The organism is Streptomyces sp. BF23-19 (assembly GCF_041106355.1).
GTDB classification, from domain to species: domain Bacteria; phylum Actinomycetota; class Actinomycetes; order Streptomycetales; family Streptomycetaceae; genus Streptomyces; species Streptomyces virginiae_A.
Window position 1 is genome coordinate 1 of sequence record NZ_JBGBPT010000037.1, and the last position, 81352, is coordinate 81352.

At 72.2% G+C, this 81352-nt stretch carries 64 protein-coding genes, 1 tRNA gene, 1 other RNA gene and 1 pseudogene; 44 read left to right on the top strand and 23 right to left on the bottom strand.

Annotated features, from left to right (window positions below; all coding sequences use genetic code 11):
- Window positions 1–111: 111 nt before the first annotated feature.
- From AB8A24_RS21345 to AB8A24_RS21355, 3 genes are read right to left on the bottom strand one after another with little or no spacing between them, the layout of a single operon-like run.
- Window positions 112–1272 (bottom strand): winged helix-turn-helix domain-containing protein, encoded by a 1161-nt coding sequence (locus AB8A24_RS21345; RefSeq protein WP_369477150.1) that lies wholly within the window; start codon window positions 1270–1272, stop codon window positions 112–114.
- A 9-nt stretch (window positions 1273–1281) separates the two neighbouring features.
- Window positions 1282–1881 (bottom strand): GNAT family N-acetyltransferase, encoded by a 600-nt coding sequence (locus AB8A24_RS21350; protein WP_369477152.1) that lies wholly within the window; start codon window positions 1879–1881, stop codon window positions 1282–1284.
- Window positions 1882–1913: 32 nt separating this feature from the next.
- Window positions 1914–2498 carry a GNAT family N-acetyltransferase gene (locus AB8A24_RS21355; RefSeq protein WP_369477154.1) on the bottom strand — a complete coding sequence of 195 codons (585 nt, stop codon included), beginning with the start codon at window positions 2496–2498 and terminating at the stop codon, window positions 1914–1916.
- A gap of 240 nt (window positions 2499–2738) precedes the next feature.
- On the opposite strand from AB8A24_RS21355, the gene secA reads away from it, so the two are divergent.
- Window positions 2739–5537 (top strand): preprotein translocase subunit SecA, encoded by a 2799-nt coding sequence (secA, locus tag AB8A24_RS21360; RefSeq protein WP_328963157.1) that lies wholly within the window; start codon window positions 2739–2741, stop codon window positions 5535–5537.
- 179 nt (window positions 5538–5716) lie between these two features.
- Here the strand turns inward: secA and AB8A24_RS21365 are convergent, their stop codons facing one another.
- Window positions 5717–6166, bottom strand: coding sequence for an Rv3235 family protein (locus AB8A24_RS21365; protein WP_369477156.1), 450 nt, complete (start codon window positions 6164–6166; stop codon window positions 5717–5719).
- A gap of 302 nt (window positions 6167–6468) precedes the next feature.
- Here AB8A24_RS21365 and AB8A24_RS21370 point away from each other — a divergent pair, with 302 nt between their 5' ends.
- The 3 genes from AB8A24_RS21370 to AB8A24_RS21380 all read left to right on the top strand — a co-directional run bounded on the left by AB8A24_RS21370 (window position 6469) and on the right by AB8A24_RS21380 (window position 13002).
- Window positions 6469–6969: a hypothetical protein gene (locus tag AB8A24_RS21370; protein WP_369477158.1), complete on the top strand. Its 501-nt coding sequence runs from the start codon at window positions 6469–6471 to the stop codon at window positions 6967–6969.
- Window positions 6966–7670, top strand: coding sequence for an HAD family hydrolase (locus AB8A24_RS21375; RefSeq protein ID WP_369477159.1), 705 nt, complete (start codon window positions 6966–6968; stop codon window positions 7668–7670). The genes AB8A24_RS21370 and AB8A24_RS21375 overlap by 4 nt, the downstream gene beginning before the upstream one ends.
- A gap of 367 nt (window positions 7671–8037) precedes the next feature.
- On the top strand, window positions 8038–13002 hold the full coding sequence (locus tag AB8A24_RS21380) for an NAD-glutamate dehydrogenase (protein WP_328963160.1): 4965 nt from the start codon (window positions 8038–8040) through the stop codon (window positions 13000–13002).
- Between the two features lie 127 nt (window positions 13003–13129).
- On the opposite strand, the pseudogene AB8A24_RS21385 reads toward AB8A24_RS21380, so the two are convergent.
- From AB8A24_RS21385 to AB8A24_RS21395, 3 genes and pseudogenes are all read right to left on the bottom strand, one after another.
- A pseudogene (locus AB8A24_RS21385) lies at window positions 13130–13588 on the bottom strand (oxidoreductase); the annotation flags it as partial.
- A 36-nt stretch (window positions 13589–13624) separates the two neighbouring features.
- Window positions 13625–14410: an ABC transporter ATP-binding protein gene (locus AB8A24_RS21390; protein WP_369477161.1), complete on the bottom strand. Its 786-nt coding sequence runs from the start codon at window positions 14408–14410 to the stop codon at window positions 13625–13627.
- Window positions 14403–15317 carry an ABC transporter permease gene (locus AB8A24_RS21395; RefSeq protein WP_328963164.1) on the bottom strand — a complete coding sequence of 305 codons (915 nt, stop codon included), beginning with the start codon at window positions 15315–15317 and terminating at the stop codon, window positions 14403–14405. The genes AB8A24_RS21390 and AB8A24_RS21395 overlap by 8 nt, the downstream gene beginning before the upstream one ends.
- 137 nt (window positions 15318–15454) lie before the next feature.
- Between AB8A24_RS21395 and AB8A24_RS21400 the strand changes: the two genes are divergently transcribed.
- The gene (locus AB8A24_RS21400; RefSeq protein ID WP_328963165.1) at window positions 15455–16081 is read left to right on the top strand and encodes a TetR/AcrR family transcriptional regulator; all 627 of its coding nucleotides are present in this window, start codon (window positions 15455–15457) and stop codon (window positions 16079–16081) included.
- A 58-nt stretch (window positions 16082–16139) separates the two neighbouring features.
- Here the strand turns inward: AB8A24_RS21400 and AB8A24_RS21405 are convergent, their stop codons facing one another.
- The 5 genes from AB8A24_RS21405 to AB8A24_RS21425 all read right to left on the bottom strand — a co-directional run bounded on the left by AB8A24_RS21405 (window position 16140) and on the right by AB8A24_RS21425 (window position 25330).
- Complete coding sequence (locus AB8A24_RS21405; RefSeq protein ID WP_369477164.1) at window positions 16140–18389, bottom strand: CDP-glycerol glycerophosphotransferase family protein; 2250 nt, start codon at window positions 18387–18389, stop codon at window positions 16140–16142.
- A 171-nt stretch (window positions 18390–18560) separates the two neighbouring features.
- Window positions 18561–19601 carry a carbohydrate ABC transporter permease gene (locus AB8A24_RS21410; protein ID WP_369477166.1) on the bottom strand — a complete coding sequence of 347 codons (1041 nt, stop codon included), beginning with the start codon at window positions 19599–19601 and terminating at the stop codon, window positions 18561–18563.
- Window positions 19598–20902 (bottom strand): carbohydrate ABC transporter permease, encoded by a 1305-nt coding sequence (locus AB8A24_RS21415; RefSeq protein WP_369477193.1) that lies wholly within the window; start codon window positions 20900–20902, stop codon window positions 19598–19600. The genes AB8A24_RS21410 and AB8A24_RS21415 overlap by 4 nt, the downstream gene beginning before the upstream one ends.
- A gap of 37 nt (window positions 20903–20939) precedes the next feature.
- On the bottom strand, window positions 20940–22298 hold the full coding sequence (locus AB8A24_RS21420) for an ABC transporter substrate-binding protein (RefSeq protein WP_369477168.1): 1359 nt from the start codon (window positions 22296–22298) through the stop codon (window positions 20940–20942).
- Window positions 22299–22405: 107 nt separating this feature from the next.
- The gene (locus AB8A24_RS21425) at window positions 22406–25330 is read right to left on the bottom strand and encodes an FtsK/SpoIIIE domain-containing protein (protein ID WP_369477170.1); all 2925 of its coding nucleotides are present in this window, start codon (window positions 25328–25330) and stop codon (window positions 22406–22408) included.
- A gap of 437 nt (window positions 25331–25767) precedes the next feature.
- On the opposite strand from AB8A24_RS21425, the gene AB8A24_RS21430 reads away from it, so the two are divergent.
- Window positions 25768–27537: a serine/threonine-protein kinase gene (locus AB8A24_RS21430; RefSeq protein ID WP_369477172.1), complete on the top strand. Its 1770-nt coding sequence runs from the start codon at window positions 25768–25770 to the stop codon at window positions 27535–27537.
- A 160-nt stretch (window positions 27538–27697) separates the two neighbouring features.
- Window positions 27698–28945, top strand: a complete 1248-nt coding sequence (locus AB8A24_RS21435; protein WP_369477174.1) for a serine/threonine-protein kinase — start codon at window positions 27698–27700, stop codon at window positions 28943–28945.
- A 143-nt stretch (window positions 28946–29088) separates the two neighbouring features.
- On the opposite strand, the gene AB8A24_RS21440 is transcribed toward AB8A24_RS21435, so the two are convergent.
- The gene (locus AB8A24_RS21440) at window positions 29089–30090 is read right to left on the bottom strand and encodes a 2-oxoglutarate and iron-dependent oxygenase domain-containing protein (protein WP_328963171.1); all 1002 of its coding nucleotides are present in this window, start codon (window positions 30088–30090) and stop codon (window positions 29089–29091) included.
- A gap of 316 nt (window positions 30091–30406) precedes the next feature.
- Between AB8A24_RS21440 and prfB the strand changes: the two genes are divergently transcribed.
- Window positions 30407–31516 (top strand): peptide chain release factor 2, encoded by a 1110-nt coding sequence (prfB, locus tag AB8A24_RS21445; protein WP_328963172.1) that lies wholly within the window; start codon window positions 30407–30409, stop codon window positions 31514–31516.
- A gap of 109 nt (window positions 31517–31625) precedes the next feature.
- Here the strand turns inward: prfB and AB8A24_RS21450 are convergent, their stop codons facing one another.
- Window positions 31626–31817, bottom strand: coding sequence for a hypothetical protein (locus AB8A24_RS21450; RefSeq protein WP_030724207.1), 192 nt, complete (start codon window positions 31815–31817; stop codon window positions 31626–31628).
- A 235-nt stretch (window positions 31818–32052) separates the two neighbouring features.
- Between AB8A24_RS21450 and ftsE the strand changes: the two genes are divergently transcribed.
- From ftsE to AB8A24_RS21485, 7 genes are all read left to right on the top strand, one after another.
- Window positions 32053–32742: a cell division ATP-binding protein FtsE gene (gene ftsE / locus AB8A24_RS21455; RefSeq protein ID WP_030774285.1), complete on the top strand. Its 690-nt coding sequence runs from the start codon at window positions 32053–32055 to the stop codon at window positions 32740–32742.
- Window positions 32743–32759: 17 nt separating this feature from the next.
- Complete coding sequence (gene ftsX, locus AB8A24_RS21460) at window positions 32760–33731, top strand: permease-like cell division protein FtsX (RefSeq protein ID WP_328963173.1); 972 nt, start codon at window positions 32760–32762, stop codon at window positions 33729–33731.
- A gap of 67 nt (window positions 33732–33798) precedes the next feature.
- Window positions 33799–34989 (top strand): S41 family peptidase, encoded by a 1191-nt coding sequence (locus AB8A24_RS21465; RefSeq protein WP_369477178.1) that lies wholly within the window; start codon window positions 33799–33801, stop codon window positions 34987–34989.
- Window positions 34990–35007: 18 nt separating this feature from the next.
- Window positions 35008–35493: an SsrA-binding protein SmpB gene (smpB, locus tag AB8A24_RS21470; protein WP_033224453.1), complete on the top strand. Its 486-nt coding sequence runs from the start codon at window positions 35008–35010 to the stop codon at window positions 35491–35493.
- A gap of 82 nt (window positions 35494–35575) precedes the next feature.
- Window positions 35576–35964, top strand: a transfer-messenger RNA (tmRNA) gene (gene ssrA / locus AB8A24_RS21475).
- 133 nt (window positions 35965–36097) lie between these two features.
- A complete protein-coding gene (locus tag AB8A24_RS21480) occupies window positions 36098–36445 on the top strand; it encodes a hypothetical protein (RefSeq protein ID WP_328963176.1) in 348 nt (115 codons plus the stop codon).
- A complete protein-coding gene (locus AB8A24_RS21485; RefSeq protein WP_369477179.1) occupies window positions 36442–36705 on the top strand; it encodes a hypothetical protein in 264 nt (87 codons plus the stop codon). The genes AB8A24_RS21480 and AB8A24_RS21485 overlap by 4 nt, the downstream gene beginning before the upstream one ends.
- On the opposite strand, the gene AB8A24_RS21490 is transcribed toward AB8A24_RS21485, so the two are convergent.
- Window positions 36689–37930: an MFS transporter gene (locus AB8A24_RS21490; protein ID WP_369477194.1), complete on the bottom strand. Its 1242-nt coding sequence runs from the start codon at window positions 37928–37930 to the stop codon at window positions 36689–36691. The two genes, AB8A24_RS21485 and AB8A24_RS21490, sit on opposite strands and share 17 nt — an antisense overlap.
- A gap of 97 nt (window positions 37931–38027) precedes the next feature.
- Here AB8A24_RS21490 and AB8A24_RS21495 point away from each other — a divergent pair, with 97 nt between their 5' ends.
- From AB8A24_RS21495 to AB8A24_RS21530, 8 genes are all read left to right on the top strand, one after another.
- Window positions 38028–38990, top strand: coding sequence for a LysR family transcriptional regulator (locus AB8A24_RS21495; protein ID WP_369477180.1), 963 nt, complete (start codon window positions 38028–38030; stop codon window positions 38988–38990).
- Between the two features lie 96 nt (window positions 38991–39086).
- Window positions 39087–40457, top strand: coding sequence for a NarK/NasA family nitrate transporter (locus AB8A24_RS21500; protein WP_266391912.1), 1371 nt, complete (start codon window positions 39087–39089; stop codon window positions 40455–40457).
- Window positions 40458–40552: 95 nt separating this feature from the next.
- Window positions 40553–41728 (top strand): uroporphyrinogen-III synthase, encoded by a 1176-nt coding sequence (locus AB8A24_RS21505; protein WP_328963179.1) that lies wholly within the window; start codon window positions 40553–40555, stop codon window positions 41726–41728.
- A 9-nt stretch (window positions 41729–41737) separates the two neighbouring features.
- Complete coding sequence (locus tag AB8A24_RS21510; RefSeq protein WP_328963180.1) at window positions 41738–42289, top strand: GNAT family protein; 552 nt, start codon at window positions 41738–41740, stop codon at window positions 42287–42289.
- Between the two features lie 273 nt (window positions 42290–42562).
- Window positions 42563–43123 (top strand): CGNR zinc finger domain-containing protein, encoded by a 561-nt coding sequence (locus AB8A24_RS21515; protein ID WP_328963181.1) that lies wholly within the window; start codon window positions 42563–42565, stop codon window positions 43121–43123.
- A gap of 115 nt (window positions 43124–43238) precedes the next feature.
- Window positions 43239–45545 carry a UvrD-helicase domain-containing protein gene (locus AB8A24_RS21520; RefSeq protein WP_369477181.1) on the top strand — a complete coding sequence of 769 codons (2307 nt, stop codon included), beginning with the start codon at window positions 43239–43241 and terminating at the stop codon, window positions 45543–45545.
- 436 nt (window positions 45546–45981) lie between these two features.
- Window positions 45982–47385 carry an NAD-dependent malic enzyme gene (locus AB8A24_RS21525; RefSeq protein WP_030724224.1) on the top strand — a complete coding sequence of 468 codons (1404 nt, stop codon included), beginning with the start codon at window positions 45982–45984 and terminating at the stop codon, window positions 47383–47385.
- Window positions 47386–47725: 340 nt separating this feature from the next.
- Window positions 47726–48007, top strand: coding sequence for an HU family DNA-binding protein (locus AB8A24_RS21530; protein ID WP_007264399.1), 282 nt, complete (start codon window positions 47726–47728; stop codon window positions 48005–48007).
- A 355-nt stretch (window positions 48008–48362) separates the two neighbouring features.
- Here AB8A24_RS21530 and murA read toward each other — a convergent pair whose 3' ends face one another.
- On the bottom strand, window positions 48363–49706 hold the full coding sequence (gene murA, locus AB8A24_RS21535) for a UDP-N-acetylglucosamine 1-carboxyvinyltransferase (RefSeq protein WP_030724225.1): 1344 nt from the start codon (window positions 49704–49706) through the stop codon (window positions 48363–48365).
- A gap of 263 nt (window positions 49707–49969) precedes the next feature.
- Between murA and AB8A24_RS21540 the strand changes: the two genes are divergently transcribed.
- From AB8A24_RS21540 to AB8A24_RS21595, 12 genes are all read left to right on the top strand, one after another.
- Window positions 49970–50530: a YqgE/AlgH family protein gene (locus AB8A24_RS21540; protein ID WP_328963183.1), complete on the top strand. Its 561-nt coding sequence runs from the start codon at window positions 49970–49972 to the stop codon at window positions 50528–50530.
- Window positions 50531–50559: 29 nt separating this feature from the next.
- Entirely contained in the window at window positions 50560–50844 is a 285-nt protein-coding gene (locus AB8A24_RS21545) for a DUF3039 domain-containing protein (protein WP_030010729.1), read from the top strand.
- A 172-nt stretch (window positions 50845–51016) separates the two neighbouring features.
- Window positions 51017–52654 (top strand): beta-N-acetylhexosaminidase, encoded by a 1638-nt coding sequence (locus AB8A24_RS21550; RefSeq protein WP_328963184.1) that lies wholly within the window; start codon window positions 51017–51019, stop codon window positions 52652–52654.
- A gap of 319 nt (window positions 52655–52973) precedes the next feature.
- Window positions 52974–53858: a xanthine dehydrogenase family protein subunit M gene (locus tag AB8A24_RS21555; protein WP_030724228.1), complete on the top strand. Its 885-nt coding sequence runs from the start codon at window positions 52974–52976 to the stop codon at window positions 53856–53858.
- Window positions 53855–55960, top strand: a complete 2106-nt coding sequence (locus AB8A24_RS21560; protein WP_369477182.1) for a (2Fe-2S)-binding protein — start codon at window positions 53855–53857, stop codon at window positions 55958–55960. The genes AB8A24_RS21555 and AB8A24_RS21560 overlap by 4 nt, the downstream gene beginning before the upstream one ends.
- 53 nt (window positions 55961–56013) lie before the next feature.
- A complete protein-coding gene (locus AB8A24_RS21565) occupies window positions 56014–58302 on the top strand; it encodes a xanthine dehydrogenase family protein molybdopterin-binding subunit (RefSeq protein ID WP_369477195.1) in 2289 nt (762 codons plus the stop codon).
- A 159-nt stretch (window positions 58303–58461) separates the two neighbouring features.
- Window positions 58462–59013 (top strand): hypothetical protein, encoded by a 552-nt coding sequence (locus AB8A24_RS21570; protein ID WP_369477183.1) that lies wholly within the window; start codon window positions 58462–58464, stop codon window positions 59011–59013.
- Window positions 59013–60461: a WXG100 family type VII secretion target gene (locus AB8A24_RS21575; RefSeq protein ID WP_369477184.1), complete on the top strand. Its 1449-nt coding sequence runs from the start codon at window positions 59013–59015 to the stop codon at window positions 60459–60461. The genes AB8A24_RS21570 and AB8A24_RS21575 overlap by 1 nt, the downstream gene beginning before the upstream one ends.
- Before the next feature lie 21 nt (window positions 60462–60482).
- On the top strand, window positions 60483–61667 hold the full coding sequence (gene mycP, locus AB8A24_RS21580; protein ID WP_369477185.1) for a type VII secretion-associated serine protease mycosin: 1185 nt from the start codon (window positions 60483–60485) through the stop codon (window positions 61665–61667).
- Window positions 61668–61712: 45 nt separating this feature from the next.
- The gene (locus AB8A24_RS21585) at window positions 61713–62144 is read left to right on the top strand and encodes a hypothetical protein (protein ID WP_328963189.1); all 432 of its coding nucleotides are present in this window, start codon (window positions 61713–61715) and stop codon (window positions 62142–62144) included.
- Window positions 62145–62152: 8 nt separating this feature from the next.
- Entirely contained in the window at window positions 62153–64435 is a 2283-nt protein-coding gene (locus AB8A24_RS21590) for a hypothetical protein (RefSeq protein WP_328963190.1), read from the top strand.
- On the top strand, window positions 64432–64980 hold the full coding sequence (locus AB8A24_RS21595; protein WP_328963191.1) for a hypothetical protein: 549 nt from the start codon (window positions 64432–64434) through the stop codon (window positions 64978–64980). Before AB8A24_RS21590 ends, AB8A24_RS21595 begins: the two co-directional genes overlap by 4 nt.
- A 56-nt stretch (window positions 64981–65036) precedes the next feature.
- Here the strand turns inward: AB8A24_RS21595 and AB8A24_RS21600 are convergent.
- Window positions 65037–65108: transfer RNA gene (locus AB8A24_RS21600), tRNA-Cys, on the bottom strand.
- A 210-nt stretch (window positions 65109–65318) separates the two neighbouring features.
- On the opposite strand from AB8A24_RS21600, the gene AB8A24_RS21605 reads away from it, so the two are divergent.
- The 4 genes from AB8A24_RS21605 to AB8A24_RS21620 all read left to right on the top strand — a co-directional run bounded on the left by AB8A24_RS21605 (window position 65319) and on the right by AB8A24_RS21620 (window position 69320).
- Window positions 65319–66740, top strand: coding sequence for an MFS transporter (locus AB8A24_RS21605; RefSeq protein WP_369477196.1), 1422 nt, complete (start codon window positions 65319–65321; stop codon window positions 66738–66740).
- A 51-nt stretch (window positions 66741–66791) separates the two neighbouring features.
- Entirely contained in the window at window positions 66792–66992 is a 201-nt protein-coding gene (locus tag AB8A24_RS21610; protein ID WP_369477186.1) for a hypothetical protein, read from the top strand.
- Window positions 66989–67399 carry a type II toxin-antitoxin system death-on-curing family toxin gene (locus tag AB8A24_RS21615; RefSeq protein WP_369477187.1) on the top strand — a complete coding sequence of 137 codons (411 nt, stop codon included), beginning with the start codon at window positions 66989–66991 and terminating at the stop codon, window positions 67397–67399. The genes AB8A24_RS21610 and AB8A24_RS21615 overlap by 4 nt, the downstream gene beginning before the upstream one ends.
- 136 nt (window positions 67400–67535) lie before the next feature.
- Window positions 67536–69320, top strand: a complete 1785-nt coding sequence (locus tag AB8A24_RS21620; RefSeq protein WP_033224487.1) for a DEAD/DEAH box helicase — start codon at window positions 67536–67538, stop codon at window positions 69318–69320.
- An 85-nt stretch (window positions 69321–69405) separates the two neighbouring features.
- Here the strand turns inward: AB8A24_RS21620 and AB8A24_RS21625 are convergent, their stop codons facing one another.
- Window positions 69406–70821 carry a hypothetical protein gene (locus AB8A24_RS21625; RefSeq protein ID WP_328963195.1) on the bottom strand — a complete coding sequence of 472 codons (1416 nt, stop codon included), beginning with the start codon at window positions 70819–70821 and terminating at the stop codon, window positions 69406–69408.
- Between the two features lie 372 nt (window positions 70822–71193).
- Here AB8A24_RS21625 and AB8A24_RS21630 point away from each other — a divergent pair, with 372 nt between their 5' ends.
- Together AB8A24_RS21630 and AB8A24_RS21635 are read left to right on the top strand one after the other, a co-directional pair.
- A complete protein-coding gene (locus AB8A24_RS21630; protein ID WP_007264382.1) occupies window positions 71194–71835 on the top strand; it encodes an IclR family transcriptional regulator in 642 nt (213 codons plus the stop codon).
- A gap of 258 nt (window positions 71836–72093) precedes the next feature.
- The gene (locus AB8A24_RS21635; RefSeq protein ID WP_369477190.1) at window positions 72094–72891 is read left to right on the top strand and encodes a S16 family serine protease; all 798 of its coding nucleotides are present in this window, start codon (window positions 72094–72096) and stop codon (window positions 72889–72891) included.
- Here AB8A24_RS21635 and AB8A24_RS21640 read toward each other — a convergent pair.
- From AB8A24_RS21640 to AB8A24_RS21650, 3 genes are all read right to left on the bottom strand, one after another.
- Complete coding sequence (locus tag AB8A24_RS21640) at window positions 72821–74101, bottom strand: MFS transporter (protein ID WP_328965961.1); 1281 nt, start codon at window positions 74099–74101, stop codon at window positions 72821–72823. The genes AB8A24_RS21635 and AB8A24_RS21640 overlap by 71 nt on opposite strands.
- Before the next feature lie 120 nt (window positions 74102–74221).
- Entirely contained in the window at window positions 74222–74839 is a 618-nt protein-coding gene (locus AB8A24_RS21645) for a helix-turn-helix domain-containing protein (protein ID WP_328963197.1), read from the bottom strand.
- Window positions 74840–74943: 104 nt separating this feature from the next.
- Complete coding sequence (locus tag AB8A24_RS21650) at window positions 74944–75423, bottom strand: Lrp/AsnC family transcriptional regulator (protein ID WP_030724270.1); 480 nt, start codon at window positions 75421–75423, stop codon at window positions 74944–74946.
- Window positions 75424–75565: 142 nt separating this feature from the next.
- Here AB8A24_RS21650 and hppD point away from each other — a divergent pair, with 142 nt between their 5' ends.
- Window positions 75566–76711, top strand: coding sequence for a 4-hydroxyphenylpyruvate dioxygenase (gene hppD, locus AB8A24_RS21655; protein WP_266391801.1), 1146 nt, complete (start codon window positions 75566–75568; stop codon window positions 76709–76711).
- 123 nt (window positions 76712–76834) lie between these two features.
- On the opposite strand, the gene AB8A24_RS21660 is transcribed toward hppD, so the two are convergent.
- Window positions 76835–78316: a tetratricopeptide repeat protein gene (locus AB8A24_RS21660; protein WP_328963198.1), complete on the bottom strand. Its 1482-nt coding sequence runs from the start codon at window positions 78314–78316 to the stop codon at window positions 76835–76837.
- A 96-nt stretch (window positions 78317–78412) separates the two neighbouring features.
- Between AB8A24_RS21660 and AB8A24_RS21665 the strand changes: the two genes are divergently transcribed.
- On the top strand, window positions 78413–79795 hold the full coding sequence (locus AB8A24_RS21665) for an FAD-binding oxidoreductase (RefSeq protein WP_266391796.1): 1383 nt from the start codon (window positions 78413–78415) through the stop codon (window positions 79793–79795).
- A 56-nt stretch (window positions 79796–79851) separates the two neighbouring features.
- Here the strand turns inward: AB8A24_RS21665 and AB8A24_RS21670 are convergent, their stop codons facing one another.
- Window positions 79852–80331 (bottom strand): SsgA family sporulation/cell division regulator, encoded by a 480-nt coding sequence (locus AB8A24_RS21670; RefSeq protein WP_328963199.1) that lies wholly within the window; start codon window positions 80329–80331, stop codon window positions 79852–79854.
- Between the two features lie 257 nt (window positions 80332–80588).
- Here AB8A24_RS21670 and AB8A24_RS21675 point away from each other — a divergent pair.
- A partial coding sequence (locus AB8A24_RS21675; RefSeq protein WP_369477192.1) for a DUF2510 domain-containing protein occupies window positions 80589–81352 on the top strand: 764 nt, incomplete at its 3' end.

Sequence of the window (81352 nt, forward strand, 5' to 3'; positions counted from 1 at the left end):
GCAGCACGCCGAGGCACGGCACCGGACGACGCGGACCTGACCGACAAGATCCGAAAGAGACGACCTAGGCCCGGGGGATGTCCGGCCTGATCGGCAGGGCATCCCCCGGGCTCAGAGCGCGGCCAGTTCCGCGGTGACGGCCGCCGCTTCCGCGGGCGAGCTCGCGCGTTCGACGCGTACGTCCTCACAGCCGACCCATTCCGCCGCCTCCCGCAGAGCCTGGGCCATCGGGCCCGCGGCCTTCGGGGAGGTGAGGGAGAGCTGCCGGGCGACCAGGGTGCGGCCCTCGCGGGCCGGGTCGACGCGACCCTGCAGCCGGCCGCCCGCCAGCAGCGGCATCGCGAAGTACCCGTGTATCCGCTTCGGCTTGGGCACGTACGCCTCCAGGCGGTGCGTGAAACCGAAGATCCGCTCCGTGCGGGGGCGGTCCCAGACCAAGGAGTCGAACGGCGAGAGCAGCGTCGTGCGGTGGCGGCCCCTGGGGGGCTGCGCGAGAGCCGCCGGGTCCGCCCAGGCTGGCTTGGACCAGCCCTCCACCTCGACCGGGACCAGCCCGGAGTCCGCGACCACCGCGTCGAACTCCTCGCCCTTGAGGCGGTGGTAGTCCGCGATGTCGGCGCGGGTGCCGACGCCCAGGGACCGGCCGGCCAGGGCGACCAGGCGGCGCAGGCACTCGCGGTCGTCCAGGTCGTCGTGGAGCAGCGCGTCGGGAACGGCCCGCTCGGGGAGGTCGTAGACCCGCTTCCAGCCGCGGCGCTCGCTGCAGACCACCTCGCCGGTGTCCAGCAGCCACTCCACCGCGATCTTGCTTTCGGACCACTCGAACCACTCGCCGCCGTTCTTGGCGCCGCCCAGCTCGGTGGAGGTCAGCGGGCCGTCGGACCGCAGCCGGTCCAGTACCGCCCGCGTCGAGCGCTCCTTGTCCTGCAGGACGTGCCAGCGGTGGCCGCGCGCCCGGCGGGCCCGGCGGCGGAACGCGAAGTGCGGCCATTCCTCGATCGGCAGGATGCAGGCGGCGTGCGACCAGTACTCGAAGGCGTGCCGGTCCGACCAGTACGCCTGCTCGACGGCGTCCCGGCCCACCGCGCCCAGGCGCGCGTACGGGATCAGCTCGTGCGAGCGGGCCAGGACCGAGATGGTGTCCAGCTGTACGGCGCCCAGGTGGCCCAGGACCCCGCGGACCCCGCCGCGCCGGTCGGGTGCGCCGATGAAGCCCTGCGCGCGCAGGGCGATTCGGCGGGCTTCGTCGGCGGACAGCGAAGGCAAGGTCATCTCCGCAGCCTAGGCCCGGCCACCGACAACGGGGGTCCCGTCCGCGGTCGGGACGTACGGAAGCCGCGAGGGCAGGCCGAGGTCCGACGGGAGCAGGGACCCCACCCAGCAGTCGCGCAGGCTGTCGCGGTGCTCCATGCCCGCGCGCTGTACGCCCTCGACGGTGAATCCGGCCTTCTCGGCGACGGCCCGGGACGCGGTGTTGCCGACCCCGGCGCGCCAGACCATGCGGACGCAGCCCGCCTCGGTGAAGGCCCAGCGGGTCACGGCCCGTACGGCCTCGGTCATGTAGCCCCGCCCCCGGTGCCCGGGGACGGACCAGTAGCCGACCTCGTGGGCGTGCGGCCCGCGCGGTACGACGCACAGCGCGGCGACGAGCGGGCCGTCCGCCCCGAGCCGGACCGCGAAGTTGAACTCGGCGTCCTCGCGCCACCCCCGCGGAACCGTTTCCGTGACGAACTCCTGCGCGTCCTTGGGGCGGTACGGCACCGGCACCGGGATCCAGCGCTGGATCTCCGGGTCCTGGCAGGCGGCGTGCACCTCGGCCGTGTCCCCGGGGGTGTGGGGGCGCAGCACGAGGCGATCGGTGGTCAGCGTGATCGGCTCCATGGATCGCGATTGTGCAGGAGCCTGCGGGAGCCTCAGGCGGAGGGTGCCGGCAGGTACGGCGTCCGCGAGGGCAGGCCCAGGTCGGAGGGGAGCAGGGCGCCGACCCAGCAGTCGCGGGCGGTGCCGCGCTGCTCGATGCCGGCCCGCATGACGCCCTCGACCCGGAAGCCGGCCTTCTCGGCCACGGCGCGGGAGCCCGCGTTGCCGACCTCGGCCCGCCATTCCAGCCGTGCGACGCCCAGCTCGGTGAAGGCCCAGCGGGCGACGGCCAGGACCGCCTCGGTCATGTAGCCGCGGCCGCGGTGTTCCTTGGTCGCCCAGTAGCCGATCTCGTGGCTCGCGAAGCCGCCGGTGCCGCGGACGTGCACGCCGACGGACGCGACCAGCGGGCCCTTCGCCCCCAGACGTACGGCGAAGGGCATGGCCGTGCCCTCGCGCCAGCCGGTCGGCGCGATCTGGTTCACGAAGGCGTGCGCGTCGGCGTGCTCGTAGGGGGAGGGGACCACCGTCCAGCGCTGGATGTCCGCGTCCTGTGCCGCGGCGTAGACCTCGGCCTCGTCCGCGGGGGTGAAAGGCCGCAATACCAATCGGTCCGTACTCAGTGTCGTGGGCTCCATGAACGAATTCTGCTGCCGTCCCGGTAACGGGGGCGAACAATTTTCGGTGATCCCTCCGGGCGATGCGGCACCTTCGGTGTCCCCCGTACGTTCTCAATCCGGGCACCCGTGCCCTCACGGGAACGGCGGACCTCCCGACGCGGCCACGTCCTCGCTTACGATGGCCGTTGCGGTGGGGCCCACCTGCCGTGCCCGTGTACGTACAGTGCCCAGGCCCGACCGGCAAGGAGACAAACCTCGGTGTCCGTCTTCAACAAGCTCATGCGTGCAGGCGAAGGCAAGATCCTGCGCAAACTGCACCGCATCGCGGACCAGGTCAACTCCATCGAAGAGGACTTCGTCAACCTCTCCGACGCCGAGTTGCGAGCGCTCACGGACGAGTACAAGCAGCGTTTCCAGGACGGCGAGAGCCTGGACGACCTGCTGCCCGAGGCCTTCGCGACCGTACGCGAGGCGGCCAAGCGCGTCCTCGGCCAGCGGCACTACGACGTCCAGATGATGGGTGGCGCGGCGCTGCACCTCGGCTACGTGGCCGAGATGAAGACCGGTGAGGGCAAGACCCTCGTCGGCACGCTGCCCGCGTACCTGAACGCGCTGTCCGGCAAGGGCGTCCACCTGATCACGGTGAACGACTACCTCGCCGAGCGTGACTCCGAGATGATGGGCCGGGTGCACAAGTTCCTCGGCCTGGAGGTCGGCTGCATCCTGGCGAACATGTCGCCGGCCCAGCGCCGTGAGCAGTACAACTGCGACATCACCTACGGCACGAACAACGAGTTCGGCTTCGACTACCTGCGCGACAACATGGCGTGGTCCCAGGACGAGCTCGTCCAGCGCGGCCACAACTTCGCCGTGGTCGACGAGGTCGACTCGATCCTCGTCGACGAGGCCCGTACCCCGCTGATCATCTCCGGCCCCGCCGACCAGGCCACGAAGTGGTACGGCGACTTCGCGAAGCTGGTGACCCGCCTGACCAAGGGCGAGGCCGGCCAGCCGCTGAAGGGCATCGAGGAGACCGGCGACTACGAGGTCGACGAGAAGAAGCGCACCGTCGCCATCCACGAGACCGGTGTCGCCAAGGTCGAGGACTGGCTCGGCATCGAGAACCTCTACGAGTCGGTGAACACCCCGCTCGTCGGTTACCTCAACAACGCGATCAAGGCCAAGGAACTCTTCAAGAACGACAAGGACTACGTCGTCATCGACGGCGAAGTCATGATCGTCGACGAGCACACCGGCCGTATCCTCGCCGGTCGCCGCTACAACGAGGGCATGCACCAGGCGATCGAGGCGAAGGAAGGGGTGGACATCAAGGACGAGAACCAGACCCTCGCCACGATCACCCTGCAGAACTTCTTCCGCCTCTACTCGAAGCTGTCGGGCATGACCGGTACGGCCATGACCGAGGCCGCCGAGTTCCACCAGATCTACAAGCTCGGTGTCGTCCCGATCCCGACCAACCGCGACATGGTCCGCAAGGACCAGCCGGACCTGATCTACCGGACCGAGGTCGCGAAGTTCGCCGCCGTCGTCGACGACATCGCGGAGAAGCACGAGAAGGGCCAGCCGATCCTCGTCGGTACGACGTCGGTCGAGAAGTCCGAGTACCTCTCCCAGCAGCTCTCCAAGCGCGGCATCCCGCACGAGGTGCTCAACGCCAAGCAGCACGACCGTGAGGCGACGATCGTCGCCCAGGCCGGCCGCCGGGGCGCGGTCACGGTCGCCACGAACATGGCCGGTCGTGGTACCGACATCAAGCTCGGCGGCAACCCGGACGACCTCGCCGAGGCCGAGCTGCGCCAGCAGGGTCTGGACCCGGAGGAGCACATCGAGGAGTGGGCGCACGCCCTGCCCTCGGCGCTGACCCGGGCCGAGGCCGCGGTGAAGGCGGAGTTCGAGGAGGTCAAGGAGCTCGGCGGGCTGTACGTGCTGGGCACCGAGCGCCACGAGTCGCGCCGTATCGACAACCAGCTGCGCGGTCGCTCCGGCCGACAGGGCGACCCGGGCGAGTCCCGTTTCTACCTGTCGCTGGGCGACGACCTGATGCGTCTGTTCAAGGCGCAGATGGTCGAGCGCGTCATGGCGATGGCGAACGTCCCCGACGACGTGCCGATCGAGAACAAGATGGTGACGCGCGCGATCGCGTCGGCCCAGTCGCAGGTGGAGACCCAGAACTTCGAGACGCGTAAGAACGTCCTGAAGTACGACGAGGTCCTCAACAACCAGCGCGAGGTCATCTACGGCGAGCGCCGCCGCGTCCTGGAGGGCGAGGACCTGCAGGACCAGGTGCGCCACATGATGGACGACACCATCGACGCGTACATCGCGGCCGAGACGGTCGAGGGCTTCGCCGAGGAGTGGGACCTGGAGCGCCTGTGGGGCGCCTTCCGGCAGCTCTACCCGGTGAAGGTCACCATCGAGGAGCTGGAGGAGGCCGCGGGCGACCGCGCGGGCATCACCGCCGAGTTCATCGCGGAGTCCGTCAAGGACGACATCCACGAGCAGTACGAGACGCGCGAGAAGACGCTCGGCTCCGAGATCATGCGTGAGCTGGAGCGGCGCGTGGTCCTGTCGGTGCTCGACCGCAAGTGGCGTGAGCACCTGTACGAGATGGACTACCTGCAGGAGGGCATCGGCCTGCGGGCCATGGCCCAGAAGGACCCGCTGGTCGAGTACCAGCGCGAGGGCTTCGACATGTTCAACGCCATGCAGGAGGGCATCAAGGAGGAGTCCGTCGGCTACCTGTTCAACCTGGAGGTCCAGGTCGAGCAGCAGGTCGAGGAGCTGCCGGTGCAGGACGCGGCGCCGTCGCTGACGAAGGAGCCGGCGGGTGCGCGTCCGGAGATCCGGGCGAAGGGCCTGGACGCTCCGCAGCGGCCGGACCGGCTGCACTTCTCCGCCCCGACGGTGGACGGGGAGGGCGGTGTCATCGAGGGCGACTTCGACAGCGACGCCGCCGGCGGTGAGGGTGACGGGATGACGCGGGCGGAGCGTCGCAAGGCGCAGAAGGCCGCCGGTGGTCGTCGCCGGAAGAAGTAACCCGCTGCCCTTGGGTTGAGCTGGATCTGTCGGCCGGGGCCGGACACCGTGGGTGTCCGGCCCCGGCCGCGTTGTGTGCGGGTGCGGGTGCCTGTGCGTGTGCGGCGCCGTTGCCGCGGGCGCTGCCCCCGGACCCCCGCGCCTCGAACGCCGGCGAGGCGGAAAGAGGCGGCGACGGCTCATGGGCGGGGGCCCTGGATTTCCACCGCCGCGCAGCGCCAGCGGAGGTCCGGGCCCTGTTCGAGGCGGAAGGCCATGGCGGTGAGGCGGTCGCCGGTGGCGATGCGGGCGAAGGCCTCGATGACTCCCGGGCCGGGGGTGAAGCGGCCGCACCGGCGGATCACCGGGCGGAGGCGGTCGCGGAGGGGGTCCGTGGGGGCCAGGGTGATCAGCTGCTGGTAGGCGGGGCCGATGGTGTGGCCGAGGAGCGAGTGGACCGGGCGCAGGCCGCTGACCACCGCGAGGAGGTGTTCGGCGAACCAGTGGTGCGGGCCCTGTCGCAGGGTGAGCGGGGGGCCGGCCGGGCGCCGTGGGTCGCGGCGGCCCGCGGGCCGGGTCCGGGGTCGGCCCGTGGGCCGCCGGCGGCTGCCGTCGTTGCCGGTCATCGTGTCGCGCATCGTGGTGTCCATCGCGAGCTGCCCCCGAACAGGCCGGGCCCGGAGCGGTACCGGGCGGTAACTTGATGGGGATCTTCTACGGCCGCCGAACACGCTCCGCAACCACGCCCGCGGCCCGCCCGGCCACCCGCCCGCTTCACCTATCCGGGTGGGCGGCGGCCGGTCACCGGCCCCGGGCGGCGCCCGTCGGCGTACCCGGGTGGACGGGCGCGGCTCCCGGTCCGGCGCCCCGAAGGGGGACGGAGTCCATCACCCGCCCGGCCGCGCCCGAGTCGTATCCTGAGGGCGTTTCCGACTACCGAAAGCAGCCGGCCATGCGCGTGTACGTCCCCCTGACCCTCCCCGGGCTCGCCGAGGTGCACAAGGCGGGTGAGCTGGGTCCCGCCCCGCTGCTGGCGTACGCCGTCACCCCCGGGCTCCGCGAGTGGTACGTCTCGGAGGACATCGAGGAGCTGGAGTACGCCGCCCTGAACCGGGCCGCGCTCGCCTCCCTGCGGCTGGTCGCCGCGGACGCGGGCGCCCCGCGCCGCCGCGTCGTGGTCGCCTTCGACGTCGACGACAAGGCCGCCACCGCCGCTCCCGGGGAGGACGAGGCCGCTCTGGGCCGGGTGACCCTCGGCGCCGCCGTACGGCTCGCCGTGGCCGCCGCCGTGCACGTGGACGCCGATGACGCCGACGAGGACGTGGCCGCCGCCGTGCGGGCCCTGGAGGCCGCCGACGGCGGGGACGCGGACGCGCAGGACACCGTCGACGCCGCCGAGGACCACGAACTGCTGTGGTTCGGCGTGCAGGAGATTCCGGGGCTGCTGAAGTGACCGACACGACCGACGCGACCACCGCGACCACCGCGACGACGCTCCCGAACCACATCGTCTGGGACTGGAACGGGACGCTCCTCCACGACATCGACGCCGTCATAGTCGCGACCAACGCCTCCTTCGCCGAGCTCGGCTTCGCGCCGATCACCCTGGAGACCTACCGCGACCTGTACGTCGTACCGGTGCCGAAGTTCTACGAGCGCCTCATGGGACGGCTGCCCACCGACGAGGAGTGGCTCGTCATGGACGACACCTTCCACCGCCACTACTGGGCCGCCGCCGCGGACTCCGGGCTGGCCGAGGGTGCCCGCGAGCTGCTCCGGGACTGGCAGCTGGACGGGCTCACCCAGTCCCTGCTGTCCCTCGCGCCCCACGACAAGCTCGTCCCCCTGGTCCGCGCCCACGGCATCGACCAGCACTTCCTGCGCGTCGACGGCCGCGTCGGCCCCTCCCACACCTCCAAGGCGGGACACCTCGTACGCCACCTGACCGCCCTGGACGGGACGGGTGTGACGGCGGACCGTACGGTCCTCATCGGAGACGCCGTGGACGACGCCCTCGCCGCCGCCCACGTCGGCGCCCGGGCGGTTCTCTACACGGGTGGCTCGCACAGCCGCAGCAGTCTGGAATCAGCCGGAGTACCGGTCGTGGACAGCCTGGCCGAGGCCGTCCGGACAGCTCGCGAGCTGGCCGGATAGCGACGGGACGGGCTGCTGCACGGACGGCCGGTCACGTCGCCGGCCAGAGTGTCAAAGTTCCACCCCAAGATTTGTACAGATGCAGCGAATGACGTCCTGGGGGTAGGTCGGGATAGCCTTGTACCCGTGATCAGCGCGATAGTCCTCGGGGGCACTGAAGCCTCCGGCCTGCGCCCGGCGCACGACCGTGCCCGGGCCTTCGCTGATCCCCGCCCCCGGGACGTTCTGCCGATCATGGCTCATTCCCTCCCGGTCGGCTCTCTCGACGGCATAGCGTCGATCCCGAACGGACACCCCGCCTCGCGGCGCTATGTCATTCCTTCCTTCACCTACGTCACGCAATGGCGCGCGACAGGAGCCAGAGGACATGCAGACCAAGCTGGACGAAGCAAAAGCCGAGCTGCTCGCGCGGGCGGCCCGGGTAGCTGAGCACAGCCCGGCCGGGGGGCTACTTCCGACTGGGTCCGAGCAGGGAGGCCGTCCAGACCAGGACACGGTGCTCTCCTACCTCCAGCGCTACTACCTGCACACGGCGCCCGAGGACCTCGCGGACCGCGACCCGGTCGATGTGTTCGGAGCCGCGCTCTCGCACTACCGGCTCGCCGAGAACCGGCCGCAGGGCACCGCGAACGTGCGCGTGCACACGCCCACGGTGGAGGAGAACGGCTGGACCTCCAGCCACTCCGTCGTCGAGGTCGTGACCGACGACATGCCCTTCCTCGTGGACTCCGTGACGAACGAGCTGTCCCGCCAGGGCCGCGGCATCCACGTCGTGATCCACCCGCAGGTCGTCGTCCGCCGTGACGTCACCGGCAAGCTGATCGAGATCCTCGGTCCCGACTGCGACGCCCACGGCCCCCGCACGGCGCGCCCCCACGACTCCCTCGTCGAGTCCTGGATCCACGTCGAGATCGACCGCGAGACCGACCGCGCCGACCTCAAGCAGATCAACGCCGACCTGCTGCGCGTCCTGTCCGACGTCCGCGAGTCCGTCGAGGACTGGGAGAAGATGCGCGACGCCGCGCTGCGCATCGCCGAAGGCCTGCCCGAGGAGCCCACCGCCCCCGACCTGCGCGAGTACGAGCTCGAAGAGGCCCGTGAGCTGCTGCGCTGGCTCGCCGACGACCACTTCACCTTCCTCGGCTACCGCGAGTACAACCTCGTCGACGGCGACTCCCTGGCCGCCGTGCCCGGCACCGGCCTCGGCATCCTGCGCTCCGACCCGCACCACAGCGGCAAGGACGACGGCCACCCGGTCTCGCCGTCCTTCAACCGGCTGCCGGCCGACGCCCGCGCCAAGGCCCGTGAGCACCGCCTGCTGGTGCTGACCAAGGCCAACAGCCGCTCCACCGTGCACCGCCCCTCGTACCTCGACTACGTGGGCGTCAAGAAGTTCGACGCCGACGGCAACGTCGTCGGCGAGCGCCGCTTCCTCGGCCTGTTCTCCTCCGCCGCGTACACCGAGTCCGTGCGCCGCGTCCCGGTCATCCGCCGCAAGGTCGTCGAGGTCCTCGACGGCGCCGGCTTCGCGCCGAGCAGCCACGACGGCCGCGACCTGCTGCAGATCCTCGAGACGTACCCGCGCGACGAGCTGTTCCAGACCCCGGTCGACCAGCTCCAGGCCATCGTCACCTCCGTCCTGTACCTCCAGGAACGCCGCCGGCTGCGGCTGTACCTGCGCCAGGACGAGTACGGCCGCTACTACTCGGCGCTCGTCTACCTGCCCCGCGACCGGTTCACCACCGGGGTGCGGCTGCGCCTGATGGACATCCTGCGCGAGGAGCTCGGCGGCATCAGCGTCGACTTCACCGCGTGGAACACCGAATCGATCCTCTCCCGCATCCACTTCGTGGTCCGCGTCCCGCAGGGCACCGAGCTGCCCGCGCTGACCGACTCCGACGTCGAGCGCATCGAGGGCCGGCTCGTCGAGGCCGCCCGCTCCTGGGCCGACGGCTTCCAGGAAGCGCTGATCGCCGAGTGCGGCGAGGAGCGCGCCGCCGAGCTGCTGCGCCGCTACGGCACCTCCTTCGCCGAGGGCTACAAGGCCGACCACTCGCCGCGCGCGGCCGTCGCCGACCTGGTCCACCTGGAGCGGCTCGCCGCCAGCGACCGCCAGTTCGCGCTCTCGCTCTACGAGCCCGTCGGCGCGGGCCCCGGCGAGCGCCGGTTCAAGATCTTCCGCACCGGCGACCAGGTCTCGCTCTCCGCGGTCCTGCCGGTGCTGCAGCGCCTGGGCGTCGAGGTCACCGACGAGCGCCCGTACGAGCTGCGCCGCTCCGACCGGGTCAGCGCCTGGATCTACGACTTCGGTCTGCGGATGCCCGTCTCCGGCAACGGGGACAACTACCTCGGCGACGACGCCCGCGAGCGCTTCCAGGACGCCTTCGCCGCGGTCTGGCAGGGCGACGCGGAGAACGACAACTTCAACGCCCTGGTGCTCAGCGCCGGGCTCACCTGGCGACAGGCCGTCGTCCTGCGCGCGTACGCCAAGTACCTGCGCCAGGCCGGCTCCACCTTCAGCCAGGACTACATGGAGGACACCCTCCGCAACAACGTCCACACCACCCGACTGCTGGTCTCGCTCTTCGAGGCCCGGATGGCGCCCGTGCGCCAGACCGCCGGCAGCGAGCTCGTGGACGCCATGCTGGAGGAGCTCGACGGGGCCCTGGACCAGGTCGCCTCGCTCGACGAGGACCGCATCCTGCGGGCCTTCCTCACCCTCATCAAGGCCACGCTGCGCACGAACTTCTTCCAGCTCAACGGCGTGGGCGAGCAGCACGCGTACGTGTCGATGAAGTTCGACCCGCAGGCCATCCCGGACCTGCCGGCCCCGCGTCCGGCCTTCGAGATCTGGGTGTACTCCCCGCGCGTCGAGGGCGTCCACCTGCGCTTCGGCAAGGTCGCCCGAGGCGGCCTGCGCTGGTCCGACCGCCGCGAGGACTTCCGTACGGAGATCCTCGGCCTGGTCAAGGCGCAGATGGTCAAGAACACCGTGATCGTGCCGGTCGGCGCCAAGGGCGGCTTCGTCGCGAAGAACCTCCCCGACCCGTCGGTGGACCGTGACGCCTGGCTCGCCGAGGGCATCGCCTCGTACAAGATCTTCATCTCGGCGCTGCTCGACATCACCGACAACATGGTCGCCGGCGAGGTCCTGCCCCCCAAGGGCGTGGTCCGCCACGACGAGGACGACACCTACCTTGTCGTCGCCGCCGACAAGGGCACCGCGACCTTCTCCGACATCGCCAACGGAGTGGCCGAGTCCTACGGCTTCTGGCTCGGCGACGCCTTCGCCTCGGGCGGCTCGGCCGGCTACGACCACAAGGGCATGGGCATCACCGCCCGCGGCGCGTGGGAATCCGTCAAGCGGCACTTCCGCGAGCTGGGCCACGACACCCAGACCGAGGACTTCACCGTCGTCGGCGTCGGTGACATGTCCGGCGACGTGTTCGGCAACGGCATGCTGCTCTCCGAGCACATCCGCCTGGTCGCCGCCTTCGACCACCGGCACATCTTCATCGACCCGCACCCGGACGCGGCGACCTCCTACGCCGAGCGCCGGCGCCTGTTCGAGCTGCCGCGCTCCTCGTGGGCCGACTACGACACCTCGCTGATCTCGGCGGGCGGTGGCATCCACCCGCGTTCCGCGAAGGCCGTCCCGATCACCGCGCAGGTCCGTGAGGCCCTCGGCATCGAGGCGGGCGTCACCAAGATGACCCCGGCCGACCTGATGAAGGCGATCCTGCAGTCCCCCGTGGACCTGCTGTGGAACGGCGGCATCGGCACGTACGTCAAGGCCACGGCCGAGACGCACGCGGACGTCGGCGACAAGGCCAACGACGCCATCCGCGTCAACGGCTCCGACGTGCGGGCCAAGGTCATCGGCGAGGGCGGCAACCTGGGTCTGACCCAGCTCGGCCGGATCGAGTTCGCCCGCAGCGGCGCCGGCGGCGAGGGCGGCAAGGTCAACACCGACGCCATCGACAACAGCGCCGGCGTGGACACCTCCGACCACGAGGTGAACATCAAGATCCTGCTCAACGCGGTCGTCACGGACGGCGACATGACCGTCAAGCAGCGCAACAAGCTGCTCGCCCAGATGACCGACGAGGTCGGCCACCTGGTCCTGCGCAACAACTACGCGCAGAACACCGCCCTGGCCAACGGCGCGGCGCAGGCCCCGAGCCTGCTCCACGCCCAGCAGCGCTACATGCGGCGGCTGGAGCGCGACGGACGCCTCGACCGGGCGCTGGAGTTCCTGCCCACCGACCGGCAGATCCGCGAGCTGCTGGGCAGCGGCAAGGGCCTGACCCAGCCGGAACTGGCCGTGCTGTTCGCCTACACCAAGATCACGGTGGCGGACGAGCTCATCACCACCGAGCTGCCGGACGACCCGTACCTGCGCCGCCTGCTCTTCGCCTACTTCCCGGCCGCCCTGGCCGAGCGGCTCACCGAGCAGATCGACGCGCACGCGCTGCGCCGGGAGATCATCACCACCATCCTGGTCAACGACACCGTCAACACGGGTGGGTCGACCTTCCTGCACCGTCTGCGCGAGGAGAGCGGGGCCTCCACGGAGGAGATCGTCCGCGCGCAGCTCGCGGCCCGCGAGATCTTCGGCCTGGCCGACGTGTGGGACGCGGTGGAGGCGCTCGACAACAAGGTCGCCGCCGACGTCCAGACCCGGGTGCGGCTGCACTCGCGGCGCCTGGTCGAGCGCGGTACCCGCTGGCTGCTCAACAACCGGCCGCAGCCGCTCCAGATCACCGAGACCATCGCCTTCTTCCAGGAGCGGGTGGGCCAGGTCTGGGCCGAGCTGCCGAAGCTGGTGCGCGGCGCCGACCTGGAGTGGTACCAGTCGATCCTGGACGAGCTGACGGGCGAGGGCGTCCCGGAGGAACTGGCCGCCAAGGTGGCCGGCTTCTCCTCCGCCTTCCCGGCGCTGGACATCGTCGCGATCGCGGACCGTACGGGTGCGGACCCGCTGGAGGTCGCCGAGGTGTACTACGACCTCGCCGACCGCCTGGCCATCACCCAGCTGATGGACCGGATCATCGAGCTGCCGCGGTCCGACCGCTGGCAGTCGATGGCCCGTGCCTCCATCCGCGAGGACCTGTTCGCGGCGCACGCGGCCCTGACGGCGGACGTGCTGTCGGTGGGCAACGGCACGTCGACTCCCGAGGAGCGCTTCAAGGCGTGGGAGGAGAAGAACGCGGCGATCATCGGGCGGGCGCGGACGACTCTGGACGAGATCCAGGGGTCGGACGACTTCGACCTGGCGAACCTGTCGGTGGCGATGCGGACGATGCGGTCGCTGCTGCGCGTGCACAGCTGATCGCGGGGTTGTAGGAACGGAACGGGCCGGGCCCGGGACCTCGATGGTCCCGGGCCCGGCCCGTTCGGGTTCCGGAGTGCCGCCCGGGGGCGCCGCCCGGGGGCGCTGCACTCCGGGCCCCCGCGCCTCAAGCGCCGGCGGGGCCGGGAGGGGCGGCGAGGTCGAAGGTGGTGGTTGTCGCGGTGAGGGCCCACAACTGGGCGGCTGCTCGCGGGGCTATGGCGTACTCGCGGACGCCGCCGTTGTCCATGGGCTCGGTGGGGGCGGCGACGCGCGCGATGTCGCAGTCCTCCAGGTAGAGGCCGCCGCGGCCTTGGAGGAGTGGGGAGGTGGCCGCCCAGAGGCCGGTGGCGGCGCCCTGGGAGGGGGTCTTGAAGTCGGCGCCGATCACGTGCCCGTGCTCGTCCACCCAGCCACGGTCGATCTGTTCCCGGAGGGTCATCTCCCGCTGGAGGCCTGTGATGATCTTGCCTGGGTGGAGGGCGAACGCCCGAACGCCGTCGCCCCGTCCGAGAACGTCGAGGTGCACGGCGAACAGGGCGTTGGCGGTCTTGGACTGGCCGTAGGCCAGCCACTTGTCGTAGCCGGCGCCGCGCGCCCGCCGGGGATTACGGGACAGCCCTTAGCGGCGGGTGAAGGCGTCGTAGGCGTCGCAGACTTCCTTCGAGGGGCCGTCCATGCGCAGGACGCCGGCCTCCAGCCAGATCGCGCGGTCGCAGGTCTCGCGGACCGTGTTGATGCCGTGGCTGACGAGGAAGACGGTGCCCGCGCGTTCGCGGAGTTCCTCGATGCGGGCCTGGCTGCGGCGCTGGAAGGCGGCGTCGCCGGTGGCCAGGGCCTCGTCGATCATCAGGACGTCGTGGTCCTTGGCGGCGGCGATGGAGAAGCGCAGCCGGGCGCCCATGCCGGAGGAGTACGTCCGCATGGGCAGGGAGATGAAGTCGTTCCTCCCGTTGATGCCCGAGAAGTCGACGATCTCCTGGTAGCGCTCGCGGATCTGCTGCTTGGACATGCCCATCGCGAGGCCGCCGAGGACGACGTTGCGCTCGCCGGTCAGGTCGTTCATCAGGGCGGCGTTCACGCCGAGCAGGGACGGCTGGCCGTGCGAGTAGATCCGGCCGTGGGTCACCGGCTGGAGGCCGGCGATGGCCGCCAGCAGGGTGGACTTGCCCGAGCCGTTCGAGCCGATGAGGCCGATGGCCTCGCCCTTGTACGCCGTGAAGGTGACGCCCTTGACGGCGTGCACCTCCTTGACGCCTGCGGGCTCCTTGCGGGAGAAGACCCGGCTGAGTGCGGCGGTGGCCCCGCCCTTGCGGGCGCCGGAGCCGTGGACCTTGTAGACGATGTGGACCCCGTCGGCGATGACGGTCGGTACCCGGGTGTCGGTGGTCGTCGCGGTGTCAGCCACGGCCGTACTCCTCTTCTGCCTTCCAGAACCAGATGAAGCCACCGACGCCGGCGAGCAGGGCCCAGCCGATGGCGAGGGGCCACACGTGGGGCGGGAGCGAATGGGCTTGGAAGCTGTCGATCAGCGCGAAGCGCATCAGGTCGATGTAGACGGCCGCGGGGTTGAGCTTGAGCAGCGTCAGCACCCAGTGGTGCGGCAGGTGGTCCGACGCGAGCATCTGGTCGATGGACCACATGACGCCCGAGGAGTACATCCAGGTGCGCAGGACGAAGGGCATCAGCTGGCTGACGTCCGGGCTCTTGCTGCCGATGCGCGCCATGACCATCGCGCAGCCGGCGGCGAAGACGGCCATCAGCAGGAGGGCCGGGACGGCCAGGAACCAGGACCAGGCGGGCCGCTGCCCGAAGGCCAGCAGCAGGACGACCAGGGCGCCCATGGTGACGAGCAGTTGCTGGAAGAGCTGGACGACGGTGGAGATGGGCAGGCTGGCGCGCGGGAAGTGCAGGGCGCGCACCAGGCCGCGGTTGCTGTGGACGGCGCGGGTGCCGGCGTTGATGGAGCTGCCGATGAAGTCCCAGACGAAGATGCCGGTGATCAGGAAGGGGACGTAGTCCGGCACGCCGTTGCTGGCCTTCATCACGATGCCGAAGATGAAGTAGTAGACGGCCGCGTTGAGGAGCGGGGTCACCAGGTGCCAGAGCTGGCCGAGCTTGGCCGTGCTGTAGGTGGCCTGCATACGGGCGGTCGCGTACGCGGTCACGAAGTGGCGGCGGTCCCAGAGTTCCGCGATGTAGCGGGGGAGCGTGGGGCGGGCGCCGCTGAGGGTGAGGCCGTGGGTGGCGGCGAGTCGCGCGAGTTCCGCGGAGGGCGGCGCGGGCTCGATCTTGGGTGCGGTCGCGGTGGTCACAGGGTTCGCTTTCGACGGGGTCAGTACGTCACTGCCGAGGTCGGGACGGGTCCGTATCGTCGCTACGGCGAAGTTAGGGCATGGCACGTCGGAACGCAACCGTATCGTCGTTACGTGGGCGCGGTTATGCTCTGTGCATGACCCCGGACCCCGCCGCTTCCACTCCCGCCCCCGCCCGTAGAGCCCCCGCCGGGGCCGCCGTCCTGCGCGCGGACGTGACCGAGGCGATCCGCGACGCGGTGGTGGAGGAGCTGGCCGCGGTCGGGTTCTCGAAGATGTCCATCGAGGGCATCGCCCGCCGGGCGGGGGTCGGCAAGACCGCGGTCTACCGGCGGTGGAAGTCGAAGCTGCACCTGGTGCTGGACCTGGTGGGAGCCTTCGCGGTGGACGGCCTGCCGGTGCCCGCGACGGGCTCGCTGTACGGGGACGTACGGGCCCTGCTGGAGGTCATGTCACACGTGCTGCGGCACCCGGTGGCCTCCGCGGTGATCCCCGACCTGCTCGTGGAGGCGGCACGCAACCCGGAGATCGCCGAAGCGGTGCGCGGCGCACTGCTCGACGGGCAACGCCGCATGGCGGAGGGGATCGTCTCGGACGCGGTCACCCGCGGTGAACTCCCGGCCGGCATCGACCCGGCCCACGCCCTCGACCTGCTGATCGGCCCGCTCTACTGGCGCCAGGTGGTCGTCCGGGACGCGGTCACGGGAAGCCACCTCGACGTGCTGGCCCACCAGGTGGTGGCGGGCCTGAAGGCCAGTTCCTAGGGCGTGTCCGCAAGGTGGCGTCGCGGGGCGGGCGGGACTGTGCGGACGCCCCTGGAAGCTACGGCCGGACGGGGGCCAGGACCGGCGTCGGCGCGGGCGCCGCGGGGGTCGGGCGGCGGTCCTCCAGGGGGATGACCGCCGGGATCGGGGCCGTCTGCCCGAGGAAGACCCGGCGCACCACGCGCTCCGCCGCGTGCCCGTCGTCGTGCGAGCAGAAGCGCGCGCGGAACGCCGCCCGCAGTTGCGCGGAGCGCGAGCCCTGCCAGTGGCCCGTGCTGAAGATGTCCACCAGCTCGTCCTCGGTCCGGGCGATCGCGCCCGGCGGGCACGACCGCAGGTCGAAGTAGGTGCCCCGGGCCGCCTCGTACGCCTCCCAGTCGTCCGCGTGGATCACGATCGGCCGGTCCAGCGCCGCGTAGTCGAACATCAGGGACGAGTAGTCCGTCACCAGGGCGTCCGAGGCCAGACAGAGTTCCTCCACCGAGGGGTAGGAGGAGACGTCGATCAGCCGTGGGTGCGTGTCCGGGGAGGGCGGGACGTCCGCGTACGTGAGGTGGGTGCGGGCCAGGATCGTGAAACGCGGGCCCAGGTCCCGCAGCACCCGCTCGAAGTCCAGGTGGTCCGGCCGGCTGCGCCGGTAGTCGCGGTGCGTGGGCGCGTACAGGACGGCGGTCGAGCCCGCCGGGATGCCCAGGCGTTCGCGCAGCTCCAGCACCTCGGCCGGACCCGCCCGGTGGAAGACGTCGTTGCGCGGGTAGCCGTACTCCAGCGTCGTGTAGGAGGACGGGACGGCCTTCTCCCACACCAGGGTGGAGTGCCGGTTCGAGGAGAGCAGGTAGTCCCACTGGTCGGCGCCGCGCAGCAGGCCCGCGAAGTCCGTCGTCGGGGTGGCCGCCGGGCGGTCCTGGAGATCGAGGCCCACGCGCTTGAGCGGGGTGCCGTGCTGGGTCTGGACCAGGATCTGGCCCGGGCGCTTGACCAGGGCGCGGTCGAAGTTGACGTTCGTGACCAGGTAGCCGGCTCTGGCCAGGGCGGTCCAGTACGCCGCCGAGCCCGGGCGCAGCGCGGTCGTCTCGCGGGGCAGGGTCGAGGCGTGCTCCGGGTCGCAGATCCACGCCGTGCGCATGCGCGGCGCGAGCTCCCGCAGTGTGGCCTCGATCGCCGCCGGGTTGCAGGCGTAGCCGCCGTGCCAGTACGCGGAGAAGACCGCGAGTTCCGGGCGCACGGGCAGGAGGCGCTGGCTGCGGTAGTGCAGGCGCAGGGCCGTCTCGCGCAGCCCCCGCCCCAGGGCCGCGGCCGCGCGGCCCAGCGCCAGTCCGGCACCGCGCAGCGCCGACAGCAGCCGGTAGGTGCGCCGGGTGCCCAGCCGCATCAGGGTGTGCCGGACCCGGTCGGTCCGCGACTGGGACAGCGGCAGGGCGCTGCTGCCGCCGGGGACGTGGTAGCGGCGCAGCAGGGCGCAGGCCCGGGCGAAGAACTCGGCCCGTGCGGCGCGCGGGAGGCGGCGCGGGTCGGCGTACAGGGCGCAGAAGTGCTCGGCCATCCGGCGGTGCAGGGCGGGGCGCCAGCGCTCCAGCTCGGGGCGGCCGGCGAGGTAGCCGAAGACCCGGTCGTACTGGTCGAAGACGTCGAGGTGGCGGCGGCTGGTGGTGGTCCGGATCGAGCCGGTGCGCCGCTGCCGGTAGTGGACGCAGACCCGGTCCAGGACGGCGACGGACTCCGCGGCCAGCAGGGCCGGGTAGGTCCAGGGGGTGTCCTCGTAGAGGCCGGGCGGGAATGCGAGGCCTTCGCGTTCCACGTACTCGCGGCGGTAGGCCTTGTTCCAGACCACCAGCAGCATGCCGAGGAGAGCCGGGCGGTCGGCGAGCCGGAAGCTGGCCGGGCCCTCCTGCGACAGCCGGTGGGAGAGGCGGTTGCGGACGAGTTCGCCGGACCAGAAGGTGCGCGCGTAGTCGTAGACCAGGATGTCCGGGGAGCCGGTGGCCTTCAGCCGGTCGGTGATGGCCTGCAGGGCGCCGGGGGCGAGGGTGTCGTCTCCGTCGAGGAAGATCAGGTAGTCGCCGGTGGCCCGTGCCAGGCCCGCGTTGCGGGCCGGTCCCAGGCCCAGGTTGTGCGCCAGGTGGACGGCCGTGACCCGCGGGTCACGGGCCGCGTACTCGTCGATGATCGAACCGCAGGCGTCCGGGGAGGCGTCGTCGACCGCGATCAGCTCCAGATCCGGGTACGACTGCCCCAGGACGGAGTCCAGATTCTCCTGGAGGTAGGCCTGGACCTTGTACGCGGGCACGATGACGCTGAACCGGGGCACGGCACATCCAGGGGTCGGCGCGGGCATATGGCCCAGGAACCCCCGGTGTGGCGATCGGGTTACGCGGTGTGTGGCATTCGGGTTACGCAGTGTCAACGGGCCACGTCACGTGCCGTGCGGAGGGTGGAGGGAGGGGGTCGGGGACCGGGAGCCGGGGGACCGGGGGCGGAGTCACTTGATCGCGCCGGCCATCACCCCCGAGACGAACTGCCGTTGGAAGGCGAAGAAGACGACGAGCGGGACGGCCATCGACAGGAAGGCGCCGGGCGCGAGCACGTCGATGTTGTTCCCGAACTGCCGTACCTGCTGCTGGAGCGCGACCGTGACCGGTGGGTGCGCCGAGTCCGCGAACACCAGCGCCACCAGCATGTCGTTCCACACCCACAGGAACTGGAAGATGCCGAGCGAGGCGATCGCCGGTGCGCCGAGCGGCAGCACCACCCGTGCGAACAGTCGCAGTTCACCCGCCCCGTCCAGGCGGGCCGCCTCCAACAGTTCGCGCGGGATCTCCGCGAAGAAGTTGCGCAGCAGGAACACGGCGAAGGGCAGTCCGAAGGCGGTGTGGAAGAGGACCACGCCCGCGGTGGTCTCGAACAGCCCGATGGCGCCGAAGAGTTCGGAGACCGGGATCAGCGCCACCTGCACGGGGACGACGAGCAGTCCGACGACGATCAGGAACAGCCAGTCCCGGCCGGGGAACTCCAGCCAGGCGAAGGCGTATCCGGCGAACGCGCCCAGCGTCACCACCAGCAGGGTGGTCGGTACGGCGATCGCGAAGGTGCTGAGGAGGGAGCCGGTGATGGTGTCGTTCGCCAGCAGCCGCTCGTAGTTGTCGGCCGTCAGCCGCGAGGGCGCCGTCAGGACCTGCCACCAGCCGCCGTTGTTGAGGTCGGTGGGGGAGAGGAGCGAGGACAGCAGCAGTCCGAGGGTGGGCAGCAGCCAGAAGAGCGCCGCCACGACCAGGAAGACGCGCAGGGCTCCCGCGGCGAGCCGGGCGGAGGCGCGCGCGGCGTACGAAGGCCCGGTGGCGGCGAGAACGGCGGACGAGGACCCGGCGGACGAGGACCCGACGTGCGAAGGCCCGGCGTGCGAAGGCCCGACGTGTGAAGGCCCGACGTGTGAAGGTCCGGCCTGCGAAGGCTCCGCCTGCGCGGGCCTGGCGTAGGTGGGTTCGGCCGCTGGCGGGTCCGGCGTCGCGTCGGTACCGCTCATCGGGTCCCCTCCTTGCGCAGCCGACGGATGTTCACGAGCATCACCGGGATCACCAGCACCAGCAGCAGCACCGCGATGGCGCTGCCCAGCCCCGGATCGGCGTCGGTGCCGAAGGAGGTCCGGTACAGCTGGAGCGCGAGCACGTTCGCGTCGTCCTGGACCGCGCCCGGCGCGATCACGAAGACCAGGTCGAAGATCTTCATGACGTTGATGACGAGGGTGACCAGCACGACCGCCAGGACGGGCGCCAGCAGCGGGACGGTGATCCGCCGGAACACCTGCCACTCGTTCGCCCCGTCCACGCGCGCCGCCTCCAGCAGCTCACGCGGTACGGCGGCCAGCCCGGCCCCGATCAGCACCATCGCGAAACCGGCCCACATCCATACGTACGCCCCGATGACCGCCGGGGTGACCAGCGCCGGGCCGAGCCACTGCACCCCCGCGTACGCCTCCCGGAAGTTGGTCGCGGGCAGCCGCAGCCGGGCCCCGTCGGCCTTCGCGGACAGGGCGAAGGTGCCGTCGGCGCCGGCGGTCGCGGTGTCGACCACCCGGCCGTCCTTGACCGCCTCGATCCGCATCCCGGAGAAGCCCTGCTCGGTCGGGTCGACCACGTTCGTCGCCCCGCCCCCGCCCCGGGTGAAGTCCTGCCAGACGGTGCCGGTGACCTTGCCCGGCACGGCCTCGGAGGCGCCCGCGGTACGGGTCCCGTCCGGCAGCGCCTCCGGTGCCACGCCGACCAGCGGCAACAGCACCGGGGTACCCGCGCGGACGGGCTCGCGGGTGATGAAGGCGCCCCCGCCGGCGTCCGCGAGCGGCGAGTCCCGGCCCGGTCGGGCCTTGGGGAAGGCCGAGGACTGCGCGAAGGTGTCGTGGACCCCGACCCAGACCGCGTTGGCGACCCCGCGGTCGGGATCGTGGTCGTAGACGAGCCGGAAGATGATGCCCGCGGCCAGCATCGAGATCGCCATCGGCATGAAGACCAGCAGCTTGAACGCCGTTCCCCAGCGCACCCGTTCGGTGAGCACCGCGAAGATCAGCCCGAGGGCGGTGGCCGTGGCCGGGGCGAACACCACCCACAGCGCGGTGTTCTTGAGCGCGGTACGGATCGTGTCGTCGCTCAGGAGCTCCCGGTAGTTGTCACCGCCGACGAAGGTGTCGCCGGAACGGTCGAAGAAGCTGCGGTAGAGGGAGTAGCCGATCGGGTGCACGACGAGCGCACCGAGCAGGACGAGCGCCGGGAGGAGGAACGCCGCCGCGATCAGACGGCGGCGCCGGGCCTCCACGGACACGACGCCCTTCACGGCGGTGCGGGTGGCAGCGGCAGGGGCCGGCACGGGATCAGTTCCCGTAGGCCTTGGCCGCGTCCGCCTCCAGTTTCGCCTGGGTCCCCGCCACGTCCGACGGGTTCGCCAGGAAGTCCTGGAGCGCCTTCCACTCGCCCGCGCCCGGGGTTCCGCCGAAGGCCGCCGGGGCCTGGTCCGACATGTCGAAGCGGAAGTCGTCACCGGCGGCGATCAGCGCCTTGGCGATGTCCCGTTGGATGGCGTTCGGATAGGCGCTCGGGTTCACGGCCCGGTTCGGGGAGACGAAACCGCCCTGAGCCGCGTGGATCTCCGCCGCGTCCGGGGAGGCCAGGAAGGTCAGCAGGGCCTGCGCCCCCTTCGAGGGCTTCAGCGCGACCGCCACGTCACCGCCCGAGACCACCGGGGCCTTCCCGCCGACCGCCGGGAAGGGGAAGACGAGGGCGTCCTCGCCCACCTTCGCCTCCGTCTGCGCGATATTCACCGCCACGAAGTCGCCCTCGAAGACCATCGCCGCCGCCGGCCGGTCGCCGCCGGTGAAGGTCTGCGTCACCGACTTCGGGAACTCGGTGGACAGCGCCCCGCTCGGCCCGCCCGCCAGGAAGTCCTTGCGGCCGAACAGCTCGCCGAGCGTGGTCAGCGCCTGCTTGACGCTGTCGTCCGTCCACTTGATCCGATGCTTGGCCAGCTGGTCGTACTTCTCCGGCCCGGCCTGGGAGAGGTAGATGTTCTCGAACCAGTCGGTGAGGGTCCAGCCGTCCGCACCCGCCACCGAGACGGCCGGGGTGCCGGAGGCGGACAGCGTGTCGGCCGCGGCGATCAGTTCCTTCCAGGTCTTGGGCGGCTTCACCCCCGCCGCCTCGAAGGCCTTCGCGTTGTACCAGATCAGCGACTTGTTGGCGGCCTTGTAGTACACGCCGTACTGGGTGCCCCCGACGGCGCCGAGCGTGCGCCAGCCCTTCGAGTAGTTCGCGTCGAGCTGGGCGGCGGCCTCCGGGCCCAGCGGCTGCGCCCACTTGTTCTCCACCGCCGCCGCCAGCGCCCCCACCTGGGGGAGCAGCGCCACGTCCGGGGGCGCACCGCCCGCGATCTTCGTGCCGAGGAAGGTGACGATCGGGTCCTGGGCCGGGACGAAGGTGACGGTGGCACCCGTCCGCTTCTCGAACTCCTTCAGGACCTTGGTGAAGTTCTCCTGCTCCGGGCCCGTCCAGACCGCGGCGACCTCGATCTTCTCGCCGGGCAGCTTCGGTAACTGCACCCGCGGTGCGGCCGTGCTGCCCTCGGGACCTCGCGGTTCCTGCGTCCCGCCGTCCCCGCACGCGGAGAGCGCGAGGGCGGCCGCCGCGGCGAGCGCCGTCCAGGTGAGTGTCGTACGGCTCGTTCCGTGCCTGCGCATGGTTCTGCCCCCGATGCCCGTGATGTGTCCTGGACCACAAGGTCTACGCCGAGCGGTGCGCCCCCGCAATAGCGCCTCGCGGGGGCCGGACACCTCTGGGCCGGACGTCAGGGCGCGGGCGGGAACAGCACGGGTATCGCCGAGACCAGGTGCGAGGCCCGGTCCAGGGCGCTGGCCAGCAGTGCGAGGTCGGTGGGCCCGTTGCCCAGCTCACGTACCGGGCGGCGGGCCGGCGGATCACCCATCCGCTCCCACTCCACCGGGACCACGGTCGGCCGCTGGGTCGCCGTCCGGGGGATCCGGCCGGTGACCCGGCCCGCCTGGAACGGGACCGTCCGGCCGTCGCCGAAGCGGAGCAGGCCACGGCCCGGGCCCGGCTGGTCGGGGGCGTCGAGCTCCACGCGCAGGGTGGTCAGCCGGGCCAGCCCGGTGTCCGCCGTACGGTCCGGGCGGGCGCTGGTGGCCACCAGGTGCACGCCGAGGCGGGCGCCCTCGCGGGCCACCGCCTCCAGGGCCCGCACCACCGAGCCGGCGGCGGGGCGGCCCGTACTGCCCAGCCCCGGCGCGACCAGCGCGTCGAGGTCGTCCACGAGGACCACCAGGCGGGGCAGCGGGCTGGGCCCGGCCGGATCGGTACGGGTGGTCGCGGCCCGCAGCCGCAGGGTGCCGGTGCGCTGGGGGTCGAGGTCACCGCGCTGCTCGCCCGGCGTGGGCCGGCGCGGCGCGACCATCCGGTCGGACACCTCGCGCTGCGCGTGCCACTCGGCGAAGGACAACTCCTCCAGCAGTTCGGAGCGGCGCTTGAGCTCCGCGCCGAGCGCCTGTGCGAACTCCCGCATGCGCAGTGGATCGGCGGCGACCAGGTGGGCGCAGACGTGCGGGAGTTCGGTGCAGGGCAGCAGCCCGTCGCCGCGCTCGCCGCCGGCCCCGTCGAGGAGGAGCAGCCCGAGGCGGTCGGGCCGGGCGGCCGCGGACAGCGACGCGGCCACCGAGCGCAGCAGCTCCGTCCGCCCGCTCCCGGCGGGCCCCTCGATGAGCAGGTGCGGGCCGTCGTGGACGAGCTCGGTGCCCACGGGGCCGCGGCGTCCGCTGCCCAGCACGATCTCGGCGAGGCCGCCCATGCCCTGCCCCTGGTCGGTGGCGGCGGCCCAACGGGCCATCAGGGAGGCCGGGGTGGCCCGGGCCAGCCCCAGCTCGTCCAGCAGCCGTGCGGTGGCGGGCAGGGTGGCGGTGGTCGTCCGGTACGGGGCGGCGGAGCCGCCCTCGGCGGTGCGCAGCGGGGCCAGGGCACGCGCGAAGCGCTCGGCCCAGGCGGCGGAGACGGCGTCGGCGGTGGCGGTGCCCCCGGACGGGACCGGCCTGCCGCCGCTGAGGGTGAAGGTGCGTACGGCCGTGGCCACATCGCCGCTGAGCAGGGCGACCGCGCCGCAGTCCCGGAAGGCGGGGGAGCTCGCGCAGGCGGCCTCGTACGTCTCGGCGACCGGTGAGGCGGGGGTGGCGGCCGGGGCCTCGGCGAGCACGAGCACGTGGATCCCGGCGGCCGGGCCGTGCGAGGCGAGCCGGCCGGTGATGTCGCGCAGCGGGCCGGCTCCGGGATCGCCGTCGAGGACGACGAGCGTGTACGGGCCCTCGTACGCGTCGGCGGCCTGCCGGACCTGCCCGGGGTCGGCGGTGGCCCAGTGCGTGCCGAGCGGACCCTCGTCGAGGCGCCGGGTCAGCTCACCCGTACGGGCGACGGCCTGGTCGCGGTCGTAGGCGAGCAGGAGCCGGCAGTCCTGGCCGTGCGCCGGGCGTACGTGGGGCAGCCAGCCGAGCCAGCCCCAGTCGCGCCGCCGATCGGCGAGACCGCGCGCCCGGTCGGCGGAGACGAGCACGATCTCCAGCTGCCCCGGCGCGTGCAGTGCCGCCAGCTGTGCGACCACCCAGCGGGCGGCCCCGGCCAGCCGGGCCCGCGGGCCGGCGAGCCCGAGGGCGCCGACGGCGAGCAGGGACACCCGGCTCCCCGCGCCGAGCCCCACGTCCAGTACGGCGGGATGCCCGGGCGTACGGGACCACAGACGCTCGGTGGGGCCCATCGCGGCCAGCAGCAGGGCGGCGGGATCGTCGGGGTGGGGTGCGGCGGCCACCGGTTCCTGGGGGGCCTCGGCGGGTTCCTCGCCGCGCACCCACTTGCGTGCCCAGGCGCCGAGGCCCTTCCGCCGCCCGGGGCCGGTCCCGGGGTTCGGCGGCGCGCCCTGCGGCCCGGCTTCGCCCGCGGCGTCGGGGAGCGCGGGCGCGTCCGGCACCGGCCCCGGGGCGGCCGGATCCGCGCCGGTGGGCGGACCGGTGGGCGGCGCGGCGGGCGGCGCGGCGGGCGGCGCGGCGGGCGGCGCGGGGACGACGGGCCGGGCGGAGATCGAGAGGTGGCCCTGGAGGTCCGGGGTCACCGTCAGCGCGGGAGCGCCCGCCGGGGCCAGCCGCAGGGTGGACTCGCCGACCCGCAGCAGCGCCCCCGGGGGCAGGGCCACGGGCTGGGCCCCCAGCGGGGCGCTGTCCAGCGTGGTGCCGTTCGTCGAGTTCAGGTCGGCCACCGCGACCCGCCCGTCGGGGATCACCGTGACCGCGCAGTGCAGCCGGGAGACGTCGGGGTCGTCGAGGGGGACATCGGCGTCGGCGGAGCGGCCCACCATGATCTGCCCACTGTGCAGCAGGTGCACCCCGCCCGCGTCGGGTCCGGCGACGACGTGCAGCTGGGCCGCGCCGAGGCCGTCCTCCGGCAGCACGTCCGGCACCGGTCCGTGCAGCGCCAGCACCGCGCCGTCCACGAGCGGCGGCTCGCCGAGCACCCGCCGCTGGAGGTCGAGGCGCTCGGAGCCGGCGTACAGCACGACCGTGCCGCCGGTGTCGGGTCCGCCGACGGTCGCCGCGAGCCCGGAGGCGACCGCGGCCAGCACGGTGCCGACGGGCGCGGTGACGAGGACGTCACAGCTCGCGGGGGCGGTCGCGGTCTGGTGGCCGCTGCGCGACCCAAGGACGGTCAGCCGGATCTGCATCGCCGTCAGCGGTCCCTTCTGCGCGGTGCGCGGTGTGTGCGCCCGGCAGGGGAATCCCGTGACATGACCGTCCGGTCGCCCCCCACCCGGCACGGACGCGTCGTCCGGTCAGGTCTGCCCGGAAGGCGGGGCTCCCGTCCCGTGCCGTCCGTACATGTGCATCCTCGCACCTGTCACGGACAACACGCCCGGCACCCGGCAACAAATGATCTTGATGTGTCGGGACCCGGGTCGGACCCCGGTCGGATCCGGCCACCAAGGCGGGGAAAGACGGGGAAAATCGCCTCCGGCATACCCCGCAAACATCACCCTCCGTACATATGTGCGGCAACCAACCTCCGGGGACCGGCGTCTTCCGAGGGGACACCCCCTAGAGTGGGCCGGAAAACCACGCAGCGGATCGACCACATTCAGACGACAGCAGGGGAGCGCGAGACGTGCGGCCAGTCGGCAGCAAATACCTGCTCGAGGAGCCGCTCGGGCGCGGCGCCACGGGCACTGTCTGGCGTGCCCGCCAGAGGGAGGCCGCGGGCGCGGAGGCGGCCGTCGCGGGACAGCCCGGAGAGACCGTGGCCATCAAGGTCCTCAAGGAGGAGCTGGCCCAGGATCCCGACATCGTCATGCGCTTCCTGCGGGAGCGCTCGGTCCTGCTGCGCCTGACCCATCCCAACATCGTCCGGACCCGTGACCTCGTCGTCGAGGGCGATCTGCTGGCCCTGGTCATGGACCTGATCGACGGCCCGGACCTGCACCGCTACCTCCGCGAGAACGGCCCCTTCACGCCCGTCGCCGCGAGCCTGCTGACCGCCCAGGTCGCCGACGCCCTCGCCGCCAGCCACGCCGACGGCGTGGTCCACCGCGACCTGAAGCCGGCCAACGTGCTGCTCGACGAGCGCGGCGGGCAGATGAAGCCGATGCTCACCGACTTCGGCATCGCCCGTCTCGCGGACTCCCCGGGCCTGACCCGCACGCACGAGTTCGTCGGCACCCCGGCCTACGTCGCCCCCGAGTCCGCCGAGGGCCGCCCGCAGACCTCCGCCGTCGACATCTACGGCGCCGGCATCCTGCTCTACGAGCTGCTCACCGGCCGCCCGCCGTTCGCCGGCGGCACGGCGCTCGAAGTGCTCCACCGCCACCTCAGCGAGGACCCGCAGCGGCCCTCGACCGTGCCCGAGCCGCTGTGGACGGTCATCGAGCGCTGCCTGCGCAAGGAGCCCAACGAGCGCCCCAGCGCCGAGAGCCTGGCCCGCGGGCTGCGCGTGGTGGCCTCCGGCATCGGCGTGCACTCCTCGGCCGCCGAGGTGGAGGCCGCGCTCGGCGTCGGCGCGCTGCTCGCACCCGACCCCTCGCCGGCCCCGGTCCCCGAGACCCCCGGCGCGCCCGTGGGTGGGTACGACCCGAACGGCATGACCAGCGTCCTGCCGCCGGTCGGCGCGGCCGACGCCACCTCCGTGCTGCCCATGGGGTCTCCCCGGCCCGGAGGGCCAGGGGAAGCGGCGGGCCCCGGGGCCGACCCGACCTCGGTGATGCCCCCGGTGCAGCAGCCCGACTCGCCGCATCCCTGGCAGTCGCAGATGCAGGCCGCCCGCGACCGCAACGAGCAGACGCAGATCCAGTACCTCGACCCGAACGAGGACCCGCTGCGCCGCCGCCCGCAGCGGCAGGCGCCGCCTCCGCCGCAGCACCGGCCCCAGCAGCAGCCGCCGCAGTACCGTCAGGGCCCGCCGCCCCCGCAGCAGCAGTACCAGCAGCCGCAGCAGCCGCAGTACCGCCAGCCGCAGCAGCCGCCGCCGCAGCAGCAGTACGCGCCCCCGCCGCCGCAGCACTACCAGCCGCAGCAGCACCAGCCCCAGCCGTACCAGCAGCAGCCTCAGCCGCAGCAGCCCCAGTACCGCCAGCCCCAGCCGCAGCAGCAGCCCCCGCAGCCGCCGCAGCAGCGGCCGGCCCCCCGGGAGCCGCGTGAGCCGCGCCGCCGCAGCGCCAACCCGGTGCGGATCCCCGGCCTCGGCTGCCTCAAGGGCTGCCTGGTGCTGATCCTGGTGTTCTTCGTCGCCGGCTGGCTGGTCTGGGAGCTGACCCCGCTTCAGGAGTGGGTCGGCACCGGCAAGGGCTGGTGGGACCAGGTCTGGACCTGGGGCTCCGGCGTCGTCGACTGGGTCGGCACGATCGGGGACTCCGCGGGCTCCTCGGGTTCCACCAAGCCCTGAAACGGACCCTCGTAGCTCCGACTTCGTGGATTTGTCGACTTCTGGGACACGATTTCGCTCGCAGAAGTGAAGGTCGCCGCGAATCCGGCCCCCTGCCGGCCTCCAATGCCCACCCGGCCGCGTAGCTTTGGTGCGTACGCCAGCCGCTGAGGGAGCAGTCGTGGCACGGAAGATCGGCAGCCGGTACACCGCGCACCAGATCCTGGGGCGCGGCAGCGCGGGCACGGTGTGGCTGGGCGAGGGGCCTGACGGGCCCGTCGCCGTCAAACTGCTGCGCGAGGACCTCGCGTCCGACCAGGAACTCGTCGGACGGTTCGTCCAGGAGCGCAGCGCGCTGCTCGGCCTGGAGCATCCGCACGTCGTGTCCGTCCGCGACCTCGTCGTGGACGGCAACGACCTCGCCCTCGTCATGGACCTCGTCCGCGGTACGGACCTGCGCACGCGCCTCGACCGTGAACGGCGGCTCGCCCCGGAGGCGGCCGTGGCGATCGTCGCGGACGTCGCCGACGCGTTGGCCGCGGCGCACGCGGCGGGGGTCGTCCACCGGGACGTCAAGCCGGAGAACGTCCTGCTGGACATGCAGGGCCGGCTCGGCCCCGGCGGCTCGCACCCGGCGCTGCTGACCGACTTCGGTGTGGCCAAGCTCATCGACTCCCCGCGGCGGGCCTCCACGGGCCGGGCCTCGGCCCCCACGACCCGGATCATCGGCACCCCGGACTACCTGGCGCCGGAGATCGTCGAGGGCCTGCCCCCGCGGGCCGCGGTGGACATATACGCCCTGGCGACGGTTCTGTACGAGCTGCTGGCCGGATTCACCCCCTTCGGCGGGGGCCACCCGGGCGCGGTCCTGCGGCGGCACGTGACGGAGACGGTCGTCCCGCTGCCGGGGATCCCCGACGAGCTGTGGCAGCTCATCGTGCAGTGCCTGGCCAAGGCCCCGGCCTCGCGGCTGCGGGCCTCGGAGCTGTCGGTCCGGCTGCGGGACCTGCTGCCGCTGCTGGCGGGGATGCCGCCGCTGGACGTGGACGAGCCGGACGACGCGGATCCGGACCCCGAGCCTTCGGAGGAACCGGCGGCCGACCCGGTCCGGCGGCGGGGCGTGGTCCCGCTGGTGCCGGGCTCCGCGACCGACTCCAACCGGGACACCCACACCTCGATGCGCGTGCCGGGACCGGACGAGCTGGCGGGCGGGGTGCTGGGCACCGCCCGGGTCCCGCGCCCGGCGGGCGGCCACCGCCCCGGCTCCGCCCGCCACCGGGCGGAGGCGGCCCGCAAGCGCCGGCTGGTCCTCTCGGCGTCGGCCCTGGCCCTGGCCGCGGCGGTCGGGCTGGGTACGTGGCTCGCCGTCTCGGGGGACGAGGCCCCGCCCCCGCAGGACAGCAAGCGATCGGTGCCGCGGGTTCCGTGACGCCGTGCGGCGCCGTGGTCGGAGGCTCCGCCCCCGACCCCCGGCGCCTCGAACGCCGGCGAGGCTGAAATACGAGCCCGGCGAGGCTGAGAGCCAGCCCCGCCGGCGTTCGAGGCGCGGGTCCGGGCAGCGCCCGGGAACGGCTACACCGTGGCCAGTTCCGGGTGCCAGCGCCGGGCAACGGCCGGGTGGGCGCGGACCCAGCCCTTCAGTTCGTTGCGGCCGTACTGGGCGTGCAGCGGGTTCGACTCGTCGTGCGCGACACCGGGCGCCGAGCGCAGGTACTCGCCCGGGACGGTCTCGATCACCGCGTCCAGCCGCGGGTTGTAGAAGAACGGCACCGAGTACCGCTCCACCGCGCCGGGCGGGCTGACCACCCGGTGGTCCGTCGCCGTCAGGTAGCCCTCGGTCGCGATCTCCAGCAGCTCGCCCAGGTTCACCACGAACGCGCCCGGCATCGGCGGTACGTCCACGTAGCCGCCGTCGCGGACCACCTGGAGGCCGCCCACCGAGTCCTGCAGCAGGAGCGTCAGGAACCCGTAGTCCTTGTGCGCGCCGACCCCTTGGTCGGCGCCGGAGGGGGCCGATCCGGGGTAGCGGATCAGCTTGGTGTGCAGGTGCGGGCGGTCCGCGAAGGCCTCGTCGAAGAAGTCCGCCGGGGCGCCGATCGACACGAGGAGCTCCTGGAGCAGGCGGTGGGCCACCGCCGCGAGCCTGGACTGCCAGTCCAGGACCACCGTACGGAGCTCCGGGAGGGCGGCGGGCCACTGGTTCGGGCCCTCCAGCCACAGGAACGCCGGGTCGTCCGGCCCCACGACCGGCGCCGGGCGCTCCGCGCCGACGTCCAGCTGGTCCCGCCAGTCGGAGGCGCCGCCGGTCAGCTCGTGGCCGATTCGGGTGTAACCGCGGAAGTGCGGGGAGTTCAGATTGCTGACGGCGAGCCGGTCGGCTTCCGGGAGGGCGAAGAATTCCCGGGTCAGCTCCAGGATGCGGGCGCTCTCGGCGGCGGTGACGCCGTGCCCGGTCAGGTGCAGGAAACCGGTGTCCCTGGCGGCCGCGTGCAGCTGCTTCAGGAAGTCGGCCCGCAGGGCCGGGTCGTCGGCCTGGGAGAGGTCCAGGACCGGGAGAGTGTGCGCGGACGGCATGACGGCTCCGTTTCGGATGTCACGGGGTCCTGTTCCCCAGAGGTGGTGGGGGCCGCGGGCGGGGGGAGGGTCTCCGACGGGGATGGTGCCGGGACCACGGGGGCCGCGTACAGGACCAAGTCGGATCGTGGTGGATCAGGCTTGGGTTCGGTCCGGCGGCGGACAGCTCGTCGTCGTGACACGCATGTGGTCCACATGGCGGCGCTTGACGAGGAGAACGGTCATACGGAGAGCGTACGCCTGTGCGATCCATCATCAGAACGGGTGATTCGGCCTGCCCGGACGGCGTCCTCCGGGGACCGGCTACGCTGGACCCGTGGCAGTCGTCGATGTTTCCGAAGAGCTGAAGTCCCTCTCCTCGACCATGGGGTCGATCGAGGCCGTCCTGGACCTCGACAAGCTGAGGGCAGATATCGCCGTGCTCGAGGAGCAGGCCGCCGCGCCGTCCCTGTGGGACGACCCGGAAGCCGCCCAGAAGATCACGAGCAAGCTTTCGCACCTCCAGGCGGAGGTCCGCAAGACCGAAACGCTGCGCGGGCGCATCGACGACCTCGCGGTGCTGTTCGAGCTCGCCCAGGAGATGGACGACGCGGACACCCTGGCCGAGGCCGAGACCGAGCTGGTCTCCGTCCGCAAGGCGCTGGACGAGATGGAGGTCCGGACCCTGCTCTCCGGCGAGTACGCCGAGCGCGAGGCCCTGGTCAACATCCGTGCCGAGGCCGGCGGCGTCGACGCCTCCGACTTCGCCGAGCGCCTGCAGCGCATGTACCTGCGCTGGGCCGAGCGGCACGGCTACTCGACCGAGATCTACGAGACCTCGTACGCGGAAGAGGCCGGCATCAAGTCGACCACCTTCGTCGTCAAGGCCCCGTACGCCTACGGAACCCTTTCCGTCGAGCAGGGCACCCACCGCCTCGTGCGCATCTCGCCCTTCGACAACCAGGGCCGCCGCCAGACCTCCTTCGCGGGCGTCGAGGTGCTCCCGGTCGTCGAGACCAGCGACCACGTCGAGATCGACGAGGCCGAGCTGCGCGTCGACGTGTACCGCGCCTCCGGCCCCGGCGGCCAGGGCGTCAACACCACCGACTCCGCGGTGCGCATCACGCACCTGCCGACCGGCATCGTCGTCTCCTGCCAGAACGAGCGCTCGCAGATCCAGAACAAGGCCAGCGCCATGAACGTCCTCCAGGCCAAGCTCCTCGAGCGGCGCCGCCAGGAGGAGAAGGACAAGATGGACGCCCTCAAGGACGGCGGCAGCTCCTGGGGCAACCAGATGCGCTCCTACGTCCTGCACCCGTACCAGATGGTCAAGGACCTGCGGACGGAGTTCGAGGTCGGCAACCCGCAGGCGGTGCTCGACGGCGAGATCGACGGCTTCCTGGAGGCCGGAATCCGCTGGCGCAAGCAGCAGGAGCAGACCGCGTAACGGCGCGATACACGTGGAAGGGCCCGGACACCTGGTGTCCGGGCCCTTCTCGCGTGTGTGATCGGTACGTGGCACGGGGCACGGGCACCACGGCCGGGGCGGTGGCGGTCTAGGCGGTGTGCTGGGCCACCAGTACCAGAGCTGTCACGAGGACCACCATGAGCGCGATGAGTGTCACGGGGTTCAGGCCGGAGAAGGGGCCCTCCTGCTGGAGGCGCTCCCGGTTCGCCCGGCACACCGGGCAGCGGCCCTGGCTGACGGGTGCGGCGCAGTTCGCGCACACGAGCCGGTCATATGTCATGCGCTCCTCCTCTCGTCCCCTCGGTCTTCTGCTGCCTATAACGGCGTGGGGAACCGGAGCGTTCCCCCTACCACTGTGCCGGCTTCGCCGACATTCGGCGCGGCCCGTCCGGGCAATCACGGTCCTGAGCGCCCGCACGCCGGGATAAATCGGGCAAGTCCGGAGGCCGGGTCCCCACCTCGCGCCCGTTCGCGTATGGTCACGCACACCTACTCCCGGCGACCGTGGTGCACCCGTGATCCGATTCGACAGTGTCTCCAAGTCCTACCCGAAGCAGAACCGCCCCGCACTCAGGGAAGTCTCCCTCGACATCGCGAAGGGCGAGTTCGTCTTCCTGGTCGGCTCCTCCGGCTCCGGCAAGTCCACCTTCCTGCGGCTCATCCTCCGCGAGGAGCGGGCGAGCCACGGCCAGGTGCACGTCCTGGGCAAGGACCTCGCCAAGCTCTCCAACTGGAAGGTTCCGCAGATGCGGCGCCAGCTGGGGACCGTCTTCCAGGACTTCCGCCTGCTGCCCAACAAGACGGTGGCCGAGAACGTGGCCTTCGCCCAGGAGGTCATCGGCAAGCCGCGCGGTGAGATCCGCAAGGCCGTCCCGCAGGTCCTCGAACTCGTGGGTCTGGGCGGTAAGGAGGAGCGGATGCCGGGCGAGCTCTCCGGCGGTGAGCAGCAGCGCGTGGCCATCGCCCGCGCCTTCGTCAACCGCCCCGCCCTGCTCATCGCGGACGAGCCCACCGGCAACCTCGACCCGCAGACCTCGGTCGGGATCATGAAGCTGCTGGACCGGATCAACCGGACCGGCACCACGGTGATCATGGCCACCCACGACCAGCAGATCGTCGACCAGATGCGCAAGCGCGTCATCGAACTCGAACAGGGCCGACTCGTGCGCGACCAGTCGCGCGGCGTCTACGGCTACCAGCACTGAAAGGTCCCTGAGACGCAATGCGCGCCCAGTTCGTCATGTCGGAGATCGGCGTCGGTCTCCGTCGCAATCTCACCATGACCTTCGCGGTCATCATCTCGGTGGGCCTCTCGCTGGCCCTGTTCGGTGGCTCCATGCTCATGAGCGAGCAGGTGAGCAAGATGAAGGGCTTCTGGTACGACAAGGCCAACGTCTCGATCTACCTCTGCAACAAGCAGGACGCCCTCGAGGCGAGCGAGGCCGCGACCAAGAAGGCCGACGGTTCGGCGGGCGGCTCCACGGGCGTCACCACCTGCGCCAAGGGTGCGGTGACCGAGGAGCAGAAGAAGCAGATCCAGGCCGAGCTCAAGCAGATGTCCCTGGTGAAGTCCGTCGCCTACGAGTCGGCGGACGAGGCGTTCAAGCACTACCAGGAGCGGTTCGGGAACACGGCGCTCGCCTCCTCCATCACGCCCGACCAGATGCAGGAGTCCTTCCGCGTCAAGCTGAAGGACCCGGAGAAGTACAAGGTCGTCACCTCCGCCTTCGTCGGCCGTGACGGCATCCACACCGTCGACGACCAGCGCCAGGCCATCGACGACCTCTTCCGGATCCTCAACTACCTGAACATCGCCGCGCTCGCCATCATGCTGATCATGCTGATCGTGGCGCTGCTGCTGATCGTCAACACCGTGCGCGTCTCGGCGTTCAGCCGACGGCGTGAGACGGGGATCATGCGGCTGGTGGGTGCGTCCAGCTTCTACATCCAGGTCCCCTTCATCATGGAGGCGGCCGTCGCCGGCCTCATCGGCGCGCTGTTCGCCTGCGCCATGCTGATGTCCGGCCAGTACTTCGTGATCGACCACGGCGTCGGACTGCGGGACAAGATCCAGCTCATCGACTTCATGGGTTGGGGATCGGTGCTGGCCAAGCTCCCGTACGTGCTCTTCATCGGCCTCCTGATGCCCTCCATGGCCGCCTTCATCGCCCTGCGCAAGTACCTGAAGGTGTGACAAGCGCCCCGCGAGCGGTCCGGTCAACCACCCGTACCGGCGCGGGGCTTGTCCTAGACTCGGCGCCATGCTGGGCTTGCCGAGTATTCCCGCCGTCTGTCTCCGGGCCCGCGACCTGCGTCGCGGGGCCGTTCTGACGATGGCCTTCCTCGCCGCCGTCGGCGCCGGTGTGTACACCGGCTGCTGGGACCGCGAGGAGGGCGCCACGGCCGCCGCGGCCCTGGCGGGCGCCCCCACGGCCGAGGGCCCGCGCGAGGCGGGCACCGTCGACCGGGACGCGGTGGCCCGCGCCGTCGCCGAGGCCGTCGCCGAGGGGAAGTCCGGGAAGAAGGCGGCCCAGGAGGTCGTCAGCCGCAGCGGTGACCGCTGGGGCACCGTCTACGACCAGGGCGAGTACGCCGCCTTCGCCGAGGGCCTCGACGGCCACTGGACCGGCGTCGGGGTGTGGGCCGGGCGGGCCTCCGACGGCGTGATCAAGGTCGACAAGATCCAGCCCGGCAGCCCCGCCGCCCGGGCCGGACTGCGGGCCGGGGACCGGCTGCTGAGCGTCGACGGGCACGCCGTGACGGGCCTGGCCGTGACCGACGTGGTCGCCCTGCTGCGGGGCGACGCCGGCACCCCCGTCGTGCTGAACCTGAGCCGGGACGGAGCCGACCTCACCGAGACCGTGCGCCGCGAGCAGCTGCGTACCGAGCCGGTGACCGTACGGCAGCGCCCGGACGGGGTCACGGTCATCAAGGTGGTCTCCTTCACCCGCGGTTCCGGCGACCGCGTCAAGGCGGCCGTCAAGGCGGCCCCGGCCGGCGAGGGGGTCGTCCTCGATCTGCGGGGCAACCCGGGCGGGCTGGTCACCGAGGCGGTCACCGCCGCCTCCGCCTTCCTGGACGGCGGGCTCGTGGCCACGTACGACGTACGGGGCGACCAGCGGGTCCTGTACGCGGCGAAGGGCGGGGACACCACCCGGCCGCTGGTGGCCCTGGTCGACGGCGGCACGATGAGCGCGGCGGAACTGGTGGCGGGCGCCCTGCAGGACCGGGGCCGGGCGGTGGCCGTGGGCAGCCGGACCTTCGGCAAGGGCTCGGTGCAGATGCCGACCGAACTCCCGGACGGCTCGGTGGCCGAGCTGACGGTGGGCACGTACCGCACGCCGGCGGGCCGCAGCCTGGACGGCGGCGGCATCACCCCGGACGTACCGGCGGGCGAGCGGGTCGAGGAGCGGGCGGTCACAGTATTGGGTGGCCTCGGGGTGGGTCCGTAGTGCGAAAATGACCGCACTATGGCTAAGGAAAAAGGGCGCAAGCTGATCGCCCAGAACAAGAAGGCGCGCCACGACTACGCGATCATCGACACCTACGAGTGCGGTCTCGTGCTCACGGGTACCGAGGTCAAGTCCATGCGCCAGGGCCGGGCCTCGCTGGTGGACGGCTTCGTGTCGGTGGAGAGCGGGGAGGCCTGGCTCTACAACGTGCACGTGCCGGAGTACAGCCAGGGCACCTGGACCAACCACAGCGCCCGGCGCAAGCGCAAGCTCCTCATGCACCGCGAGGAGATCGACAAGCTGGAGCGCAAGGCGGACGAGGCGGGTCACACGATCGTGCCGCTGTCGCTGTACTTCAAGGACGGTCGGGCGAAGGTCGAGATCGCGCTGGCCAAGGGCAAGAAGGAGTACGACAAGCGGCAGACCATGCGGGAGAAGCAGGACACCCGCGAGACGAACCGGACGATCTCGGCGATCCGTCGCAAGCAGCGCGGCACGGTTTAATCACCTGGCACGTGGTGGTCCACTTCGCGTACCATGGCGTCAGCACCGCCCCCCGGGGTGGAGCACATTGTTAAAAAAACATGGGGATGATCGGTTTCGACAGCGGATGTCGATGCAGGGGAAGCGAGCCGAGGAAGCGGCAATGATCTCGCTAACCATATGTCGCAAACAATAATCGCCAACTCCAAGAGCGATAACTCCCGCTTCACCCTCGCTGCCTAATAACAGTGAGCTGAAGCCTCTGTGAGGAGCGTCAGCCCGGAAGTGGTCCCGGTCCGGATCCTGGCGTCAATTAGGGATCTAAACCTCTAGCCCCGGTCACGGGGGTTGGAGGGAAATCAAACAGTGACTGAGCCCGTCGGAGACTTGTCCGTGTGATCTCCGGGGCCGAGAAAAGCGCAGCGGACTGCGCTCGGAGAAGCCCTGCTTCTGCACCGTTGGACGCGGGTTCGATTCCCGCCATCTCCACTCATCCCATGTGGGCACAGGCCCCGCGGCCTCTCGGCTGCGGGGCCTTTGTCATGTGGGAAGCGTCCGCGCTGCGCTGCCGGTGGCGGTACGGTGAGAAGCCCACTCCGGAGCGGAGTTCCAGCGAGGAGGACATGTGAGTACGCCGATCTCCGACGAGGGCGGGCCGCTGATCCCCATGCCGGAACTCACGCCTGCCGCCCTTCGTGAGGCCGTCGCGAAGATCGCGCCCAGCCGTGTCCCCGGGTTGACGCAGCACCTCTTCGAGGCCACGACGAGTGCCCAGCAGGCGCAGTCGCTCGCCCCGCTGCGAGCCTTCATCCACTCCTGGGCCGTATTCGTCGAGATCGAACGCCACCCCCGGAGGGCCGCACGTCTCCACGCCCTGGAACGGCTGGTTCAGGAAGGGGTCGAGGATCCCGGGCCGGCATTGGTCGAGATCCAGCAGATCCTCGACAAAGCAGAGGCCGAGACCGGCCTGTGAGCCACTGGACATGGGACTACAACACTGACGATTCCGCGCACATCACCGGCGGTCTGCCACCCGGGGTGATCGCGGAGGTCGAGCGGATCGCCACCGAACTGTCGGCGCTCGGCCGGGATGCCGAGGCCGTCGGTCGTCCCACCGGAAGGACCGGCGGTCTCCGGGAATTCGACATCCTCGGTGGGTGCGGGTTCATCAACTTCCTGGCCGTCCCCCGGCACGAGTGCGTCTACGTCTGCGGCATCACCTGGTACGAGTGATGGCCCGGACGGAGGCGAGTGCGAGAACGGCCGCCGCGGCCGGAAGGGCGTAGGCCGTCGTCGGGCCCAGGTGGTCGATCAGGGTGCCGGCCGCCGCCGCGCCCAGCGCGATGCCCGCGAGGATGGCGGTGACCGCCAGGGTCATGCCCTCGTTGAGGCGGCCCTCCGGGGTGAGCGCGTGGACCCGGGACATCGCCGTCACCATCGTCGGAGCCGTGGCCATGCCCGCCAGCAGCAGGGCGCAGGCCAGCGGGAGGAGCGCGCCCGTGCTCGCCGCGAGCCACGGCAGGGCCATCGCCGCGGCCATGGCGATCAGGCAGGTGCGCAGGCCGCGCGGGCGCAGGGTGCCGTAGAGCAGCCCGGCCGCGCAGGAGCCCGCCGCCTGGAGGGCCAGCACCGGGCCCGAGGCCGCGCCCAGGCCCAGGGCGTCGAGGTGGGCGATCGAGGCGATCTCCATCGAGCCGAAGACCACGCCCGTGGCGAGGAAGAGGGGCAGCAACGGGGCCAGGGCGCGCAGCGGCGAGCCGTGCCGGGGACCCGCCGCCACCGGGGGCTGGGTGGCGCGGCAGGAGGTGAAGACCAACATCCCCGTCAGCAGCAGGGCGGCCGCGGTGAGGGTGCCGGCCTCGGGGAACACCACCGAGCAGAGGAAGGCCGCCAGGACCGGGCCGAGCATGTAGCACAGCTCGTCGGCGGCCTGCTCGAAGGACATCGCGGTGTGGTGCGCGCCCGGGGAGTCCCGCAGCAGGTGGGTCCAGCGGGCGCGGGACATGCCGCCGATGTTGGGGGTGGTGGCGGTCGCCGCGTACGAGGCGAAGAGGGTCCAGGCGGGGGCGCCGGCACGGACGCACACGATCAGGGAGAGCGAGCCGAGGACCGCGATCAGGGTGGCCGGGACGGCGATCCGGGCCTGGCCGTGCCGGTCGACCAGCCGGGCGGTCCACGGCGCGACCAGCGCGGCGGCGGCCAGGCCGGTCGCCGTGACCGCGCCGGCGAGGGCGTACGAGCCGCGCTGGCCGGCGATCATCATGACCGCGCTGACCCCGAACATGCCCATGGGGAGGCGGGCGAGGAGGTTCCCGGCGGTGAACCCGCGCGTGCCCGGCAGTGCGAACAGGCGCCGGTACGGGCTCAGCGGGCGCGGGCGCGGGCGCGGGGGAGTGCGGACGGGGGCGGGCGGGGCGGGCGGGGCGGCGAGGACGAGGGTGTTGCCGGTGACGGCCATGAGGGGCATGACCACCACCCTCGGCCGGGACCGGGCGAACCGTCCAACACCTGTTCGGAGGCCATTCACCCCGATCTGTTGTTAGTCTCCGGGGGTGATGCCCCGTGATGTGGATCCCCGGCTGCTGCGCGGGTTCGTCGCCGTGGCCGAGGAGTTGCACTTCACCCGGGCCGCCGCCCGGCTGTACGTCGCCCAGCAGGCGCTGAGCCGGGACGTACGGCGCCTCGAAGAGGCCCTCGGCACCACGCTGTTCGTCCGTACGACCCGCGCCGTCGAGCCCACCCCCGACGGGGAGCGGCTGCTGCCGCTCGCCCGGCGGGTGCTGGCCGCGCACGAGGCGGTCGCCGCCGCCTTCGCCGCGCCCCGGCCGCTCCTCGTCGACCTGAACACCGACGGGCCGAGCACCGCGCGCACCGTGCTGGATCGGGCCCGGGAGCTGGCCCCGGACTGCGAGCTGATGGCCCGCTGGGAGAGCGGACTGACCCACGCCGCCGCCGAGGTCGCCGCCGGGCGTCTCGACGTCTCCTTCGGGTACGCCGACGGGCTGGACCCGGTGTGGCGCTCGCGCATCGCGCACCGGCCCGTGCGCTACGAGCCGCTCGCCGTGCTGCTGCCCGAGGGGCACCCGCTGGCCGGGCGGGCGACCGTACCGCTGGACGCGCTGGCCGGGGAGACCGTGTACGCGGGCGCCGGGAACCCGCGCACGCTGGAGTGGACGGGGCTCGCGCGCGAGCTGTTCGCCGGCCGGGGGATCCTGATGGCGCCGCCCGCACCGGTGGCCATCGGCAAGGACGAGTTCCGCCGGGTCATGGCCAAGACCGGCAATCCGGTGCTGGTGACCGTCGACTTCGTCGACATGCCCGGGTCCGTGAAACGGCCGCTGGTCGATCCCGTACCGCTGTCCCCGCTGTCCATGGTGTGGCGGAAGGGTTTCAGCCACCCCGGACTCGAAGCCTTGCACCGGGCCGTGGCCGACCTCGGTGCCGCACACGGCTGGCTGGACGTGCCCCCGGCGAGCTGGCGCCCGGCCGCGCTCACAGGCGCCCCCGGCGGCGGGTGAGAGCAAGGTTTCCCGGCGGTCATCCGGCGGGGACCGGGGCGGAAACGCGCCGTTCCTACGGTCGTTCCACGGACGCGAGAGCTGTGGAGGCGTGTGATGACCGGTACGACCGCACCGCGCAAGGGGGGCCGCTGGATCGAGCAGTGGGATCCCGAGGACGAGACCTTCTGGAAGGAGACGGGGGAGCGGACCGCCCGCCGCAACCTCGTCTACTCCGTGTTCTCCGAGCACATCGGGTTCTCCATCTGGTCGCTCTGGTCCGTGATGGTCCTCTTCATGGGACCGGCCTACGGCGTCGACCCGGCCGGGAAGTTCTTCCTGATCGCCACCGCGACCCTGGTGGGCGCGATCGTCCGGGTGCCCTACACCTTCGCCGTCGCCCGCTTCGGCGGCCGGAACTGGACCGTCGTCAGCGCGCTGCTGCTGCTCGCGCCCACGGTCGCCGCGATCGTGGTGATGGAGCCCGGCACCTCCTACGGGACCTTCCTGGTCGTCGCCGCCCTCACCGGCGTCGGAGGCGGCAACTTCGCCTCCTCCATGACCAACATCAACGCCTTCTTCCCGCTCCGCAAGAAGGGCTGGGCACTCGGCCTGAACGCCGGCGGCGGCAACATCGGCGTGCCCGTGGTGCAGCTCGCCGGGCTGCTGGTCATCGCGACCGCCGGGGCCACGCATCCCCGGTACCTGCTGGCCGCCTACCTCCCGCTGATCGTGACCGCGGCGGTCCTGGCGGCCGTACGGATGGACAACCTGGCGCCCGTGCGCAACGACACCGGCGCGGTCCGCGAGGCGCTGAAGGACGCGCACACCTGGATCATGGCGTTCCTCTACATCGGCACGTTCGGGTCCTTCATCGGCTACAGCTTCGCCTTCGGCCTGGTGCTGCAGACCCAGTTCGGCCGCACCCCGCTCCAGGCCGCCTCGCTGACCTTCATGGGGCCGCTGCTCGGATCGCTGATCCGGCCGGTGGGCGGGGCGCTCGCGGACCGGTTCGGCGGGGCGCGGATCACCCTGGGGACGTTCGTGGCGATGGCCGCGGCCACCGGTGTGGTGGTGTTCGCCTCCCAGCGGTCCTCGCTCCCGGTCTTCCTCGTCGGGTTCGTGGCCCTGTTCGTCCTGAGCGGGCTCGGCAACGGATCGACGTACAAGATGATCCCGGGCATCTTCCAGGCGAAGGCACTGGCACGCGGCATGAGCGGCGAGAGCGCGGCCGCGTACGGACGGCGGCTCTCCGGCGCCTCCATGGGACTGATCGGGGCGGTCGGCGCGCTCGGCGGACTCGGCATCAACCTGGTCTTCCGGGAGGCGTTCCGCACCTCCGGCTCCGGAACGGCGGCCTTCGTCACCTTCCTCGGCTTCTACGCCCTGTGCTGCGCGGTGACCTGGGCGGTATACCTTCGCCGCCCCGTGGCCCCCGTGATCCACACGGTCGGGGTCGAGACGAAACCGCAGCTCACGTCGGTGTAACCGGGGCGAAATACGGGTGAACCGAGTCCGACACGACGTGTTGACAGGCTCGGTCCACCCGTACCGCCCCCACATGCGTCACTAGGCAGGTCACGATGGACGACACGAACACCGGCCCGCTCGCGGGCTTCACCGTAGGGGTCACGGCCGCCCGCCGCGCGGACGAGCTCATCGCGCTGCTGCGCCGTCGGGGGGCGGCGGTGCTGCACGCGCCGGCGCTGCGGATCGTGCCGCTCGCCGACGACAGCGAGCTGCTGGCCGCGACGAAGGAACTGATCGGCTGCGCACCGGACGTGGTCGTGGCCACCACCGCCATCGGCTTCCGGGGGTGGATCGAGGCGGCCGACGGGTGGGGCGTCGGTGAGGAACTGCTGGAGCGGCTGCGCGCCACCGAACTGCTGGCGCGCGGGCCGAAGGTGAAGGGCGCCATCCGGGCCGCCGGGCTCACGGAGACCTGGTCCCCGGACTCCGAATCGCTCGCCGAGGTACTGGAACGGCTGCTGACGGCCGGGGTGTCCGGCCGGCGGATCGCGCTCCAGCTGCACGGCGAGCCGCTCCCCGGCTTCGTCGAGGCCCTGCGGGCCGGCGGGGCCCAGGTGGTGGTGGTCCCGGTGTACCGGTGGATGGCGCCGGAGGACCTCGCGCCGCTGGACCGGCTGCTCGACGCGATCGTCGGCGGCGGAGTGGACGCCGTCAGCTTCACCTCGGCGCCGGCGGCGGCCTCGCTGCTGTCCCGGGCCGAGGAACGGGGGCTGCGGGAGGCCGTGCTGGACGCGCTGCGCGGCAGGCTGCTGTCCGCGTGCGTCGGGCCGGTGACCGCGCTGCCGCTGCAGGCGCACGGGGTGGACACGGTGCAGCCGGAGCGGTTCCGGCTGGGCCCGCTGGTGCAGTTGCTCTGCAAGGAGCTGCCCGGCCGGGCCCGGGTGCTGCCGGTGGCCGGGCACCGGGTGGAGATCCGGGGGCACGCGGTCCTGGTGGACGCGCAGCTGCGGCCCGTACCGCCCGCCGGGATGGCCCTGCTGCGGGCGCTGGCCCGGCGGCCGGGCTGGGTGGTGTCCCGCGCGGACCTGCTGCGGGCGCTGCCGGGCGCGGGCCGGGACGAGCACGCCGTGGAGACGGCGATGGCCCGCCTGCGGGTGGCCCTGGGGGCCCCGAACCTGATCCAGACGGTGGTCAAGCGGGGGTACCGGCTGTCGCTCGACGCGGGCGGCGAGGCCAAGTACGGGGAGCTCCCGGCCGACGCGGTGACGGCCCGGGGGGTCCTCGGCTAGCGTGCCGGGATGATCATTGTTGACGGGGTCGAGATGAGGGGCGTCGCGCTCGGCGACGCGGCGGGACTGGCCGAGGCGTTCGCACGGAACCGGGCCTTCATGGCGCCGTTCGAGCCGGTCCGGCCGAACGCCTTCTACACGGAGGCCGGCCAGCGGGAGCGGCTCGAGGGCGTGCTCGCCGAGCGGGACGCGGGGCGGATCGTCCCGTACGTGTTCGTCGAGACGGCCACGGGCACGCCCGTCGGCGCGATCAACCTCGGCTCGATCGCGTACGGGCCGCTGTGCAGCGGCGGTCTCGGGTACTGGGTCGACCGGGCCTGGCACGGCAAGGGGGTGGCCACCGCGGCCGTGGCGGAGGTCTGCCGGGTCGCCCGCGACGAGCTGGGCCTGCACCGGGTGGAGGCGGGCACGCTGGTCGACAACCTGGCCTCGCAGCGGGTGCTGGCGAAGGCGGGCTTCGAGGAGTTCGGCCTCGCGCCGCGCTTCCTGCACATCGACGGCGCCTGGCGCGACCACCGCCTCTTCCAACGCCTCCTCCACGACGACCCTCCGGCCACCTAGCCGCGGCGCGGTGCCGCCTGCGGCGCAGCCATCACATCCAGTGCCTCCGGCCATCTTCAGCCCCTCCGGCGTTTGAGGAGCGGGGTCCGGGGCGGAGCCCGGTGCCCGGCGGAGCCGGGTTTCCTGGGGCTCCGCCCAGACCCTGCGTCTCAAACGCCGGCGAGGCTGGAGGTGGCCGGCCGGATGGCCACCGGAGGTACCGGTTCGGGGGCTTCCGCTGTGACCCGCCGGGCGGCAATCTGGTACGGCACCCCACGACGGGAGGCTGACGGCATGCGGTTCGATACCGGGCGGGTCTGTCTGGACCTGGTGGCCACCTTCACCCCGCACGAGGCGATCCCGGACGGTGACGAGCTGCGGGTGTGGCTCGCCGGCGCCGGCCTGGTCCCCGATCGGACGCCACTGGCCCGGGTGGGCCCCGACTGGGCCGCGGCCTTCCGGTCCCTGCGCGCCGACGTGGAAACGCTCGTACGGGCGGAACTGCTCGGCACCGACACGGACGAGAACGCCCTCGCCCGGGTCAACGCGCTGGCCGCCGGACCACCCCCGGGGCTGTGCGCCGTACGGGACCAGGAAGGCCACCTCGTACGGGAGTTGTGCGGCGGCGTGGAGTGCGGCGCGCTGCTCGCGGCCGTCGCCCGGGACGCCGTCGAGCTGCTGACCGACCCCGGCGACCGGGCCCTGCTGCGGGCCTGCGCCGGCGACGGCTGCACCCGCGTCTACCTGGACACCTCCCGCGGCCACCGGCGCCGGTGGTGCTCCAGCGAGCGCTGCGGGAACCGGGAGCGCGTGGCCCGGCACCGCCGCCGGGCCCTGGCGGCCGGATCCAGGTGAGCGTCCTGGTGCGGGGCGTACCACCCTGCGAGACCGGTTCCGGAACGGGCGTGCGGACAGGGGGCCGATTCGCGTACCTTTGACGGTCGCCCATGCACGTCAGAAGGGGGCCTTGGTGGCCGCGCAGAATGCCGCTGTCGACAGCACGGCGGATTCCGTCCGCGATCGGGAGATCGCGGTCGAGCAGACGCATCTCGACCAGGTGTACCGACGCCTTGAGGAGAAGATCCACGAGGCCGAGTTCCTCATGAACGACGCCGCCAAGCGCGGCCAGGTGGGTACGCCCGGCGCGCTCGCCGAGCGCGACGCCCAGGTCTTCCGGGCGGGTATCCACCTCAACCGGCTGAACAACGAGTTCGAGGACTTCCTCTTCGGCCGCGTCGACCTGGTGCTCGGCAAGGACGGGGAGCGCGGCGCGGACGGCGCGTACACCTCCGTCGAGCCCGCCGACGACGCGATCCGCGAGGACCTCACCGCCGACATCGCCGAGACGCTGCACATCGGCCGCATCGGAGTCCTGGACTCCGACTACGCGCCGCTGGTCATCGACTGGCGCGCGCCGGCCGCCGCGCCGTTCTACCGCTCCACGCCCAAGGAGCCCGGCCGGGTCGTGCGCCGCCGCGTCATCCGTTCCAAGGGCCGCAAGGTGCTGGGCGTCGAGGACGACCTGATGCGCCCCGAGGTCACCGCCTTCCTGGACGGCCGAGAGCTCCCCGCCATCGGTGACGGCGCCCTGATGGCCGCCCTCGGGCGGGCCCGCACGCACTCGATGCGCGACATCGTCTCCTCCATCCAGGCCGAGCAGGACCTGGTCATCCGGGCCCCCGCCGCCTCCGTGGCCGAGGTCGCGGGCGGCCCCGGCACCGGCAAGACCGCCGTCGCCCTGCACCGCGCCGCCTATCTGCTCTACCAGGACCGGCGCCGCTACTCCGGCGGCATCCTGATCGTCTCGCCGACCCCGCTGCTCGTCGCGTACACCGAGGGCGTGCTGCCCTCGCTCGGCGAGGAGGGCCAGGTGGCCATCCGGGCGCTGGGCTCGCTCGTCGACGGCGCGGAGGCCACCACCTACGACTCCCCGGCCGTGGCCCGCATCAAGGGCTCCTCCCGGATGCTCAAGGTGCTCCGCAAGGCCGTACGGGGCGCCCTGGAGCTCGGCGGCGCCCCCGACCGGCTGCGCGTGGTGGCCTTCGGCCGCCGCCAGGAGCTGGAGGCCGACGAGCTGAACCGGATCCGGCAGAACGTGCTCAGCGGCACCGCCCCGGTCAACCTGCTGCGCCCGCGCGCCCGCAAGCTGCTGCTCGACGCCCTCTACGCGAAGTCCGGCGGCGCCGGCCGGCACAGCGACCCGGAGCTGGCCGCCGAACTGCGCTCCGCCTTCGACGAGGACATCTCCACCGAGGACGCCTTCATCGGCTTCCTCGACGCCTGGTGGCCCGAGCTGACCCCGCGCGCGGTGCTCGCCGCGCTCGCCGACGAGCGCCACCTCGGCCGTTGGTCACGCCGGGACCTGGGCCCGCGCGAGAGCCGCCAGCTGGCCCGCTCGCTGCGCCGGGTGGGCCCGGACGGCAAGGGCCCCCTGTCGGTGCACGACGTGGCGCTGCTGGACGAGCTCCAGCTGCTGCTGGGCGCCCCGGCGCGGCCCAGGCGCCGGCGCGAGATGGACCCGCTCGACCAGCTCAGCGGGTTGGAGGAGCTGATGCCGACCCGCGAGGAGACGCAGTGGGAGCGGGCCGAGCGGCTCGCGGCGGAGCGCACCGAGTACGCGCACGTCATCGTGGACGAGGCCCAGGACCTGACGCCGATGCAGTGGCGGATGGTGGGCCGCCGGGGCCGGCACGGCACGTGGACGGTGGTCGGCGACCCGGCGCAGTCCTCCTGGACGGACCCGGAGGAGGCGGCCGCGGCCCGGGACGAGGCCCTCGGGTCGCGTCCGCGCCGGCGGTTCACCCTGACGGTCAACTACCGCAACCCGGCAGAGGTCGCCGAGGTGGCCTCCCGCGTGCTGCGCCTGGCGATGCCCGGCATGGAGCCGCCGTCGGCGGTGCGTTCCACGGGCCTGGAGCCCCGCTTCACGGCCGCCGCGGGTGATCTCGGTACGGCGGTCCGGGAGGAGACCCGGCGGCTGTTGGAGCAGGTGGACGGCACCGTCGGCGTGGTCGTGGCGATGGACCGGCGGGCGGAGGCCGCGGGCTGGCTCGCGGACCTCGGCGAGCGGGCGGTGGCGATGGGCAGCCTGGAGGCCAAGGGCCTGGAGTACGACGCCACGGTGGTGGTCTCCCCGGCGGAGATCGCGGACGAGTCCCCGGCGGGCCTGCGCGTGCTGTACGTGGCGCTGACGCGTGCGACGCAGCAGCTGACGGTGGTCTCGGCCGACCGGGACAAGCCGGACGCGGACGGGGTGCCGGAGCTGCTCCGGCCGTAGGGGCTCCCACCTACGGCCGGATGGTCCGCGGCCAGGAGCGTGGTGCTCGGATACGGGTACGAGTGGGGGGATCACTTTCGGCGATCCTTTGTTAGCCTGGGTACGGCACCGACTCGATCCAAGCCCCCGGGCCCAACCTTCGTCGCTCAGAGCGACCACTTGCCGCGAGGCGAGCATGGCGGGTCGGTGTCTTCAACGTATGAATTACCAGGTCCGCGCCCTCCACTCAGTGGGGGGCGCGGACCTGTTTCGTATGACCCCACCATTCCGAACGCCCGAGGTATCTCGTATGGTGGAAGAGTCTTTCCGAATTTTGTAGCTGGTTACCTTGTACTGGCTGGTAGGTGGGACGATCGGACAACAGGTCCTGCCGCACCTGCTGTGCAGCGGGGCTCTGTGTGTTACAGCGAACCAGGGACAGAAGAGGAACACGGCCATGGCAACGGCGCCCAGCGTCTCGTATTCGATGACGGTCCGTCTGGAAGTGCCCGCGAGCGGAACCGCGGTCTCCCAGCTCACCACCGCCGTGGAGTCCTCCGGCGGATCGGTCACAGGCCTCGACGTGACCGCATCCGGCCACGAGAAGCTCCGGATCGACGTCACCATCGCCGCGACCTCCACCGCGCACGCGGACGAGATCGTCGAGAAGCTGCGCGGCATCGAGGGCGTCAGCCTCGGCAAGGTCTCCGACCGCACCTTCCTGATGCACCTCGGCGGCAAGATCGAGATGGCGTCCAAGCACCCCATCCGCAACCGTGACGACCTCTCGATGATCTACACCCCGGGCGTGGCCCGCGTGTGCATGGCGATCGCCGAGAACCCCGAGGACGCGCGCCGCCTCACCATCAAGCGCAACACCGTCGCAGTCGTGACGGACGGCTCCGCCGTGCTGGGTCTCGGCAACATCGGCCCGATGGCCGCCATGCCGGTCATGGAGGGCAAGGCGGCCCTGTTCAAGCGCTTCGCCGACATCGACGCCTGGCCGATCTGCCTGGACACCCAGGACCCCGACGAGATCGTGGCCGCCGTCAAGGCCATCGCCCCCGGCTTCGCGGGCATCAACCTGGAGGACATCTCCGCGCCGCGCTGCTTCGAGATCGAGGCCCGCCTGCGCGAGGCCCTCGACATCCCCGTCTTCCACGACGACCAGCACGGCACCGCGATCGTCGTGCTCGCCGCCCTCACCAACGCACTGCGCGTGGTGGGCAAGGCAGTTGGCGATGTCAAGGTGGTCATGTCGGGCGCCGGCGCGGCCGGTACGGCCATCCTCAAGCTGCTCCTCGCGGCGGGCGTCAAGAACGCGGTGAGCGCCGACATCCACGGTGTCGTGCACGCGGACCGCCCCGACCTCGTCGACGCGGCCGCGGACTCCCCGCTGCGCTGGATCGCCGACAACACCAACCCCGAGGGCTACACGGGCACGCTGAAGGAAGCCGTGGTCGGCGCCGACGTGTTCATCGGTGTCTCGGCCCCCAACGTGCTGTCCGGCGAGGACGTCGCCGCCATGGCGGAGGGCGCGATCGTGTTCGCGCTCGCGAACCCGGACCCCGAGGTGGACCCGGCCGTGGCCCGTCAGACCGCCGCCGTGGTGGCCACCGGCCGCTCCGACTTCCCCAACCAGATCAACAACGTGCTGGTCTTCCCGGGTGTCTTCCGCGGTCTGCTGGACGCTCAGTCCCGCACCGTGAACACGGAGATGATGCTGGCCGCCGCGAGCGCGCTGGCGGACGTCGTGGGCGAGGACGAGCTGAACGCGAACTACATCATCCCGTCGGTGTTCAACGACAAGGTCGCCGGCGCGGTCGCGGGTGCCGTCCGCAAGGCGGCCTCGGGGGCCTGAGCCCGGCTGTGACGGCCCTCACGGCGCTCCGATCCCGGCGCGTCGCGAGATGCGGGCCCGACGGGCCGCCTCTAGGGTTGCGGGGATGCCCGCGAGGTCCGCGGTCCGCAGCGGCGTGTGAGCGAGGGCGTGGACGGAGCGTCACCGCGGCGTGACTGTGGCGCTTTTCGTGTGACCCCGACGGGTGCCGGATTGGCTTTCCCGCCGCTGGTGGGGGCAGGATGCGTAACCGGGCGAGAGGGTCTGACGTTCAGACCCGGGTCCGGGGACTGTCCTAGGGCCCTGGCAGCATCGGCTTCGATCTCACGCCTCTAAGGCAAGTTGAACACGGGAGTACAACATGAACCGCAGTGAGCTGGTGGCCGCTCTGTCCGAGCGCGCCGAGGTGACCCGCAAGGACGCCGACGCCGTTCTGGCCGCGCTCGCCGAGACCGTCGGCGAGATTGTCGCCAAGGGCGACGAGAAGGTCACCATCCCCGGCTTCCTGACCTTCGAGCGCACCCACCGTGCCGCTCGCACCGCGCGCAACCCGCAGACCGGCGACCCCATCCAGATCCCGGCCGGCTACAGCGTGAAGGTCTCCGCGGGCTCCAAGCTCAAGGAAGCCGCCAAGGGCAAGTAGTCCTGCCCCGGCGCCGAGGGCCGCACAGGCCTTTGGAACGGCAGTAGTACGCAGAACGACGATGGGCGGTCACCCCCGGGCGGGGTGGCCGCCCTTCGGTCTGTCCGGGGCCGGACGCGGGCCGGTGGGCCCGGACGGGCGGGCGGCCGCCCTTGGGCCGCCCGGCGGACCTGGCAGGCCCTGTGAGGGCCCGTCAGGGGCCTGGCGGGGCCCACGTATGCCGCCGGCATGTCCCGCGGGGACCGATGTGCGGCGCGTACGGGCCCTACGCGGACGCCGAGGCGCACGGAAAAGCCCCCCGGGCCCTGTGCGGGGCCGGGGGGCTTCTGCGTACGCGACGTGCGCGCGGGGGACCTCAGACGAGCTCGCCGCCCGGGAGTTCGACCTTCGCGCCGAGTTCCACGAGCTTCTCCATGAAGTTCTCGTAGCCGCGGTTGATCAGGTCGATGCCGTGGACCCGCGAGGTGCCCTCGGCGGCCAGGGCCGCGATCAGGTACGAGAACCCGCCGCGCAGGTCGGGGATGACCAGGTCGGCGCCCTGCAGCTTGGTGGGGCCGGAGACGACCGCCGAGTGCAGGAAGTTGCGCTGGCCGAAGCGGCAGGCGCTGCCGCCCAGGCACTCGCGGTACAGCTGGATGTGAGCACCCATCTGGTTGAGCGCCGAGGTGAAGCCGAGCCGGGACTCGTAGACCGTCTCGTGGACGATCGACAGACCCGAGGCCTGCGTCAGGGCCACGACCAGCGGCTGCTGCCAGTCGGTCTGGAAGCCGGGGTGGACGTCCGTCTCCAGCGCGATGGCCTTGAGCGGGCCGCCCGGGTGCCAGAAGCGGATGCCGTCGTCGTCGATCTCGAACGCCCCGCCGACGCGGCGGAAGGTGTTCAGGAAGGTCATCATCGAGCGCTGCTGGGCACCGCGCACGTAGATGTTGCCGCCGGTGGCGAGCGCCGCGGAAGCCCAGGAGGCGGCTTCCAGGCGGTCCGGGAGGGCCTTGTGGTTGTAGCCGCCGAGGCGGTCGACACCCGTGATCCGGATGGTCCGGTCCGTGTCGACGGAGATGATCGCGCCCATCTTCTGCAGGACGCAGATGAGGTCCTCGATCTCCGGCTCCACCGCGGCGTTGCTGAGCTCGGTGACGCCCTCGGCCAGCACGGCCGTCAGCAGCACCTGCTCGGTCGAGCCGACCGACGGGTAGGGCAGGCGGATCTTGCAGCCGCGCAGGCGCTGCGGGGCTTCCAGGTACTGGCCGCCCTCGCGCTTCTCGATGGTCGCGCCGAACTGGCGGAGCACGTCGAAGTGGAAGTCGATCGGCCGGCCGCCGATGTCGCAGCCGCCCAGACCCGGGATGAAGGCGTGGCCGAGCCGGTGGAGCAGGGGGCCGCAGAACAGGATCGGGATCCGCGAGGAGCCCGCGTGGGCGTCGATGTCGGCGACGTTCGCGCTCTCGACGTGGGTGGGGTCGAGGACGAGTTCGCCCGGCTCCTCGCCGGGACGGACCGTCACCCCGTGCAGCTGGAGCAGCCCGCGGACGACGCGCACGTCACGGATGTCGGGAACGTTGCGCAGCCGGCTGGGTCCACTGCCGAGCAGAGCGGCGACCATGGCCTTGGGCACGAGGTTCTTCGCACCACGGACACGGATCTCGCCCTCGAGCGGGGTACCGCCGTGGACAAGCAGTACATCGTCACTGATGCCGGTCATGAATCTCGCGTTCCGGAGAGGGGTGGGCAGGGGGCCAGGGAAAAGGGTAAGGGTCACCACCCCCTTGTTCGTAAGGCCGACGTGGCCGTAGGACTGTCATGAATTCGGTACAACACCCTCCGTATCCACCACATGGCGGAGCGTTGCGTTCCGCCTACGCCGTCCGTGCGCGCTCCTCGCTGCTGCCGTGCGCCCTGAGCTGCGATCGATCCGATCTCTCCGCCGGCTCCCCGGAATCGGCCGATGTGCGGGATCATGGCGGCATGACCGAGGTGTCCTCCCTCACAGGGCGGCTGCTCGTGGCCACCCCCGCCCTCGCGGACCCGAATTTCGACCGCGCGGTCGTGCTGCTGCTCGACCACGACGAGCAGGGCTCCCTCGGCGTGGTCCTGAACAGGCCGACCCCCGTCGGCGTCGGTGACGTCCTGCTGCCCTGGGCGCCCCTGGCCGGCTCCCCCGGAGTGGTCTTCCAGGGCGGACCGGTGGCCATGGACTCGGCCCTGGGGCTCGCGGTCATCCCGGGTGAGGAGGGGCCGCTCGGCTGGCGCCGCGTGCACGGCGCCATCGGCCTGGTCGACCTGGAGATGCCGCCGGAGCTGCTGGCCGCGGCCCTGGGCGGCCTGCGGATCTTCGCGGGTTACTCCGGCTGGGGCCCGGGTCAGCTGGAGTCCGAGCTCGGCGAGGGCGCCTGGTACGTGGTGGAGTCGGAGCCCGGGGACGTGTCCTTCCCGGATCCGGAGCGGCTCTGGCGGGCGGTGCTGCGCCGCCAGCGCAGCGACCTCGCGATGGTCGCCACCTATCCGGACGACCCGTCGCTCAACTGACGGGCGCGGGGTTAAGTACCCTGGGTTCCATGAGCACTCTTGAGCCCGAGCGCGGGACTGGCACGGGAACCCTCGTAGAGCCGACGCCGCAGGTGTCGCACGGTGACGGCGACCACGAGCGCTTCGCCCACTACGTCCAGAAGGACAAGATCATGGCGAGCGCGCTCGACGGGACCCCCGTCGTCGCGCTCTGCGGCAAGGTCTGGGTACCGGGCCGGGACCCGAAGAAGTACCCGGTCTGCCCCATGTGCAAGGAGATCTACGAGTCCATGGGCCCCGGTGGGGACAAGGACAAGGGCGGCAAGGACAAGTAGTCCGCCCCCCGGCCCTCCTTCTTCCGCGGGACCGAGACCCCCGGTGCGCCACAGCGCGTCCGGGGGTCTTTGCCGTGCCCGCACGGAGCGTTAGGGTCGGCGCGACGAGCGCCCTGCGGAACGAGCGTTGCGCAGGACGCAATCCGCGCACGCAGTCGTGAAGGGCTGACGCATGGACCTGATCCCCGCACCCCGGGTCGCACGTCTCGACGAGGCCGGGCGCCGCTTCGCGTTCGGGCCCGAGCCGCTCCTCGACGCCGGTCCGGGCACCGGGACGGTCGCGCGCTGGCTGCGGCGGGAACTGGGCGCGGCCACCGGCTGGGAGCTGCCCCCCGCCGCGGCCGGCGCCGCCGCCGCGCTGCGGCTGCGCGTCGACCCGGACGTCGCGGGGGACCTGGGGCCGGAGGCGTACCGCATCGACATCGGCCCGGACGGGGCGGAGCTGCGGGGCGCGAGCGCGGCCGGGCTGTTCTGGGGCGCCCAGACGCTGCGTCAGCTGCTCGGGCCCGACGCGTACCGCAGGGCGCCGCTGCCCGGCCGCGCGTGGAGCCTGCCGTACGCCTGCGTCGCGGACGGCCCGCGGTTCGGCTGGCGCGGGATGATGCTGGACGTGGCCCGGCACTTCATGCCCAAGGACGGCGTGCTGCGCTACATCGACCTGCTCGCCGCGCACAAGCTCAACGTGCTGCACCTGCACCTGACCGACGACCAGGGCTGGCGGATCGAGATCAAGCGGTACCCGCGCCTGACCGAGGTCGGCGGGTGGCGCCCGCGCAGCCGGTGGGGGCACCGGGCCTCGCCGCTGTGGAACGAGACCCCGCACGGCGGGTACTACACCCAGGACGACATCCGCGAGATCGTCGCCTACGCCGCCGAGCGGCACGTCCGGGTGGTCCCGGAGATCGACGTACCGGGGCATTCGCAGGCCGCGATCGCCGCGTACCCGGAGCTCGGCAACACCGACGTCGTCGACACCGCGGCGCTCGGGGTGTGGGACGACTGGGGGATCACCGAGAACGTGCTCGCGCCCACCGAGGCCGTGCTGCGGTTCTACGAGGGGGTCTTCGAGGAGCTGCTGGAGCTGTTCCCGGCGGAGGTCTCACCCTTCGTGCACGTGGGCGGGGACGAATGCCCCAAGGCCCAGTGGAAGGCCTCCGCGGTCGCCCAGGAGCGGATCCGCGAGCTGGGCGTGGACGGCGAGGACGGGCTGCAGGCCTGGTTCGTACGCCACTTCGACGGCTGGCTCACCGCGCGCGGGCGCCGGTTGATCGGCTGGGACGAGATCCTGGAGGGCGGGCTCGCGGACGGCGCCGCCGTCTCCTCGTGGCGCGGTTACGCGGGCGGGATCGCCGCCGCCGAGGCCGGGCACGACGTGGTCATGTGCCCCGAGCAGCAGGTGTACCTGGACCACCGGCAGGCGGCCGGCGCGGACGAGCCGATGCCCATCGGGTACGTGCGCTCGCTGGAGGACGTCTACCGCTTCGATCCGGTGCCGCCGAAGCTCTCGCCGGAGGCCGCCGCGCGGGTGCTGGGCGCGCAGGCCAACGTGTGGACCGAGGTGATGGAGAACCAGGACCGCGTCGACTACCAGGTGTTCCCGCGGCTGGTGGCCTTCGCGGAGGTGGTGTGGTCGCAGCAGCCCGAGCCCCGGGAACGCGATTTCGCGTCGTTCGAGGGGCGGATGGTGGCGCACTACGCGCGGTTGGCCGCGCAAGGGGTCGATCACCGGCCGCCGGGCGGCCCGTTGCCGCGGCAGCGGAGGCCCGGGGTACTGGGACGCCCGATCGAAGGAGCGCCCCCGAACGTGTGACACCTGGGTGACGACGCCGACCGGAACCGAAAGGGAACAGGAGCGGAACTCTGCCTCAATTTCCGCCGATACGGGGAAAATCGGGCAATCGGGGAGGAGGGTCGTCGAAGGCGGTGCGACAGGGCCGTACGGCCCGTACGGGACACCGCGCCCGGGGTCGGGCGCAGCGGGCCGACCCTCGCGCCGGCCGGGTCGGAAGATGTGCCAGAGTTGCCACGTCCCGGCGGTGAGCACGTACCGTACGGCGGAACAGGCGTGAGCGCCGGAACCGGGACATCGGGAAGGGGCAGCTGGGTTGACCACGCACGCACCGCACGCACTGGATTCACCTCAGGGGCCGCACGGCCCGCAGGCGGCGCAGTCCGTGACGCTGCCGGCCTCGCTCGACGAGGCCGTGGCGGCGCTCACCGCCATGCCCGCCGCCGTGCCGGTCGCCGGCGGCACCGACCTGATGGCAGCCGTCAACGCCGGGCTGCTGCGGCCCGCCGCGCTGGTGGGCCTGGGCCGGATCAACGAGATCCGCGGCTGGCAGTACCAGGACGGCCACGCGCTGCTCGGCGCCGGCCTCACGCACGCCCGGATGGGACGGCCGGATTTCGCCGCTCTGATCCCCGCCCTGGCGGCCGCGGCCCGAGCCGCCGGACCCCCGCAGATCCGCAACGCGGGCACCCTCGGCGGCAACATCGCCACCGCCGCGCCCACGGGTGACGCACTGCCCGTGCTGGCCGCGCTGGAGGCCGTCCTCGTCATCGTCGGCCCGGGCGGGCAGCGCGAGATCCCGGTGTCGTACCTGCTGGCCGGGCGGGAGATGCTGCGGCCCGGCGAGCTGATCGGCTTCGTGCGGGTGCCGCTGCTGCACGCCCCGCAGGTGTTCCTGAAGGCCACCGGCCGTACCGGGCCGGGGCGGGCCGTGGCGTCCGTGGGGCTCGTCCTGGACCCCGCGCGCCGGGGCGTGCGCTGCGCCATCGGCGCGGTCGCCCCGATGCCGCTGCGGCCGCTGGAGGCCGAGCAGTGGGTGGCCTCGCTGATCGACTGGGACGGCGGGCGGACCTTGGCCCCCGAGGCGCTGGAGGCCTTCGGCGAGTACGTCGCGGCCGCGTGCGTGCCCGACCAGGGTGAGCCGGTGGCTCCCGGAGTACTGCATCTGCGGCGGACGGTGGCCGTGCTGGCGCGCAGGGCCCTCGGGAGGGCGCTGACCTCATGAGCGAGAACGAGAACGAGAACGTGACCCAGGGGAACGGCACGGCGGGCTGGGGCTGGGAACCGGTCCCGCAGGGCGGCGAGTACGACTCGGACGCCACGGCCTTCGTGAAACTGCCGCAGGACATGCTGGACGCGCTCGGCACCGGGGAGCCGCTCGCGGCCCCCGGGCACGGCTACGTGCCGCCGCCGATGATCGTGCCGCTCGGCTCGGCCAGTACGGATCCGGCGGCCACGGGGACGTGGTCGATCCCGGTGCAGTGGCCGGAGGCCGGTGGATCGGCGCAGGCCGATCCGGCGGGCGCTGCGGGTGCGGGTGCGGCCGGTGCGGGTCAGGGGCCGGGTCAGGGCCCGGGCCCCGGGTCCGTGGGCGGGCCGATCCCGGCGTCGATCCCGATCCCGGCGTCGGTCGCGGCGGCGTTCGCCGAGGCGGAGCCGGAGCAGCCGGTGACCGATCCGAGCGCGACGGCCGAATGGCGCTTCCCGGAGGCGCCGCACGAGCCCGAGCAGGCCGGCCCGGCGACCGGGCAGTGGGCCGTGCCCGAGTTCGACGAATTCGCCGAGCAGCCGAACGAGTACCGGCCGGGCGCGCTGGACGCCGACTGGAGCCAGGCCCCGGCGACCCTGCCGGGCGGCGCCCCGGCGCCGTGGGCGTACCTGACGCAGCAGCCGGCCGAGGACCCGAACGCGGACAACGGCGCCGGTGCCGGCGCCGCTGCCGGTGTGCTGCCCGGTACGGACGAGGCCGCGGCCGCTTCGGCCGCCGCCGCCGCGACGGCGCACGCCGCCGGACGGCTGCTCGGCGGGCCCGGAGTGGGCGCCGCCGGACGCGGGCCGCGGGTGTTGGGCGGACCCGGGGTGGGCACCGCCCTGCCCGAGGGCGAGCCGGTGCACCCGGCCCCGCACGACATCGAGGCCGCGCACGGCCCGGCGGCGGAGCAGGCCGAGGGCGCCAGGGCCGCGGACCACGCGGGGCAGGGCGAGTACACCGGGCACGCGGGCCACACGGGCCACGCGGGCCACACGGGCCACACGGGCCACACGGTCCAGGGGGAGTACGCCGGGTACGCGGAGCAGGCCGGGTACGCCGAGCCGGCCCCCGCCCCCGCCCCCGTCCCCGCCCCGGCCGCCGACCCGGAGCCGCAGCCGGTGGCTTCCCCCGAGCTGGATCTCTTCGGCGGGGTGCGTGCCCAGGCACCGGCCGCCGAGCCCGCGCAGCCCGGCGGCACCGACGGCCACGGCTTCACCGCCTTCGGCCACGCGCCGGAGCCCGGGCCGAAGGCCGCGCACGAAGCCGCGCACGAGGCGGAGCCCGTCGCCGTCGCGGAGTCCGACCCCGGCCACGGGGACGGGCCGGCCGCGCAGGAGCCCCCGGCCGACCGCACGCCGACCGAGGACACCGCCGACAGCGAGGGCGCACTCCCGGACGAGGAGATCGGCCGAGGTCTCCCGGCCGAGGTGGCGACGTACGAGGAAGAGGCGATCGCCGGGGCCGTCGCCCATCACGAGCACCCGTCGGCCTCCTACGTCCTGCGCGTCAACGGCGCCGACCGGCCCGTCACCGGCGCCTGGATCGGCGAATCCCTCCTGTACGTGCTGCGCGAGCGGCTCGGCCTCGCGGGCGCCAAGGACGGCTGCTCGCAGGGCGAATGCGGCGCCTGCGCCGTGCAGGTCGACGGCCGGCTCGTCGCCTCCTGCCTGGTACCGGCCGCGACGGCCGCCGGCAGCGAGGTCCGCACCGTCGAGGGTCTCGCGACGGGCGGGGAACTCTCGGACGTCCAGCAAGCGTTGTGCAGGTCGGGCGGGGTGCAGTGCGGGTTCTGCATTCCCGGCATGGCCATGACCATCCACGACCTGCTGGAGGGCAATCACGCCCCCAGCGAGCTGGAGACCCGGCAGGCCCTGTGCGGCAACCTCTGCCGCTGCTCCGGCTACGCGGGGGTCGTCGACGCCGTGCGCGAGGTCGTCGCCGAGCGCGAGGCGGCGGCCGCCGAGCCGGCAGCCCCGGGCGCGGGCTCGGGCTCGGGCTCGGGCGCTTCGGAGCCGCGTATCCCGCAGCAGGCAGCGCCCGGCGAGGGCGGCATCCACCACGGAGGCACGGCGTGAGCGGGCAGGACGCGGCGACGGCGACGACAACGGTCAACCCCACGGTGACGGCCATGGCAGCCCCCGGTTCCGAGGCTTCCGAGCCTCAGGTCCCGCGCGGAATCGGAGCCTCCGTCCCGGCCGCGGACACCCGCGCCAAGACCGAGGGCACCTTCCCCTACGCGGCCGACCTGTGGGCCGAGGGCCTCCTGTGGGCCGCCGTGCTGCGCTCCCCGCACGCCCACGCCCGGATCCTGTCCATCGACACCACGGCCGCCACCGAGATGCCCGGCGTCCGCGCCGTCGTCACCCACGCCGACGTGCCCGGCGCCACCACCCACGGCCGCCGCATCGCCGACCGGCCGGTCTTCGCCCACGACGTCGTACGCCACCACGGCGAGGCCATCGCCGCCGTCGCCGCCGACCACCCGGACACCGCCCGGCTCGCCGCCGCCGCGATCGCCGTCGAGTACGAGCTCCTCGACCCGGTCACCGACCCCGAGCAGTCCTTCGGCGCCCCCGCCCTGCACCCCGACGGCAACCTGATCCGGCACATCCCGCTGCGCTACGGCGACCCGGACGCCACCGGCGAGTTCGTCGTCGAGGGCCTGTACCGGATCGGCCGCCAGGACCCCGCGCCCATCGGCGCCGAGGCCGGACTGGCCGTGCCGCGCCCCGACGGCGGTGTGGAGCTCTACACCGCGTCCACCGACCCGCACACCGACCGCGACCTGGCGGCGGCCTGCTTCGGCCTCGACCCGGACCGGGTCCGCGTCGTCGTCACCGGAGTCCCGGGCGCCACCGCGGACCGCGAGGACGCCGCCTTCCAGCTCCCGCTCGGCCTGCTCGCCCTGCGCACGGGCTGCCCGGTCAAACTGGCCGCCACCCGCGAGGAGTCCTTCCTCGGCCACACCCACCGCCACCCGACCCTGCTGCGCTACCGCCACCACGCGGACGCGGAAGGGCGCCTCGTCAAGGTCGAGGCACAGATCCTCATGGACGGCGGCGCCTACGCCGATGCCTCCTCCGAGTCCCTGGCGGCGGCGGTCGCCTTCGCCTGCGGCCCGTACGTCGTCCCGCACGCCTTCGTCGAGGGCTGGGCGGTACGCACCAACAACCCGCCGTCGGGCCACGTCCGCGGCGAGGGCGCCATGCAGGTGTGCGCCGCGTACGAGGGCCAGATGGACAAGCTCGCGGCCGCCCTCGGCATCGACGGCGCGGAACTGCGCATGCGCAACGTCCTGGCGACCGGAGACCTGCTGCCCACCGGCCAGACCGTGACCTGCCCGGCTCCGGTGGCGGAACTGCTGCGCGCGGTCCGTGACTTCGAACTGCCCGCCCTGCCGAAGGACGCCCCCGAGGACGAGTGGCTGCTGCCGGGCGGCCCGGAGGGCGCGGGCGAGCCGGGCGCGGTACGGCGCGGCGTCGGCTACGGCGTCGGCATGGTCCACATGCTCGGCGCCGAGGGGACCGACGAGGTCTCCACCGCCACCGTGAAGGTGGTGGGCGGCGCGGCCACGGTCATCTGCGCGGCCGTCGACACCGGCCAGGGCTTCGCCACGCTGGCCCGCCAGATCGTCCAGGAGGTCCTGGGCGTCGACGAGGTCACCATGGCCCCGGTGGACACCGACCAGCCGCCGGCCGGCCCGTCGGCGCACGGCCGCCACACATGGGTGTCCGGCGGCGCGGTGGAGCGGGCGGCGAAGATGGTCCGCACCCAGCTCCTCCAGCCGATGGCCCACAAGCTGGGCATGTCGACGGAGCTCCTGCAGATCCAGGACGGCCGGATCACGTCGTACGACGGCGCGTTCTCGATGTCGGTCTCGGAGGCCATGGCGGGCAAGGAACTCTGGGCGACGGCCCAGTGCCGCCCCCACCCCACGGAACCCCTGGACGCGGACGGTCAGGGCGACGCCTTCGTGGGCCTCGCCTTCTGCGCGATCCGCGCGGTGGTGGACGTGGACATCGAACTGGGCTCGGTCCGGGTCGTGGAACTCGCGGTGGCCCAGGACGTGGGCCGCATCCTGAACCCCCGTCAGCTGGAGGCCCGGATCGAGGCCGGCGTCACGCAGGGCGTGGGCGCGGCCCTGACGGAGAACCTCCGCTCGGTCGCCGGCCTGATCCGCCACCCGGACCTGACGGGCTACGCCCTGCCGACGGCGCTGGACGCCCCGGCGGTCCGCATCGTCAAGCTGGTCGAAGAACGCGACGTGGTGGCCCCGTTCGGCGCGAAGGCGGCGAGCGCGGTCCCGGTGGTGACGACCCCGGCGGCGGTGGCCTCGGCGGTCCGCGCGGCCACGGGCCGCCCGGTGAACCGCCTGCCGATCAGGCCGTCCGCGGCGGTCGGTACGCCCAACTCGTGACCGTGTGACCCGCATTGCACGTGCAACCCCGGACTTGGGCCTGTCGGTACCGGTCGCTAGAGTGATCGGTACCGGTGTGCGCGTACGCGCGGACACGGGTGCGAACGGGGACGGGGAGAGGCGCAGGCGCCACTCCTACGGGGAGACGGGGAGGCCAACGTGGCAGACGACAACGGGGCGAGCCAGGTAGCAGCGGCCCTCACGCTGGGGATCGCGGGCCCGATGGGCGCGATCGCGGGAGCGGCCTACAGCGCGGCCACCGCCGCGATGCGGGTCGAGTTCGACTCGCTGAGCGAGTACAAGAAGATGGTCGACGGCTTGTTGGACGAACTCACCGGCTCGGACGCGGACCACAAGAAACTGGCGGACGACAAGCTGCCGGCCGGCAAGCTCGGTAAGGGCTTCGCGGAGGTCGACGCGCTGTTCAAGTCGTACGACACGGTCGTCACGGAGCTGCAGAAGCTCTCGAAGGGTCTGGCGGGGCAGATCGAGGCCCTGGGCATCGCGGTCCTGTCGGCGGGCAAAGGCTACGGCGGCGTGGACGAGGAGGCCAAGCGACGCATGGTGGCCATCGCCAACCAGGCGCACAAGGAGTACGTACCGGAGCGCGACCCGTGGGTGGAGGAGCAGCGCAAGCTGGCGGCAGCCAACCAGCCGACGACGCCCACGACTCCGACTCCGTCGCCCAGCACGTCGGGAGGTACCTACTGATGGCAACGGATTTTGAAGGCTTCACGCATCAGCAGATGCGGGACATGATCGCTTCGCTGGATCCCGCCTCGGTCCAGGCGCGGGCCGATCAGCTGGCGAGCGCCGCCAAGAAGATCAAGGCGATCGGCGTGAAGCTCAAGCAGCACGTCGTGTCCGGCTGGGAGGGCGAGGGAGCCGATGCCTTCCAGGAGTGGGTGGGCCGTGCGGGCAACGCGACGCTGCGCCTGAGCGACTACAGCGCCGAGGGCGGGGACTGGATGGGCAAGGTCGTCCAGAACATGACCGAGGCCACGAAGATGACCGCGGTCGACGCGACCGCGACCAAGAACCTCGCGGCGGCCATCGAGCACCACAACGACCCGGACGCGGCGCAGGTCCGCTCGGAGGCCCAGGCGACGCTGGACGCGGACCACCGCGAGGCGGTGCGCCTGATGACGAACCTGGCGCAGTCGTACCAGCACTCCTCCGATCAGATGAACAAGGCGGAGATCCCGACGTTCCCGCCGCCGCCGGGTTGGTTCGTGCCCGAGCGGAGCGACAGTGAACTTGAAGAAATGGAGAGGCCTGGAGGAGGATTCGGCGGTGGAGCAGGTTCGACCGGTTCCTCGTACACGCCGTCCAGCCCGAGCGGCGGTGCGCCCTCGGATGACACCCGATACGTGCCCGGTCAGCAGCCGCGACCGGACAGCACGCCTCAGTCGGTGCCCGTGTCGCCAATCCCGGACCGCGAGGTGGGCGTAGACCTCGACACCGTCGGCACACTGCCCCCGAACCAGACACTGCCTCCGGTGACGACGACGCCCGGTGGCCCTCTGCCCACCGGCCCCGGCGGTCCTCAGCCCGGGCCCTTCGTGCCCCCTATCGCAATTCCGCCGATCAGCGGAGTGAAGGGGCCGGGTCTCCCCGGAGTGTTCGGCCCCGGCATCTCTGTCCCAGGCACGACCAGCCCCCTCGGCAAGGGCGGCGGCCTGCCGTCCGGCATGCTCCCGCGTGACTCCGGCATCATGGGTGGCCGTCCCGTGACGTCCACCGGCCCCAGCTCAGGTATCCCGCGTGGCACGGTCATCGGCGAAGGCGCCCAGACGGGCCGCCCCATGGGTGGCGGAGGTATGGGCCACGGTGGCGGTGGCGCCCATGGCATCCAGGGAGGCCTCCCTGCCGGACGCCGACTGGCCTCGGAGCCGGGAGGCGTCGTCGGAGGGCGTCAGGCCGGTGCGGTCGGTCGCCCGGTCGGAGGCGGTCAGCCGTTCACCCAGGGCGGTTCGGGTCTCGTGCGCAATGGCTCCGGCGGCGGTGCGGGCATGGGTTCTATGGGCCACGCGGGTGCCAGCACACAGACTCCGGGTAAGCGACGGACCGACCAGGGGGGCGAACGCCCCGACTATTTGGCCGAGGACGAAGAGACCTGGCAGGGCAGCCGTCGTGTTGTCCCGCCGGTGATCGACTGAGCAGAACGGACATTGCACGGGATGCGCATGCGCAAGGCGACCTCGGCCCTGGTGGGTCTGCTGCTGGCTGGGGTCGCCGCGACCCCGGCCCATGCAGAGACCATTCGATCTCAGCAGTGGCATCTCGACGCCATGAAGGCTGACGAGATCTGGAAGGTCAGCACAGGTAAGGGAATTACCGTCGCGGTGATCGATACCGGTGTGAACCGTATCCCGGAGCTCGAAGGGCAGGTTCTTCCCGGCGCGGTCTTCCCTGTCGGCGATGCCGCTGGCGACAAAGACAACGATTATGCGGGTCACGGCACGGGCATGTCCGCGATGATCGCGGGCACCGGAAGACACCCGAGTGGTGATGGCGCTTACGGTCTCGCCCCCGGAGTCAAGATCCTTCCGATCCGCGTGCCTGAGTTGGGGGAGGACGCGAAGGCCCCAGCCAAGGTCGCGGCAATTCGCTATGCGGCAGACTCGGACGCCAAGATCATCAGCATCTCCATGGCTATTGGTGGGAAGCCGGAGGATGATCAGGATCGGGCGGAAGCGGTTAAATACGCCCTCTCCAAGGGGAAACTGGTGTTTGCCGCCGTAGGTAACTTCGGGAATTCGACCAACGAGGTTCTCTACCCTGCCGCTACTCCTGGAGTGGTTGGTGTCGGGGCAGTGGACATGGACGGTAAGCCGACCAGCGAGTCGCAGCACGGCCCCCAGGTGGACATGGCCGCACCTGGCATGGGCATCGTCGCGGCTTGCACCGTCAAGTCGGGGCTGTGCAAGACCCACGGAACCAGTGACGCGACCGCCCTCGCCTCCGCCTCCGCCGCCCTCATCTGGTCCGCCCACCCCGACTGGACCAACAACCAGGTTCTGCGGGTCCTCCTGAACACTGCCGGCAAGCCCAGTGATGGCGTCGAGCGCAATGACTACATCGGTTACGGCATCGTCCGCCCCCGCATCGCGCTTACCAATCCCGGTGACCCCGGCCCCGCCGACGTCTATCCGCTGCCCGACCTCGCGGCGGCCGCGCAAGGGGCCGGCAAGCCCTCCGCGTCCGCCGACGGCAAGGCTCCCGCTGCCGCCGCGTCCAAGCCTGCCGCCCAGGCCGGGGAGAAGAAGAGCGGCAGTGCGCTTCCCTGGATCGGGCTCGGTCTGGCAGCCTGCGTGCTGATCGGTGGAGCCGTGACTGTGGTCGTCGTACGACGTAACCGCTGACCCGGGGCCGATCTGACCTGCACCCTGCCTTCTGGAGTTCACGCGATGTCGTTCGACGAGGAATGGTCGGCGGCTCGCGCCACGGCCACCGCCAGTGTCACCATGCGCCTCAATCAGGTGCCCGCCGATCCCGGCGGTGGTGGCGGTGGCGGTGGTGGTGACCTCGAGCTCAATCAGGACCACATCGGTGCGATCGGCTCCGAGGCGTACAAGCTGCACACGCGCCTGCAGACCGACGGCAAGCACGCCGCCACCGCCACCGCCGAGGCGGCCGGGGCCCTCACCAAGGAGGGCTTCGCGAGCGGGGCGGCGCTGCTCAAGGTCAACAGTGCCTGGGAGAGCCAGGTGAAGACCCTCGTGGCCGCCTGCGCCAACATCTCCAACGGGCTGAACTACTCACTCGCCTCCCACGCCAAGGACGAGCAGCAGCTCCAGGCGGACTTCACCGCATCCGCGATAGACGAATACCTCAAGTAGGCGCCTTCATGCTGACGTACGAGAACGTGATGAACGCGCCCCTGGGCAAGCTCCAGACGGCCGTCACCGACTGGACGGCGATGGCCGGCAAGCTCGACGAGATGGCCGAGGCCGCTCGCAACGGCATGAAGGCGAAGTCCGACAAGGCAGAGTGGAGCGGGGTCACCGCAGGAGTGGCGCGCGGGTTCGTCGACAAGACGGCCAAGGAGTTCGAGGACGCGGCCAAGGCCGCCAAGGGCATGCACCAGGTCCTCGCCGACGCGCACGCGACGTTCAAGGCCGCCCAGGACGAGCTGAAGAAGCTCGCTGCGGAGGCTCCGGCGGCCGGCTTCCAGGTCGATGCCGACGGGCGGGTCACCGCCATCCCGCTGCCCACCGAGGGGGAGCGGAACGCGGCCCGGCACGACCCCGACTACCAGGCGACCCTGAACACGGCCCGCAACGCGTGGCAGTCCCGGATCAACCGGGCGGTCGAGGACGCCCAGGACGCCGACGACTCCCTGGTCCGGGTCCTCCAGGCGAACGTCGCCGACGAACACGACTTCAGCGGACCGAAGTTCACCACCCTCGATGCCGAACAGGTGGCCCGCGCGGCCGATCTGATGAAGAAGGTCACCGGCGAGGGCGGCACGGCCCGCAACGTCGAGGCGCTGCGCGAGCTGGAGGAACTGCTCGACGACAACCGCACGGACCCGGAGTTCTCCACGGGCTTCTACCGGACGATCGGCGCCGAGGGCACGTTGGAGATGTACTCCAAGATGTCCCTCGACGCGACCGGCCTGGGGGCGCCCGGCAAGGACCGCGCGCTGATGGTCGCGAACATCCAGAGCGACATGGGCGCGATGCTCGGACTCGCGACGCACAAGGACGTCCCGAACCACCTCGACGCGGCCTGGACGACCCAGCTGATGAAGGCGGGCCGCAAGGAGATGGCCGTCTACGGCGGCGTGCAGCAGATCTACGGCTACCAGGCCCTGGGCGCGCTGCTGCGCGAGGGCAAGTACGACACGGAGTTCCTCACCTCGGTCGGCCGTGACATGGTCGCCATGGACCGCAAGGATCCGAGGGCCTGGGAGTTCCACACCCCGTACGGGCTGGAGTCGGTCCTCAGCCAGGGCCAGGACGGCCGCGGCTTCTACCCGCTGACCGGCCTGATGGAGGCGCTGGGCAACAACCCGGACGCCGCGACGGCCTTCTTCAACGAGCCGGTCCGTGAGGACAGCAACAAGGACGGCATCGTCACGAAGGACGACAAGCCGGTCTCGGGCCAGCACGGCAAGGAGCAGGGCATGGTCGACTACATGCTCGACAAGAAGCCGTACATGGACAGCTTCGACATCAGCCGGACCGGCGACCTGCACCCTGCCCAGCAGGCGGTCGGCGACGCCCTGATGGCGGCGGTCTCGCACCGCGCCCCGGGTGACGAGGACTCCCCGCCGGTCCCGCACACGAAGGAGATGGCGGCGGTCATGGAGCGGGTCGTCGAGAAGATCGGCGACAAGCCGGAGCTGGTCGACGCGGACCCGAAGGAACCGGACGGGCCGCTGAACGGGCTGTCCGGGCACTTCGGCCAGATGGCGGCCGAGTACATGCCGGACCTCCAGGCCGCCGCGGAGAACGGCAGCGGGACGATCAAGGCCAACGGCGAGATGGCCGAGTTCGACAAGGCCGGCATGGCCCGGTTCATCGGGGCGGTGGGCCAGGATCCGGACGCCTACGGTGCGATGACCACGGCCCAGCGGACCTTCACCACGGCACTGGTCAACGACGTCTTCACCCATCGGGGCGAGTACGACGACGTCGATGCGGCCGTCAAGGTCGCGGTGCACCCCGGCGGACAGATCGCCGGCATGCTGTCCGAGGCCCGCGCGGAGGGCACGTTCGGCGAGAACGCCCACAAGCAGGAGGAGTACGTCAAGGGCGTGGAGGACAACGCCAAGTGGGTCAACCGCGGTATCACCGCGGCGGGCGGCAAGTACCTCGAACTGGTGCCGCTGGCCGGCGACGTCGTCGAATGGCTTCAGGAGGACATCACGGAGAGCGTGGTCGAGGGGGCCCAGAAGGACGCGGCGAAGAAGGTCGAGGACAGCAACCAGAAGGCAGGCGAGGAGTACGTGCGCGCGCAGACCGGCGCGTCCGACTCGGCCGCGGAATCGGTCCGCATCGCAGCCCGCGGATCCGGATTGTCCGAGCGGACCATCGACTCCTACGCGGGTGTCGCGTCCACGGAGACGGCGAACGCCTACTCGGTCGGCCGGGACCTGGTGGCCACCATGAACGGCGGATCATGATGGCCGGTCCTCGTACCCACCGTGCGGTGGTCGCGGTCGCCGTGGGAGCGGCCCTGCTCGCCGGCTGCTCCGACGGCAAGGTGTCGGCGGTGCCCGAGCTCCCCGCGTCCACGTGCTTCGGGGCCTTCACCCCGACGGAACTCGCACCTTTCATGGGTACGGGTGAGGAGGTGCGGGTGGCCGCGCCGGCCGATGCGCGTCTGACCGCCGGCCGCAAGAGCGCGATCTGCAACATCTATGTGGACGGGAAGACCCGGTTCTTCGCGTCGGCGGAGCGCCTGCCACAGGGACAGCATTTCTCCTGGGCTCCCGCGGTCGATGAGCAGAAGCCGGAGCCGCTTCCCTTCGCGGAGAACAGCAAGCTGTGGGACAGCGGTGCCGCGATCTTCCTCTCGTGCAACGGTCCCACCGAGGCCTTCGAGCTCAAGCTGTGGCTCGACGGCTCGACGGAGCAGATCAAGCAGGAGGAACGCCGCCCCTTGTTCACGGGTCTCATGAAGAAGTACCTGGACTTCGCCAGGCAGCAGACCGGGTGCGGCGCCTGAGCCGGAAAAGGCGAAGGCCGTCCAGGGGTGCGCCTGCCCCTGGACGGCCCGCCGCGAAGCCGTGACCGGAATCGAACCGGCGTAACTCGCTTTGCAGGCGAGTCCCTCAACCACTCGGGCACACGGCTGTGTGGTGGTGACACGCATGACGCTACGGGGGCCCGCCGGGCTGGGGAAGGGATGCGCGGCCCGTGCAACGCGACTGCCATGCCGCGTTCACAGTCCGCCGGACCTAGGCCCGGTGGACGAGGGCGGGATCCGTCGAATTGACAGGGTCACTCCGGGGCTACGCACCTTACTCTGGGGCGATGAGCGCCCTTGAACGCCGCGTGCCCGAGATGGTCGTACCGATCCCGCCCCCGCCCCGGGGCGGGATTCTCGGGCCCGCGTACCGGACGCTCAGCATCGGGATCATCTCCGTCGTCTTCCTCATCGCCTTCGAGGCCACCGCCGTCGGCACGGCCATGCCCGTCGCCGCCCGCGAGCTCGACGGGATCGGGCTCTACGCCTTCGCCTTCTCCGCCTACTTCACCACCAGCCTCTTCGGCATGGTCCTGGCCGGCCAGTGGGCCGACAGGCAGGGGCCGCTGCGGCCGCTGACCGTCGGGATCGTCGCCTTCGCCTCCGGGCTGGTGATCTCCGGCACCGCCGGGGTCATGTGGGTGTTCGTACTCGGCCGGGCCGTGCAGGGCTTCGGCGGCGGGCTGGTCATCGTCGCCCTCTACGTCGTCGTCAGCCGGGCCTACGAGGAGCGGCTGCGCCCCGCGATCATGGCGGCCTTCGCCGCGAGCTGGGTGGTCCCCTCGATCGTCGGGCCGCTGGCCTCCGGAACGGTCACCGAGCACCTCGGGTGGCGGTGGGTCTTCCTGGGGATTCCGGCGCTCGTGGTCGTCCCCCTGGTGGTGGCGCTGCCCGCGATACGGCGGACCGCGTCCGGGCCCGTCGACCCCGACGCCCCGCCGGTGGCCTTCGACCGGCGGCGGATCCGGCTGGCCTTCGGCATCTCCGTGGGGGCGGGGCTGCTCCAGTACGCCGCCCAGGACCTGCGGTGGCTCTCGCTCGCGCCGGGCATCGCGGGCGCGGCCCTGCTGGTGCCCGCCGTCCTGGGGCTGCTGCCGCGCGGGACCTACCGGGCGCGGCGCGGGCTGCCGTCCGTGGTGCTGCTGCGCGGGGTCGCCGCCGGGTCGTTCATCGCGGCGGAGAGCTTCGTCCCGCTGATGCTCGTCACCCAGCGGGGGCTGAGCCCGACGATGGCCGGGTTCTCGCTCGCGCTCGGCGGGCTCACCTGGGCGGGCGGCTCGTGGGTGCAGTCCCGGAGCCGGACGGCGCCCTACCGGGAACGGCTGATGATCGGCGGCATGGTGCTGGTGGCGCTGGCCATCGCCGCCGCGCCCGCCGTACTGATCGAATCCGTGCCGGTGTGGACGCTCGCCCTGGCCTGGGCGGTCGGCTGCCTGGGCATGGGCCTGGTGATCGGCTCCACCAGCGTGCTGCTGCTCCAGCTGTCGGCGCCGGAAGAGGCCGGCGCCAACTCGGCCGCGCTGCAGATCTCCGACGCGCTGGCGAACGTGGTGCTGCTGGCCGGCGGGGGCGCCGCCTTCGCCGCGCTGGGCGGCGGCGCCGTCGGTGCCTCCCACGCCCTGACGGACGGGGCGTCGGCCTCGCACCCGGCCGCCTTCGCCGTGGTGTTCCTGCCGATGGCCGCCGTCGCGCTGGTGGGGGCCTGGGTCGCGACCCGGCTGGACCCCGCGGACAGCTGAGCGACGGGAATCCGGATGTGCCACGAGCGGCTGCGGCGTACCGTGCCGACCATGAACGAGTTGATCATCCGGCTGTCCGACACCGAACGGGCGGAGTGCGCCGACCTGGCCGACGCCACCGGCCGGACGCCCGAGGAGCTCGTGCTCGACGCAGTGCGGGCGCTGCTGCGGGCCGAGCGGGACCGGGTCGGGGCCGAGGCGCGCCGGCTCGCAATGCGGCACGCGGCTCTGCTGAAGCGGCTCGGCGAATGAGCACCGCCACGACCCCGGTGCGCCACCTCACGCTCGCCGAGGTCCTCGACCTGGCCCGGCACGCCTGCCTGGCCCAGGACCAGCCGGTGGAGCTGCGCGCCCCCGGACTGCTGGAGTCGGCGGTGCACCGGCCCAGGGCGCGGATGTTCGGGACCCCGGCCTACGAGGACCCGTACGAGCACGCCGCCGCGCTGCTCCACGCCATCGCCACGAACCACCCTCTGGTCGACGGCAACAAGCGCACCGCCTGGCTCGCCGCGGCCACGTTCCTCGCCGTGAACGGCGTCGACCTGGGCGACGCCGACCAGGAGACCGCGTACGGACTGGTGATCGACGTGGCCGCCGGACACGAGAGCGATGTCGCGCGGATCGCCCACCGACTGCGGTCGCTGACCGAAGCGATGTGACGCTCGCCGCACCCGCCGAGGTCACGGGCCTGTCCCTCCGCGAGGGGCGGGCCGGTGCCGGTAGGGTGGCCCGGTTGTCCTACGTACGACTGCCTGCCACCCGTACCAGATACGCCGAGAGCACGAACCGGAGACCGTGACTACTACCGCCTCCCACCATCTCTCACCCGCCTTCCCCGGCCGTGCCCCCTGGGGTACCGCCAACAAGCTGCGTGCCTGGCAGCAGGGGGCGCTCGACCGCTATATCCAGAACCAGCCGCGGGACTTCCTCGCGGTCGCCACGCCCGGCGCCGGCAAGACCACCTTCGCGCTCACCCTCGCCTCCTGGCTGCTGCACCACCACGTCGTCCAGCAGGTGACCGTCGTCGCGCCGACCGAGCACCTGAAGAAGCAGTGGGCGGAGGCGGCCGCGCGGATAGGCATCCGGCTCGACCCCGAGTACTCCGCCGGACCGCTCAGCAAGGACTACCACGGGGTCGCCGTCACCTACGCCGGTGTCGGCGTGCGCCCGATGCTGCACCGCAACCGCTGCGAGCAGCGCAAGACCCTCGTCATCCTCGACGAGATCCATCACGCCGGTGACTCGAAGTCCTGGGGCGAGGCCTGCCTGGAGGCCTTCGACCCGGCGACCCGGCGCCTGGCCCTGACCGGTACGCCCTTCCGGTCCGACACGAACCCGATCCCCTTCGTCACGTACGAGGAGGGGAACGACGGGATCCGGCGGTCCTCCGCCGACTACACCTACGGCTACGGCAACGCGCTCGGCGACGGCGTCGTCCGGCCGGTCATCTTCCTCTCCTACAGCGGCAACATGCGCTGGCGGACCAAGGCCGGCGACGAGATCGCCGCCCGGCTCGGCGAACCGATGACCAAGGACGCCATCTCCCAGGCCTGGCGCACCGCGCTGGACCCGCGCGGCGACTGGATGCCGAACGTGCTGCGCGCCGCCGACCAGCGGCTGACGGAGGTCAGGAAGGGCATCCCGGACGCCGGTGGCCTCGTCATCGCCTCCGACCAGGACTCGGCGCGCGCCTACGCCAAGCTGCTCCGGGAGATCACCGGCACGAAGGCGACCGTCGTGCTCTCCGACGACACCGGCGCGTCCAAGCGGATCGACGAGTTCAGCGAGGACGGCAGCCGCTGGATGGTCGCGGTCCGCATGGTGTCCGAGGGCGTCGACGTACCGCGCCTCGCGGTGGGCGTCTACGCCACCACCATCTCGACGCCGCTGTTCTTCGCGCAGGCCGTCGGCCGCTTCGTGCGATCGCGCAGGCGCGGCGAGACCGCGTCCGTGTTCCTTCCGACCATTCCCTATCTCCTCGGCTTCGCCAACGAGATGGAGGTCGAGCGCGACCACGTCCTCGACAAGCCGAAGAAGCAGGGCGAGGAGGATCCGTACGCCGAGTCCGAGAAGGAGATGGACGAGGCGAACAAGCAGGAGGACGAGGACACCGGCGAGGAAGAGCAGATGTCCTTCGAGGCGCTGGAGTCCGACGCGGTCTTCGACCGGGTCCTCTACGACGGCGCCGAGTTCGGCATGCAGGCGCACCCGGGCAGCGAGGAGGAGCAGGACTACCTCGGCATCCCCGGACTGCTGGAGCCCGACCAGGTGCAGATGCTGCTGCAGAAGCGACAGTCGCGGCAGATCGCGCACAGCCGGCGCAAGCCGGACGCGGAGGCGGACCTGCTGGAGCTGCCGGCCGACCGGCGGCCCGTGGTCTCGCACAAGGAGCTGCTGGAGCTGCGCAAGTCGCTGAACACGATGGTGGGCGCCTACGTCCACCAGACCGGGAAGCCGCACGGGGTGATCCACACGGAGCTGCGCCGGGTGTGCGGCGGTCCGCCGAGCGCGGAGGCGACCGCGGGGCAGCTGCGCGAGCGGATCAAGAAGGTGCAGGAGTGGGCCACCCGCATGCGGTGAGTCCGTAGGCGAGGGGGACGGGGTCCGTGCGGAGGTTCGCACGGACCCCGTCCGCCGTTACGCGGTACGCGGGTACGCGTCGTCGTTACGCGGTGGGGCGGCGACGGCGGCCGGTGCCGGCGACCAGGGCCGCGCCCATGGCGAGCGCCACGCCGGCGCCACCGAGGGCCCAGCTGGTGGCCGCGTCGGAGCCGGTCTCGGCCAGCTGCCCACCGGCGGTGGACTTCGTGCCGGTGCCGGTGCCGGTGCCGGTGCCGCTTCCGTTCCCGGTGCCCGTGCCGTTCCCGTCGACGATCGGCTTGGCGCCGCCGTCGGGGGTGGGCTGGTTGCCGGTGCTCGCCGCGTTGATCGAGGTGTGGGCGAAGGACACCTCGGAGCTGATGTCGTCCACGCCGTGGTCGTCCGCGAACACGACGGCGAAGACCTTGCCGACCGGGGCGTCCTTGCTGAACTTGGCCCGCAGCTGGACGTCGAACTTCGCGTTCGCGCCGACGGCGCGGTCGAAGATCGTGCCGGCGAGCTGACCGGACGGGTCCTTCTCGGCGGGGATCCAGCGCCCGCCGTCCCAGATCTCCAGGTCGAGGTGCTTGGCCTTGAGGTTGCTGACGGCGTTGTCGAAGAAGATCATGAAGCCGTACTCGTCGATCTTCTTCTTGCCGGTGTTGTCGACGTTCACGGAGAACGGCTGCCAACCGCCGCCGGCCGTGAAGCCGCCCGCCGGCAGGCCCGACACCGAGACCTCCGGGCCGGTGTTCTCCTCCTGCCCGTCGCCGATGACCCTGGACTCGTACCGGACGCGGTCCCCGGTGCCGCCCTCGGCGGTCGTGGACAGGGAGAAACGGGAGGGCGGGGTGTCCTTGCCGAACTTCATCCGAAGCTTGAGGTCGAAGACCTCGTTCTTTTCGACATCGACATCGGCGAGGCTGAAGGAGTAGACCTCCTCGGATCCGTCCGCCTCGACCGCGTGCCAGCCCCAGGTGCCCTTGGAGTCGGGCGCGTAGATCTCGGCCTGGATGTCGCCCGACTCCCAGCCGAAGGTGTCGAGCGTCCACAGGACCAGTTCGAGCGAGTGGTCGTCGACCGCCGGGCGGCCGGAGTTGTCGACGTGCAGCGAGAACTGGCTCCAGCCGCCGCCCGCCGTGAACGCGGCGGGCAGCCCGTCCAGGGTCAGCTTCGGACCGGCTGCGGCGACCTGCTCCGCGGCCTTCTTGGCGTCCTTCTTCTCTTCCTTCTTCTCGGCCTTGGACCCCTCGGCCGGCTGCTGCTGCGGCTGCTGGGCCTCCGGGGCCTGCGGCTGCTGGGCGGACCCGGGCTGCTGGGCCTCGGGCGCCTGCGTCCCGGTGGTCTCCCCGGTCGCCGGTGCCGCGTCGTCCTTCGGGGCCGCGTCCGGGGTCGTGACCGCCGGGTTGGCGACCTCGTCGGCCATCGCGGGCGTGGCCATCAGGATCGTCGGACCCACCACCGCGGCGGCGGCCACGACGGCAATGCGCTTGAGCTTCATGTGCTGCTTCCCCCTCATGAGGCTCCGGGTGCGCGTGAGCGCATCCCCCCTGGAGCCGATCTCCATAGTTTTGAACATGCTCAGAGTAATGGGGCGGTAAAGGCACCCTGTGGCAAACGAGGTCACGAATTGACACCGAGGTCGATCAGGAAACGGCACAAACAGGTAGCACGCGCCCGGATTCTGGACGAGCCCTTCCGCTGAGCGGACCTGCTCGCTACTGTCCCCGCATCAAACGCACCGTGGCAGCGCCGCCGCGGGAGCGCAGCCGGTGCATTGGCCGCTACCGGCGGCCTCTCCGTGCGTCGCCGCGGGACCGGCGACGTGCCACCCCGAGAGTCACCGCCGCTCACCGAAAGAGGGCGAGGCGTCGTGACCGCGGAAACCTCCCAGACTCTCGACAGAGGGCTCAGAGTCCTCAAACTGCTCGCCGACACCGACCACGGTCTGACCGTCACCGAGCTCTCCAACCGCCTCGGTGTGAACCGCACCGTGGTCTACCGGCTCCTCGCGACCCTCGAACAGCACGCCCTGGTCCGCCGTGACCTCGGCGGCCGGGCCCGCGTCGGGCTCGGAGTGCTGCGGCTGGGCCGACAGGTCCACCCGCTCGTGCGCGAGGCCGCCCTGCCCGCGCTGCGGTCCCTCGCCGAGGACATAGGCGCCACCGCGCACCTGACCCTCGTCGACGGCACCGAGGCGCTCGCCGTCGCCGTCGTGGAGCCGACCTGGACGGACTACCACGTGGCCTACCGGGCCGGCTTCCGCCACCCGCTGGACCGCGGGGCCGCCGGGCGGGCCATCCTGGCGGCCCGTCAGGGCTCCTTGATCGAGCCGGGGTACACGCTGACCCACGGGGAGCTGGAAGCGGGCGCCAGTGGCGCCGCAGCGCCGCTCGTGGGCATCACCGGGCTGGAAGGCAGCGTCGGCGTCGTCATGCTGGCGGACGCGGTGCCGGAGCGGGTCGGGCCGCGGGTGGTCGACGCGGCGCGGGAAGTCGCCGACGCCCTTCGCTAAGCCGCGGGCTCGGCGGATCCGTGCCGGGTGGCGGTTCGCTGCCGGGTGCGGCGCCGTCGCCGGGGGCGCTGCCCCCGGACCCCCGCGCCTCGAACGCCGGCGGGGCTGAAAGAGCGCCTCAAGCGCCGGCGGGGCTGAAAGACAAGCGCCGGCGGGGCCGGAAGATCGCCTCATGCACCGGCGGGGTTGAGGGATCGCCTCGAGCGCCGGTGGGGCCGGAATGGTCGGTGGGGCTGAGGGGGCGGATAGATTGGGCGGGTGCTCTCACGCCTCACACGTCTGCCGCGTCCCGCCGCCCTGGCCGTCTGCGCCGTGCCCGTGCTCGGGCTGTTCGCCGCCGCCGCCTTCGCGCCGCTGCCCTTCGTGGTCGCCATCCCCGGGCTGACGGCCGACGTACTGGGCTCCGACCAGGGCAAGCCGGTCATCACCGTGACCGGTGCCCCCGTCCGGGACACCAAGGGTGAGCTGCGGATGACCACCATCCGGGCCACCGGCCCGTCCTCGACGATGAAGCTGCACGAGCTCATCGGCCACTGGTTCAAGACCGATCAGGCGGTCATGCCCAGGGAGGCCGTCTACTCCTCGGGCGGAAGCGACGAGGAGATCGAGAAGCACAACCTGGAGGAGATGGCGAAGTCGCAGTCGGCCGCCACCGACGCGGCCCTCGGCTTTCTCCACAAGGACCCCAAGGACGTGAAGGTCGACCTCAACCTCGCCGACGTCGGCGGCCCGAGCGCCGGGCTCCTCTTCTCCCTCGGCATCGTCGACAAGCTCGACGGTGACGGCAGCGGCGGCGATCTCACCGGCGGCCGCAGCGTCGCCGGTACCGGCACCATCACCGCCGACGGCTCGGTCGGCGCGGTCGGCGGGGTGGCCCTGAAGACCCAGGCCGCGCGGCGCGACGGGGCGAGCGTGTTCCTCGTACCGAAGGCCGAGTGCGCGGACGCCCTGTCGGAGCTCCCCGAGGGGCTGCGGCTGGTCCCCGTCACCTCGCTGACGGATGCGGTGAACTCGCTTCGCGCGCTGAACCGGGGAGAGCCGGCTCCGTCCTGCTGACGTCCGGCCCACTGTCCAGTCCGCGCCAGGTCGGGAAGACCATCGGGGCGAGCGTCGTCAGCAGGTACGTGCCGCCGAACAGCAGCAGCGCCGTCGTGACCCCGAACCCGTCGACCAGCAGACCCGCGGCGAGTCCGCCCATCGGCATGGTCAGCTCGCAGCCCGCCGTGGCCACACCCGAGACGCGACTGCGCAGCGCCTCCGGCACCCGCTCGTACATGACGGTGGTCAGGATCGGGTTGAGCATGCCCGCGCCCAGGCCGGCCAGGGCCATCGTCACCGCGAGAGGCAGGGTCGTGTCGGTGAGGGCGGCCACCACGTACCGGGTCGCCCCGGACAGCAGGAAGGCCGCCGTGAACACCGCGCGGCGCGGGAAGCGCTCGCCCCACATCCCGTAGAGCAGGGCGCCGAGCAGCGCGAAGCCGCCGAAGAGGGAGATCATCAGGCCGATCGCGGTGGCGCCGCCGAGGTCCTCCCGGCCGTGCACCGGCAGCAGTACCGAGGACCAGCCCTGATCCAGCCCGTTGGTCATCATGACCATGACCGTGACGCCCAGCAGCAGCCGGGTGCGGGTCATGAAGGCCCAGCCCTCGGCGAGTTCGGCGCGGTAGGCCCCGAAGGACACCTTCCCGGAGGTGCGTTGCGGTTCGGCGGCCGGCACCCCGCGCAGGAAGGCGGTGACCAGCAGTGCCGACGCCCCGAAGGTGGCCGCGTCCAGCAGCAGTACGGTCTCGGCGCCGAACGCCACGATGAGCAGGCCCGCCACCGCGGCCCCGGTCATCCGGGCGCCGCGCGAGACCGCGTCGTAGAGGCCGGCGGCCCGGGTGATGGTGGTGCCGGCGTGCTCGGCGAGATTCGGCAGGAGCACGGCGCGGGCGGTCAGGCCCGGGGTGTGCACGAGGCCGCCGACGGCCATCAGCGCGCACAGCATCCAGAACTGCAGCACGCCCGCGTAGTGCAGCAGCGGGATCGCGCCGACCGACAGGCCGCTGATCAGGTCGGAGGCGACGGAGACCCTGCGGCGGCCGATCCGGTCGATGACCGGTCCGCCGACCAGGGCGGCCACGATGACGGGCAGGGTGGCGCAGAAGGCCACGACCCCGGCCCGGCCGGCGCTGTCCGTGGTCTGGAGCACGAACCACGGGACACCGATGAGGGTGAGTGAACTCCCGGCGATGGAGATGGTGTTGGCGGCCAGTACGCCGACCAGCGGGCGCTTGTCCGTACGGCGCTCCGCGCGCGGCGGCCCGTCGGGGATTAAGGCGTGCACAGCAGGACTCCTGGGATCGGTGGGTGGGCGGAGGGGGGAGCGGTGGGTGCGGCGGCGCCGCTACCGCGCGGCCTCGCGCGGGAAGGCGTGCGTGTGGAAGCGGACCGCCTTCGTGTCCTGCGAGGACGGCAGATCGCGGTAGCTGTTGATCAGATCGTGCATCTTGTGGATCAGCTCGTGGCTCTGCTCGGCGGTCAGGTGCAGGGTGAAGTCGCTCATGTCCGCGCCTCTGCGCCACTCCTGGGGCCAGTTGTGGGCGTTGCCGAGCCAGGTGCTCAGCTCCTGCGTGTGGATCGTCGCGATCTCGTGCAGGAAGAGGTTCGCCGCACCGCGCACGGCCGGGTCCTCGTCGAGGGTCAGCGTCTCGTCGAACGCCGTGCCGTCGTACACGGCCCGCCACCAGCGCTCGCGGCCCTTGCCGTGCTCGGGCGCGTCCTCGACGAACCCGTGCGCCGCGAGCTGGCGCAGGTGGTAGCTGGTGGCCCCGCTCGACTCCCCGAGGCGGTCGGCCAGTTGGGAGGCGGTCGCGGGGCCGTCGTGGCGCAGGGCGGCCAGCAGTCGCATGCGCAAGGGGTGGGCGAGGCCGCGCAGTGAACGGGCGTCGAGCGTACGGACGTTGGGCTCGGCGGGCTTCACGGGCTCGGCGGGGCCTGCGGGTTGTGCGGGCGTTTCGGGCATGGCTCGACGATAGAGTTGCAAAGAATTCCATGCAAGGGTTTCTTTGCAATCTCTTCTTCGGAAGTCCGCCCCGGTCCTTCCCGGCTCCTCCCTGGTCGGCGCCGTCAGGCCCGGGTGTCGTCCTCCGCGGCCTGCTCCACCAGCGGGATGATCCGCAGCGGTACGGGGTTCTCCATCACGATCGCCGTCGAGGCCCGCACGATCCCCTCGAAGCCGACGACGCGGTCGATCACCCGCTGGAGGTCGGCGTTGGACCGGGCCACCAGCCGGCACAGCATGTCCCCGTGCCCGGTGGTGGTGTGCAGCTCCAGCACCTCCGGCACCCCGTTCAGGTGCGCCCGTACGTCCGCCCCCTGCCCCTGCTTGATCTCCAGCGTCGCGAACGCGGTCACCGGATACCCGAGGGCCGTCGGGTCGACCTGCGGGCCGAACCCGCGGATGACCCCGCTCGACTGGAGCCGGTCCAGGCGCGCCTGGACGGTCCCGCGGGCCACCCCGAGCCGCCGCGACGCCTCCAGGACCCCGATCCGGGGCTCGCGGGCGAGCAGGACGATGAGCCGGCCGTCGAGTTCGTCGATGCCCATGGATGCCTCCGGGTGCCCACGCGTGCTCGCGGGTGGTCATAGTGCACAGATGTTTCACACAGCCTGCGGTCATCCTGGGCAGTTTGTACAGCCAATCAGGAAACTATTGCGCAGCTTGTGGATCGGCGGGACTCTGCGTCTCATGACTGAGACCCTCGACACCACCCCGCACACCGCGCGTGAGGCAGACCCCTTCCCGGTGAAGGGCATGGACGCGGTCGTCTTCGCCGTCGGCAACGCCAAGCAGGCCGCGCACTACTACTCGACCGCCTTCGGCATGAAGCTCGTGGCCTACTCCGGACCGGAGACCGGCTCCCGCGAGACCGCCAGCTACGTCCTGACCAACGGCTCCGCGCGCTTCGTGCTGACCTCGGTCATCAAGGCGACGACCGACCACGGCCGCTTCCTCGCCGAGCACGTCGCCGAGCACGGCGACGGCGTGATCGACCTCGCCATCGAGGTCCCGGACGTCCGCGCGGCGTACGCGTACGCCGTCGAGCAGGGCGCCCGCGGGCTGGACGAGCCGTACGAGGTCAAGGACGAGAACGGCACGGTCGTCCTCGCCGCGATCGCGACCTACGGCCAGACCCGCCACACGCTGGTCGAGCGCGGTGACTACACCGGCCCGTACCTGCCGGGCTACGAGGCCGTCGAGCCGATGGTGGCGCCCCCGGCCAAGCGCACCTTCCAGGCGATCGACCACTGCGTCGGCAACGTCGAGCTCGGCCGGATGAACGAGTGGGTCGCGTTCTACAACAAGGTCATGGGCTTCACGAACATGAAGGAGTTCGTGGGCGACGACATCGCGACCGAGTACTCGGCGCTGATGTCCAAGGTGGTCGCGGACGGCACCAAGAAGGTCAAGTTCCCGATCAACGAGCCGGCGATCGCGAAGAAGAAGTCGCAGATCGACGAGTACCTGGAGTTCTACAACGGCCCCGGTGTCCAGCACATCGCGCTGGCCTCGAACGACATCGTCTCGACGGTCCGCACGATGCGCGCGGCGGGCGTCCAGTTCCTGTCCGTCCCGGACACGTACTACGACACCCTCGGCGAGTGGGTCGGCGACACCCGGGTGCCGATCGACGAGCTGCGTGAGCTGAAGATCCTCGCCGACCGCGACGAGGACGGCTACCTGCTGCAGATCTTCACCAAGCCGGTGCAGGACCGCCCGACGGTCTTCTTCGAGATCATCGAGCGGCACGGCTCGATGGGCTTCGGCAAGGGCAACTTCAAGGCGCTGTTCGAGGCGATCGAGCGCGAGCAGGACAAGCGCGGCAACCTCTAGCCGCCGGCACGGCCCGAGGGGGGCCTGGCGCCGCACCCGTGCACGGGTGCGGCGCCGCCGTGCTTTCCGGGGCTCCGTCCTCAGGCCGCCGCTCCTCGAACGCCGGCGAGGCCGAGATTCCGCTCAGCGACCCGACGGGGTCGGCTTCGGCTTCGCGGCCTTCGGGAGTTCCGGTTCCACCCAGGGGGCCGTCGGGCGGATGTTCTCGGGGCCGCCCGGCGCCGGCTGGGCGATCGACGCCAAGGCCTGCTTCGCCAGCGGCCCGCGCAGCGGCGAGAAGTGCGGGTTCGTCCGCATGGCCTCCTGGAGGTGGCGGCGGGCCGCCTCCTCGTCACCGAGGCCCTGTTCGATCATCGCCCGGTGGTAGGCGAAATCGGCGCTGCGCAGCCCCGGTTCCGTGGCCTTCTTCGCGTACTCCAGCGCCGCCGTGTCGTCGCCGCTCCGGTGCAGCGCCCACCCCAACGCGTCCGCGACCTGCACGCTCTTGTGCCGCGACCACTCCTGCGACAGGCGCCGCACCGCCGCCACCGCATCTGCGTGGTCCGCCTCGTACAGCCCGAGGAGCACCGCGTCGTCGACCCCGTTCGCGCTGTCCCGGGCCACCATCGTGGTCAACGCCTCGTACTGGGTGCGCGCCTCCTGGGGCCGCCCCAGCGCGTCCAGCAGTTCGCCCAGCTCCCGCGCCAGCTGCGGCATCGCGGACCGGCCCAGCGCCATCCGGTAGTCCCGGACCGCCTCCCCGCCCCGGCCCAGCGCGGCCAGCGCGCGGGCCCGGCCGCCCAGCGCCTCCGCCTGCGCCGGATCCGTCCGCAGCGCGCCCTCGTACTGCCGCAGCGCCTCGGCCGCGTCGCCCCGCTCCCAGGACAGCTCCCCGAGACGGAACAGCGCGTACGCCTTCTCCGCCGGGGTCTTCGCCGCGCCCGCCGCGTGCTCCATCGCCACCACCGCGTCCTCGCGCCAGCCGCGGTCCCGGTAGACCTGCGAGGCCCTGACGTACGCGGCCAGGCCCGGCCGCATGTCCAGCAGCAGCTCCATCGCCTTCTGCGCGCCCTTGTAGTCGCCGAGCCCGGTGTACGCGTCCACCAGCACCGGGTACGCCCCCCACCGCTTGGGCGCCTGCGCCCGTACGAGCTCGCCCCACTTGCGGGCCGTCCCGAAGTCCCGCCGGGCATTGGCCAGCGCGCCCATGCCCGTCATCGCGTCGAAGTTGCCCTTCTCGGCCGGGCGGATCCCCAGCGAACGCTTCAGGGCCCTCTCCGCCTTCGGATACCAGCCGGATTCGGCCGTCCGCCGCGCCTGTTCGAGGTACGCGGAGCCGAGCACCGCCCACGAGGCGTCATCGTCCGGGTGCGCCGCGAGCCACTTCTCCCGGTCGGCGACCAGCGCCGTCAGGTCCACCGCCGCCGCGGGCGCGCCCATGCCCACCGCCGACGCGGCACGCTCGCTCGGCTCCGGCGGACGGGCGTCGTCATCGGTCCTGGCGGGCCGGATCAGCAGGGCCCCGGCGATCAGGACCACGGCGACCGCGGCCGCCACGAGCGTCTTGCGGCCGGTGAAGGTCACGGGCGGCGCCGGCGTCTGCGATTCCTCGTCGATACGGTCCATGGGGTCACTGTGCGTCAATATGAAGAGTTCGCGGAGGTGTCCGAAGGGGAGCGCGGTCGTGTTCACACCGATGGCCCCGGCTGCCACGCTGGTCCCATGGATGACGATCTCTTCGCACGTCTGCGGGCCGGCCTGCTCGAAGGGCTCCCCGCCGAGGCACTGCTCACCGATCCCCAGGTGACCACCTCCTACGCCACCGACATGGCCAGCTTCTGCGCCGCCGGCACGCCGGCCGCCGTCGTCCTGCCCCGGACCGTGGAGCAGGTCCAGCACGTCCTGCGCACCGCCACAGCCCTACGGATCCCCGTGGTCCCGCAGGGGGCCCGGACGGGCCTGTCGGGCGGCGCCAACGCCTCCGACGGCTGCATCGTGCTCTCGCTCGTCAAGATGGACCGGATCCTGGAGATCAGCGCCGTCGACCGGATCGCCGTGGTCGAGCCGGGCGTGGTGAACGCCGTGCTCTCGCGCGAGGTCGCCCGCCAAGGCCTGTACTACCCGCCCGATCCCTCCAGCTGGGAGCAGTGCACCATCGGCGGCAACATCGGCACCGCCTCGGGCGGCCTGTGCTGCGTCAAGTACGGGGTCACCGCCGAGTACGTGCTCGGCCTCGACGTGGTCCTGGCCGACGGGCGGCTGCTGCGCACGGGCCGGCGTACCGCCAAGGGCGTGGCCGGCTACGACCTGACCCGGCTCTTCGTGGGCTCCGAGGGCAGCCTGGGCGTGGTCGTCCAGGCCGTCCTCGCCCTGCGGCCGGCGCCGCCCCGGCAGTTGGCGCTGGCCGCCGAGTTCCCGTCCGTGGCGGCCGCCTGCGAGGCCGTCTGCGCCGTCATGGAGGCGGGCCTGACCCCCTCGCTGCTGGAGCTGATGGACCGGACGACCGTCCGGGCCGTCAACGCCCTCGGGAAGATGGGGTTGCCCGAGGCCACCGAGGCCCTCCTGCTGGCCGCCTTCGACACCCCGCACGCCCCCGAGGACCTCGCGGCCGTCGGCGAGCTGTGCACGGCCGCCGGAGCCACCGCCGTCGTGCCCGCCGAGGACGAGGCGGAGTCCGAACTGCTGCTCCAGGCGCGGCGGATGTCCTTCCCCGCGCTGGAGGCGCTGCGGCCGGCGACGATGATCGACGACGTGTGCGTACCGCGCTCGAAGCTCGGCGAGATGCTGGACGGTACGGCCGCCATCGCCCGCGCCCAGGACCTGCTCATCGGGGTCTGCGCGCACGCCGGGGACGGCAACACCCACCCGATCGTCTGCTTCGACCCCGCGGACGAGGACGAGACGCGGCGGGCCCGCGAGTCCTTCGGCGAGATCATGGCGCTGGGCCTCTCCCTGGGCGGGACCATCACCGGCGAACACGGGGTCGGTGTGCTGAAGAAGGAGTGGCTGGCCCGCGAACTCGGCCCGGTGGGGCTGGAGATGCAACGGGCCGTCAAGCAGGCCTTCGACCCGCTCGGGCTGCTCAATCCCGGCAAGCTCTTCTGACACCTCGGCCAGGCCGCCCCGGCCGCCCCGGCCACCCCGGGCGCGGTCGCCCGGCCTCACAGGTCCGCGTCCCCCGACTCGTCCGACGGCCACGGGTCGCGCAGCCACAGGTCGTCGGCCGGGGTCGGGGTGAGCAGCTCGGCCAGCGCGGCGTCCAGGCCGAGCCGCTCGGTCTCGGTGCCGGGCGGAACGACGCGCAGCGTGCGCTCCAGCCAGGCCGACACCGAGCCGGCGGGAGCCTCCAGGAGGGCGTCGCCGTCGGGGGAGGTGAGCGCCATGCAGAGCACGGCCTTGTTGTCGACCTTCGTGGGCCAGATCCGGACGTCGCCGTGGCCGCAGGGGCGGAACACCCCCTCGACCAGCAGCTCGCGGGCGAACGTCCAGTTGACGGGGGTGTTCGAGCCGGTGTGGAAGGTGATGTGGACGGCGTACGGGTCGTGCGTGACGTAGAGCAGCCGGGCGGGTACGGCGATGCTGCGCTCGGGGGACAGGACCAGCTTCAGTTCCAGCTCGCGCTCGATGACGGGGTGGTGCATGACGGCCTCACTTCGGTTCGGTGCGCGGGGCCGGACGGTGCCCCACACCCGGAGAGAGCGGCAGTGTGCCCGGGTATGACGCGACTTCGGGCAGCGAACCGGAGATTGGCCGATTTCTTTCGGCTGACCGAAAACCGTCGTGCAGGGTGACGTTCGCTCGTTTGCTTGGATTCTCCCGTTACCGGACCTGTCGGGGGGCGGTTCTTGGCTATGGTCCTCCCTTGCACAAGCCTCAAGCCACGATCGGAGTTGGGGACATGACGGCCTCCCCTGGTGACGGCGAGCACGCGGCCCGCGAGGGCTACTACCCGGATCCGTCCATCCCGGGGTACATCCGCTACTGGAACGGAGCGGCCTGGGTTCCGGGTACGAGCCGCCCTGCCCCGCAGCAGGCACCGGTCGCGCAGGCCGCTCCCGCACCGGCACCCGCCCCCGCCGTCGCACCCGCGGCACCTGCCGTACCCATGGTTCGCGGCGGGCAGGCCGTGCGTGCCGACGAGACGGGGCCGGTGTTCCTCGACGAGACCTCCATGACCGAGGCGCTGCCGGAACCCGTTCCCGCGCCCGTTCCCGCGCCCGTGGCCGTCGCCGAGCCCGTGGTGTGGCAGGCCGACCCCGTGCACCAGGCCGGCTTCGGCGGGCCCCGCGACCACCGGGTGTCGTGGGGCAGCGCGCCGGATCCGGAACCCGCCGCACAGCCCGCTCCGCGGCCCGAACCGGAACCGGAACCGGAACCGGAACCGTCACCACGGTCGGCGGGCATCTCCCTGGCCCGCACGGCCGCCGCCGCGGCGGCGCCCGCGGCGGCCCCCGCGAGACTTCCCGAGCAGGCCTCCGCGGGGATCCTGTCGGTGCGCTCACCGGCCGCCCAGACCCCGGCCGCCCAGACCCCGGCTCCGGCCCAGACCCCGGCCTGGCCCGACGCCCCCGGGGCCGGCGGTCCCGGCGGGTCCGGGCTCACCTCCTCCTGGCCCGAGGCGGTCGCCGCCCCCGCCCCGGCCTCCGCGCCCACCCCGGCGCC

Bases quoted from the DNA above. Each gene is read 5' to 3' on its own strand.
- AB8A24_RS21350 (WP_369477152.1), bottom strand. From the start codon at position 1,881: ATGGAGCCGATCACGCTGACCACCGATCGCCTCGTGCTGCGCCCCCAC.
- AB8A24_RS21505 (WP_328963179.1), top strand. From the start codon at position 40,553: ATGGACGACACGAACACCGGCCCGCTCGCGGGCTTCACCGTAGGGGTC.
- AB8A24_RS21450 (WP_030724207.1), bottom strand. From the start codon at position 31,817: ATGACATATGACCGGCTCGTGTGCGCGAACTGCGCCGCACCCGTCAGC.
- AB8A24_RS21400 (WP_328963165.1), top strand. From the start codon at position 15,455: ATGACCCCGGACCCCGCCGCTTCCACTCCCGCCCCCGCCCGTAGAGCC.
- AB8A24_RS21355 (WP_369477154.1), bottom strand. From the start codon at position 2,498: ATGGAGCCCACGACACTGAGTACGGACCGATTGGTATTGCGGCCTTTC.
- AB8A24_RS21575 (WP_369477184.1), top strand. From the start codon at position 59,013: ATGGCAACGGATTTTGAAGGCTTCACGCATCAGCAGATGCGGGACATG.
- AB8A24_RS21440 (WP_328963171.1), bottom strand. From the start codon at position 30,090: ATGCCGTCCGCGCACACTCTCCCGGTCCTGGACCTCTCCCAGGCCGAC.
- mycP (WP_369477185.1), top strand. From the start codon at position 60,483: ATGCGCATGCGCAAGGCGACCTCGGCCCTGGTGGGTCTGCTGCTGGCT.
- AB8A24_RS21560 (WP_369477182.1), top strand. From the start codon at position 53,855: ATGAGCGAGAACGAGAACGAGAACGTGACCCAGGGGAACGGCACGGCG.
- AB8A24_RS21550 (WP_328963184.1), top strand. From the start codon at position 51,017: ATGGACCTGATCCCCGCACCCCGGGTCGCACGTCTCGACGAGGCCGGG.
- AB8A24_RS21615 (WP_369477187.1), top strand. From the start codon at position 66,989: ATGAGCACCGCCACGACCCCGGTGCGCCACCTCACGCTCGCCGAGGTC.
- AB8A24_RS21370 (WP_369477158.1), top strand. From the start codon at position 6,469: ATGCGCGTGTACGTCCCCCTGACCCTCCCCGGGCTCGCCGAGGTGCAC.
- AB8A24_RS21500 (WP_266391912.1), top strand. From the start codon at position 39,087: ATGACCGGTACGACCGCACCGCGCAAGGGGGGCCGCTGGATCGAGCAG.
- AB8A24_RS21610 (WP_369477186.1), top strand. From the start codon at position 66,792: ATGAACGAGTTGATCATCCGGCTGTCCGACACCGAACGGGCGGAGTGC.
- AB8A24_RS21410 (WP_369477166.1), bottom strand. From the start codon at position 19,601: ATGAGCGGTACCGACGCGACGCCGGACCCGCCAGCGGCCGAACCCACC.
- AB8A24_RS21660 (WP_328963198.1), bottom strand. From the start codon at position 78,316: ATGGACCGTATCGACGAGGAATCGCAGACGCCGGCGCCGCCCGTGACC.
- AB8A24_RS21465 (WP_369477178.1), top strand. From the start codon at position 33,799: ATGCTGGGCTTGCCGAGTATTCCCGCCGTCTGTCTCCGGGCCCGCGAC.
- AB8A24_RS21420 (WP_369477168.1), bottom strand. From the start codon at position 22,298: ATGCGCAGGCACGGAACGAGCCGTACGACACTCACCTGGACGGCGCTC.
- AB8A24_RS21585 (WP_328963189.1), top strand. From the start codon at position 61,713: ATGTCGTTCGACGAGGAATGGTCGGCGGCTCGCGCCACGGCCACCGCC.
- hppD (WP_266391801.1), top strand. From the start codon at position 75,566: ATGACTGAGACCCTCGACACCACCCCGCACACCGCGCGTGAGGCAGAC.
- AB8A24_RS21525 (WP_030724224.1), top strand. From the start codon at position 45,982: ATGGCAACGGCGCCCAGCGTCTCGTATTCGATGACGGTCCGTCTGGAA.
- AB8A24_RS21670 (WP_328963199.1), bottom strand. From the start codon at position 80,331: ATGCACCACCCCGTCATCGAGCGCGAGCTGGAACTGAAGCTGGTCCTG.
- murA (WP_030724225.1), bottom strand. From the start codon at position 49,706: ATGACCGGCATCAGTGACGATGTACTGCTTGTCCACGGCGGTACCCCG.
- AB8A24_RS21510 (WP_328963180.1), top strand. From the start codon at position 41,738: ATGATCATTGTTGACGGGGTCGAGATGAGGGGCGTCGCGCTCGGCGAC.
- AB8A24_RS21490 (WP_369477194.1), bottom strand. From the start codon at position 37,930: ATGGCCGTCACCGGCAACACCCTCGTCCTCGCCGCCCCGCCCGCCCCG.
- AB8A24_RS21425 (WP_369477170.1), bottom strand. From the start codon at position 25,330: ATGCAGATCCGGCTGACCGTCCTTGGGTCGCGCAGCGGCCACCAGACC.
- AB8A24_RS21625 (WP_328963195.1), bottom strand. From the start codon at position 70,821: ATGAAGCTCAAGCGCATTGCCGTCGTGGCCGCCGCCGCGGTGGTGGGT.
- smpB (WP_033224453.1), top strand. From the start codon at position 35,008: ATGGCTAAGGAAAAAGGGCGCAAGCTGATCGCCCAGAACAAGAAGGCG.
- AB8A24_RS21650 (WP_030724270.1), bottom strand. From the start codon at position 75,423: ATGGGCATCGACGAACTCGACGGCCGGCTCATCGTCCTGCTCGCCCGC.
- AB8A24_RS21515 (WP_328963181.1), top strand. From the start codon at position 42,563: ATGCGGTTCGATACCGGGCGGGTCTGTCTGGACCTGGTGGCCACCTTC.
- AB8A24_RS21540 (WP_328963183.1), top strand. From the start codon at position 49,970: ATGACCGAGGTGTCCTCCCTCACAGGGCGGCTGCTCGTGGCCACCCCC.
- AB8A24_RS21345 (WP_369477150.1), bottom strand. From the start codon at position 1,272: ATGACCTTGCCTTCGCTGTCCGCCGACGAAGCCCGCCGAATCGCCCTG.
- AB8A24_RS21545 (WP_030010729.1), top strand. From the start codon at position 50,560: ATGAGCACTCTTGAGCCCGAGCGCGGGACTGGCACGGGAACCCTCGTA.
- AB8A24_RS21530 (WP_007264399.1), top strand. From the start codon at position 47,726: ATGAACCGCAGTGAGCTGGTGGCCGCTCTGTCCGAGCGCGCCGAGGTG.
- AB8A24_RS21380 (WP_328963160.1), top strand. From the start codon at position 8,038: ATGCAGACCAAGCTGGACGAAGCAAAAGCCGAGCTGCTCGCGCGGGCG.
- AB8A24_RS21590 (WP_328963190.1), top strand. From the start codon at position 62,153: ATGCTGACGTACGAGAACGTGATGAACGCGCCCCTGGGCAAGCTCCAG.
- AB8A24_RS21605 (WP_369477196.1), top strand. From the start codon at position 65,319: ATGGTCGTACCGATCCCGCCCCCGCCCCGGGGCGGGATTCTCGGGCCC.
- ftsX (WP_328963173.1), top strand. From the start codon at position 32,760: ATGCGCGCCCAGTTCGTCATGTCGGAGATCGGCGTCGGTCTCCGTCGC.
- AB8A24_RS21665 (WP_266391796.1), top strand. From the start codon at position 78,413: ATGGATGACGATCTCTTCGCACGTCTGCGGGCCGGCCTGCTCGAAGGG.
- AB8A24_RS21365 (WP_369477156.1), bottom strand. From the start codon at position 6,166: ATGGACACCACGATGCGCGACACGATGACCGGCAACGACGGCAGCCGC.
- AB8A24_RS21495 (WP_369477180.1), top strand. From the start codon at position 38,028: ATGCCCCGTGATGTGGATCCCCGGCTGCTGCGCGGGTTCGTCGCCGTG.
- AB8A24_RS21565 (WP_369477195.1), top strand. From the start codon at position 56,014: ATGGCAGCCCCCGGTTCCGAGGCTTCCGAGCCTCAGGTCCCGCGCGGA.
- AB8A24_RS21595 (WP_328963191.1), top strand. From the start codon at position 64,432: ATGATGGCCGGTCCTCGTACCCACCGTGCGGTGGTCGCGGTCGCCGTG.
- AB8A24_RS21645 (WP_328963197.1), bottom strand. From the start codon at position 74,839: ATGCCCGAAACGCCCGCACAACCCGCAGGCCCCGCCGAGCCCGTGAAG.